General features: G+C 71.7%; 114 protein-coding genes and 1 pseudogene (1 of these 115 cut by a window edge). 51 read left to right on the top strand and 64 right to left on the bottom strand.

Going from position 1 to position 102174, the window contains the following annotated elements:
• Positions 1 to 293, bottom strand: partial view of a hypothetical protein gene (locus tag ACFW3L_RS14280; protein ID WP_378740231.1) — the 5' portion only. Its footprint begins 58 nt before the window's first position; only the first 293 of its 351 coding nucleotides appear in the window; its start codon is at positions 291 to 293; its stop codon lies off the left edge, out of view.
• A gap of 288 nt (positions 294 to 581) precedes the next feature.
• On the opposite strand from ACFW3L_RS14280, the gene ACFW3L_RS14285 reads away from it, so the two are divergent.
• The 3 genes from ACFW3L_RS14285 to ACFW3L_RS14295 all read left to right on the top strand — a co-directional run bounded on the left by ACFW3L_RS14285 (position 582) and on the right by ACFW3L_RS14295 (position 2481).
• Positions 582 to 1364: an SDR family NAD(P)-dependent oxidoreductase gene (locus ACFW3L_RS14285; RefSeq protein ID WP_378740234.1), complete on the top strand. Its 783-nt coding sequence runs from the start codon at positions 582 to 584 to the stop codon at positions 1362 to 1364.
• A 326-nt stretch (positions 1365 to 1690) separates the two neighbouring features.
• Positions 1691 to 2182 carry a hypothetical protein gene (locus tag ACFW3L_RS14290; RefSeq protein WP_378740237.1) on the top strand — a complete coding sequence of 164 codons (492 nt, stop codon included), beginning with the start codon at positions 1691 to 1693 and terminating at the stop codon, positions 2180 to 2182.
• Positions 2179 to 2481, top strand: a complete 303-nt coding sequence (locus ACFW3L_RS14295) for a winged helix-turn-helix domain-containing protein (protein WP_378740240.1) — start codon at positions 2179 to 2181, stop codon at positions 2479 to 2481. The genes ACFW3L_RS14290 and ACFW3L_RS14295 overlap by 4 nt, the downstream gene beginning before the upstream one ends.
• A 138-nt stretch (positions 2482 to 2619) precedes the next feature.
• Here ACFW3L_RS14295 and ACFW3L_RS14300 read toward each other — a convergent pair whose 3' ends face one another.
• Complete coding sequence (locus ACFW3L_RS14300; RefSeq protein ID WP_378740243.1) at positions 2620 to 3216, bottom strand: TetR/AcrR family transcriptional regulator; 597 nt, start codon at positions 3214 to 3216, stop codon at positions 2620 to 2622.
• A gap of 125 nt (positions 3217 to 3341) precedes the next feature.
• Between ACFW3L_RS14300 and ACFW3L_RS14305 the strand changes: the two genes are divergently transcribed.
• Positions 3342 to 4292: an NAD(P)-dependent alcohol dehydrogenase gene (locus ACFW3L_RS14305; RefSeq protein ID WP_378740245.1), complete on the top strand. Its 951-nt coding sequence runs from the start codon at positions 3342 to 3344 to the stop codon at positions 4290 to 4292.
• Positions 4293 to 4701: 409 nt separating this feature from the next.
• On the opposite strand, the gene ACFW3L_RS14310 is transcribed toward ACFW3L_RS14305, so the two are convergent.
• Positions 4702 to 6576 (bottom strand): type II CAAX prenyl endopeptidase Rce1 family protein, encoded by a 1875-nt coding sequence (locus tag ACFW3L_RS14310; RefSeq protein WP_378740247.1) that lies wholly within the window; start codon positions 6574 to 6576, stop codon positions 4702 to 4704.
• Between the two features lie 89 nt (positions 6577 to 6665).
• On the opposite strand from ACFW3L_RS14310, the gene ACFW3L_RS14315 reads away from it, so the two are divergent.
• Positions 6666 to 7400, top strand: coding sequence for a TetR/AcrR family transcriptional regulator (locus ACFW3L_RS14315; RefSeq protein WP_378740249.1), 735 nt, complete (start codon positions 6666 to 6668; stop codon positions 7398 to 7400).
• A gap of 823 nt (positions 7401 to 8223) precedes the next feature.
• Entirely contained in the window at positions 8224 to 8418 is a 195-nt protein-coding gene (locus ACFW3L_RS14320) for a hypothetical protein (protein ID WP_378740251.1), read from the top strand.
• A gap of 301 nt (positions 8419 to 8719) precedes the next feature.
• Here the strand turns inward: ACFW3L_RS14320 and ACFW3L_RS14325 are convergent, their stop codons facing one another.
• From ACFW3L_RS14325 to ACFW3L_RS14335, 3 genes are read right to left on the bottom strand one after another with little or no spacing between them, the layout of a single operon-like run.
• Positions 8720 to 9181, bottom strand: coding sequence for a nuclear transport factor 2 family protein (locus tag ACFW3L_RS14325; protein ID WP_378740253.1), 462 nt, complete (start codon positions 9179 to 9181; stop codon positions 8720 to 8722).
• Positions 9178 to 10095 (bottom strand): SDR family NAD(P)-dependent oxidoreductase, encoded by a 918-nt coding sequence (locus ACFW3L_RS14330; RefSeq protein WP_378740255.1) that lies wholly within the window; start codon positions 10093 to 10095, stop codon positions 9178 to 9180. The genes ACFW3L_RS14325 and ACFW3L_RS14330 overlap by 4 nt, the downstream gene beginning before the upstream one ends.
• Positions 10096 to 10109: 14 nt before the next feature.
• The gene (locus ACFW3L_RS14335) at positions 10110 to 11015 is read right to left on the bottom strand and encodes an oxidoreductase (protein ID WP_378740257.1); all 906 of its coding nucleotides are present in this window, start codon (positions 11013 to 11015) and stop codon (positions 10110 to 10112) included.
• A gap of 83 nt (positions 11016 to 11098) precedes the next feature.
• Here ACFW3L_RS14335 and ACFW3L_RS14340 point away from each other — a divergent pair, with 83 nt between their 5' ends.
• On the top strand, positions 11099 to 11719 hold the full coding sequence (locus tag ACFW3L_RS14340; RefSeq protein WP_378740259.1) for a TetR/AcrR family transcriptional regulator: 621 nt from the start codon (positions 11099 to 11101) through the stop codon (positions 11717 to 11719).
• Positions 11720 to 11824: 105 nt separating this feature from the next.
• Here ACFW3L_RS14340 and ACFW3L_RS14345 read toward each other — a convergent pair whose 3' ends face one another.
• The gene (locus ACFW3L_RS14345) at positions 11825 to 12259 is read right to left on the bottom strand and encodes a hypothetical protein (protein WP_378740261.1); all 435 of its coding nucleotides are present in this window, start codon (positions 12257 to 12259) and stop codon (positions 11825 to 11827) included.
• 227 nt (positions 12260 to 12486) lie between these two features.
• Between ACFW3L_RS14345 and ACFW3L_RS14350 the strand changes: the two genes are divergently transcribed.
• The gene (locus ACFW3L_RS14350; protein WP_378740263.1) at positions 12487 to 12858 is read left to right on the top strand and encodes a YciI family protein; all 372 of its coding nucleotides are present in this window, start codon (positions 12487 to 12489) and stop codon (positions 12856 to 12858) included.
• 25 nt (positions 12859 to 12883) lie between these two features.
• Positions 12884 to 14125 (top strand): RNA polymerase sigma factor, encoded by a 1242-nt coding sequence (locus ACFW3L_RS14355; RefSeq protein ID WP_378740266.1) that lies wholly within the window; start codon positions 12884 to 12886, stop codon positions 14123 to 14125.
• Positions 14126 to 14173: 48 nt separating this feature from the next.
• On the opposite strand, the gene ACFW3L_RS14360 is transcribed toward ACFW3L_RS14355, so the two are convergent.
• Both ACFW3L_RS14360 and ACFW3L_RS14365 read right to left on the bottom strand, forming a co-directional pair.
• Positions 14174 to 14821, bottom strand: a complete 648-nt coding sequence (locus tag ACFW3L_RS14360; RefSeq protein WP_378740269.1) for a dioxygenase — start codon at positions 14819 to 14821, stop codon at positions 14174 to 14176.
• A 129-nt stretch (positions 14822 to 14950) separates the two neighbouring features.
• Positions 14951 to 15814, bottom strand: a complete 864-nt coding sequence (locus ACFW3L_RS14365; protein ID WP_378740271.1) for a helix-turn-helix domain-containing protein — start codon at positions 15812 to 15814, stop codon at positions 14951 to 14953.
• Between the two features lie 154 nt (positions 15815 to 15968).
• On the opposite strand from ACFW3L_RS14365, the gene ACFW3L_RS14370 reads away from it, so the two are divergent.
• Positions 15969 to 16547: a TetR/AcrR family transcriptional regulator gene (locus ACFW3L_RS14370; protein WP_378740273.1), complete on the top strand. Its 579-nt coding sequence runs from the start codon at positions 15969 to 15971 to the stop codon at positions 16545 to 16547.
• Positions 16544 to 17755 carry an FAD-dependent oxidoreductase gene (locus ACFW3L_RS14375; protein ID WP_378740275.1) on the top strand — a complete coding sequence of 404 codons (1212 nt, stop codon included), beginning with the start codon at positions 16544 to 16546 and terminating at the stop codon, positions 17753 to 17755. The genes ACFW3L_RS14370 and ACFW3L_RS14375 overlap by 4 nt, the downstream gene beginning before the upstream one ends.
• Positions 17756 to 17995: 240 nt before the next feature.
• On the opposite strand, the gene ACFW3L_RS14380 is transcribed toward ACFW3L_RS14375, so the two are convergent.
• Together ACFW3L_RS14380 and ACFW3L_RS14385 are read right to left on the bottom strand one after the other, a co-directional pair.
• A complete protein-coding gene (locus ACFW3L_RS14380) occupies positions 17996 to 18724 on the bottom strand; it encodes a nucleotidyltransferase (RefSeq protein ID WP_378740277.1) in 729 nt (242 codons plus the stop codon).
• Positions 18725 to 18833: 109 nt separating this feature from the next.
• Positions 18834 to 19574: a hypothetical protein gene (locus tag ACFW3L_RS14385; RefSeq protein WP_378740278.1), complete on the bottom strand. Its 741-nt coding sequence runs from the start codon at positions 19572 to 19574 to the stop codon at positions 18834 to 18836.
• Positions 19575 to 19785: 211 nt separating this feature from the next.
• Here ACFW3L_RS14385 and ACFW3L_RS14390 point away from each other — a divergent pair, with 211 nt between their 5' ends.
• The 3 genes from ACFW3L_RS14390 to ACFW3L_RS14400 are packed head-to-tail and all read left to right on the top strand — an operon-like array spanning position 19786 to position 22471.
• Positions 19786 to 20613, top strand: a complete 828-nt coding sequence (locus ACFW3L_RS14390) for an alpha/beta hydrolase (protein WP_378740280.1) — start codon at positions 19786 to 19788, stop codon at positions 20611 to 20613.
• Positions 20610 to 21605 carry an ATP-binding cassette domain-containing protein gene (locus ACFW3L_RS14395; RefSeq protein ID WP_378740282.1) on the top strand — a complete coding sequence of 332 codons (996 nt, stop codon included), beginning with the start codon at positions 20610 to 20612 and terminating at the stop codon, positions 21603 to 21605. The genes ACFW3L_RS14390 and ACFW3L_RS14395 overlap by 4 nt, the downstream gene beginning before the upstream one ends.
• Positions 21602 to 22471 carry an ABC transporter permease gene (locus ACFW3L_RS14400; protein ID WP_378740284.1) on the top strand — a complete coding sequence of 290 codons (870 nt, stop codon included), beginning with the start codon at positions 21602 to 21604 and terminating at the stop codon, positions 22469 to 22471. The genes ACFW3L_RS14395 and ACFW3L_RS14400 overlap by 4 nt, the downstream gene beginning before the upstream one ends.
• A 189-nt stretch (positions 22472 to 22660) precedes the next feature.
• On the opposite strand, the gene ACFW3L_RS14405 is transcribed toward ACFW3L_RS14400, so the two are convergent.
• On the bottom strand, positions 22661 to 23425 hold the full coding sequence (locus tag ACFW3L_RS14405; protein WP_378740287.1) for a TioE family transcriptional regulator: 765 nt from the start codon (positions 23423 to 23425) through the stop codon (positions 22661 to 22663).
• A gap of 58 nt (positions 23426 to 23483) precedes the next feature.
• On the opposite strand from ACFW3L_RS14405, the gene ACFW3L_RS14410 reads away from it, so the two are divergent.
• Positions 23484 to 24719, top strand: coding sequence for an erythromycin esterase family protein (locus tag ACFW3L_RS14410; RefSeq protein ID WP_378740289.1), 1236 nt, complete (start codon positions 23484 to 23486; stop codon positions 24717 to 24719).
• A 70-nt stretch (positions 24720 to 24789) separates the two neighbouring features.
• Here ACFW3L_RS14410 and ACFW3L_RS14415 read toward each other — a convergent pair whose 3' ends face one another.
• Positions 24790 to 25536, bottom strand: a complete 747-nt coding sequence (locus ACFW3L_RS14415) for an SDR family oxidoreductase (protein WP_378740292.1) — start codon at positions 25534 to 25536, stop codon at positions 24790 to 24792.
• 237 nt (positions 25537 to 25773) lie between these two features.
• On the opposite strand from ACFW3L_RS14415, the gene ACFW3L_RS14420 reads away from it, so the two are divergent.
• Positions 25774 to 27162, top strand: a complete 1389-nt coding sequence (locus ACFW3L_RS14420; RefSeq protein ID WP_378740294.1) for an FAD-binding oxidoreductase — start codon at positions 25774 to 25776, stop codon at positions 27160 to 27162.
• Positions 27163 to 27237: 75 nt separating this feature from the next.
• On the opposite strand, the gene ACFW3L_RS14425 is transcribed toward ACFW3L_RS14420, so the two are convergent.
• The 6 genes from ACFW3L_RS14425 to ACFW3L_RS14450 all read right to left on the bottom strand — a co-directional run bounded on the left by ACFW3L_RS14425 (position 27238) and on the right by ACFW3L_RS14450 (position 32826).
• Positions 27238 to 27951: a MerR family transcriptional regulator gene (locus ACFW3L_RS14425; RefSeq protein ID WP_378740296.1), complete on the bottom strand. Its 714-nt coding sequence runs from the start codon at positions 27949 to 27951 to the stop codon at positions 27238 to 27240.
• 26 nt (positions 27952 to 27977) lie between these two features.
• Positions 27978 to 28262: a hypothetical protein gene (locus tag ACFW3L_RS14430; RefSeq protein ID WP_378740298.1), complete on the bottom strand. Its 285-nt coding sequence runs from the start codon at positions 28260 to 28262 to the stop codon at positions 27978 to 27980.
• Positions 28263 to 28678: 416 nt separating this feature from the next.
• Positions 28679 to 29443, bottom strand: a complete 765-nt coding sequence (madM, locus tag ACFW3L_RS14435; RefSeq protein ID WP_378740300.1) for a malonate transporter subunit MadM — start codon at positions 29441 to 29443, stop codon at positions 28679 to 28681.
• Between the two features lies 1 nt (position 29444).
• Positions 29445 to 29843, bottom strand: a complete 399-nt coding sequence (gene madL, locus ACFW3L_RS14440) for a malonate transporter subunit MadL (RefSeq protein WP_378740302.1) — start codon at positions 29841 to 29843, stop codon at positions 29445 to 29447.
• Between the two features lie 68 nt (positions 29844 to 29911).
• Positions 29912 to 31432, bottom strand: a complete 1521-nt coding sequence (locus ACFW3L_RS14445) for an AMP-binding protein (protein ID WP_378740304.1) — start codon at positions 31430 to 31432, stop codon at positions 29912 to 29914.
• A gap of 41 nt (positions 31433 to 31473) precedes the next feature.
• Complete coding sequence (locus ACFW3L_RS14450; RefSeq protein WP_378740306.1) at positions 31474 to 32826, bottom strand: malonyl-CoA decarboxylase domain-containing protein; 1353 nt, start codon at positions 32824 to 32826, stop codon at positions 31474 to 31476.
• Between the two features lie 120 nt (positions 32827 to 32946).
• Here ACFW3L_RS14450 and ACFW3L_RS14455 point away from each other — a divergent pair, with 120 nt between their 5' ends.
• The 3 genes from ACFW3L_RS14455 (at position 32947) to ACFW3L_RS14465 (ending at position 35173) form a co-directional block, all read left to right on the top strand.
• Positions 32947 to 33624, top strand: coding sequence for a GntR family transcriptional regulator (locus tag ACFW3L_RS14455; protein ID WP_378740308.1), 678 nt, complete (start codon positions 32947 to 32949; stop codon positions 33622 to 33624).
• A gap of 188 nt (positions 33625 to 33812) precedes the next feature.
• Positions 33813 to 34442 (top strand): helix-turn-helix domain-containing protein, encoded by a 630-nt coding sequence (locus ACFW3L_RS14460; RefSeq protein ID WP_378740310.1) that lies wholly within the window; start codon positions 33813 to 33815, stop codon positions 34440 to 34442.
• Positions 34443 to 34489: 47 nt separating this feature from the next.
• A complete protein-coding gene (locus tag ACFW3L_RS14465; protein ID WP_378740312.1) occupies positions 34490 to 35173 on the top strand; it encodes a hypothetical protein in 684 nt (227 codons plus the stop codon).
• A gap of 1 nt (position 35174) precedes the next feature.
• Here ACFW3L_RS14465 and ACFW3L_RS14470 read toward each other — a convergent pair whose 3' ends face one another.
• Entirely contained in the window at positions 35175 to 35786 is a 612-nt protein-coding gene (locus ACFW3L_RS14470) for a histidine phosphatase family protein (protein WP_378740315.1), read from the bottom strand.
• Positions 35787 to 36098: 312 nt separating this feature from the next.
• Between ACFW3L_RS14470 and ACFW3L_RS14475 the strand changes: the two genes are divergently transcribed.
• Positions 36099 to 36641 carry a type 1 glutamine amidotransferase domain-containing protein gene (locus ACFW3L_RS14475; protein ID WP_378740317.1) on the top strand — a complete coding sequence of 181 codons (543 nt, stop codon included), beginning with the start codon at positions 36099 to 36101 and terminating at the stop codon, positions 36639 to 36641.
• Positions 36642 to 36732: 91 nt separating this feature from the next.
• Here ACFW3L_RS14475 and ACFW3L_RS14480 read toward each other — a convergent pair whose 3' ends face one another.
• From ACFW3L_RS14480 to ACFW3L_RS14490, 3 genes are all read right to left on the bottom strand, one after another.
• A complete protein-coding gene (locus ACFW3L_RS14480) occupies positions 36733 to 36846 on the bottom strand; it encodes a methionine/alanine import family NSS transporter small subunit (protein ID WP_378740319.1) in 114 nt (37 codons plus the stop codon).
• Positions 36846 to 38465, bottom strand: coding sequence for a sodium-dependent transporter (locus ACFW3L_RS14485; protein WP_352387783.1), 1620 nt, complete (start codon positions 38463 to 38465; stop codon positions 36846 to 36848). Before ACFW3L_RS14485 ends, ACFW3L_RS14480 begins: the two co-directional genes overlap by 1 nt.
• A 210-nt stretch (positions 38466 to 38675) precedes the next feature.
• Entirely contained in the window at positions 38676 to 39680 is a 1005-nt protein-coding gene (locus ACFW3L_RS14490; protein WP_378740322.1) for a pirin family protein, read from the bottom strand.
• 158 nt (positions 39681 to 39838) lie between these two features.
• Between ACFW3L_RS14490 and ACFW3L_RS14495 the strand changes: the two genes are divergently transcribed.
• A complete protein-coding gene (locus tag ACFW3L_RS14495; RefSeq protein WP_378740324.1) occupies positions 39839 to 40600 on the top strand; it encodes an MBL fold metallo-hydrolase in 762 nt (253 codons plus the stop codon).
• Positions 40601 to 40644: 44 nt separating this feature from the next.
• Positions 40645 to 41574, top strand: a complete 930-nt coding sequence (locus ACFW3L_RS14500; protein WP_378740326.1) for a ribonuclease Z — start codon at positions 40645 to 40647, stop codon at positions 41572 to 41574.
• A gap of 69 nt (positions 41575 to 41643) precedes the next feature.
• Here the strand turns inward: ACFW3L_RS14500 and ACFW3L_RS14505 are convergent, their stop codons facing one another.
• On the bottom strand, positions 41644 to 42615 hold the full coding sequence (locus ACFW3L_RS14505) for a DMT family transporter (protein WP_378740327.1): 972 nt from the start codon (positions 42613 to 42615) through the stop codon (positions 41644 to 41646).
• Between the two features lie 75 nt (positions 42616 to 42690).
• Positions 42691 to 43203, bottom strand: coding sequence for a GNAT family N-acetyltransferase (locus tag ACFW3L_RS14510; protein ID WP_378740330.1), 513 nt, complete (start codon positions 43201 to 43203; stop codon positions 42691 to 42693).
• 41 nt (positions 43204 to 43244) lie between these two features.
• On the opposite strand from ACFW3L_RS14510, the gene ACFW3L_RS14515 reads away from it, so the two are divergent.
• Complete coding sequence (locus ACFW3L_RS14515) at positions 43245 to 43805, top strand: helix-turn-helix domain-containing protein (protein ID WP_378740333.1); 561 nt, start codon at positions 43245 to 43247, stop codon at positions 43803 to 43805.
• Here ACFW3L_RS14515 and ACFW3L_RS14520 read toward each other — a convergent pair.
• Both ACFW3L_RS14520 and ACFW3L_RS14525 read right to left on the bottom strand, forming a co-directional pair.
• Entirely contained in the window at positions 43775 to 44659 is an 885-nt protein-coding gene (locus ACFW3L_RS14520; protein WP_378740335.1) for an aminoglycoside phosphotransferase family protein, read from the bottom strand. The genes ACFW3L_RS14515 and ACFW3L_RS14520 overlap by 31 nt on opposite strands.
• Before the next feature lie 171 nt (positions 44660 to 44830).
• Positions 44831 to 45874 (bottom strand): Gfo/Idh/MocA family protein, encoded by a 1044-nt coding sequence (locus ACFW3L_RS14525; RefSeq protein WP_378740337.1) that lies wholly within the window; start codon positions 45872 to 45874, stop codon positions 44831 to 44833.
• A gap of 99 nt (positions 45875 to 45973) precedes the next feature.
• Between ACFW3L_RS14525 and ACFW3L_RS14530 the strand changes: the two genes are divergently transcribed.
• Positions 45974 to 46672, top strand: a complete 699-nt coding sequence (locus ACFW3L_RS14530) for a GNAT family N-acetyltransferase (protein ID WP_378740339.1) — start codon at positions 45974 to 45976, stop codon at positions 46670 to 46672.
• Positions 46673 to 46828: 156 nt separating this feature from the next.
• Complete coding sequence (gene gdhA, locus ACFW3L_RS14535) at positions 46829 to 48199, top strand: NADP-specific glutamate dehydrogenase (protein ID WP_378740341.1); 1371 nt, start codon at positions 46829 to 46831, stop codon at positions 48197 to 48199.
• A gap of 137 nt (positions 48200 to 48336) precedes the next feature.
• Here gdhA and ACFW3L_RS14540 read toward each other — a convergent pair whose 3' ends face one another.
• Both ACFW3L_RS14540 and ACFW3L_RS14545 read right to left on the bottom strand, forming a co-directional pair.
• A complete protein-coding gene (locus tag ACFW3L_RS14540) occupies positions 48337 to 49569 on the bottom strand; it encodes a DUF418 domain-containing protein (protein ID WP_378740344.1) in 1233 nt (410 codons plus the stop codon).
• A 19-nt stretch (positions 49570 to 49588) separates the two neighbouring features.
• The gene (locus ACFW3L_RS14545; RefSeq protein WP_378740346.1) at positions 49589 to 50239 is read right to left on the bottom strand and encodes a hypothetical protein; all 651 of its coding nucleotides are present in this window, start codon (positions 50237 to 50239) and stop codon (positions 49589 to 49591) included.
• A 114-nt stretch (positions 50240 to 50353) separates the two neighbouring features.
• On the opposite strand from ACFW3L_RS14545, the gene ACFW3L_RS14550 reads away from it, so the two are divergent.
• Entirely contained in the window at positions 50354 to 50962 is a 609-nt protein-coding gene (locus ACFW3L_RS14550) for a TetR/AcrR family transcriptional regulator (protein WP_378740348.1), read from the top strand.
• Positions 50963 to 51034: 72 nt separating this feature from the next.
• Here ACFW3L_RS14550 and ACFW3L_RS14555 read toward each other — a convergent pair whose 3' ends face one another.
• Together ACFW3L_RS14555 and ACFW3L_RS14560 are read right to left on the bottom strand one after the other, a co-directional pair.
• Entirely contained in the window at positions 51035 to 52009 is a 975-nt protein-coding gene (locus ACFW3L_RS14555) for an aldo/keto reductase (protein ID WP_378740350.1), read from the bottom strand.
• Between the two features lie 90 nt (positions 52010 to 52099).
• Entirely contained in the window at positions 52100 to 52231 is a 132-nt protein-coding gene (locus ACFW3L_RS14560) for a hypothetical protein (protein WP_378740353.1), read from the bottom strand.
• Between the two features lie 209 nt (positions 52232 to 52440).
• On the opposite strand from ACFW3L_RS14560, the gene ACFW3L_RS14565 reads away from it, so the two are divergent.
• Complete coding sequence (locus tag ACFW3L_RS14565; protein ID WP_378740356.1) at positions 52441 to 52947, top strand: DinB family protein; 507 nt, start codon at positions 52441 to 52443, stop codon at positions 52945 to 52947.
• Between the two features lie 3 nt (positions 52948 to 52950).
• On the opposite strand, the gene ACFW3L_RS14570 is transcribed toward ACFW3L_RS14565, so the two are convergent.
• The 4 genes from ACFW3L_RS14570 to ACFW3L_RS14585 form a co-directional block, all read right to left on the bottom strand.
• Positions 52951 to 53160, bottom strand: coding sequence for a hypothetical protein (locus tag ACFW3L_RS14570; RefSeq protein WP_378740358.1), 210 nt, complete (start codon positions 53158 to 53160; stop codon positions 52951 to 52953).
• A 32-nt stretch (positions 53161 to 53192) separates the two neighbouring features.
• On the bottom strand, positions 53193 to 53636 hold the full coding sequence (locus ACFW3L_RS14575; RefSeq protein ID WP_378740360.1) for a pyridoxamine 5'-phosphate oxidase family protein: 444 nt from the start codon (positions 53634 to 53636) through the stop codon (positions 53193 to 53195).
• Between the two features lie 78 nt (positions 53637 to 53714).
• On the bottom strand, positions 53715 to 54503 hold the full coding sequence (locus tag ACFW3L_RS14580; RefSeq protein WP_378740362.1) for a phosphodiesterase: 789 nt from the start codon (positions 54501 to 54503) through the stop codon (positions 53715 to 53717).
• A 57-nt stretch (positions 54504 to 54560) separates the two neighbouring features.
• Positions 54561 to 55520, bottom strand: a complete 960-nt coding sequence (locus tag ACFW3L_RS14585; RefSeq protein ID WP_378740364.1) for an aminoglycoside phosphotransferase family protein — start codon at positions 55518 to 55520, stop codon at positions 54561 to 54563.
• A 76-nt stretch (positions 55521 to 55596) separates the two neighbouring features.
• Here ACFW3L_RS14585 and ACFW3L_RS14590 point away from each other — a divergent pair, with 76 nt between their 5' ends.
• Positions 55597 to 56358, top strand: a complete 762-nt coding sequence (locus ACFW3L_RS14590) for a class I SAM-dependent methyltransferase (protein ID WP_378740366.1) — start codon at positions 55597 to 55599, stop codon at positions 56356 to 56358.
• A gap of 290 nt (positions 56359 to 56648) precedes the next feature.
• On the opposite strand, the gene ACFW3L_RS14595 is transcribed toward ACFW3L_RS14590, so the two are convergent.
• Positions 56649 to 57272 carry a nucleotidyltransferase domain-containing protein gene (locus ACFW3L_RS14595; RefSeq protein WP_378740369.1) on the bottom strand — a complete coding sequence of 208 codons (624 nt, stop codon included), beginning with the start codon at positions 57270 to 57272 and terminating at the stop codon, positions 56649 to 56651.
• Positions 57269 to 58108 carry a TetR/AcrR family transcriptional regulator gene (locus ACFW3L_RS14600; protein ID WP_378740371.1) on the bottom strand — a complete coding sequence of 280 codons (840 nt, stop codon included), beginning with the start codon at positions 58106 to 58108 and terminating at the stop codon, positions 57269 to 57271. The genes ACFW3L_RS14595 and ACFW3L_RS14600 overlap by 4 nt, the downstream gene beginning before the upstream one ends.
• Before the next feature lie 82 nt (positions 58109 to 58190).
• Here ACFW3L_RS14600 and ACFW3L_RS14605 point away from each other — a divergent pair, with 82 nt between their 5' ends.
• The gene (locus ACFW3L_RS14605; protein WP_378740374.1) at positions 58191 to 60470 is read left to right on the top strand and encodes an ATP-binding cassette domain-containing protein; all 2280 of its coding nucleotides are present in this window, start codon (positions 58191 to 58193) and stop codon (positions 60468 to 60470) included.
• A gap of 82 nt (positions 60471 to 60552) precedes the next feature.
• Here ACFW3L_RS14605 and ACFW3L_RS14610 read toward each other — a convergent pair whose 3' ends face one another.
• The 3 genes and pseudogenes from ACFW3L_RS14610 to ACFW3L_RS14620 form a co-directional block, all read right to left on the bottom strand.
• A complete protein-coding gene (locus ACFW3L_RS14610) occupies positions 60553 to 62049 on the bottom strand; it encodes an NCS1 family nucleobase:cation symporter-1 (protein ID WP_378740493.1) in 1497 nt (498 codons plus the stop codon).
• 321 nt (positions 62050 to 62370) lie between these two features.
• A pseudogene (locus ACFW3L_RS14615) lies at positions 62371 to 63570 on the bottom strand (NCS1 family transporter); the annotation flags it as partial.
• Between the two features lie 24 nt (positions 63571 to 63594).
• A complete protein-coding gene (locus tag ACFW3L_RS14620; RefSeq protein WP_378740377.1) occupies positions 63595 to 64341 on the bottom strand; it encodes an aspartate/glutamate racemase family protein in 747 nt (248 codons plus the stop codon).
• 111 nt (positions 64342 to 64452) lie between these two features.
• Here ACFW3L_RS14620 and ACFW3L_RS14625 point away from each other — a divergent pair, with 111 nt between their 5' ends.
• Positions 64453 to 65115 (top strand): helix-turn-helix domain-containing protein, encoded by a 663-nt coding sequence (locus tag ACFW3L_RS14625; protein ID WP_378740380.1) that lies wholly within the window; start codon positions 64453 to 64455, stop codon positions 65113 to 65115.
• A gap of 37 nt (positions 65116 to 65152) precedes the next feature.
• On the opposite strand, the gene ACFW3L_RS14630 is transcribed toward ACFW3L_RS14625, so the two are convergent.
• Positions 65153 to 65524, bottom strand: a complete 372-nt coding sequence (locus ACFW3L_RS14630; protein ID WP_378740382.1) for a winged helix-turn-helix transcriptional regulator — start codon at positions 65522 to 65524, stop codon at positions 65153 to 65155.
• 81 nt (positions 65525 to 65605) lie between these two features.
• Here ACFW3L_RS14630 and ACFW3L_RS14635 point away from each other — a divergent pair, with 81 nt between their 5' ends.
• Entirely contained in the window at positions 65606 to 66016 is a 411-nt protein-coding gene (locus ACFW3L_RS14635) for a RidA family protein (RefSeq protein WP_378740384.1), read from the top strand.
• 52 nt (positions 66017 to 66068) lie between these two features.
• On the opposite strand, the gene ACFW3L_RS14640 is transcribed toward ACFW3L_RS14635, so the two are convergent.
• On the bottom strand, positions 66069 to 66308 hold the full coding sequence (locus ACFW3L_RS14640; RefSeq protein ID WP_378740386.1) for a hypothetical protein: 240 nt from the start codon (positions 66306 to 66308) through the stop codon (positions 66069 to 66071).
• A 16-nt stretch (positions 66309 to 66324) separates the two neighbouring features.
• Entirely contained in the window at positions 66325 to 67377 is a 1053-nt protein-coding gene (locus ACFW3L_RS14645; protein ID WP_378740388.1) for a hypothetical protein, read from the bottom strand.
• 276 nt (positions 67378 to 67653) lie between these two features.
• On the opposite strand from ACFW3L_RS14645, the gene ACFW3L_RS14650 reads away from it, so the two are divergent.
• Complete coding sequence (locus ACFW3L_RS14650) at positions 67654 to 68196, top strand: NUDIX hydrolase (protein ID WP_378740390.1); 543 nt, start codon at positions 67654 to 67656, stop codon at positions 68194 to 68196.
• 164 nt (positions 68197 to 68360) lie between these two features.
• Here ACFW3L_RS14650 and ACFW3L_RS14655 read toward each other — a convergent pair whose 3' ends face one another.
• The 4 genes from ACFW3L_RS14655 to ACFW3L_RS14670 form a co-directional block, all read right to left on the bottom strand.
• Entirely contained in the window at positions 68361 to 68966 is a 606-nt protein-coding gene (locus tag ACFW3L_RS14655; protein ID WP_378740392.1) for a class I SAM-dependent methyltransferase, read from the bottom strand.
• A 109-nt stretch (positions 68967 to 69075) separates the two neighbouring features.
• Positions 69076 to 69735, bottom strand: a complete 660-nt coding sequence (locus ACFW3L_RS14660) for a class I SAM-dependent methyltransferase (protein WP_378740395.1) — start codon at positions 69733 to 69735, stop codon at positions 69076 to 69078.
• A 22-nt stretch (positions 69736 to 69757) separates the two neighbouring features.
• Positions 69758 to 70120: a fluoride efflux transporter CrcB gene (gene crcB / locus ACFW3L_RS14665; protein ID WP_378740397.1), complete on the bottom strand. Its 363-nt coding sequence runs from the start codon at positions 70118 to 70120 to the stop codon at positions 69758 to 69760.
• The gene (locus tag ACFW3L_RS14670; RefSeq protein ID WP_378740399.1) at positions 70117 to 70542 is read right to left on the bottom strand and encodes a fluoride efflux transporter FluC; all 426 of its coding nucleotides are present in this window, start codon (positions 70540 to 70542) and stop codon (positions 70117 to 70119) included. The genes crcB and ACFW3L_RS14670 overlap by 4 nt, the downstream gene beginning before the upstream one ends.
• A gap of 134 nt (positions 70543 to 70676) precedes the next feature.
• On the opposite strand from ACFW3L_RS14670, the gene ACFW3L_RS14675 reads away from it, so the two are divergent.
• The 3 genes from ACFW3L_RS14675 to ACFW3L_RS14685 all read left to right on the top strand — a co-directional run bounded on the left by ACFW3L_RS14675 (position 70677) and on the right by ACFW3L_RS14685 (position 73129).
• Positions 70677 to 71297 carry a TetR/AcrR family transcriptional regulator gene (locus tag ACFW3L_RS14675; protein ID WP_378740402.1) on the top strand — a complete coding sequence of 207 codons (621 nt, stop codon included), beginning with the start codon at positions 70677 to 70679 and terminating at the stop codon, positions 71295 to 71297.
• Positions 71298 to 71337: 40 nt separating this feature from the next.
• A complete protein-coding gene (locus tag ACFW3L_RS14680; RefSeq protein WP_378740404.1) occupies positions 71338 to 72507 on the top strand; it encodes an acyltransferase family protein in 1170 nt (389 codons plus the stop codon).
• An 88-nt stretch (positions 72508 to 72595) separates the two neighbouring features.
• Positions 72596 to 73129 carry a sugar O-acetyltransferase gene (locus ACFW3L_RS14685; protein WP_378740496.1) on the top strand — a complete coding sequence of 178 codons (534 nt, stop codon included), beginning with the start codon at positions 72596 to 72598 and terminating at the stop codon, positions 73127 to 73129.
• Positions 73130 to 73245: 116 nt separating this feature from the next.
• On the opposite strand, the gene ACFW3L_RS14690 is transcribed toward ACFW3L_RS14685, so the two are convergent.
• Complete coding sequence (locus tag ACFW3L_RS14690) at positions 73246 to 73347, bottom strand: hypothetical protein (protein WP_378740499.1); 102 nt, start codon at positions 73345 to 73347, stop codon at positions 73246 to 73248.
• A gap of 130 nt (positions 73348 to 73477) precedes the next feature.
• Positions 73478 to 75367, bottom strand: coding sequence for an ABC transporter ATP-binding protein (locus ACFW3L_RS14695; RefSeq protein ID WP_378740406.1), 1890 nt, complete (start codon positions 75365 to 75367; stop codon positions 73478 to 73480).
• Between the two features lie 157 nt (positions 75368 to 75524).
• Between ACFW3L_RS14695 and ACFW3L_RS14700 the strand changes: the two genes are divergently transcribed.
• On the top strand, positions 75525 to 76376 hold the full coding sequence (locus tag ACFW3L_RS14700; RefSeq protein WP_378740502.1) for an alpha/beta fold hydrolase: 852 nt from the start codon (positions 75525 to 75527) through the stop codon (positions 76374 to 76376).
• On the opposite strand, the gene ACFW3L_RS14705 is transcribed toward ACFW3L_RS14700, so the two are convergent.
• Positions 76321 to 77226 (bottom strand): DMT family transporter, encoded by a 906-nt coding sequence (locus tag ACFW3L_RS14705; protein ID WP_378740408.1) that lies wholly within the window; start codon positions 77224 to 77226, stop codon positions 76321 to 76323. The two genes, ACFW3L_RS14700 and ACFW3L_RS14705, sit on opposite strands and share 56 nt — an antisense overlap.
• Positions 77227 to 77294: 68 nt before the next feature.
• Here ACFW3L_RS14705 and ACFW3L_RS14710 point away from each other — a divergent pair, with 68 nt between their 5' ends.
• Positions 77295 to 78152 carry a LysR family transcriptional regulator gene (locus ACFW3L_RS14710; RefSeq protein WP_378740410.1) on the top strand — a complete coding sequence of 286 codons (858 nt, stop codon included), beginning with the start codon at positions 77295 to 77297 and terminating at the stop codon, positions 78150 to 78152.
• Positions 78153 to 78176: 24 nt separating this feature from the next.
• On the opposite strand, the gene ACFW3L_RS14715 is transcribed toward ACFW3L_RS14710, so the two are convergent.
• Positions 78177 to 78866 carry a GAP family protein gene (locus tag ACFW3L_RS14715; RefSeq protein WP_378740412.1) on the bottom strand — a complete coding sequence of 230 codons (690 nt, stop codon included), beginning with the start codon at positions 78864 to 78866 and terminating at the stop codon, positions 78177 to 78179.
• A 70-nt stretch (positions 78867 to 78936) separates the two neighbouring features.
• On the opposite strand from ACFW3L_RS14715, the gene ACFW3L_RS14720 reads away from it, so the two are divergent.
• Both ACFW3L_RS14720 and ACFW3L_RS14725 read left to right on the top strand, forming a co-directional pair.
• Positions 78937 to 79554, top strand: coding sequence for a TetR/AcrR family transcriptional regulator (locus ACFW3L_RS14720; RefSeq protein WP_378740414.1), 618 nt, complete (start codon positions 78937 to 78939; stop codon positions 79552 to 79554).
• A 137-nt stretch (positions 79555 to 79691) separates the two neighbouring features.
• Positions 79692 to 80255, top strand: coding sequence for a GNAT family N-acetyltransferase (locus ACFW3L_RS14725; protein ID WP_378740504.1), 564 nt, complete (start codon positions 79692 to 79694; stop codon positions 80253 to 80255).
• Between the two features lie 4 nt (positions 80256 to 80259).
• On the opposite strand, the gene ACFW3L_RS14730 is transcribed toward ACFW3L_RS14725, so the two are convergent.
• On the bottom strand, positions 80260 to 80667 hold the full coding sequence (locus ACFW3L_RS14730; protein WP_378740416.1) for a MarR family winged helix-turn-helix transcriptional regulator: 408 nt from the start codon (positions 80665 to 80667) through the stop codon (positions 80260 to 80262).
• A 171-nt stretch (positions 80668 to 80838) separates the two neighbouring features.
• Here ACFW3L_RS14730 and ACFW3L_RS14735 point away from each other — a divergent pair, with 171 nt between their 5' ends.
• Entirely contained in the window at positions 80839 to 81285 is a 447-nt protein-coding gene (locus ACFW3L_RS14735; RefSeq protein WP_378740418.1) for a GNAT family N-acetyltransferase, read from the top strand.
• A 62-nt stretch (positions 81286 to 81347) separates the two neighbouring features.
• On the opposite strand, the gene ACFW3L_RS14740 is transcribed toward ACFW3L_RS14735, so the two are convergent.
• From ACFW3L_RS14740 to ACFW3L_RS14750, 3 genes are all read right to left on the bottom strand, one after another.
• A complete protein-coding gene (locus ACFW3L_RS14740; RefSeq protein ID WP_378740420.1) occupies positions 81348 to 82151 on the bottom strand; it encodes a class I SAM-dependent methyltransferase in 804 nt (267 codons plus the stop codon).
• A gap of 98 nt (positions 82152 to 82249) precedes the next feature.
• A complete protein-coding gene (locus ACFW3L_RS14745; RefSeq protein WP_378740422.1) occupies positions 82250 to 82645 on the bottom strand; it encodes a DUF4180 domain-containing protein in 396 nt (131 codons plus the stop codon).
• Positions 82642 to 83073: a helix-turn-helix domain-containing protein gene (locus ACFW3L_RS14750; protein WP_378740424.1), complete on the bottom strand. Its 432-nt coding sequence runs from the start codon at positions 83071 to 83073 to the stop codon at positions 82642 to 82644. The genes ACFW3L_RS14745 and ACFW3L_RS14750 overlap by 4 nt, the downstream gene beginning before the upstream one ends.
• Positions 83074 to 83222: 149 nt before the next feature.
• Between ACFW3L_RS14750 and ACFW3L_RS14755 the strand changes: the two genes are divergently transcribed.
• The gene (locus tag ACFW3L_RS14755) at positions 83223 to 83705 is read left to right on the top strand and encodes a VOC family protein (RefSeq protein ID WP_378740426.1); all 483 of its coding nucleotides are present in this window, start codon (positions 83223 to 83225) and stop codon (positions 83703 to 83705) included.
• 36 nt (positions 83706 to 83741) lie between these two features.
• Here the strand turns inward: ACFW3L_RS14755 and ACFW3L_RS14760 are convergent, their stop codons facing one another.
• Complete coding sequence (locus tag ACFW3L_RS14760; RefSeq protein WP_378740429.1) at positions 83742 to 84599, bottom strand: NAD(P)H-binding protein; 858 nt, start codon at positions 84597 to 84599, stop codon at positions 83742 to 83744.
• 168 nt (positions 84600 to 84767) lie between these two features.
• Here ACFW3L_RS14760 and ACFW3L_RS14765 point away from each other — a divergent pair, with 168 nt between their 5' ends.
• A complete protein-coding gene (locus ACFW3L_RS14765) occupies positions 84768 to 85367 on the top strand; it encodes a TetR/AcrR family transcriptional regulator (RefSeq protein WP_378740431.1) in 600 nt (199 codons plus the stop codon).
• 15 nt (positions 85368 to 85382) lie between these two features.
• Here ACFW3L_RS14765 and ACFW3L_RS14770 read toward each other — a convergent pair whose 3' ends face one another.
• Complete coding sequence (locus ACFW3L_RS14770; protein ID WP_378740433.1) at positions 85383 to 86135, bottom strand: (2Fe-2S)-binding protein; 753 nt, start codon at positions 86133 to 86135, stop codon at positions 85383 to 85385.
• A gap of 101 nt (positions 86136 to 86236) precedes the next feature.
• On the opposite strand from ACFW3L_RS14770, the gene ACFW3L_RS14775 reads away from it, so the two are divergent.
• The 3 genes from ACFW3L_RS14775 to ACFW3L_RS14785 are packed head-to-tail and all read left to right on the top strand — an operon-like array spanning position 86237 to position 89361.
• Positions 86237 to 87634 carry a histidine kinase gene (locus tag ACFW3L_RS14775; RefSeq protein WP_378740435.1) on the top strand — a complete coding sequence of 466 codons (1398 nt, stop codon included), beginning with the start codon at positions 86237 to 86239 and terminating at the stop codon, positions 87632 to 87634.
• Positions 87622 to 88329 (top strand): response regulator, encoded by a 708-nt coding sequence (locus tag ACFW3L_RS14780; protein ID WP_378740437.1) that lies wholly within the window; start codon positions 87622 to 87624, stop codon positions 88327 to 88329. Before ACFW3L_RS14775 ends, ACFW3L_RS14780 begins: the two co-directional genes overlap by 13 nt.
• A gap of 60 nt (positions 88330 to 88389) precedes the next feature.
• Positions 88390 to 89361, top strand: a complete 972-nt coding sequence (locus ACFW3L_RS14785; protein WP_378740439.1) for a DUF4097 domain-containing protein — start codon at positions 88390 to 88392, stop codon at positions 89359 to 89361.
• A 3-nt stretch (positions 89362 to 89364) separates the two neighbouring features.
• Here ACFW3L_RS14785 and ACFW3L_RS14790 read toward each other — a convergent pair whose 3' ends face one another.
• A complete protein-coding gene (locus ACFW3L_RS14790) occupies positions 89365 to 89754 on the bottom strand; it encodes a hypothetical protein (protein ID WP_378740442.1) in 390 nt (129 codons plus the stop codon).
• Between the two features lie 126 nt (positions 89755 to 89880).
• On the opposite strand from ACFW3L_RS14790, the gene ACFW3L_RS14795 reads away from it, so the two are divergent.
• Complete coding sequence (locus tag ACFW3L_RS14795) at positions 89881 to 90897, top strand: Gfo/Idh/MocA family protein (RefSeq protein ID WP_378740444.1); 1017 nt, start codon at positions 89881 to 89883, stop codon at positions 90895 to 90897.
• Here ACFW3L_RS14795 and ACFW3L_RS14800 read toward each other — a convergent pair.
• The 4 genes from ACFW3L_RS14800 to ddaH all read right to left on the bottom strand — a co-directional run bounded on the left by ACFW3L_RS14800 (position 90875) and on the right by ddaH (position 94242).
• Positions 90875 to 91801, bottom strand: coding sequence for a GNAT family N-acetyltransferase (locus ACFW3L_RS14800; RefSeq protein ID WP_378740446.1), 927 nt, complete (start codon positions 91799 to 91801; stop codon positions 90875 to 90877). The two genes, ACFW3L_RS14795 and ACFW3L_RS14800, sit on opposite strands and share 23 nt — an antisense overlap.
• A 103-nt stretch (positions 91802 to 91904) precedes the next feature.
• The gene (locus ACFW3L_RS14805; RefSeq protein WP_378740448.1) at positions 91905 to 92288 is read right to left on the bottom strand and encodes a DUF2784 domain-containing protein; all 384 of its coding nucleotides are present in this window, start codon (positions 92286 to 92288) and stop codon (positions 91905 to 91907) included.
• A gap of 84 nt (positions 92289 to 92372) precedes the next feature.
• Complete coding sequence (locus ACFW3L_RS14810) at positions 92373 to 93338, bottom strand: helix-turn-helix transcriptional regulator (protein ID WP_378740451.1); 966 nt, start codon at positions 93336 to 93338, stop codon at positions 92373 to 92375.
• Between the two features lie 106 nt (positions 93339 to 93444).
• Positions 93445 to 94242, bottom strand: a complete 798-nt coding sequence (gene ddaH, locus ACFW3L_RS14815) for a dimethylargininase (protein WP_378740453.1) — start codon at positions 94240 to 94242, stop codon at positions 93445 to 93447.
• A gap of 143 nt (positions 94243 to 94385) precedes the next feature.
• Between ddaH and ACFW3L_RS14820 the strand changes: the two genes are divergently transcribed.
• The gene (locus tag ACFW3L_RS14820) at positions 94386 to 95510 is read left to right on the top strand and encodes an NAD(P)/FAD-dependent oxidoreductase (protein WP_378740455.1); all 1125 of its coding nucleotides are present in this window, start codon (positions 94386 to 94388) and stop codon (positions 95508 to 95510) included.
• A 60-nt stretch (positions 95511 to 95570) separates the two neighbouring features.
• Here the strand turns inward: ACFW3L_RS14820 and bioB are convergent, their stop codons facing one another.
• Both bioB and ACFW3L_RS14830 read right to left on the bottom strand, forming a co-directional pair.
• Positions 95571 to 96644, bottom strand: coding sequence for a biotin synthase BioB (bioB, locus tag ACFW3L_RS14825; RefSeq protein WP_378740457.1), 1074 nt, complete (start codon positions 96642 to 96644; stop codon positions 95571 to 95573).
• A 94-nt stretch (positions 96645 to 96738) separates the two neighbouring features.
• Positions 96739 to 97218, bottom strand: coding sequence for a GNAT family N-acetyltransferase (locus ACFW3L_RS14830; RefSeq protein WP_378740460.1), 480 nt, complete (start codon positions 97216 to 97218; stop codon positions 96739 to 96741).
• 346 nt (positions 97219 to 97564) lie between these two features.
• Here ACFW3L_RS14830 and ACFW3L_RS14835 point away from each other — a divergent pair, with 346 nt between their 5' ends.
• The 4 genes from ACFW3L_RS14835 to ACFW3L_RS14850 form a co-directional block, all read left to right on the top strand.
• A complete protein-coding gene (locus tag ACFW3L_RS14835) occupies positions 97565 to 98113 on the top strand; it encodes a M23 family metallopeptidase (RefSeq protein ID WP_378740462.1) in 549 nt (182 codons plus the stop codon).
• A 316-nt stretch (positions 98114 to 98429) separates the two neighbouring features.
• Positions 98430 to 100520, top strand: coding sequence for a catalase (locus tag ACFW3L_RS14840; RefSeq protein ID WP_378740465.1), 2091 nt, complete (start codon positions 98430 to 98432; stop codon positions 100518 to 100520).
• A 292-nt stretch (positions 100521 to 100812) separates the two neighbouring features.
• On the top strand, positions 100813 to 101997 hold the full coding sequence (locus ACFW3L_RS14845; RefSeq protein WP_378740468.1) for an alcohol dehydrogenase catalytic domain-containing protein: 1185 nt from the start codon (positions 100813 to 100815) through the stop codon (positions 101995 to 101997).
• A 55-nt stretch (positions 101998 to 102052) separates the two neighbouring features.
• On the top strand, positions 102053 to 102174 hold a 122-nt coding region (locus ACFW3L_RS14850; protein ID WP_378740506.1), incomplete at its 3' end, for a ChaB family protein.

Here is a 102174-nt window from a genome sequence, read left to right on the forward strand (position 1 = left end):
CGGGCGGGTCGGTCGTGGGGACGCTGTGGATGAGGGGCCAGTTGGTGGCCGATCTGGGTGGTGGTGACCAGGTCGGGGGTGCGTACGCCGGCGCGGCGGGCCAGGGGGATGAGGGCGGCCTCCGTGTGTGGGCTGTCGGCGTCGTCGGGGGTGCGGGGCAGACGAAGGACCAGGTCGGGGCCGAGGGCGAGGACGTGGTGAGCGCCGCCCGGAGGTAGTGGGTGGACCTGCTCGGGTGGGACGTGGTGGCGTGCGGCGATCGTGTGCGCGGCGGCGGGGACGGTGGGTTCCATGGCCGAGGATTCTGACACCCCCTGTGGGATCGGGCCCCTGGTTTTCGGGGCGTGGGAAACGGGTCGTCGGGTCGGCCTGTGGTGGGTAGCATGCGGGCATGCGTTCCTGAGAGTCGTCGGTCCCCATGTGCGTGGCGCCCAGCCCCGTGGGGTGAACCCTGCTCCGTTTCGGGACGTCCGTGTTCGTCACCTCCTCTCCTCCAGTTCTCCGCCGTGGGCGGGCGTCGCCGCGTGGGCCTCCCCTGCGGGTCGAGTCCCCGTCGAACCGACACCCACGAAGGAGACCTGATGATCGACACTGGCCTGGCTGGACGCACCGTCCTGGTCACGGGCGGATCCGGCAACATCGGCGCGGCGGTCAGCCGCGCGTTCGCGGCGCAGGGGGCGCGAGTGGCCGTGCACTACCTGGCCCGGGACACCCCCGTTCCGGAGGGCGCCGTGTGGGGACACGTGACCCCCGCGGAGGAGGAGGCCCACCGGTTGGCGCGCGAGCTGGGGCACGGCTCCTTCGCGGTGAGCACCGACCTGTCCGACCCCGAGGGGCCGTCCCGGCTGGTGGGTGAGGTCGTGGAGCGGGCCGGGGCGGTCCACGTCCTGGTCAACAACGCCGCGCACTGTGAGAGCCCGGACACCGTGGACACGCTGACATACGGCTCGCTGGAGCGCCACTACCGGGTGAACGCGATCGCCCCGGCGCTCCTGACCTCCCAGGTGGTGGAGCGTCGTCGGGGTCGGGAGTCGCTGTGCGTCGTCAACGTCACGACCGACGCCGCGCGGGCCTTTTCCGGGCAGACCGGGTACGGGACGTCGAAGGCGGCGTTGGAGGCGTTGACCCGCTCGACCGCGTTGGACCTGGCCGGGCGGGGTGTGCGTGTGAACGCGGTCGCGCCGGGTCCGGTGCAGACGGGGTGGATGGACGAGGAGCTGGTGGCGCGGGTCGAGGGGATCGTGCCGATGGGTCGGGTGGGTGAGCCGGGGGACATCGCGGACGCGGTGGTGTTCCTGGCCTCGGACCAGGCTCGCTGGGTGACGGGGCAGGTGGTGCAGGTCGCGGGCGGCCACGCCCTGTGACCCGGGGTGGTGGGGGTCCGCTCGGTCTCGGACGGCGGACCCGTGTGCCGTGGTGGCGGCTCGCTGAGGCGGGGCCGGTCTCCTGATCGGTGCGGGTCCGTGTCCTCTTCCACGCGCGTGGCCGGAGGTGGCGGGACTCGTCGCCCTCGGGATCGCGTGGCTCGGTCGCTTCGGGGACCTCTGGTCGAATCTTTCCGTCGGCGACCCCACACACGGCGTGAGCTGGGGTTCCGTGGCCCCGGGGCCCCGGACGGTGCCGGGGCCACTGGGTGCCCGGGGTTGACAACCCCCGCCACGGAATCTACTTTCCTTTTAGAAAGTAATTGATGAACGGACAGGAGATGGCCATGGACGCCGACCCCACACCCCCGCTCGACCAGGCCGCCGAAGCCCGCCGCAGGCTCGCCGCCCACTCCGCACCGCCCGCCTCCTTCTGGGCCCTCCAAGCGGTCGGCTGCACGCTGGTCGCCGGCCTGCCGATCTGGATGTCCCTGCTCTCACTCGAGAGCCGCCACCTCCAGTGGATCCTGGTCGTGGTGGCCGTGGCGGCGGCCGGACTGAGCTGGGCGCGTCGTCGGCGCACCGGCGTCACCCTGCCGCGTTGGGCCAGCGCCTACCCCAGCGCCCGGCGCCCGCGCGTGGTCGTCCTGATCGTCACGGTCCTCGGCCTGATCGCCATCCACACCCTGGTCGGACGGGGGCAGGAGGGCCTGGCCCTGGCCGTGCTGGGGCCCGTGGCACTGACCTCGCTGTGCGGCTACCTGTGGGTGCAGACGGCCATGCGCCGTGACATCGAGGACGGCCGGGTACGGGCGTGAGCGCCCAACGCCACACGGAACTGGAGACCGGACCCCGCCTGGCGATGTGCGCGCTCCTCCAAGGCGCCCAGTGGATCGACTTCGCCACCGTGCGCGACCTGATCGGCATCAGCGACCCGATGGTCTCCAAACACAGCCGCACCCTGGAGGACGCCGGGTACCTGGAGGTCCGCAAGGGCGCCGTCGGGCGCCGCCCCAAGACCTGGTTCCGCCTGACCCCCGAGGGACGCATGGCCCTGGCGAGCCACCTGGCCTGGCTGAACGAACTGGGGTCGACCTCCACCGACGAGGGCCCCTGAACCCGAGCACGGATCCCCGCCCGCCCCGATCCGGGGCGGGCGGGGATCCGTCGTTGACACCGCTCCTCGCCACCGATGGCCGCGGGTCGCACCACCCTTCTCCGCGCCGCCGCGAAGGAAGCCCGTGCTCGGGACGTCTCAGTCCGTGCCGCGGAAGGACCGGACGAAGTGGGTCACCATGCGCTGGGCCGCCCGCCCCGCTCGTTCGGTGTCCGGTTCGGCGGCCACGGCGGCCGTGACGGCGGTCCTGACCAACCACAGGTCCTGGGCGGTGACCGTCGCCGCGATCCGACCGCCCTCCTGGGCGCTCACCAGCAGCCGGTGCAGTGCCAGGTGGACGCGTTCGTCGAGCTCGCGCGCCCGGTCCGCGAAGCGCTCACGGTGCTCCGGTGCGCACGCGCGCGTGGCCACCGTCTCGGCGGCGACGACGCGCAGGGCCCGCTCCAACGCCAGATCCGCCGGGACCGTGCGGGCCAGGTCGCGGAAGCACGCCACCAGTTCCCGTGCCGCGTGCTCGGCTAGGTCGGCCACGAGCGCGTCCCGGCCGGGGAAGCGCCGGTGGACGGTGGCGGCCGAGACCCCCGCGTGGTGGGCCACGCTCCGCGTCGTCGCTTCCAGACCGCGCTCCCGGAAGACCGTCCGGGCGGCCCGCAACACGCTGAGTCGGTTGCGCTGGGCGTCCTGCCGCAGCTCCCGGGGCTCCGGTCCCGGGTGGATCTGCGCGTCCTGGGCCATGGGTCGTCTCACTTCGTCGTCGTCGGGATGGGTGACCGGCGGGGTCCGGTTGCCCACAGTGGCACCGGGCCATCACCGGTGAGAACCCACGAACACGGCGGGGGCTTCCCGCCCGAGGAGGAACCATGCGCGCAGTCCGATACGACCGCTACGGAGGGCCCGAGGTCCTGGCCGTCGTCGACGGGCTCACCCCACCCCCGGTGGGCGCGACCGACGTGCGGGTCGAGGTGGCGGCGGCCGCCGTCGGTGGCGGTGAGATCCCCATCCGGGCGGGGCGGCTGCGCCGCGTGCTGCGCCAGCGCCTGCCCGCCGGAACGGGAGTCGACTTCGTGGGGACCGTCGCCCAGACGGGTACGGCCGTCACCCGGGCCAGCGCCGGTGACCTGGTGTGGGGTGTGATGCCGCACGGCACCTTCGGTTCGGCCGCCGAGTCCGTGGTCGTTCCCCAGGAGCGCGTCGCCATGGCTCCGCGTTCGGTCACGGCCACCGAGGCCGCCGCGTTGCCCGCCTCGGGGACGACGGCGCTGCACGCCCTGACCCGGCGGGTACGCCTGCGTCCGGGGCAACGGCTGTTGGTACGCGGGGCCGCCGGAGGTGTGGGGGTGGTCGCCGTGCAACTCGGAGCGGCGCTGGGCGCGCACGTGACCGCGCTGGCCGGAGCCGCCCATCTTCCCTGGTTGCGTGGGTCGGGTGCCGCCGAGGCCCTCGACCACCGGCAGACCCGGGTGGAGGATCTGGGGCGTTTCGACGTGATCGTCGACCTGGTCGGCACGCACCTGGCCCAGGTGCGGGGCAGGCTCGTCAGGGGAGGCACGCTCTTCCCGCTCGCCCTGGACCCGAGCCGTCCGATCCGGGCGGCGCTGTGGGTGGCGGCGGGCAGTCTGGACCGGCGCACGCGCCTGGGCGCGTTCAGCAACGACCCCTCCCCGGAGGAGCTGGAGGAGCTCGCCGCCCTGGTGGAGGAGGGCACGATCACGCCGGTGGTCAGTGCCGTGTTGGCGATGGAGGACATCGCGGAGGCGCACCGCAGGCTGGAGCGCGGCGGGGTGCGGGGCAAGATCGTCGTGACGCCCTGACCCGTGGGCGGGTGCGTGCTGTCGCGCGGTGAGCCTGGGCGGCTCTCTCCCTCCCGTGCCTCCCACAGGTCACGGAGAGGAAACGCGGGAGCGACCGAAGACAGCGGGTCGTGGGTTCCCGGGGGCGCCGACACCTCGCACACGGGGAACGCCCTCGACTGACCGGCTCTCCGCCGTGGTCCACGGGCAGCCCGCTCCGAGGGGACGGTGACGTCGCCCGCAGCGAGCACCAGCCCTCGGAAGGGGGGGCGAGCCTCGCCCCATGGTGGTCGCGGCCGGGCTCATGGGAGCGGCTGCCCCCGCGCCGTCGCGCGGGGGCAGCCGCTCCTTCGGTGAGGTCGCACGGCCCTTCCTCGCCCCCGAGCCCTGGGATCCCCGCCCTGTTCTCCGGAACCGGGGGTCCGTCTCGTCAGCGGGTTCCGGTGAGCGGGTCACCGCCCCGGTCGGGTGTCTGGGCGCCGTAGCGGCGGGCCAGGGTGTGGAAACCCTCCTTGGGCTCCCAGTGGCCGTCGTCGGGGGAGAGCCCCGACGCCCAGGTGGGCGGGCGCACGATCCCGAAGCTGGCCATGTCGCTGTCGCGGGTGGGGTCGGGGGAGTACCTGCAGTCGCCTTCGACGAACATGCACAGGAAGGCGCCGTGCACGTCCTCGGTCTCGTACACGTCGAGGAGGGTGTCGATCATGTCCGCCTGGACGCTCTCGTCGCGGACGAGGTTCCCCCGTATCTTGCGGTCGTTCAGGTCGCTCCAGTCCAGGGGGTCGGAGCCCGAGCCGCCCTTGGTTTCGGCGCCCTGGTAGGAGCAGCAGCCGAATTCGGTGACCACCACCGGTTTGCCCCATCGGCCCAGTGCGCGCAGCCCCTGGCGGTAGGTGCCCCGGGTGAGCTCGTCGAGGTAGTAGTCCACCCCGACGAGGTCGAAGGGGGACCAGTCCACGGTCTCCCAGGTGCCCGAACCGTAGGTGAGGGGACCGGGGAACCGCTCTCGGGCGGTGGCGGCCAGTCGGCGCAGCACCTCGTTCAGCCGACGGTTGTAGTAGGCGGGGATCATCCCGAGCACGGACAGGGCCCGTGTCCGGCGAGCGATGTCTCGGCCGGGGATCATGCCGCGGTTGAGGACGGTGAGCTCGCAGCCCACGTTGAGCACCAGCCGGTCGGGATACTCCTCGAGCAGACGCCCCGCACTCCGGGCGACGTACTCCATCTGTTCGACCAGCCCGTCGGGGTCGGCGTCCACCGAACGCGGTTGCAGCCACACGTCCAGTCCCTGTTCCAGGGCCGAGCGGGCGGCCCGTTCCAGCCGGTCGGGGTCGTGGCCGAACAGGGTCACGGCGGTGCAGTGCAGGTCCTCGTGGATGACGCGCATGTCCTCGCGCACGGCGTCGGGGTTCCAGCGTTCCCGTGAGTGCTGCCCCGGCACGTAACTGGAACCGACGTCGTACAGGATCCCGCGCACCGGGACGCGTCGGCGCGGCAGCGCGTCCTCTTCGGTCGGCCTCGGGGTGAGGTCGGGTCGGGCCGGGAAGAGGAACCGGACCACCAGGTAGGCGACCAGCGCGCCGACCACGCCCAGCGCCAGGTTCCAGGCCGGGGCGTTGGTCTCGAAGGCCAGCTCCGCCTCGTGCAGCACGACGACGGCCGCGGTGAGTCCCAGTCGCACTCCCACCCCGGCCCACAGCGAGCCGGTGGTGGTGCGCAACAGGCCGAGGAGGACTCCGAAGAGGGCGAGCTCGAACAGTTCGTCCGTGCTCCCCGTCATCAGGGACACCGACACGGCGAACAGCGCGGCCTGGACGAGGACCACGGTGAGCGGGGAGAGCCGGTACCCCAGCAGGTGCGGGACGTAGCCGCGAAAGACCAGTTCCTCAGGCAGGATCTGCGCGAACAGCATCAGCGCGGTCAGGAGCAGGGCGGAGACGACGGCGGAGACCAGGGCCGTGGTGTCGAGGTCGGCGTCGCCGTTGACCAGGGCGGCAGTCACGACCAGGGCGGTGCCGCACCAGGTGCTCAGGGCGGCGGTGGCCAACGGTGGCCAGGCCCGAGCGGGGGAGACCGGGCTGATCGAGGACAGGGTGCGCCCGGCGGAACGGCACAGCGCCCACACCAGCGGCAGGAGCACCAGGAGGAAGACGGCCGAACGCGCCACCAGTCCCGGGAGGCCGTCCGGCGCGGCGTCGAACCGGCCGAGGAGCGTGTGTGCGGCGGTGCCGACCAGGGTGAAGGCGACGACGAGCGACCCGACACGGATCAGGTCGCCGCGCGTGCCGGGGGGTTCGGATGGGGGCATGCGTGCTCCAAAGAAACTCCGTACACTGTTCGATTAATGTAGAACAGTGTACGGAGTTTTGGCGAGGGAGTCCGGCGAGGAGGACGTGAGTGGCGCCCACACGCAGGAGCATCGAGGCCACCCTGGACCTGCTGTGGACCGGCCTCGGCCGACCCAGACGCGGCCCCCGCCACCAGCTCACCGTGCGTCGCGTGATGGAGGCGGCCATGGCCGTCGCCGAGTCCGAGGGCGTCGATGCACTGTCCATGCGCAAGGTCGCCGCCCACCTGGGAGTCGGCGCCTCCACCCTGTACACCTACGTCCCCGACAAGGACGCCCTGCTGGCGCTCATGGTCGACGAGATGATCAGCCAGGCACCCCTCCCGCACACCCGCCCGGGCACCTGGCGTGAGAAGGTCGAGGCCTGGGCCCGCGAGGACATGGCGTCCCTGCGCGTACACCCCTGGCTGATCGAGGTCACCTCCGGCCCGTTCGTCGGCCCCCACGCCTTCGCCTGGACCGACTCGGCCATCCGCGTCTTCGACGACACGGGCCTGAGCGCCGAGGTGGCCCTCGCCGTCGTGGAGTCCGTCGACGCCCTGGTGCGAGGCCACGTCGCCCAGATCGTCGTCGCGGACCGGGCCGAGAGCTGGAGCGACCCGCAGGGACGCTCGTTCGTCTCAGTCCAGGAGAGCTACCTTGCCACCCGACGCGCCGAGGGGGCCCGTTCGGCCTCCATCGAGCGCCTCCAGGCACCCCTGGACGCCATGGCGGTCTTCGAGCGTGCCCTGGCCTGGCTGCTCGACGGCGTCGAGCGCGACATCGCCGGGCGCGACGTGCCCTGACGCACCCCCGGGGCCTGGCCACTGGAAGAGGAAGAACGCGCCTTCCGGGGTTCCGCCCAAGAGGGCCGCCACGAAGGCGCGGACGTCCTCACGTGACACGACGGGGCGCCGACCGGTGCCCCGAGAGAGCGTGTACGTCGACCCGCTGGCCCGGGTGCGGGGCCGTGCGCACGGGTGGGTGGATCCCAGATGTCAGTACAGCCATGGGTGTATCCATCGCGTTTTCGCGGGTCGCGGCGTGGGCGCAATAACGTTGGCGGCCCGGATCGGGGTACTGGCGGTGGTTGGGGTGCCCTCAGAGGGCTGACTTCCTAGAAGGTTTGGTTATCGGAAGTCAGGATTTCCCTGTTTCCGGGATCTGTTTCGTCACGAGAACTGTGTAACGTTTCATAAATAACGTTACCAACGAAACGATATGAAGAAGAGGTCCCCGGATCCCCCTCGCACACACGGGCACACGCTCCCGGCCTGCCCACCCGCACCCGCGCGTGACGGTCTTCGGAGCGAGGAGGACGGGGCGGTAGGGGCGCGACCTGGGCAGCGGTTCGGTGGCGCCACCCGATGCGCCCAGTCCGGCGCCCTCCTGCCTTCACGGCCATGCCGGAGGAGTCCGCGAATGCGGAAGCGGGCGAGGAGGACCCGTGGCCCTCCCTCGGGCCCGGGCGTGGGCCAGCGGGGAGACACCGGCGCCCCGTTCGACCAGGCCCTTCCCCGTCGGCCCGACCACCCGCTCCCGCTACCCGGTCTGAGCGCGCCTGGGGGGTGACCGGGTTGAGCAGCCACGCGCCCTGGCCGTACCGCCCACCTGGTCCTCGCGGACACCGTGGTCATCGTCCGCTCCCACCTGGGTGGCGGCGACGTGGGTGTGGCACTGGCGCTGGCCTGTTTCGGCGCCGGGTCGATGGTGGTGGCGCTGACCCTGGGGTGGTCGGTCGATCGGGTCGGCGTCCGGGCGTTGATGTTGTCGGGTCCGGTGGTGCTCACGGCGGGGGCGTCCGCCACGGTCACCGATCGCTGACCCGTGTTCGCCCCCCTTGAATGAGTGCCGTGGCTGGGCGGTTGGAGCAGAGCACCTCGGTGTGGCGCTCTCCCGCGTACGTTCCGGAGCGGGAGGCGTGACCGGAGGGCAGCACGGTGCGCGCGCTGCGGCTGCCTGCAACGGGGACGGCGCGGTCCGACAGTGGGGAGGACCGGTCATGGCGGTCATCGACCCCCATGACCGGTCCGGGGGCGCCAGCGCGTCGGCAGTGGCGAACGATTCCGATCCGCAGTGGCCCAGCTACCCGACAGCCTGGCCTCGCGCCTATCCGGCGGGGTGCTCACATGGCAGGGGGAGGACCCGCAAGGTGGGTGTTCTCCTGGTGCGTGGCGGTCAGCTTGACGCCGCTGAGGCGCCAGCCGTGCGGTGTGCGGACGGCCTCGTTGTCGTAGAAGCCGACGACCAGCCACCGGTCCGGACCGCCACCCGCCCGTTCCTTGGGCACCCAGTGTTCGGCGCGTACGTGCGCGTGGAGGGTCGCGCGGTCGCCGTCGATGTCGAGGACGTGGCCGGTGATGGTGTGGTGGGTGGCGGTGAAGGGCGCGAAGGCTTGGCCCAGTACGTGGACGTACTCGTCGAGGGCGACGGTCATGGGTGGCAGGCCGATGACTGAGGAGAAGTCGAGGGTCACCGATTCCGCGTAGACGAGGGAGGGGAGGCGGCTGAGGTCCCCGCGGTCGGCGATGTCGGCGTAGCGGCCCATGAGTTCGATAAGTGCGGCGCGGTCGGCGAGCGTGGTCATGAAGGGCTCCGGACGGACTCGGGTACGGGTATGGGGGTGCGGGAGCGGTGAGTTACCGCGAGGATGCCGTCCATCAGACGAGCTGGGAGGAAGCGGGCGAGCGGGATGATGAGAGCGGCGTCCGTGCCGAGGGTGTACCGGGTGCGCGGGCGGCGAGTGGTCGCCACCCTGGCGATCTTCTCCCCTGCCCTGGCCGCCGACATCGCGCGTTCCAGGAAGGCCGTGTTGGACGAGACCGTGGCGTTGACGAGGCCGCCGTAGAGACGCCGGTGTTCGGTGTTCATCCCGGCGGCGATGTCGAGCGAGGTCTCACCGCTGCGGAGGGCCATCTCGGTCCGGACACCGCCGGGCTGGACGACGACCACCTGCACGCCGTGTGCGGAGACTTCGCGGCGCAGGGAGTCGCTGGCCGCTTCGAGCGCGAACTTGGTTGCCGCGTACGCCCCGAAGACGGGGAGCGCGGCCACTCCGCCCACGGAACTGATGTTGACGATCCTGCCGCGGCCGCGCCGCAGGAAGGGCAGGAGTCCTTGGATGACGGCGATGTGCCCGAAGAGGTTCACCTCGAACTGCTCGCGCCACAGGGAAAGGGGCAGTACCTCGACGGGGGCGTTGATCTCGATCCCCGCGTTGTTGACCAGGACGCGCAGAACGCGCCGTCCGGGGTCGTCGCCGATCCGCCGGGCCAGGGCCTCGATGTGTTCGGGGACGGTGATGTCCAGGGTCACCGGTTCGATGCCCTCGGCCCGGACGGCGTCGGCCTCACCTTCGGTCCGTACCCCGGCGAGGACGTGGTAGCCCCTGGCAGCGAGGGCCTGCGCCGTTGCGGCTCCGATGCCCGACGAAGCGCCGGAGACGACGGCGAGTTCGTTCTTCTGAGGCTTCTCGCTCGGGTTTTTCCGTGGACGGGTCACAGCGACGGTTCCCTTCATCGGACAGGAGGTGCGGTCGTGTCGAGGGGGAAGTGCGTGCCGGTCAGTTCCTCCGAGACCTCCCACAGCCGTCGAGCCGCGGATGCGTCGCGTGCCCGGGCGGACCGGCCGACCAGCGTGGGCGCACCGCGCATGCCCCACAGTCGGTCGGGACCGACGTAGCTGTCGCCGGGAAGGTCGGCGGTGGCGGCGTGGAGCGTGGGCCGGGCACCGTCCTCGGCGCTGTGGGCGACGAGCCCGACGAGGAACCTCTCGACGCGGAATCCGAGGGAGGGCTTCTCCTGCGCTCTCATCAGATTCGTCGAGGAGATGCCGGGGTGAGCGGCTGTCGAGATGACACGTGACCCCGCGTGGGCGAGTCTGCGCTGGAGCTCGGAGGCGAACAGGAGATTGGCCAGTTTGGACTGCGTGTAGGCGGCGTTGGGCCGGTAGGGCCTGCTCTCCCATTGGAGGTCGGAGAAGTCCAGGGACCCGATGCGGTGTCCGAGCGAGGCCACCGTCACGACCCGGTCCCTGATGCGTGGGAGGAGCAGGTTCGTCAGGGCGAAGTGGCCCAGATGGTTGGTTCCGAACTGCAGCTCGAACCCGTCGGTGGTGCGGGAGAGCGGCCCCAGGGAGAGGCCGGCGTTGTTGATGAGCAGGTCGACGGGGCCTGGGAGGGTGCGGGCGAACTCGCGGACGGAGGAGAGGTCGGCGAGATCGAGGGCCCGGACCTGGGGTCGGCCCGCGATGGTGGCCGCTGCCGCCTCTCCCTTGTCCGGATTGCGTACGGCGAGGACCACCTGTGCACCGCGCTCGGAGAGAACGCGTGCGGTGACGAGTCCGATGCCGCTGTTGGCTCCGGTGACGACGGCGGTGCGGCCGGTGAGGTCGGGAAGCTCGGAGGGGGAGGATCTGAACATACCGCGAGAGTAGGCAGTGGAAACATTGTTGTCAACAGAAACATTGTTTGCAGGGGAAACATGCTCTTGAGTACGCTGCTCTCATGCCTGAAACCAGCGAGCATCGGCCCTACCACCACGGCAATCTCCGCACGGAACTCCTCGACGCGGCGGAACGCAGCCTGAGGGAGCACGGAGTCGATCAGCTCTCCCTACGAGACCTCGCACGAGAGATCGGTGTGAGTCACACGGCGCCCCGCCGACACTTCGCGGATCGCCGCGCGCTGCTGGACTCCCTCGCCGAGTCGGGTTTCGTCCGCCTGGGCGCGAGGCTGCGAGCCGCGGTGGACGAGATCGGGGACGAGGGCTGCCTGCACGACCGTCTGCACGCGTTCGCGTCGGCTTATGCGCGGTTCGCCACCGAGAACGCCGCGCTGACCAGGCTGATGAACTCCAGCAAGCACCGTCCCGGGGCGAGGACCGTCGCCGTGGCCGCAGCGGCCGCGTTCGGGCAGATCCGAGAACTGATCGAGGAGGGCCAGGAGCGCGGCGAGCTGAAGGAGGGCGACCCCGAGGACATCGGCCTCGTCATTTACGCCGCCGTCCAGGGGATCACCGGCATGGTCAACGACGGCATCATCGAGTCCGAAAGGCTCGAGGCGCTCGTGGACACGGCGGTGACACAGTTCCTGCAAGGCGCCAGCTCAAGGGTTGAGGAACGCTAGTCACCATTCGCGCCTACGGTCCTGAGAGCACCCGCCTCGGTCTCCAGCCACCGCCCTGGTGGGTGACGGGGTGGCGTCGGGTCGGTCCCGGCGCCACCCCGGTGCTCAGGCGCGGGTCATGGTGGAGGTGTAGCCGCCGCCTCCGGGGTAGGTCCAGGCGCCGGTGACGGTGGTGTCGTCGGCGCTGAACGCGCCCCGGTAGTAGGCGGGGCCGTCCTTGGCTCCGGCCCAGATGGTCAGCTGGTCGCCGGTGAGTTCGTAGACGTAGTCGAAGGTGTTGCCGAGGGAGTCGTAGAAGCGGGAGACCACGTCAGCGCCGGTGGGTTCGCCGAAGGGGCGCGGGTTGCCGATGACCTCCATTCCGGTGACCTCGTGTCCGTCCTGGGTGAGTGCGACGTGTTGGAGCAGGAAGAACCCGCCCGGCATCCACTCGTAGCGCACGGTGCCCCGGGCCTGTCCGCTGACGGTCCAGGTGCCGGTCAGTCGGTCCAGGGCGCGGAGTTCGTCGGTGGGCGGGGTGGGGTCGTCGTAGGCGGTCACGGTGTTCTCCTTTGTGAGTGGGTGTTCGGTGGTACCTCGTGGCCGGGTCGGGTGCCTCGACACCATCGGGGTGTGGTCTGGATCACTTGCCTGGGGTGTCGGGGTGGCGGCGGTGGCTTCGAGGTAGCCGGTGGACACCCGCGACCACGGAGCAGGAGATGCTCACCACCGACGCCACTCCGTGCGAACCCGTCCGGGATCTGTCGCACCGATCGAGAGGAACCCCTGTGAAGTACCTGCTGTTGGGCTACACCCCCGCTGCCTCCTGGGACGCCGAGAGCGCCCGCACCCCCACCGCCGAGGCGTTGGCGGCCTTCGCCGCCTACCAGGAGATCGAACGTGAACTCGTGGGCAACGGTGAGCTGGTCTCCAGTGAGGGGCTGGGGCATCCGGCCGTGAGCACCACGGTCAGTCAGGGTGCGGCGGGGGTGATGGCCACCGACGGGCCCTTCACCGAACTCAAGGAGGTGTTGGCGAGCTTCGCCGTGATCGACGTGAGCGGTCACGAACGCGCGGTGGAGATCGCCTCCCGCATCGTGCGGGTGCTGGGGGAACCGGTCGAGGTCCGCCCGATCATGGGCGCGGACTTCACGGCGTGAGCTGGCGCGGGAGGGGGACCCCACGATGAACCTTGACGTGGAGCGGGTGCTGCGTGAGGAGGCCCCGCAGGTGCTCGGCGCCCTGGTGCGGAGGTTCGGCCGTTTCGACCTGGCCGAGGACGCCGTGCAGGAGGCCCTGCTGGCCGCCGCTCAGCGGTGGGCCGACCAGGGGCTGCCCCGGGATCCGCGCTCCTGGCTGATCCGGGTCGGCTATCGCAGGATGGTGGACCTGCTGAGGTCGGAGCGGGCGCGGGCGCGACGGGAGGAACGGTCCGCGGCGGCCGACGCGGACCTGCTCGATCCGGGGCGTCGGGCGACGGTCCCGGACAGCGACGACGGCCTGGCCCTGCTGTTGCTGTGCGCCCACCCCGCGTTGAACACCGCCTCCCAGGTGGCGTTGACGCTCCGTGCGGTGGGTGGTCTGACGACGGCGGAGATCGCGCACGCCCACGGGGTGGGTGAGGCGACCATGGGGACGCGGATCAGCCGGGCCAAGCAGCGGTTGGTGCGGGCGGGGGCGCGGTTCACGCCGCCCGTGGACGCCGAGGACCGGGCGGCGCGCACGGCCGTGGTCATGCGTGTGCTGTACCTGGTCTTCAACGAGGGGCACACGGCGTCGGCGGGTGAGGAGCTCTCGCGGGTGGACCTGACCTCGGAGGCGGTGCGGCTGGCGCGGATGCTGCACGCGTCGTTGCCCGGTGACGCCGAGGTGACGGGGCTGTTGGCGTTGTTGCTGTTGACGGGGGCGCGTGGTGCGTCGCGTGTGGGGGTCGACGGTGCTCTGGTGCCGTGGGAGGAACAGGACCGGTCCTCGTGGGACGCGGAGGCGATCGTGGAGGGCACCGCGTTGATCGACGGGGTGTGGAACCAGAGGGAGGCGGGGCCGTACCAGGTGCAGGCGGCGATCGCGGCCGTGCACGCGGCGGCCGGATCGGACGGGGAGACGGACTGGGTGCAGATCGCCGTGTTGTACCTGTGGTTGGAGCGGTTGGTGCCGACGGCGCCGGTGCGGTTGAGCCGGGTGGTGGCGGTCTCCCGCGCCTATGGGCCGGAGCGGGGGTTGGCGCTGTTGGACGACCTGGAGGGTCGCCACGGGTTGCGGGCGGATCCGTTGGTCGCCAGACGTGAGCGGATCGTGCGCGCCCACCTGTGGGAGCGGACCGGTCGGGTGCGGGCGGCCGCGGAGCTGTTCCGTGAGGCCGCGGACCTGGGTGCCAACCGGGTGGAGGAACGTTACCTCCGGGGGCGCGCCGATCTCCTGGGGTGAGGGGCCGGGCGCCGTCGTCGTGGTGTCCGGCCCCGGCCCCTCGGTGGCTCAGGCGGTGAAATCGAGGACGAAGTCGAACTCGGCGAGCTGCCCGGTGCCGTCGTTGGTGACGTTCATCAGTAGGCGGGGGTCGAAGAGCATGTCGGTGCCGTTGCGCGGTTCGCCGGGGAAGTAGAGCTGGGTGGTGAGCACCGGCTGGTCGGGGGCCTGGACCTTGACGTGCAGGTGGCGGGTGCGGCCCGGGTAGAGGCCCGGGATGATGGTGGTGAGCTGGAAGGCGCCCTGGGCGTCGGTGAACTGGTGTCCCCGGTAGTCGAAGCCGACGTTGTCGTAGCCTCCGGCGTTGTCGGCCTGCCAGAAGTCGACCAGGGCGCCGGGGACGGGGCGGCAGTCGCGGGAGAACACGTAGCCGGACACGGCCAGGGCGACTCCGGGGTGGCCGGGCACGACCAGGTCGGTGCGTCGCGGGGAGTTCGGTTTGAAGTAGGGGCCCTCCATCTGCGGGGGTGTGGGGTCGTCGCCGTCGTCGCACTGGGGGGTGGGTGCGAGGGTGCGGCCGTGTTCGGCGGCCTCGCGCGCGAGTGCGGGTACGGCGGTGGACAGCAGCGCGGCGGCGGGGGCCGCGACCAGGGCGGCCCTGAGCAGGCTCTTGCGGGTGGGTCCGTCCTGCTCGGGGTGGTCTTCGCTCTGGGGCATGGGGGTGCTCCTCGTGGGGGGAAGAGAGGGGGGAGGAGGGGTGTGGCCGTGCCTCCCTGCGGGTGAGCACGAGATTACGGTGCGTCCCGTGGGTGGGCGATGGACGGATCCCGGGGGACGTGGTGTTTCTCAGGAGGCGGTGGGGGAGCGGTCTCGGAACCGTCCGGGGGTGGTGCCGGTCTCGCGGCGAAAGAACCGGCAGAAGTAGGCGGGGTCGTGGAAGCCGACGGTGCGGGCGATGGCGGCCACGGTGAGGTCGGTGCCGACCAGGAGCCGCTGGACCTCCAGGGTGCGGGCTCCGCGCAGGAGTTCCCCGGGGGTGCGTCCGGTGGCGTCTTTGACCGCGTCGGCCAGGTGGCCGGGGGTCACTCCGAGGCGGGTGGCGGCCTGGGACACGGTCAACCCGGCGGTCGTGTCGGGGTGGTCGAGCAGGCGCAGGAAGCGTTCCCCGAGGGTGTCGGCGGAGGGGGCCACGGGGCGGGGGTCGCGATCGTAGGCGCGTGCGGTGCGGGTGAGCAGGATGTGCAGGTAGGCGCGCAGAATCGAGGCCATGCCGGGGCGGCGGGCGCGGAACTCGCTCAGCATCTCGTCGAGGAGGGCGCTGATCTGCGCCGCGGTCTCAGCTGTGGGCGTGTGCCAGGGGCGTTCGGTGGCCAGGCGGCGCAGGAGTTCGCGGTCCCGGGGGTGGTCCAGGAGGAAGGCGTCCTCCAGGAGCAGGACACGGCCCTGCACACCGTGGGCGCGGCCCCAGTGGTGGACCTGTCCGGCGGCGAGGATGCCGAGGTTGGGTGGGGTGATGGGCCATCGGTGCAGGTCGATGACGTGTTCTCCGGTGCCCGCGGTGACGTGGACGATCTCGTGGAAGGTGTGGCGGTGGGGGAAGGCCGCTCGGGACAGTGGGCCGATGGAGTCGAAGGTCCCGATGGCGAAGGGCAGGTGCTGCGGGGCGGGGACCTCCAGCCGGTGGAGTTCCAGGGGGGAGGCGTTGCGCATGGGCGCTCCCTACCCGGGCGGGGGGCCGCTACTCCGCTCCGGTGGGCCGGGGGTGTACACGGGCGTCGGGTGCGTGGCATCCTTGGATTTGGGCACTCGCCCAAGGCGTTCGTCCAAGGCGGATGCCCAAGTCACGCGATCCGCAGGAGCCGGGATGACCACGGAACGGGGCCGCCAGGTGCGGGAGCGCCTGCTCGGCGCGGCCAGCGAGCTGATCGCCGAGGTGGGCTGGGGCGCGGTGAGCACACGGATGCTGGCCGAGCGCGCCGGGGTCGGCCCGGGGCTGGTGCACTACCACTACCCTTCGTTGAACGCCCTGCTCAACGAGGCCGCCCTGGCCACGATGCGTGCCGTGGCCGAGCGGACCGCCGAGCAGCTGGAGGGGACCGACCCCGGCCCGGGGCTGGAGATGATGCTGGCGGCACTGGACGTCTACCCCGGTGACGACCCCGTCTCCGCCCTGTTCGTCGAGGCCTACCTCGCGGCCGGGCGTGACGATGATCTGCGCGACGGCATCACCGCGCTCCTGGAACGGTTTCGCGCCCCGCTCACCGACTGGCTGCGGGCGGGTGGGGTCGCCGACCCCGAGGCGACCGCCCGGGTTCTGGCCTCGGCTCTGGACGGGGTCATGCTGCACCGGACACTGGATCCGCGTCTGGGCGCCGAGACGGTGGGGCCGGTGCTGCGCCGTCTCCTGGTTCCCGCGCCCGTCGGCGCCGGGGAGGGGGAGTGAACGGCGTGCGGCGCGGGCGTGTGGTCATCGTGGGTGCCGGGATCGCCGGGCTGTCCCTGGCGCAGCGCCTGGACCAGCACGGATGGCGGGTGGTCGTGGTCGAGCGGGCGCCTGGCCCGCGACCACAGGGGTACATGATCGACTTCTTCGGTCCTGGCTACGACGCGGCCGAGCGGATGGGGTTGGGTCCACGCCTGCGCGAACTGGGCCACCACTTCACCGAGGCCTCCCTCGTGGACGAGCACGGCCGTGAGCGCGCCTCGATCAGCTTCGCTCGTTTCGCCGAGGCTCTGGGCGGGGAACTGGTCTCGATCATGCGCCCCGACCTGGAGCGGGCCCTGCGCGAGTCGTTGCCCGACCGGGTGGAGGTGCGCCACTCCACCTCCCCCGAGGCGGTCACCGACGACGGGCGGGTGGTGCGGGTGCGCCTGACCGGAGGCGAGGTGCTGGAAGCGGACCTGCTGGTCGGTGCCGACGGGGTCCACTCCACCGTGCGGCGGCTGGTCTTCGGTGAGGAGGAGGGGTACCTGCGTCACCTGGGCTTCCACACCGGCGCGTTCACCTTCGAGGACGCCCGTGTGCACGCGGCCACCCGTGGGAGCTTCCGGCTCACCGACAGTCTGGGGGCGCAGATGGGGTTGTACGCGTTGGAGGGGGACCGGGTGGCGGCCTTCACCGTGCACCGTAGCCGGGACACCCGGCTGCCCGGGGACCCACGGGAGGCGTTGCGCGCGGCGTGCTCGGGGCTGGGTTGGGTGGTTCCGCGTGCGCTGGAGCTGTGTCCGGAGCCCGAGCGGGTGTACTACGACCACGTCGCCCAGGTGGAGATGGAGCGGTGGAGCCGAGGGCGCACGGTGTTGGTGGGTGACGCGTGTCAGGCGGTGTCGTTGCTCGCGGGGCAGGGCGCCTCGATGGGGGTGGGCGGGTCCTTCGTGTTGGGGGAGGAGCTGGCCCGGGCGGGAAGCGTGGGTGAGGGGTTGGAGCGTTTCGAACGGCGTTGGCGTCCGGTCGTGGAGGAGCGCCAGCGGGTCGCCCGTCGGGGGACCTCCTGGTTCCTGCCGACCACTTCCGGGAGGTTGCGTCTGCGCAGGCTGTTCCTGCGGTGGTCCGCTCTGCCGGGCGTCGATCGGTGGGTGGCGACCTCTCTGTCGGGCAAACCCAGCCGGGTGGTGAAGGATCTGGGGCCCGTGGCCTCCCCGGGGAGCTGACCGGGGGTGCCCACTCCCCGCCGTGGCCGCTCGTCCTGCCGAGGTCCGATCCGCCGCCCGTACGCCGCCAGTAGGCGGCCCTGGAGGCGAGGAGCAGGACGAGCAGCGCCACGAGCACCCATAGGACCAGGAGTGGGGGCAGGGCGGTCGGGTCGCCCTGCCCCCCGACCGCGCCACGATGGCGGGCGGGTCCGGGGAGCCGGTAGGACCTGTGACGGCGACCGACCGCACGGGACGGTCTCAGGGAGCGGGGCGGGGTGCCTTGAGGCCGTGGGTGGCCGCGTACTCGCGGGCCAACCACGGGGCGAGGTCCTCGACGAGTGCGCACAGGTGGTCGCGGTCGCTGCCGGGGTTCCGGGCCGTGTGGGCCGCGGTGCGCATCGGCCCGTGGCGGTCGGGGTGGTAGTGGCCGAAGACGTCAGCCGCCAGGGTGAGGTCGCTGGTCCATCCACCCCAGGACGGCATGACCAGGGTGAACCCGGTGCGGATCAGTCGGCGGGCCACACGTCGGCTCAGGACGCGGAGGTCGTCGTCGGTGGCGGCCTCGGCCAGGCGGGCGCGCCAACGGGGCAGGGTCAGGTGCAGGTCTCCGTTGGTCTCGCGGGCCAGGAGGCTGGTGGGCCGGTACCGGGGTAGCCGCGCGCCCAGGTCGGGGCCGGCCAGAGGGGTGCACAGGCAGGCCACGAAGAATCCGGCGTCGTGCCGTTCGAGGGCGCTGGTCAGGTTGGCCACCCCGTCCAGGAGGATGCCGCCGCCGTCGACCTGCGGGAAAGCGGCGTCGATCTCCTCCTGGAGGGCGCGCGCCCGGTCGCGGTCGGTGGGATCGGGCGCGGTGTGCAGGGCCACCAGGGCGTCCAGGTCCGAGACACCGGGGACGGCGGTGCCCCGAGGGATGCTGCCGTACAGGTAGGCACTGTGCATCCGGGCGCCGAAGACCTCGTGGAGTCGGCCGCGCAGGGCCTCGACCACGGGGGTGAAGGCGGCGGTGACCCGGTCCGGGGAGCCTTCGCGGGCGATGGTGCCGTCGGGGTGGAGCCCCCGGACGGGGGGGAGGCGGTGTCACGGAGGCGGCTCCGGGTCAGGTCAGCGGGTGCCAGGCCCACACGTTGGGTTCGAGGTAGGTGCCCTGGTCGGCGGCGAGGTCGATGGTGACGGGGGCCAGGGCTCCCTCCACGATGTGGCGGCCGCTGCCGGGGAGGTCCATCCCGGCCCACTGGCGCCACTGGGCGACGGTGCCCTCCACGCGCATGGACGTCTCGCAGGGGTGGAGCAGGTGCGCGCCCAGGCGTTGGTGCGTGCGGAGCCAGGGGTCCGTGGACAGCCCGTCGGCCTCACGGGTCCAGCTGGCGTACTCGGCCATGGGGATCAGCGGGTAGCGGTGCTTGAGGGTGGGGCGCAGGGGCGCGGCCAGGGCGGTCAGTCCGTGTGCGGAGGCGTTGTCGCGCAGGGCCTGGGCCATGAGGGCGCTGACCCCGGCGCCCTGGTGGCGGGTGGAGACCGCGATGTACAGGGCCGAGGCGATGGTGGGTGCGCGTCCGGCGTCCCTGTCCGCGAAGGCCTGTTCGAGGGCCCAGGCGAAGCCCTCGTCGGGGAGTTCGTCGGGGGTGCCGTGCCAGGCCAGGGGGACGCTGTTGGCTCGGGCGACGACCTCGTCGCCGCGTACGAGGGCGATCTGGTACTTCGCGAAGTCGTGGGCCAGGCGGCCCCAGTACCGGTGCGCGGTGGTGTCCTGGAACATCACCTCGGGGCCGGGGTTGAGCTCGGGGCGTTCCATGACCTCGACGAGGTCGGGGCGCTGGGCCAGGGTCACGATCGGCATGGGTGCATCGTGGCAGGGCGCCGTGGGCGGGGCAAGCGGATTACGGCCGGTCAGGAGGGTGGGTCGGGAGCCCGGTAGTGCTGGCACCACTGAGGGAGGTGGGTGGGAGTGGACTCGCAAGAGGGTGTCAGCGTCATCGTGTCCGTCGTACCCGCGGTTCTAGCGTTGGGTGTGTCAGAGAGCCTGGCGTACGAGGAACTTCGGGAGAGCCATGATCGCGGCGGGCCCATCCACCATCCCGGCCCCGGAGCCGTTGCGGTACGAGCGCGCCCAGGGGTACGGGGTTCGTCTGTTGGCGTGCGACGGGACCGAGGACGGGCGGATCGTGGAGGAGCTGGGGGACGCGGCCACCGCGGACCACGTCGCGGTCCTGGTCCCGGGCAACGACAACTACCTCGGCAACTACTTCAACCAGAAACGGGCCACGCGGCCCCGCGCCAACGGGGAGACGCTCCTGCGCACGATGCGTGAGGTGGCCCCGGAGGAGCGTGTGGCGGTGGTGGTGTGGGTGGGGTACCGGACGCCGCGCGGGTTCGGGGAGGCGGTCTCGCGTCGCCCGGCGATCGAGGGGGCGCCGGACCTGGTGCGGTTGACCCGTTTCCTGCCCGGCTCGGCGCGGGTGACGCTGGTGGGGCACAGCTACGGCACGGTGGTGTGCGGTCTGGCCCTGGGGCGGGGACGGGTCAGTGACTGCGTGGCGCTGGGCAGCCCCGGCATGGGCACGCGCTCGCGCGAGGAGCTGGGGTTCACGGGGAACCTGTGGGCGGCGCGGGGTCCCAACGACTGGATCCGGTTCTTCCCTCGGGGACACGTGGGGGAGGCCGGGCACGGGCCCTCACCGACACGGCGCGGGTACGGGGCGCGCGTGTTCGAGACGGGGGACATCCCGGGGCACTGCTCGTACTACCGGTCCGGAAGCGAGTCGGTGCGCAACGTCGCGCGGATCGCGGTGGGCCGGTACGAGGAGGTCACGCCCGTGACGGTGCCGCGACCGCGTCGGCCGCGCGAGGTGCGGGTCGCGGAGGCGGTGGCCTCGTGAGCGGTGGACCGGTGATCCTGGCCGAGGGGGTGCGCAAGCTCTACCCGGGGGGCGGCGTGGCGCTGGACGGGGTGGACCTGGCGGTGGAGCCGGGCACCGTGCACGGGCTGCTGGGGCCGAACGGCGCGGGCAAGACGACGACGGTGCGGGTGTTGGCGACCCTCCTGGGGTTCGACGGGGGCCGGGCCCGGGTGGCGGGGGCCGACGTCGCCTCGCGGCCCCGGCTGGTGCGTTCGCGCATCGGGTTCGTGGGACAGTACGCGGCGGTGGACGAGATCCTCAGCGGGCGCCGCAACCTGGAGATGTTCGGGCGCCTCTACCACCTGGGGCGGCGGCGGTCGCGTGAGCGTGCCGTGGAGCTGCTGGAGCGGTTCGACCTCACCGGCGCGGCTGACCGTTCGGTGCGCACGTACTCGGGTGGGATGCGTCGGAGGTTGGACCTGGCGGCGGGGTTGGTGCTGGACCCCCGTGTGCTGTTCTTGGACGAGCCCACGACGGGGTTGGATCCGCGTAGCCGGGCCGAGGTGTGGCGGGCGGTGCGTGAGCTGGTCGCGGGGGGTACGACGGTGCTGTTGACCACCCAGTACCTGGAGGAGGCCGACCGTCTGGCGGACCGGGTGTCGGTGCTGGACCGGGGTCGGGTGATCGCCGAGGGCGGCCCGGAGGAACTGAAGTCGCGGGTGGGCGGTGGCCGGGTGGAGGTCGTGGTGGCCGACGCCGGGGAGCTGCCGGTGGCGGCGGAGGTGCTGGGCCGGATGGCCGGTGCGCCGCCGGAGGTGGATCGGGACGCGTTGCGGGTGAGCGCACCGGTGTGTGGAGGCGGAGCGGGGTTGACCAAGGTGGTGCGGGCTCTGGACGAGGCCGGGTTGGACGTGGAGGACATCGCGTTGCGGCGGCCGACTCTGGACGACGTGTTCCTGGGGCTGACCGGGCGGCACGGTACGGACGTCGGGGACACGGAGGGGCGCGGAGCCCTGGGGGAGCGGTCATGACCGTGACGGGGCGGGGCGCGGAGCCGCTTCCGGTGGAGGGTGAGCCCCGTGGGCCGCGTGCCTGGGCGGGGCGTGCGGGGTGGGCGGTGGCCGACGCGACCGTCGTGGCCCGCCGCTACCTGGCCCACCTGGTGTACAAGCCCGACGAGCTGGTCGGGACGCTGATGATTCCGGTGCTGGCGGTGCTGCTGTTCGGATTCGTGTTCGGTGAGGCGATGGGCGCCGCCATGGGGGTGGGCGGTGAGGACTACCGCGAGTTCCTGATGCCGGGGCTGTTCGCGTTGACGATGGCGTTCGGGATCGGGAACACGACGATCGCGGTGGTCACGGACGTGGGCCGGGGTGTGGTGGACCGGTTCCGGACGTTGCCGATGGCGCCCTCGGCGTTGCTGGTCGGGCGGAGCATGGCCGACGTGGTCTCGGCCCTGGTGGACCTCGTGGTCCTCGTGGGGATGGGGTTGCTGGTCGGGTGGCGGTGGCATGAGGGTCCGGGGTCGGCGTTGGCCGCCCTGGGGTTGTTGTTGCTGCTGAGGTTGGCGTTCACGTGGATCGGGATCTACCTGGGGTTGCTGGTGCGCGGTCCCGAGGCGGCGATGAAGCTCTTCTCGCTGGTGTTCCCGCTGGCGATGGTGGCCGAGACGTTCGTGCCCACGGAGGTGATTCCGGCGTGGTTGGCTCCGGTGGCGGAGTGGAACCCGCTGTCGGCGACGGTGCTGGCGTGCCGTGAGTTGTTCGGGAACACCACGGTGGTGGGTGAGTCGTGGGTGGCGCAGAACGCGTTGCTGATGGCGGTGGTGTGGCCGCTGGTGTTGCTGGCGGTGTTCGTTCCGTTGGCGACGCGACGCTACCGGAAGCTGGGCCGCTGAGCCCTCTTCGGTCGGGGGCGCGTGCGGGGGCACGCGTCCCGGTGGTTCGTGGTGGGGCCGCGCTCTCGGCGGGGAGCAGGAGTCCGGGGAGAGGGCGGTGTGGAGCCCGGGTGCGTGTGGTGTCGGTCCACGGAGCCGTGCGACGGGGGACGGTCCGGGTTCGAGGGACCGGTGGCACGCGAGTGGGCGTCACGTGTGTGTGGACAGGTGGTCCTCCAGCTGGGCGGCCCCGGCCAGGAGCGCGCGCCCTCGCGCGTCGAGGCGCCGGTGCCAGCCGTCCAGGGTCTCCTCCAGGGGTTGGAGGCCTCCGGCCGCGCGCACCTGGTCGATGAGGGGGGCGATCCGTCCCAGCGGGTGGCCGCCGCGCCGGAGCTGGTGGACCAGTCGGGCGTCGCGTACGGCGGCGTCGTCGTAGACCCGGTAGCCGGTCCGGGGGTCGCGGCCGGGGCGGACCAGTCCGGCCCGCTCCCATTTGCGCAGGGTGGCCGGTCGGACGCCGAGGCGGTCCGCGAGCGGCCCGATGAAGGTGGCCCGGGACGCGTCGTCCGTGGGGGTGAGACCGGAAAGCACCGGGGTGGGGCGCTGCGGGGGCGCCGCACGGTGGGTCTCCAGGTCGCGCAGTGCGTTCCGGACGGCGGTCAGGGTGCCGCGGTCCTCGAGGAGTTGGGCGTGGCTCAGGTCGATCTGGTGCAGGGCCTCCTCGATCGCTCCGTTGTTGACCGCCCGCATGATGGCCGCGGCCCGCCGGTGGCCGTGGCCGGGGAGCAGGGCCAGGAACGCGCGCAGGGCTGAGGCGTGCGGTGGGGTGTAGGTCCGGTAGCCGTGGGGGGAGCGTTCGGCGGGCGGGAGGATGCCCTCGGCCTCGTAGTTCCGGATCGCCTGGGTGGACAGGCCGTGCCGTCGGGCGAGGTCGATCGGCCTCAGACGCACACCGCTTTGAAGCTTTTCCGCCATGTTCGCGATGCTAGCTGATCAAAGTCTCCACCGAGGGTTCAGCGATACCGTCGAAGGTATGGCTACGAAGACGAAGGACACTGTCCGCGCGTTCGGGGCGGCCTCGGTCATGGGACTGCTCTCCGAGCGGCCGCGCGTGCTCGCCTTGGGTGAGCCGACCCATGACGACGGCTCGCTGCTGTGGGCGCGCAACGACCTGTTCCGTGAACTCGTGGAGGAGGAGGGGTTCCGGACCGTCGCGGTGGAGAGCGACTGTCTTCGGGGGTTGCTCGTGGACGAGTACGTCACCTCGGGCCACGGAACGCTCGACGAGGTGATGGAACGGGGGTTCAGCCACGGTTTCGGCGCCTACACCGCCAACCGTGAACTGGTGCGGTGGCTGCGTGCCCACAACGAGGGGCGCCCCGTCGGGGAGCGTGTGCGGTTCGCCGGGTTCGACGGTCCGTTGGAGATCTCCGGCGCGGAGAGCCCTCGGCAGTCCCTGAGCGCCCTGTACGACTACCTCGCGGAACAGGTCGAGGCGGACCTGCTGCCCTGCTCGGCCGGGACCCTCGATCGGCTGCTCGGGGCGGACGGGCCGTGGGCCGACCCGGAGACGATGATGGACCCGGGGCGGTCGGTGGGGCGGACGTCGGAGGCGGGTGCGCTGCGGTTGGTCGCGGACGACCTCGTGGCGTTGTTGGGCGCGCAGGCCCCGTACCTGGTGGCGGCGACCTCGCGCGCGGAACTGGAACGGGCCGAGCTGTACGGGCGCACGGCCGTGGGGTTGTTGCGCTACCACCACTGGCTGGCCGACACCTCGCCCGCACGCGTCAACCGACTGTTGGGGGTGCGGGACCAGATGATGGCGCACAATCTCCTGGCTCTGGCCGACCGGGGGCCGGTGCTGGTGCACGCGCACAACTCCCACCTGCAACGGGAGAGAAGCTCGATGCGGATGTGGCAGGGGTTGATGGAGTGGTGGAGCGCGGGCGCGCTGGTGGCGGGGCGGCTGGGGCGCGGGTACGCGTTCCTGCCCACCGCGTTGGGCACGCTGCGGCACCACGGGGTGGAGGATCCGTCCCGGGGAAGTGTGGAGGGCGAGTTGTACGCGCTGGGTGCGGAGCGGTGCGTGGTGGACGCCCCCGGGTTGGCGCGGGTGCTGGGCGAGGGTGGTGCCGAGCCCCGGGTGTCGCCGTGGTTCGGGTACGCCGCGTTGGATCCGGCGCACCTGGCGGGCGCCGACGGTCTGGTGTTCGTCCGGGAGGTCGTCCCCTCGGTGGGGGCGGGTGGCGGGGAGCACTCCGGAGCGTAGGGGCGTCACGGAGCCTGGGCAGGTGCGGGCCCGTGCCGGGACCGCGCAGCAGGGACCGGTGTGTGTCCGCTCAGGCGTGGGCGGCCATGTACTCGGTGAAGGTGGTGCGCCCCACGGCGTGTTCCGGGGCCAGGTGGGCTCCGGCGCGGTAGGCGGCGAAGGTCGCTCCGGGCAGGCGCAGCGGCAGCAGGCGGCGCTCGGTTCCGGTGGCGTCCAGGTAGGTACGGGCCAGGTCGTGGAAGGACTCCACCCGGGGTCCGCCCAGGTCGGGGACGCGTCCGGCCGGTTCCTCCTGGGCCAGGCGGGCCAGGCGCAGGGCGACTTCGGCGGGGTCGACGGGCTGGACGTCGACGTCGGGGTAGGGCATCACGGGCATGCGGGCGGCATGGGCGCAGACCGCGGCGACGAGCTGGTGGAACTGGGTGGCCCGCAGGACGGTCACGCCCAGGCCGGAGGCGAGCAGGGCCTCCTCGACGGTGTGCTTGGTCCGGTAGTAGCCCAGGGGCACCTGGTCGCAGCCCACGATGGAGACGTAGACGAGGTGGGTGACGCCGTTGGCCCTGGCGGCGCGCAGGAGGTGGGTGGCGGCCGGGATGTCGCCGCCGGTGGGGGCGCTGGCGCAGTGCACCACGGTGTCGACGCCGTTCAGGGCGGCGTCGAGTCCGTCCCCGGTGCGCAGGTCGACGGCGTGGGCGTTCGGGTCCTGGGGGTCGGGGTGGCGGCTGAGGGTGTGGATGCGGTGGTCGGTCTCGCGCAGTCGTTCCACCAGGGGTGCGCCGAGGGTTCCGGTGGCGCCGGTGACCAGGATCGTGCTCATGTGCCCACCTCCGCGGCCGTTGGTGGTGTGACTGGGGTGCCGGAGGTCCAAGCTAACACCGCACGGGTCCGTTTTTGGGGAGGTTTGATGGGATTTCGTGGTGCTTTGCCGAGGCGTGGGGTGAGGGAACGTCCCTGTTCATCCTGGTACGCGAGTGACTCCTGGGGTGGGGCATCCGGTTAGAGTGCTGGGCAGCGTCGGCGCAGTGAGCGCCGCCACACAGGTGAAGGAGGGTCCATGCCGGGGGTCGTCGAGGAGCTGGTGGCCGCGATCGGGACCGAACAGGTGGTCACCGATCCCGCCGTGATGGAGGGCTACTCGCATGACGAGGCCGAGTGGGCACCCTACGGGGCACCGGCGGCGGTGGTCCGGCCCCGGGACACCGGCGACGTCGCGGCGGTGGTGCGCGTCTGCGCGCGAAGCGGGGTCGCGGTGGTCGGGCGCGGTGCCGGAACCGGGTTGTCGGGTGCGGCCAACTCCGGTCGGGGGTGGGTGGTGGTCTCCTTCGAGCGCATGAACCGGGTGCTGGAGGTGGACACCGTCCAGCAGACGGCCACGGTCCAGCCCGGTGTGGTCAACGACGACCTGCGGGCGCGGGTCGCCCAGGACGGACTGTGGTATCCGCCGGACCCGGCCTCGGCGCCGTGGTCGACGATCGGCGGGAACGTGGCCACCAACGCCGGCGGGCTCTGCTGCGTGAAGTACGGGGTCACCCGCGACTACGTGCTGGGCATGGAGGCCGTGGTCGGGACCGGTGAGGTGGTGCGGCTGGGCAGGACCACCGCCAAGGGGGTGACCGGGTACGACCTGGCCGGACTCATGGTGGGATCGGAGGGGACGCTGGGCCTGGTCACCGAGGTGACGCTGCGTCTGGTGCCGCTGCGCCGGGGCGTGGAGCACACGGTGGTGGGCTACTTCGACTCGCTGACCGACGCCGGGCGGGCGGTGGCGGCGGTGTCCGCCGCGGGGATCGTGCCCTCGGCGCTGGAGCTCATCGACCGGTTCTGCCTCCAGGCCGTGGACGAGTGGAAGAACATGGGGCTGTCCGCCGAGGGCGAGGTGCTGCTGCTGGCCCGCAGCGACCTGCCCGGGGCCTCCGGGCAGGAGGAGGCCGACCGCATCCTGGAGTGCTTCGAGCAGGAGAAGGCGGTCTACGCGGTGCGCTCCACCGACGAGGAGGAGGCCGAGGCGCTCTTCCAGGCGCGACGGCTGGCCTACCCGGCGCTGGAGCGGCTGGGGCCGTTGCTGACCGAGGACGTGTGCGTGCCCAAGGCCCGGGTGCCGCACATGCTGGAGGCGATCGAGGCTGCCGGGGAGCGGTTCGACACCAGGATCGGCAACATCGCGCACGCCGGCGACGGGAACCTGCATCCCCTGTTCATCGTCCCGGCCGGTGACGAGGAGGCCAAGCGGCGGGCCAAGCAGGCGTTCGAGGTGATCGTGGACGAGGCCCTCGCTGTGGGCGGGACCGTCACCGGCGAGCACGGGGTGGGTCTGCTGAAGATGCGCGGCGCCGCGGACGAGCTGGGCCCGCACGTGCTGGCGATGCACCGGGCGGTCAAGGGGGCGCTGGACCCCGAGGGGATCTTCAACCCGGGCAAGGTCTTCGCCCCGGAGGAGGCCTGAGGCACGGGGGAGGATCCCGGGTCGGGTGCGGGCCGTCCCGGGCGGCCCGCACCCGTGTGGGATCGGGGTCGCGGTTCACACGGTGCGGGCGTAGTCGTCCAGGAGGGCGGCGGCGGTGAGCATGGCCCGTGACCGCTGGGTGAGTTCGTCCGCCCGCTGGTCCAGGGCGGTGTGCAGGGCCCGGCTGTGTCCGCTGCGGCGGAGTTCGCGGATGACCGGTGGGATGTCCGTGAGCGGGTAGCGGACCTGGCGCAGCAGGTGCACCATCCGGGCCTCGCGGACGTCGGCGGGGGAGTACAGGCGGTACCCGGTGGGGTGCTCGCGCCGGGGGGAGAGCAGCCCGGCGTCCTCCCACACGCGCAGGGTCGAGGTGCGTACGCCCAGGTGGGCGGCGAGTTCACCGATACGCACGTCGCCGTCGGGAGCGGCGGGCGCGTCGGGGGCGTGTTCGGCGACCGCCGCCAGGGCCCGGCCGGTGGCGTGCAGGGCCGTGCGTTGTTCGTGCAGGGTGTGGTGGGCGGCGTCGATCAGCGCCAGCGCCGTGGGGAGGTCGTGTTCGTGCACGGCGGCCATGACGGCGCGTGCGGTGGCGCCGCCGAACCCCGCGCTCAGGGCGCGGAAGGTGAGCAGGGCCCGGCGGTGCAGGTCGGTGAGGATCCGGTAGCCGGAGGCGGTGCGGCCGGTCGGGGGGAGGACGCCCTCGTCGGCGTGGTTGCGCACCTGCTGCGTGGAGATTCCGGCGGCCCGCGCCAGGTCGATGGGGCGGAGGCGGTCGGTGGGCGCGTCCAAGGTGGGTTCCTCCCGGCTGTGGGTGATCAGGATAGGGCGCGGCCCCCGGTGCGGCGGGGGAGGCGGGCCTGTCTGCCCCCATTTGATCGGAGCCTCGGCTGCGGGGCGGACCACAGTACGGCCATGGGGTGCGTGCGCCGCCACAGCAGGGTGGCCGAGAGCAGGAGGCAGGCGGTCAGGACCACTGCGGCCGGGACGGGGGAGTCGGGTGGGACCGTGCGGGCCAGGGCGGCCCCCATGGCGGCGCTGATCCCGACGGCCGCCACATCCGGCAGGGTGTGCCGGTCGGGGGTGGGCAGGCCGAGTCGCATGGGGTCAGCCTAGGACGGGAGCCGTGGTGAGGGTGCTCTGCGGCTGGTTGTCACGACGAAGGTCGGGGGTCGGGTGCGTCCTTCGAGGGGCTTCGGCCAGGGGGTCTCCTGAGGGGGAGCTGACCGCCGACGTCACACTCGATTGAAGAGGTCCAGAACGGGGGCGCCACCACCGTCCTCACCCTGGAGGACACCCGTACCTCGAGGACGGGGCGGTGGCCGTGCCGGTGACAGCGGCCCGGCGGTCCAGTGAGCGGGTGGTCGTCAGGTGGTCGCGTTCGGGCCGGGCCAGCCGTCCCGTGCGGGTGACCGGGTCGGAGCCCGACCACACTCGGCTCGGGCGGCGGTAGGCGCCGACGGCTGGAGCGGATGCGCGGCTGACCCGGCCTTCCCGGAGGCCGCGCACCCGACCCGCCTCACCCGCCGACGAGGGCCCTGAGCACCACGTACAGCAGCGACGGTCCGAGCAGGCAGCCCAGGCCCGTGTAGAAGGTGGCGGTCATGGCGCCGTAGGGCACCAGGCGCTTGTCCGTGGCCGCCAGCCCGCCCGCCACACCGGAGGTGGTGCCCATCAGGCCTCCGTAGGCCATCGCGGACTTGGGGTTGTTCAGTCCGATCAGCGGGGCGATCAGCGGCGTCCCCACCATCACCACCACGGACTTGACGAGCCCGGCGGCCACGGACAGCGCGATCACCTCCGAGCTCGCGCCCACCGCGGTCCCGGTCACCGGACCGACGATGTAGGTGGCCGCGCCGGCGCCGATGGTCGCCATCGACGCGGCGTCCGTGTAGCCGAAGGCGGCCGCGATCGCCGCCCCGACGGCGAACGAGACCAGCACTCCCAGCACGATCGACAGCACGCCGACCATTCCGGCGCGTCTGATCTCCCGCAGGTCCACGCCGTAGGCGGTGGAGACGATCGCGAAGTCCCTCAGCATCGCGCCGCCCATGAGGCCCAGTCCGGAGAAGACCGCGATGTCAGCCAGTCCGTGCTCGCCGCCGGTTGCCCATCCACCCCAGTACGCCAGAGCCAGGCCGAGGACGATGGCGATGGCCGAGCCGTGCAGCCAGCCGCGGGTGAGCTTCTTGGACAGCCACCCGGAGACCGCCATCAGCCCGCCGACCACCACGAAGGCCACGAGCAGGTCATTGCTCTCGAAGACGCCGATGATCCGGTCCATCTCAGACCTCCCGTCCTTCCTCGACCAGCGGCGGCAGCGGTTCCGCTGGTTCGCCGATCCGCGACAGGAGGGGGACCAGGACGGCCCCCGCGACGATCGCTCCCAGGCCCGCGGTGATCGCCATCGGACCACCCGCTATCGCCTTGACCACGTTCTGGGTGGAGGCCATGGCGATGACGACCGGGATGTACATCGCGCTCCAGAAGAGCACGCCCTGCTCGGTGGCCTCGGGGAGTTTCCCGTTCCTGCGCAGCCGGTCGGAGACGAGCACCAGCATGATCATGGCGAAGCCGACGCCGCCGACATTGGCGTCGACGCCGACCGCGGCACCGAGGAGTTCGCCCACGAGCGCACCCGTGAGCAGGCACACCGCCAGGGCCGCGACTCCGTAGAGGACCATCGATTCTCTCCTTGCTTCGGGGGGGTGGGTCGGCGGGAGCGCCGGGGGGTGACCGGAGCTGCCGGGTGTCAGGCGACCGTGCCGGTGAACAGGTCCGCGTAGCGCTCGCGCAGTTCGGCCTTCTGCACCTTCCCCATGACGTTGCGGGGCAGTGCCGCGAGGACGCGCACCGCGCGCGGTCGCTTGAACCGGGCGAGGTCTGCGGCGATGGACTCCAGCAGCTCCCCGGCCTGGAGCTCCTCCCCCGGCCGGGGAACGACGACGGCCGCCACAGCCTCCCCCAGGTCCGGGTGGGGGACGCCGATCACGGCGGACTCCAACACCCCCGGGTGCGCGTCGATGAGCTCCTCGAGCTCCTTGGGGTAGATGTTGTAGCCGCCGGAGATCACGAGGTCCTTGTCCCGGCCGACGATGCACAGGTGGCCGTCCTCGTCGACGCGGCCCAGGTCGCCGGTGACGAAGAAGCCGTCCGCGCGGAACTCGGCGGCGGTCCTCTCCGGCATCCGCCAGTAACCGGAGAAGACGTTGGGGCCGCGGACCTCGATGATGCCGACCTCTCCGTCGGGGAGCTCCCGTCCCGTCTCCCGGTCCGCCACCCGGATCTCGACGCCGGGGAGTGGCCGTCCAACCGTGCCGGGCTTACGCGGCCCCTCATAGGGGTTGGTGGTGTTCATCCCGGTCTCGGTCATCCCGTAGCGCTCGAGGATGGCGTGGCCGGTGCGGGCCCGGAAGTCCTCGGCGTCGCTCGCGAGCAGCGGGGCCGAGCCGGAGACGAACAGCCGCATCGGGGCGCAGGACTCGGGGGTGAGCCGGTCGCTCTTCAGCAGGCGGGTGTAGAAGGTGGGGACGCCCATGAGTACGGTGGCGCGCGGCAGCAGGTCGATGACCGCGTCGGTGTCGAACCCGGACAGGTAGTGCATGGACGCGCCCGCCGCCAGCGTCATGTTGACCGCGACGAAGAGCCCGTGAACGTGGAAGATCGGCAGGGCGTGGATCAGCCGGTCCTCGGAGGTGTACCGCCAGGCCTGGAGCAGCGTCTCGCAGTTGGAGGCGAGGTTGCCGTGGGTGAGCACGGCCCCCTTGGACCGTCCGGTGGTGCCGGAGGTGTACAGGATGGCCGCCGGGTCCTCGGCCGAGGCGTCGTGGTCCCCGTCGTGGTGGCCGCCCCCCTCCAGGAGGGTGCCGTCGCCGGAGGTGCCCAGGGTCTCGACGACGAGCCCTTCGGCTTCGCGACCGGCGTGCTCGGCTCGGCGGCCGGGGGAGCAGACGAGCACACGGGGCCGGGCGTCGCCGAGGAAGTACGTCATCTCCGCGTCGGTGTAGGCGGTGTTGAGCGGGAGGAAGACCCCGCCGACGCGCAGGGTCGCCAGGTACAGCGCGACGGCCTCGGGGGACTTCTCCACCTGCATCGCGACCCGGTCGCCGGGGGTGACGCCGTCGGCGAGGAGGCGGGCGGCGATCCGCCGCACGGTCTCCTCGGTCTCCCCGTAGGTGATGTTCCCGCCGCCGGGCAGCGCGAACAGGGTCCGGTCCGGCCGCCGCCGCGCCTGCTCGGCGAAGGATCGGTGAATGTCCGTGAATGGCGCCATCGGTGGTGTTCCTCTTTCTCGTTCGGTGCGGTGGAGGTGTCTCACGTGTCGGAGCCCGGGGCGTCCGGCAGTGCGTCCCGCAGCGGGCCGTCGAGCGCCACGGTGCGGCGGCGGACGAAGTCCTCGTGGCGGCGTTCGAGCTTCTCCGGCTCATAGCGGTAGTTGACCATCGCGCCGTAGGACTGCCGCCAGGCCTGAGCCGAGGTGTTCGCCGGCCAGTTGAGCCTCCACGCGGCGGCTCCGTTGCCCAGGTGGAAGCGGGCGACCGAGTCGAGGGGCCGCCCGTCGCCGCGCTTCTCGGTCGCGATGTACCGGGCCAGGACGGGCAGGAGGCGAGAACGGATCCGCGCGGTGTCCGCGGGGCCGAGGTCGGCCGGTCCGTCCGCGGCTCCCAGGTCCCGGGCGAGCTCCCGCAGGTCGGCCTCGCTTCCGGCCCGCTCCTCGAGCCAACGCCGGAACCCCGGGATCGGTGACAGGGTGACGAAGTGCGCCAGGTGCGGCAACCGGTCGCGCACCTGCTCGATGACCTGCTTGATGAGGAGGCTGCCGAAGGAGATCCCGGTCAGGCCGTCCAGCGCGTTGTTGATCGAGTAGAGCGCCGCTGTGTCGGCCTCCCCCGGGTCCAGGGCGGGGCCGGGCTCCAGCAGGGGGGTGATGTCGCCCGGCGTCCCACGCACCAGGGCGACCTCCACGAAGATCAGCGGCACGTCGCCGGTGGCCGGGTGGAAGAAGGCGTGGACGCGGCGGTCCGCGGGCTCCAGTCGGCGGCGGAGATCGGCGCGGTCCGCCATCGGGTGGACCCTCTCGTAACGCAGCAGGTGGTCGTGCAACCGCCGGGGCGAGTCCGGGGTGACCTCCGCCAGGCGGAGGAAACCGCGGTTGAACCAGGAGGCGAGCAGGTGGTGGAGGTCGTGGTCCAGGGGCCGCAGCTCCGGACGGCGGCGCATCAGTCGGCGCAGGTCCGCGCGCATCCCGACCAGGGCGAGCGTGGCGTCGGGCGCGTGGTTCATCCGGCGGAGCAGTCGCTGGCGCGCCGGCTCGACCGCGTCGAAGAGCCCGACCAGTTCCTCCTCGCCCCCGGACCCGCTGTTCCTGGCCTCGTCCCAGCGGTGGAAGGCGGTGCGGACCCGGTCGGGGTCGACGCCGTGGTCCTTGATGACGTGGGTGAAGAAGGCCGTCCTGCCGGAGTCGTCGAGCTCGCCGTAGGCGGCCAGGGCCCGCGCCGCGACCGCGCGGACGGAGGCCTCGCCCACGTCGCCCATGAGGACCTCGCAGGCGGTGATCAGGCGGTCCAGGGCAGGCGTCCCCGACGTGCCGGCCGTCTGGGGGCCACCGCCGTGCCCCTCTTTCGCCGGTCGGACCGGACCGGTCTCGCGCGCTTCGTCGGGCCGCATCTCCGCTCCTTCAGTAACATACATCACAGGGGGTGATATATATAACAGGGAACGTAGGGCAGGGAACAGGGGAGCGCAACCCCCCGCGGCCGGTCGGCTAATCTGGGCACGGAGGTGTCGATGGCTCGGGTTCCGGAATCCCACCGCGTACGGGACGCGCTGGAGAACGCCGTCGTCGAGGGCCGGTACCGGCCGGGTGAGCGCCTGGACCCGGCGCGGCTCGAGCGCGAGTTCGGGTGCTCGCGCACACCGATCCGGGAGGCGCTCCAGGCCCTGGAGCGCTCCGGGCTGGTGCAGATCCGCCCCAAGCAGGGCACGTACGTCACCGAGCTCGGCGTCTCCGAACTGGCCGAGCGCTTCGAGGTCATGGCCGAACTCGAGGGGATGGCGGCACGCCTCTGCGCACGCCGCATCGAACGGGAGTCGATGGGCCGGCTCGAGCACACCCTGCGCGCGTGCGAGCGGCAAGCGACGGCGGGGGACGCCGACGGGTACTACTACGCCAACGCCGATTTCCACGGCGTCGTCTACGAGGCGTGCGGCAACGAATACCTGCGACAGCAGGCCCAGGCGCTCAAACGGGTCCTACAGCCGTACCGGCGGCTCCAGCTTCGGGTACCGGACCGTATGCGGCGCTCCCTGGCCGAGCACCGCGCGATCGCCGACGCCATCGTGGCCGGGGACGCCGAGGCCGCGGAGAACGCCGCCCGCGACCACGTGCTCGTGCAGGTCAAGGAGTTCAGCCAGCTCGTACGGACCTGGCGGCACCTCACCGATTCGGCGCGCGGAGTCGGGTGAGGACCGGGCGGACGACCGACCCGATCTGGAGGGCTCGACCCCGGCTGCTGGGTCGGGGCGGGTGTTCGATGGCGGCGAGTACGGTCATTCCACACGAGCCCGCCCGCCTGAACGGGTTCGACGTTCCGGGGAGGCCGTGAGGGCGTGCGGTGTCGGAGGTGACGGGGGAGCTGTGACAGATTCGGGGTATGGACGACGAACTCACCCCGGTGCTGGAGGCGGTGGGGCCGCGGCTGCGGTCCCTGCGTAGGGAACGGGGCACCACCTTGGCGGGGTTGTCGGAGCAGACGGGGATCTCGGTGAGCACCCTGTCCCGGCTGGAGTCGGGACAGCGGCGTCCCACCCTGGAACTCCTGCTACCGCTGTCCCGCGTGTACGAGGTGCCCCTGGACCGGCTGGTGGGACAGCCCCCGGTGCGGGACCCCCGGGTCCAGCGCGGGGCTTTCGTCCGCCACGGTGTCACCTACGTCCCCCTCAACCGCAGGCCGGGCGGTCTCCAGGCGTACCGGATCACCAACCCGACGCCGAACGCCCCGCTCACCGTTCCGGCGGACCAGATCGAACAGCGCACCCACGAGGGGCACGACTGGCTCTACGTCCTGGAGGGGCGGTTGCGGCTGGTCCTGGGCCATCACGACATGGTGTTGGAGGCCGGTGAGGTCGCGGAGTTCGACACCCGGATCCCGCACGCGCTGGCCAACCCCGGGCCGGGCCCCGTCGAGTACCTGGGCCTGTTCGGACCGCAGGGAGAACGGGCGCACGTGCGGGTGCGCCCCAGGGAGGACCCGGAAAAAAGGGGGGAACCGGGCGAGGAGTGAACGGCGTCTCAGTGGGTGCAGAGCCGCACTGAGAGGAAGATTCACCCATGTCTGGTGGCACCCTGGCGATCATGATGATCGCCGTCGTCATCGTCATCGCGATCGTGGTGATGTCCTCGGCCGCCGAACGACAGCGGGCTGAGTACCTGGAGACCTGGGCCCGGGAACGGGGCTGGAGCTACGAGAGGGAACGTCCCGAGCTGACCTACCGGTTCCACGGCACCCCCTTCCGGTCGGGGCGTTCCAACGCCAAGGCCCGACACGTGCTGACGGCCGACCACCGGGGGCACAGGGTCCTGGCCTTCGAGTACTCGTACACCACGACCAGCCACAACGGTCAGAACACGACCACGACCACGCACTGCTTCAACGTCGTGGCGGTGGGCACCCCGCGTACGTCGGTCCTGGAGGTCAGGAACGAGCACCTCGGACACACCCTGCTCGGCCTGTTGGGCGTGCACGACCTCCAGGTGGGAGAGCCGACCTTCGACGGGACCTTCCGGATCACCGCGCAGGACGACGCGTTCGCCCTGGCGGTGCTGGGACCGGAGCTGCGGGCCTGGCTGTTGGCGGGCGCCGAGGAGCGGGTCCCGTTCCGGTTCACCGGTGACCATCTCATGACCTGGGGTTCGGGCAGGATCGAACCCGACGCCGTGGTGACGGACGCCGACACCCTGATCGACCTGTTGGAGAAGGTCCCCGCCCAGGCGTGGGAGGGAACCCCGAGCTGAGTCAGGGCCGCAGGTGGGGCGGGAAACCGGTCCACCGCAGCTCGTCGGGCAGGTGGGTGAGCTCGTTGAGGGTGACCACCGAGGCCGGGTAGTGCGGGGCGTACCGGATGACGGTCAGCCCGGCGTTGGCCGCGCCCACGCTCACCCACCGCCAGGGCGGCGCGTCGAGCGCCGCCGTCACCAGCCAACCGACGAGGTAGGCATGGGTGATGACCACCTCCCGGAGCTCCGTCCGACCCTCGACGGGGCCGGTCAGGAGCTCCAGCGCCCTGCGGCCCAGGTCGGGGGAGCGTTCGTCGGGTGGGACGCGGTGCAGGAAGTCGAGGACACCGTCGGCGTGGGTCGCGGGTAGTTCGTGGCGTTCGGGCAGGTAGGGGGCGTAGTCCCCGGCTTCGGGGAGTTCCACCGGGGTCACGTCCTCCAGGCGGGAGGCCACCAGGTGTGCAGTCTGGGCGGCGCGGGGCAGGGGGCCGTGCCGGAGCGTGTGGGGCGCGAACTCGCTCAGACGGGCTCCGAGCAGGTCGGCCTGGCGGCGTCCGGTGTCGGTGAGATCCCCGGTGTCGGGGTCGGCCTGGGCGTGGCGGGCCAGATACAGGCGTCGGGTCGCGGCCATGGGGGACCCCTTCCGGGTGGGGGCTGCTGGTGGTGTTCCCCTCCTGGGACCCACCTCGATGGCGCCTGGTTCACCTCCGACGAGTGGGAGGCCTCCGTCCTCGGTGCCGAACCACCCCCGAGCGAGTCGCCGAGTCGTCACCGTCGGCGCCATCGCCTCGGCCGCGGATTCCTCCCTGGGTCCCTGGGGCCCGCCGAACGCGGGGATCGATCCCTCGGCGGTACGTGAGCGGAGGGGGCTGGGCGGGTAGGGCCGCACGTGTCGGCGGATCCGTTCGGATCCGCGCACCCGAGGAGCACACAGGGGGACACGATGGCTGACCCACTCACCGGACGCCGGGTGGCGATTCTGGCCGCGGACGGTGTCGAGCAGGTGGAGCTGGTCCAACCACGCCAGGCGCTGGTCGAGGCCGGAGCCCAGGTGGATCTGGTCTCGTTGCGTGAGGGAGAGATCCAGGCCATGAACGGGGACATCGAACCGGCAGACCGGTTCGCGGTGGACCGGGTGGTGTCGGAGGTCGGTGTCGACGACTACGACGCGCTCATGGTTCCGGGGGGCACGATCAACCCGGACAACCTGAGGTCGGACGCGGACGCGGTGCGGATCGTGCGCGACTTCGTGGCCCGGGGCAAGCCCGTCGCGGCCATCTGCCACGGGCCCTGGGTGCTGGTGGAGGCCGACGTGGTGCGCGGGCGCACCGTCACCTCCTTCCCCAGCATCCGCACCGACATCCGCAACGCCGGGGGGACCGTGGTGGAGGAGGAGGTGGTCACCGACCACGGCGTGACCACCAGCCGCGACCCGGACGACCTGCCCGCGTTCTGCGCGCGGATCGTCCGGGAGTTCGCGGCCTGACCCTCCCCGCAGGGAACGGAGCGTCCCGTACACGGCCGAGGGGCCGCGGACCGCGTGTGCGGTTCGCGGCCCCTCGGGCTGAGGCTGGTGGTCACTCGGACCCGGGGTCGTCGGGGTGGCGGCGCAGGTGGATGACGGCCGCGACGAGGCCGCCCCAGAGCACGGTGATGGAGATGACCATCATGACGATGGCGCTGGTGGACATCAGCGGTCCTCTTCCTTTTCCTTGTCGAAGGCCGGGACGGCGGTGCCGGAGGGCGCGATGTCGTTGGGCGCCTCCAACTGGACCGGGGTGCCGTCCTCGTCCGAGACGCGTTCGGCGTCGTGGCGGGCGATGGCGTCGGCACGCTTCCACGGGAAGCAGGACATCACGACGCCGAAGACGATGGCGCCGATGGCCACACCCCAGCCCGCGGCGAGCAGGTACCCGGTCGGGTAGCCGCCGTAGTTGGTGGCCAGCTCGGTGCGCAGGCTGTCCCACATCATGATGCCGAGCAGGACCGGCGTGACGCCACCCAGCGTCACGCGCCACCACAGGCCCAGGTGGATGCTGGAGACGGCGTTGACGTGCGACTGGAACAGGGGCAGCTTGCGCACGCCCCAGCCGACGAAGATGACCAGGACCAGACCGGCCAGCGCGATGCCGTACTGGTTGATGAAGTGGTCGAAGACGTCCAGGAAGTGCAGGCCCTCCGGGGTCGGGAAGAGCAGGATCGAGGCGAGCGCGGTGGCGCCGCCGACCAGCAGCACGGTCTGGGTGCGGCCCAGGCCGGTGCGGTCCTGCACGGCCGAGACGATCACCTGGACGATGCTGATCAGCGAGGTGAGTCCGGCGATGACCAGGCACCCGAAGAACAGGACGCCGAAGAGCGAACCGCCGAAGGGCAGGCTGGAGATGATCTGCGGGAAGGCGATGAAGGCCAGTCCGATACCGGAGGTGGCGACCTCGTCGACGGCGGTTCCGGCGGCGGTGGCCATGAAGCCGAGGGCGGCGAACACGCCGATGCCGGCCAGGAGCTCGAAGGAGCTGTTGGCGAAGCCCGCCACCATGGCCGAGCCGGTCAGATCCGACTTGCGCCGCAGGTAGGAGGCGTAGGTGACCATGATGCCGAAGCCGATGGACAGCGAGAAGAACACGTGTCCGTAGGCGGCGATCCACACCTTGCCGGTCAGCATCGCCTCCCAGTCGGGTGTGAAGAAGGCGTTGAGGCCGACGACGGCGCCGTCGAGGGTGAGCGCCTGGATGACCAGGAGGCCGAACAGGACCACCAGTAGCGGGATGGTGATCTTGTTGAGGATCTCGATGCCGCGCCGGATCCCGATGATCAGGACCGCGAGGGTCACGAACCAGACCGCGACCAGTGGCCAGGCCACCCCGGAGACGAAGCCGGAGACGACGCCCGGTTCGGGGCTCATCTGGAGGAAGTCGTTGAAGAAGAACCCGTCGGGGTCGTCACCCCAGGCCTGGTTGACGGAGAACCAGGTGAAGCGGATGGCCCAGGCGATGATCACGGCGTAGTAGACCGCGACCACGAAGCAGATCGCCACCTGCCACCACCCGATGGCCTCGGCCGGGCGGAAGATGCGCCGGTAGGACAGCGGAGCCGAGGAACGGTACCTGTGCCCGATGCCGTACTCGAGGATGAGCAGCGGGATGCCCGCCGTCAGCATCGCGATCAGGTAGGGCAGCAGGAACGCGCCGCCCCCGTTCTCGTAGGCGACGTAGGGGAATCGCCAGATGTTGCCGAGTCCGATGGCCGATCCGATCGCGGCCATCAGGAATCCCGCGCGCGTCCCCCACTGCTCGCGAGGCTGTTGCCCCATGTTCAGGTCTCCTAAATCATCCCGTAGTTCGCGACCCGCACCGTAGCAGGATTTGTGCCCTTGAGCATCGTTGGGGCAGGTCCGGGTGCTGGATGTCGTCGTTCGGTCGGCTTTTCGTGCGGAATCGTCCAGCTTTCACTCTGGAGGCCTGAGCAAGCCCCGCTTACCCTTCACATTCAGCGCCCCTCAGCCGGAGGGCGGGGCGCCGGGTCAGGCACCGCGGTGTCGGGGGCGCGCACGCAGTCGTGCGTTGGGCAGGTCGGGAGCGGGCAGCGCGGCGCCGCCGTCGGCGCGCACCGGGTCGAACCGGAAGCCCTCGCCCCGGTCGTGGCCTTCGCGCTGCTCCTCCCAGTCCGCGCGGGCGCGCACGATCTCGTCGTGGTCGCGACCGACGAAGTTCCACCACATCACCAGGTCCTCGGCGAAGGGTTCGCCGCCGATGACGAGCAGGTGGGTGCGTTCGGTGGCGTGGAACTCGATGTGGTCGCGTCCGGTGCCGAGGTAGAGGAGGGAGCCGGGGACGACCCGGTGACCGTGGGCCCGCACGGGGGTGTCCAGGGGGAGCAGTCCGTGTTCGAAACCGGGTCGGACGGGCAGGGTGACGGTGCTTCCCGCCTCGATGACGACCTCGGCGCCGACCAGCGGAGTGTGGGTGCGCGCGGGTGAGCGGTGGCCTCCGAGCTCGCCCATGATCACGGTGACCCGGGCCCCGGGCAGGGAGAACCCGGGCAGGTCGTCGTGGTGCTCGAAGCGGGCGGGTCCCCGCCGGTCGTGGCCGGGCAGGGCCACCCACAGCTGTGCCCCCTGGAGGAGGTCGGGGGCGTGCTCGGGGGTGCGTTCGGAGTGGGCGATGCCGTTTCCGGCGGTCATGAGGTTGAGCTGGCCGGGGCGGACCACCTGGTCGGAGCCGAGGCCGTCCAGGTGGTGGACGGTGCCCTGGACCAGCCAGCTCACGGTCTGCAACCCGATGTGGGGGTGGGGCGGCACTTGCATGCCCGGACCGGTGCTGACGTCGGCGGGCCCGTAGACGTCGGCGAAGCACCAGGCGCCGACCATGCGGCGGTTCCGGCCGGGGAGGGCGCGGTGGACGAGCATGGCGCGGGGTCCGCCGAGGGGGACCTCGCGTGGTTCGAGGAGTTCGGTGCCGTGTTCGGGGCCGGGGGCGTCGGCCTCACAGACTCGTTGTTCGGTGGGGTGGGGTTCGATGTTGCTCACCTGGTCGACGCTAGTCCAGCCGGGGTGCTGACGCACGTGGGCGGGGGTGTGGCGGAAGAGGTGGGTGAGTCGTACTGCGCTAGACGGTGAGTTCGCGGGTAGGAGTGGGGGACGGGGTCCGTTCTCGGGTTCTCACGCGTGCCCGTCCGGGAGGAATCATGACCCATGTCCCCGAGGAGGTCGCCCCCGGTGTGTACCGGATCGGTGACCCGCTCGTGAACTTCTACCTGGTGGAGACCGTGGAGGGGCTGGTGATGGTCGACGCCGGTCTGCCCTCGCACAGCGGTCGGTTCCTGGACGCGGTCGCCTGGGTGGGGGGCCGGTTGCGGGCGGTGGTGCTCACCCACGCCCATCCGGATCACACGGGCCTGGCCGAGCGGGCCCGTGACAAGGCGGGCGCCCGGGTGTGGGTACACGAGGCCGACGCGCCGATCCTGGTGGACGGGCCCACCAGCGCGATGATCCATGCGCGCCCTGAGCGACCGTTGCTCCCCTACCTGGCGCGGCACCCGGCGTCCGTGCGGGTCCTGGTGCGGCTGGGGCACGCCGGGGCGTTCACCTCGGACCGGGTGAGCGAGTTCTCCGTCTTCGGTGACGACCAGGTACTGGAGGAGGTGCCGGGCCAGCCGCGGGTGGTGTCCGCGCCGGGGCACACCCCCGGCAGTGTGCTGGTGGTCTTCGAGGAGCGCGGGGTGGCCTTCACCGGGGACGCCCTGGTCACCACCGATCCCAGCACGGGGTGCGACGGGCCCCGGGTGGTCAGCCGGATGTCCACGCACGACAGCGCCCGGGCGATGGAGTCGTTGGAGAGCCTGGCCGCGCTGCCGGAGCGGAGCGTGCTGCTGCCGGGACACGGCGCTCCCTTCACCGAGGGTCCGCGTGCCGCGATGATCCGCGCCCGCGCCACCGGAGTCCGCTGAAACCGAGAGGCGCCGCCGCCACGCAGAGTGGGACCATACGCTCCATGTCCGTACGCGAACTCGTGGTCCTCGGGACCTCCAGCGCCGTGCCCACCCGTCGGCGCAACCACAACGGCTACTTCCTGCGCTGGGGCGACCAGGGTGTGCTGTTCGACCCGGGGGAGGGAACCCAGCGGCAGATGCGTCTGGCCGGTCTGGCCGCCAACGACATCACCAGGGTCTGCGTGACGCACTTCCACGGGGACCACAGTCTGGGACTGCCCGGAGTCCTCCAGCGCATCGCCCGTGACCAGGTCCAGCACACGGTGCGGATCGCCTACCCGGGCGCCGGTGAGGAGTACTGGCGGCGCCTGCGGCACGCCACCTCCTTCCGCGACACCGACGTGATCGTGCCCCAGCCGGTGGGCGGCTCCGGGACTTGCGTGGTGGGCCCGGACGAGCCGTTCACGGTCACGGCCCTGCCCCTGCGCCACTCCATGCCCGCCTACGGGTACCGGTTGACCGAACCCGACGGGTGGCGGATGCTGCCCGACCGTCTGCGGGACCTGGGGGTACGCGGCCCCGCCATCTCCCGGTTGCGGCGGGAGGGATCCCTGGAACTGGCGGACGGCCGCGTGGTGGAGCTGGCCGACTGCGCGGTGCCCCGCCCCGGCCAGGTGTTCGCGTTCGTGATGGACACCGGTGAGTGCGAGCAGGCGGTGGAGCTGGCCCGTGGGGCGGACATGCTGGTCATCGAGTCCACGTACCTGGACTCCGAGGAGCACCTGGCCGAGGCGTACGGCCACCTGACGGCGCGCCGGGCCGGGCGGATCGCCGCTCGTGCGGGGGCACGCACGCTGGTGCTGACCCATCTGTCGGAGCGCTACGAGGAGGCAGACGAGAGCCTCTTCACGGCCCAGGCGGGCGAGGAGTTCGACGGGCAGGTGGTGCTCGCCGCTGACCTGGACCGGATCGCGGTGCCGCCACGGCGTTGACGCGCCCGGCGGCGCCTCCCTCGGTGGGGGACGGGTCGGTCCGGTGTCTTGTGACGGCGTCCTCGCAGGTCAGCTCCGGTCCGGAGCGTGTTCCGGCTCGGGGACGGCCGGGGCGTCCTCCGTGGCGGGCGTCGGAGAGCTCGGCACGGAGGTCTGGGCGATGAAGGCTCCGGTCACGATGACGACCGCGCCGACGACCTGGACGAGGCTGAGCGCCTCGCCCAGCAGCACCCAGGCGAGCACGATCGCGGTGACCACCTCCAGGTAGGCCACACCACCCGCCACCTGCGGCGACAGGCGTCGGATCGCCGAGACCCCGGCGAAGTAGGCGACGGCGGTGCACACCAGGCACAGCCACAGCACCAGGGCCCAGCCCGGCAGGGTGAGCGTCCCCAGCGGGAGCGGGTCCGCGAGCAGGCCCCACGGCAGGGTCCAGGGTTGGGCGAGTGCCCCCAGCAGGACGGCGGCGATCAGCGCGCCGAAGGCGATCACGGCCAGGGGGTCGGTGTCCTGACCCATGGCGTCCCCGAGCAGGAAGAAGGCGGCCTGCGCGGCCGCCGCGCCCAGGGCCAGACCCACGCCGATGGCGTCCAGGCTCATGCCCGCCCAGATCTCCAGGAGCAGGCCGAGCCCGGCCACCGCGAGGACGACCCCCACGACGGCGGCGGGGGAGACCCGGTCGCGGCGCACCACCCGGACCCACAGCAGCACCAGGACCGGGCCGAGGAACTCCACGAGCAGCGCGATCCCCACCGGGATGCGGGCGACGGCGGCGAAGTACAGGGCCTGCACTCCGGCCATGGGGAAGACTCCGTAGGCCAGGACCAGCAGCGGCCGGTTCCGGGCCGTGCGCCAGTGCCGCACGGCGACGGGGAGCAGGATGAGCGCGGCCCCGGCCACCCGCAGCCAGGTGACCTGGAGCGGGTCCATGCCCGCGTCCAGCAGTGGGCGGGCGAAGACCCCCGCGCCGCCGAAGGCCAGGGCGGCGGCGAGCGCGAAGGCCAGCCCCGAGGGGCGGTGGCGGGCGGTGTGCGCGGACACGGGTCACTCCAGGGGGATGGTGGGGAGAGGGGACCTCGTCGAGCATAGGGGGCCGGTGTGCGGGGGGCGGCGTGGCTACGGGGTGAGGTCCAGCTGGGCCCAGGCCACGTCGTGCCAGGCGTCGTGCTTGTGGCCCACCCGACGCATGACTCCCACGTCCTCGAAGCCCATGGCCCGGTGCAGGCCCAGGCTGGCGTCGTTGGGCAGGGTCATGCAGGCGATGGCGGTGCGCATCCCGCGTGCGGCCAGGCGCGGCATCAGCGCGGTGTAAAGGGCTCGTCCCGCGCCCCGGCGGCGGCGCCCGCGTTCGAGGTAGACGCTGACCTCGCAGGTCCGGCGGTAGGCGGCGCGGGTACGGAAGGTGCCGCCGTAGGCGTAGCCGAGCACGCCCTCCTCGTCCTCCATGACGATCCACGCGTGGTGGCGCTGGGCCTCGGTGATGCGCCGGGCCATCTCCTCCTCCGAGGGAGGTTCGAGCTCGAAGGTGATGGAGGTGTCGGTGACGTAGGGGGCGTAGATCGCCGCGCACACCGCCGCGTCGGTGACGGTGGCGTCGCGGATGCTGTCGTGCGTGAGCAGGGCGTCCATAATTGAGCATGATAAACGAGGTTGTCCACTATGGTGAACACATGAGTGACGAACTGGGGCCCGCCCTCGCCGTGACCCTCCAGACCCTGCGCCGCGACCGAGGACTCAGCGGCGCCGCCCTGGCCGACCTCTCCGGGGTCTCCCGGGCCATGATCAGCCGGATCGAGAACGGGGACGCCCAGCCCACCGCCGCGCTGCTGGGACGTCTCTCCGGGGCCCTCGGGCTGACCCTGTCCGAACTCATCGCCCAGGCCGAACAGGGGGACCGTCGCCTGGCACGCCGTGACCAGCAGCCCCTGTGGACCGACCCCGAGACCGGCTACCGGCGGCGCGCGGTCTCGCCCACCTCCGGGGGATCACTCGAACTGGTGGAGGTGGAACTTCCTCCCGGTGCCCGGGTGCCCTACCCGGAGGAGGTGTTCACCTTCACCCACCACCAGATCTGGGTCCTGGAGGGCGTGCTCGCCTTCCGCGAGGGCCCGACGGAACACCTCCTGGAGCGCGGGGACTGCCTCCAGCTCGGCGCCCCCGCGCCCTGCGAGTACCGCAACCCGACGGGGAGTGCCTGCCGCTACCTGGTGGCAGTGACCCGCAGGGCGTAGCGCCCGGCTGCCAGGGATAAGCCGGTCAGGGCGGAGAGGAGGGCGGGACGCTGCTCGCGCAGCCACCGCCCGCGACGGGCCTTCGTCCGCTCCCACGCGGCCCAGCCGCCCGCCCGTTCCACGCTCCGGACGAACGGGGGGCTGCCCTGGTCCACCATGTCCCGGACGAAGTCGCGGGAGACCTCGTCGTACTGTTCCAGGGCCTCGGGAAGGGAACGGCGTTCGGCGTCGCACAGGCCGTAGCCGTCCGCGATCAGGCGGAGCCGGTGCGGGAGGCGGGCGCCGGCGAACTCCGTACGGGCCAGGGCCTCCGGGGGCAGGGCGGGGCCCAGGTAGAAGGCCAGGGCGGCCAGGTCCCAGACGGGGCGCCCCGGGGCGGCGAGGTCGAAGTCGATCAGGGCGACGGCCTCGCCGTCCCGGAAGACCAGGTTCTCCAGGCAGGGGTCGTTGTGGCAGAGCACGGTGCCGCCCTCGGGGTCGCTCAGGGCGGTGGGCCAGGCCGTCCCGGCGCGCAGGGGGACGTGCTCGGCGGCGTCGTGGTAGCGGCGCAGGAGCCGGGCGGCGCTGGCCACCACGCGGTCCGCTCGGGACCAGGCGGGGAAGGGAGGAAGGGCCACGTCGCCCTCCACGAAGGTCAGCTCCTCGGTCCCGGGCCCCTCGTCTCCCTCGGCGGGGCGCAGGGCCAGCGGACGGGGAGCACCGGTGAACCCGCCGCCGGTCAGGGCGGAGAGGAAGTCGTGCAGCGCGGCGGCGTGGGGCGGGGCCACGCGCACCACGCGCTCGCCCCGACGGACGACCGTGTTCATCATGCCGCCGCTCAGCGGCTGGTCCCGTTCCTGGTGTCCGGTGCTCATGTCCGACCTCCGTGCCTCAACGCGTGACGTGCGTGGGAAGTGTGGTGGGTGTCCCGGATGAACCCGGCCGCGTGTCACCGTTCGGACCCGGTCGTGAGTTGACCGTGGGGCACCGTACCGCGCCGCTGGCGGTCCCGGGAGGAGAAGCCGCTCAACCACGGCTGATCGCGCTCACCCCAGGTCGGGCAGGGGCACGGGGACCGAGCCCTGTTCGAGGGAACGGGCTCCGGCCACCCCCACCAGGGACGCCGCGACGGCCTCGCGCACGCCGGTGACCGGTGGCGCCCCCTGTTCGACGGTGGCGCGGAAGGCCTGGAGGAGCAGTACCGTGCCCTCCGCGCTCCGGTCCACGGCCGCGCCGTCCAGGGTCAGCTCCGGGGGAACGCGCACCTCCTCGCGGGGACGGCCGTCGACCTGGGTCCACCCCTCGGCCCGCACCCGCACGGACCAGGCCTGGTCGCCCCGGGCCCGGACCGACTCGGCCAGCCCCCGTTCGCCGCGCACCGACACCCAGCTCCAGTGGCTGTCCGGCTCCCCTTGCAGGAAGCCGTTGCGGGTGAGGGCCAGCGCCCCGGTGGACAGGCGCACCGCCATGACGCTGGCCTGGCGGGGCGCGGTGGTGTCGGCGGTGAAGGCCGTCACCTCCACGGGACGCGCGCCCGTCAGGGCCAGGATGGGGGAGAGCGAGTGGGTGCAGTAGGCGGTGGGGGCGATCGTGCCCCGCCAGTGGCCCGGGTCCCCGATGAGGCCGTTGACGTCCTGGGGCGACATGCCGTGCAGGTAGTCGGCCTCGACGTGCGTGACACGGCCGATCTCGGGCAGGGCCTCGCGGATCAGGCGCACGTGCGGCAGGAGCACGTAGTTCTCGGCCAGGGAGTAGCTGGCACTGGAGCGGTCGGCCGCCTCGACGAGGCGGCGCCCCTCTTCCTCGTCGGCGCACGCGGCCGTCTCGGACAGCACGTGCACGCCCCGGTCGAGGAAGGCGACCGCGAGGGGCGCGTGGGCGTCGAAGTCGTTGGCCAGGATCACGCCGTCCAGGCCCGTGTCCAGCAGGTCGCGCCAGTCGCTCACCCTCCGTGCGTCGGGCAGGGCCGCACCGGCCCGGGACAGCACCGCCGGATCACGGTCGCACACCGCCTCGACCCGCATCCCGAGCCGCTCGCACCAGGTCGCCAGGTGCGATCCCATCCCCAGTCCCACCACTCCCACGCGCATGGGGCGATCATGGCGGTCACCGCGTGGGGCCGCAAGCGCATCGCGCGCGGTGCCGGTGATCGGCCCCGGAACGTCGTCCCCGGATGATGGAATGCCCGCATGAGGCCGACATCCCCCGACACCCTGGCACCCCTGGTCCGACGCTGGCAGCGAGGGTGGGCGCTGGCCGCCGCGCTCACCCCGGCGACGGAGGCCGACGGCGCGCTGCACGTACGGTTCGAGCGGCCCAGGAGATGGGTCGAGCGGATCGTCCTCGACGCCGACCGGCACCCGGAGCGGACGCTGGCCCTGGCGGAACGGGTCGCCGCCTCACCGGATCCGGACTGGCTCACCGTGCCCACCCGCGACGCCGAGGCGACCGTTCGGCTGTTGGCCGGGACGGGGCTGGAGGTGGACCCCGCGCACGAGACCCTCATGACCACGAACCTCGTCGAGCACCCCGCGGCGACGCCGCCCGTCGCCCCCTACACCGTCCACCTGGACGAGGAGTGCGTGGTGCCCGGTCGGGAGACGGTGCTCAGAGCCAGTCTGTCGGCGCCCGGGCACGTCCGGGCGGGCAGCGGGATCGGCGCGCTGGTGGGCACCGACATGATCGCCCACGCCATCGGGACCGAGCCCGAGCACCGTCGGCGCGGGCTGGGCTCGGTGGTGATGGGGACTCTGACCTCCCGTGCCCGCGCGCTCGGGGGCCGGGGCGGGCTCCTGGTCTCGACCCCGCAGGGGCGCGGCCTGTACTCCTCCCTGGGGTGGCGGCCCCGCGCGACGGTGGTGGTCGCGCGGGCGCCCGGGGTCGAGTGACGACACGGGCCAGAGCGGGGAGCGGTCGAGGAGGTCCGGAACCGGACGTGTAACGTCGTTGAGGGCCTCGAACGTGGCCGCATCACTGATCGCGTTGACGTCCCCCAGGGCGGTGACCCGTGAGGGGCGCCAGCGCCGAAGGGACCCAAGACCCACATGACCTCTGTCATCGGCTCCGAAATGGAGAACCACCACCCGGGCGTGCGTTCGGCGTTCGAGCACGTGGCCCGGCGCAACCCGGACGAGCCCGAGTTCCAGCAGGCGGTCCTGGAGGTGCTGGAGAGCCTCTCTCCCGCGCTGTCGAGCCACCCCGAGTACGTCGACCAGCGAGTGCTGGAGCGTCTCTGTGAGCCCGAGCGGCAGATCATCTTCCGCGTCCCGTGGCGGGACGACCAGGGGCGGGTGCACGTCAACCGTGGTTTCCGGGTGGAGTTCAACAGCGCCCTGGGCCCGTACAAGGGTGGTCTGCGCTTCCACCCCAGCGTGAACCTGGGCGTCATCAAGTTCCTCGGGTTCGAGCAGATCTTCAAGAACGCGCTCACCGGCATGGGCATCGGCGGCGGCAAGGGGGGCAGCGACTTCGACCCCAAGGGTCGCTCCGACGCGGAGATCGAGCGCTTCTGCCAGTCGTTCATGACCGAGCTCCACCGTCACCTGGGTGAGTACACCGACATCCCCGCCGGCGACATCGGTGTGGGTGGCCGCGAGATCGGCTACATGTTCGGGCAGTACCGGCGGCTGAGCAACCGCTGGGAGGCCGGGGTCATCACCGGCAAGGGCCTGGACTGGGGTGGTTCGGCGGTCCGTACCGAGGCCACGGGGTACGGAGCGGTGATGTTCACCGAGCGGATGCTGGAGCGTGCGGGCAAGGGCCTGGCGGGACGCCGCATGGTCGTGTCCGGATCGGGCAACGTGGCGATCTACGCGGTGGAGAAGGCCCAGCAGCTGGGCGCGACCGTGGTGGCGTGTTCGGACTCCAGCGGTTACGTGGTGGACGACAAGGGCATCGACCTCGACCTGCTCAAGGAGATCAAGGAGGTCGAGCGCGCGCGGATCAGCGCCTACGCCGAGCGGCGCGGTGGCGCGACGTACGTCGAGGGCGGCAGCGTGTGGGACGTCCCCTGCGAGGTGGCGCTGCCGTGCGCCACCCAGAACGAACTCGACGCGAAGGCCGCCCAGGCACTGGTCGGCAACGGCGTGCTGGCGGTGGCCGAGGGCGCGAACATGCCCACCACGCCAGAGGCGGCCAAGGTGTTCCGTCAGGCCGGGGTCTTGTTCGCTCCGGGCAAGGCCGCCAACGCGGGCGGTGTGGCCACGAGCGTGCTGGAGATGCGCCAGAACGCCCGGCGCACCTCGTGGTCCTTCGAGCACGCCGAGTCGGAGCTGGCCGAGACCATGGCCGGTATCCACGACCGCTGCGAGGAGGCGGCCGTCCGGCACGGCGCCAAGGGTGACTACGTGCTCGGTGCCAACGTCGCCGGGTTCGAGATGGTCGCCGACGCGATGCTGGCCCAGGGCCTCATCTAGGCCGAGTTCTGCGGACACACGCCGTGCCCGTGTCGCCGGGGCGACACGGGCACGGCGTTCTCGTCGGTCGGTGGCCGGATCCGTGGGCCCGAGGTGGCCGCCCTTCACTCTGTTCGGGGCGGAGGGCCGGGCCCGGATCAGGCGTCGACGGACCGAGGACGGTAGGTCAGCCGGCGCAGCAGGACCTCCGCCGGTCCCCGTCGGCCCGCGCGTTCCATGGCGGCCGCGCCGACCACCGTGAGGGCCCAGGTGGAGACGGCCAGGGCCGAGGCCGACCAGCTCGACAGGTGCGCGCCCAGCCCCAGACCCCAGGCGGCCATCACCGGGCCCCACACCACGGACTGCGCCAGGTAGCCGCTCATGGACCGGCGGCCCAGGGCACCGAGCCACCGCACCGGGAGTGACGTGGCCGCCGCCCGCCCGCTCAGCCGGTGCGCCACGAGTCCGAACAGCGCCGCGTAGCCGACACCGGTGAAGATCCCGGTGTAGAAGTTCAGGCCGGTCAGCGCCGACACCGGGGCGATCTCGGTGACGACCCCGGTGTGCTGGAGGGCCAGGACGGCGCCGGTGATCCACCCGGCGGCGATGCCCCACACGGCGAGCCGCCGCAGCAGCACGAGGTGTCGGGAGGGCTCGTCCAGGATCCGGTGACGGGCGGCGAGGACGCCCATGAGGAAGGCGGCGGGCAGCGCGAGTGTCGCGACCCCCGCGACGAGCTGGAACGACCAGGTGGTGAGCCGCACCATGGCCGCGGCCAGGTAGGACTCCTCGGCGATGCTGGCGCGCTGCATGTCGGCGGCGGCCGTGCCCGCGTCGGCGGGGACGACCATCCCCGCCACGGCCACCAGCGCGCCCAGACCGAGCAGGACCCCGATCCAGATCTTGAGGGTGCGGTCCGAGCGCCCGAAGAACAGCGGCACCATGAGGAGGCCGATCAGTCCGTAGACCCCGATGATGTCGCCCTGCCAGAGCAGGAGCGCGTGGACGGCGCCGAACACGAGCATCCACAGGTGGCGTCGTCTCAGGAGTCGTCGGGCCTGGAGGGGGCTGGTCCCCTTGGCCGTCTGGCGCGCGTACATCTGGCCGATGCCGTAGGCGAACAGGAACCCGAACATCGTGTGGACCCGTGCGTCCACCACGACGAGGGTCAGCGCCTGGGCGATCCGGTCGGCCAGACCGCCCTCCACCGGGTGCAGACCCACGGATCCCACCTGTGCCGTGTACAGGAAGTACGGGGTGTGCGCCAGGGCGATGAGCAGGAGCATCATCCCCCGTGCGATGTCGGGCGCCAGGGAGCGTTCGGACAGCGGGGTCGAGCGGATCGGCCCCCCGGAGGGGGGCGGCGCGTGATCAGGGGTGCGGGTGGTCATGTCGTCCTTTCGGGGGTGTTCAGTTGCCCGCGTCGTCGAGCCAGGAGTAGCGCAGGCGGAGGGCGCGCTCGACGCTGCCCAGGGCCGCGCCGACGCCGAGCGTGACGTTGAGCCAGAGCGGCAGGAGGACGGGCGAGGTGAAGGTTCCGGTCACGTCGTTGACCGGGGGGATCTGTGAGAGGGGTTCGAGGGCCTGGAGCAGGTTGAGGCCGAGTCCGACCACCAGCAGAGCCACCGAGACCGCGCCGATCCAGCGGCTCAGGGCCGGGTGTTCGCGGTCGAGGCGGGCGCGTCGTCCCTCGGCGGAGCGGGGGTCCGGGACGAGTTGCCGCTCCGCTCCGTCGTCGGGGACGTGGTGGCAGCGTCGGAGTCCGAAGGAGCTCGTGGCGACCTCGACACGGCCGCCGGGGACGGGAAGGACCGCGGGCATCGTGGAGCGGGCGTGCCGTACGCCGTCGAGATACAGGTCAGCCGTGACCTCACCGTCCTCCTTCCGGCCCCAGTGTCGGACGTCGACCGAACAGAGCGTGGTGCGCCCGTCTGCCTGGCGGAGGGGAAGGTGGAACAGGGATCGGCTCAAGAGCTGCCACCAGCGGAAGGCCTTCAGGCGGCGGCCGTCCCCGGTCGTGACGCGGTGCGCCGCGCGTCGGCGGCGCCACTGGTCGAGCATGTTTCTCCTCCGCCTCTCACCGATCCACTTCCAACACAGTGTGTTGGCGACACGAGAGACACTAACACACTGTGCTAGTACGGTGTACTAGTAAGGTGGGGGCAGGAGGTAGTGATGAAGGAAGCAGACGACGCCCAGCGGAGCTCGCGCGACAGGATCCTCATCGCGGCGGCGACGATGGTGGGCGAGAACCCGGCGGAGCGGCCGAGCGTGCGGGCGGTGGCGGCCAGAGCGGGGGTGAGCACCGGCTCTCTACGGCACCACTTCCCCACGCAGCGGGCCCTGATGGACGCGGTGCTCGCGGGCATCTACGCGCACATCGCCCCGGGCGAGCCCATCCACGACACGACGCTGCCAGCGCGGGAACGCCTGGTCGCCTGCCTACGGCAGATCCTCGCGCACGCCGGGACCGGGAACGAGGCGAGGGAGGCCCTGCGCAGGACCTACGAGACCTTCATCGCTTCCGAACCGACCGAGGCCGCCCGCAGGACGTACCTGGAGGTCGAGGGGCAGATGCAGCACCGCGTCGAGCACTGGCTCTCCGTGCTCGTGGAGGAGGGAGCGCTCGCTGAGGGCGACAACGGCAGGCGCGCGAAGTTCCTGCTCACCGTGGTCAACGGCGTCACGCTCGAAAGGGCGTTGCCTGCCTCGGAGTCCCTGCTGGAGTCCGAGGCCGCCACTCTGTTCGCCGCGGTCGACGGCGTCCTGGGCGGCTGTGTGTAGGAGGGGCCCGGGTGCCCCCCGCGGTCGGGCCGGGCGCTGGAAGGACGCGTCAGCGCCCGGCCCCGACCGGGATCACCACAGGTGGTGGACCTGGGGACGGATGAGCTCGTCGTAGACCTCGCGGACCTGGTCGTGGGTCTTGGCGTCGAGCGGCGGCAAGTGCGCCGCTGCCGCGTTGCCCCGGGCCTGATCGGCGTTGCGGGCGCCGGGAATGACCACGCTCAGCCCCTCCTGGTCGAGGATCCAGCGCAACGCGAACTGGGCCAGGGTGGCACCTTCGGGAACCAGGGGTCGCAGGCGTTCGACGGCCTCCAGGCCGGTCTCGAAGTCAACGCCGGAGAAGGTCTCGCCCCGGTCGAAGGCCTCGCCCCCGCGGTTGAAGTTGCGGTGGTCGTCCTCCCCGAACCTGCTCTCGGCCGAGAACCGACCGGACAACAGCCCGCTGGCCAGGGGGACCCTCGCGATGATCCCCACTCCGGCCTCGCGGGCGGCGGGGAGGACGCGTTCCAGGGGCTTGTGGCGAAAGGCGTTGAGGATGATCTGCACGCTGGCCACGTTCGGCCGGGCGATGGCGGCCAGGGCCTGGTCGCACGTCTCCACCGAGACCCCGTAGGCGCGCATACGCCCCTCGTCCACCATCGCGTCCAGGTCGTCGAACACGGCGTCGCTGTCGATGACCGTCGAGGGCGGGCAGTGCAGCTGGACCAGGTCGACGGTGTCCACGCCCAGGTTGCGGCGGGAGTCGTCGTTCCAGGCACGGAAGTTGCCCGAGTTGTAGTGGGCGGGGTCCTGGGCCATGCGGCGGCCCATCTTGGTGGCCACCGTGAGGTGGGGGTGGACCTTGAGCAGCTGGCCGACCAGCCGTTCGCTGCGTCCGTCGCCGTAGACGTCGGCGGTGTCGACGAAGGTGACGCCCTCCTCCACCGCCGTGTTCAGGGCGCTCATGGCGTCCGCCTCGCTGACCTCGCCCCAGGCGGAGCCGATCTGCCAGGCGCCGAATCCGACGGCTCCGACGCGGGCGACGGTACCGAGTTCACGTGTGTCCATGGCGTGATCCTAAGTCCTCTGGAATCGCTCCCACACGGGGCTTAGGGCCCGGGTCCGCCGGAGTTGGACCTCCATCTCCCGTGTACGCGGTCAGCACCGGGCGAGGGCACCGCGCACCACGGCCACGACTAGGCGCGTGACCAGGGCGAACAGGGCCCCGGTGTGCGGCGCGCCCAGCGTAGCGACGGTGTCCTTCCTGGCCAGGGTGCCGGGCCATCGCAAGCAGGCCCGCCTCATCGCCCTGCCTTGGCGCGGACCTGGGCGGCGGCCGGATTCAGGGCCCGCGCAACGCGACCCTCCGATTCGCGGTCACGCTCAGCCCCTGGTGGAGGCCTCATCCTTCGACAGCGGAATGCAGGGCGTTCGTGGGTAGGGTTGCGACGGATCAATTCCGTTGCCGACGGGACGGTGTCCGCCTAGGGTCGCGGATCATGAACGATCCCCGCGTCGACCCGCCCTTCGTCACCGACGAACGCACCATGCTGGAGAACTGGCTGGAGTGGCACCGGCAGACCCTTGCCGTCAAGTGCCAGGGCCTCACCGACGAGCAGCTGCGCGTACGCTCCACTCCGCCCTCGCCGATGAGCCTGCTGGGACTGGTGCGGCACATGGCCCACGTGGAGCACATGTGGTTCCGCGTGGTCCTGGCGGGAGAGCAGCCCCACTCACCGATCAAGGAGCCCGACAACCCGGACGGTGACTTCCTGGACGTCGACACCGCCTCGGTCGAGGAGTCCTTCGCGGTGTGGCGCTCGGAGATCGACGGCGCCCGGCGGGCGTCGGCCGGGCTCTCTCTCGACTCCGTCGGGAAGAGCCAACGGCACGGCGAGGACTGCTCCCTCCGGTGGATCCTCGTCCACATGATCGAGGAGTACGCCCGCCACAACGGCCACGCCGACCTCATCCGCGAGCGCGTCGACGGGGCGACGGGGGAGTAGCCCTCAACCCCGGACGCCCCGGGCGACCGCCGCGAGGTCGGCGGGTGCGCCGCCCATGATGAGGGCGGCGTGTTCGGTGACGGCCTCGATCGGCCGGTCCCACCAGCGAGCCTCCAGCAGCAGCGCCACGTCCGGCTCCGGGAACCGGGAGCGGACGTGGCGCGCCGGGTTCCCGCCCACCAGCGCGTAGGGTGCGACGTCTCCGCCGAGCACGGTGAACGGGTAGGTCGGATCGTCTCCCGCGTTCAGGAGAAGGTCTTGGACAGGTCCTTGACGACGGTGCGCTCGGGCACGAAGCGGACCAGGCGGGCGTCGTCGGCGAAGTACCGGAAGTCGGGGTGCCACGTGGTCTCGTCGTCGCCCAGGTATCGGCGGAGCTTGCGTCTGCTCAGCGCGGGGTCGAAGGGCACCACCTCCGCGACGCCGCGCATGATCACCTGGAGGAACTCGTGTCGTTCCAGGTCACAGGTGTCCACCACCACCGCCGTCCGCGGGTCCCGCTCCAGGTGCCGGGCCATCACCGCGTACTCGCCGGTGATCCACCACAGGACCCCTCCCTCCCGCAGGAACCAGACCGGCCGAACGGTGGGCGCCCCGGAGGCGTTGACGGTGGCCACGCGGGCCACCAACGGCCGGGAGAGGAAGGCGTCGACGTCGAAGGGGTGCTCGGGCTGAGGGGTGTCGGTCATGCATCCAGACTAGGGACCAGGCGGGCACGGTGACGGTAGGGGAGCGGCCGCACCGTCCGGTGGACGAGGCGCCGACGGTCACGGGTTCACGGCGTGGTTGACCTGGACGGTGTGGGTCACCCAGCCGTGGTCGGTCTGCTGGTGCAGCAGGAACGCCGTGGGCTCGGGAGCGAATCCCGGCGGACCGTCCGAGTCCCTCTGGAGGGGGCTCTGCAGGTACGTGCTCGGGGCGGTGGAGAGCACGCTGCCGCCGAAGCCGGTGGCGGTCTGGCGGTGCACGTGTCCGGCCAGGACCCGCGCGACGTTCGGGTGGTGGGCCACCACCGCCTCCAGCTCCGCGCCGTCGTCCAGCCGCATCCCGTCCTGGAACGGGAGGCCGAGGGGGACCGGCGGATGGTGGACGCACACGAGGGCCGGGACCTCCGGCCGACGGTCCAGGACCGTGTCCAGCCAGTCCAGCTGCTCGGAGCCGAGCAGCCCTCCGGGAGCTCCCGGGACAAGGGAGTCCAGGACCACGAGGGTGAGCTCGGGATACTCCACCAGGTAGTGGGCGCTCTCGCCCCCGCCGAGGTGCTCGCCGCCACCGAAGGCGGCCACCAGGTTCTCGCGGTCGTCGTGGTTGCCGGTCGCCAGGAACAGGGGGAGTGGGAAGCCGTCGACGATCTCACGGAGGAGGTCGTACTCCTCCGGGGCACCGAGGTCGGCCAGGTCCCCGGAGATGACCACGCAGGTGGGAGGCGGGTTCAGGGTCAGTACCTGGGCGAGCGCCCGGCTCAGCCCGGCGGCGGGCGCGGCGGCACCCGCCGCCAGGTGGGGGTCGCTCAGGTGCGCGACCGAGACGGAGGTGGATCCGGAGGAAGGGGTCATGACGGACACAGTGCCCCAGCGGACGCCTCGCGGGCAACAGGGTTGGCTGTCAGCCGCTCAGTCGGTCGGGCCGGGCGGGTCGACGGTGAAGGGTGTGGCCCGCCACTGGTCGACGGCCGGGTTCAGGAACCCGGCCAGCACGGGCAGTTTCGGCACGAGTTCGAGGGCGGCGACGACCCGCAGGGCCCCCACGGCGTTCACGAAGGCCAGTACGTCCCGGTCGAGCTCACGCGTGCCGACGCGGCGGGCGCCCCGGTCGTAGGCGGCCTCCAGCTCGGGGCCGAGCGCGGCCAGGTCCCACTCCACCGGTCCCAGCGACACCAGTTCGAAGTCGGCGTGACGGTCCCCGTCCAGGGCGGAGAAGACGTTCGCGGGCGGGGAGTCGCCGTGGATCGGCTGGAGTCCGATACCCGGGTAGGCCCGCTCGAACGCCTCACGTGAGGCGGCGATCGGCTCCAGGACGCGCCACTGGTCGCGGGCCCGGGCCAGGTCGTGCGGGGAGATGAGGTCGGGGCTCTCCTCCAGCCGTTCCAGGGCGGCGGTGAGGGAGGGCGGTTCGGCCGCGCCGAGGAACTCCAGCTCTCCCGGGTAGTCACGCAGGGCGGCGTGCAGCGCGGGGACGCTCTCGGCGTTGGCGACGTAGTCGGGCTCCTCGCCGCGCCTCTCCTCGACGTACTCCCAGAACGTGATGGAGAGGCCGTCGCGCTGGACGGGCTCGCACGGCACCAGCGGACTGGGCCGGAGCACCGGGGTGCCCTGTTCCGACAGCCACCGGGTGACGTCCAGTTCCGCGCGCTGGCGGGCGGTGACGGAGTCCACGGTCACCGAGTCCGGCAGGACGGTGGGGACACGGGCCACGACCGGTGCGGGCGCCAGGTGGACGACCACGGAGAACAGGTCGTGGAGCACGCGCGGGTCGGTCACGGTGAGTCCGAGGTCGCGCCCGGCCCCGACGACGGCGCTCACGGCGTCGGAGGTGCGCTGGGCCAGCTGTTCAGGGGTGAGATAGGCAGTCACGGGGCGATGATTCCACGTCGGGGCACCAGGGAGAAAACCTTTGCCGTCGTCCGGGGTCGCCCGCCAGAATGGCCGGATGGTCGACCGACACTTCTCCGCCCCGGAACTCGCTGACCTCTACGACTCCTTCCACCCCTGGCGGAGCAGTCCGCAGGACGACTTCTACCTCGACCTCGTGATGGGCGCCCGCTCCGTGCTGGACGTGGGTTGCGGAACCGGGAAGATCCAGCGTGTGGCGCGCGAGCGCGGGCACACCGGCCGCCTGGTGGGCCTGGACCCGGCCGACGCGATGTTGGAGGTGGGCCGCCGGGACCGCGACGACGTCGAGTGGACCCTGGGCGACCTGGTCTCGGGCCCCCGCTCCAGGGCGGCGGGGCCGTTCGAGGACGCGTTCGACCTGGTGATGATGTCCGGGCACGCCTTCCAGGTGTTCACCACCGACGAGGAGGTGCGCGCCAACCTGGCCGCCGTGCGGCGTGCGCTCACCCCTGACGGACGGTTCGTGTTCGAGACCCGCAATCCCGCCTATCGCGCCTGGGAGGCCTGGGTTCCCGAGCGGGCGCGCACGGTGCGCGGGCCGGGGGGCCGGGACGCGACCCGCGTGCACCGGCTGCGCGAGGTGGACGGCGAGCTGGTCACCTTCACCTCGGACCACCTGGTCGAGGGGTGGTCGGAACCGCTGGTCAGCCGAAGCACGCTGCGGTTCCTGGACGCTGACCGCCTCAACGGCTTCCTGGTCGAGGCCGGGTTCCGGGTGACCGCGCAGTACGGCTACTGGGACCGGAGCCCGCTCACTGACACCAGCATGGAGATCATCACCTTCGCCCGCCCCGCCTGAGAACGCGGGTCCGAGGGCGGGGGCACGGCGGCACCGGTCTGACCGCGAGCGCACGCCCGAGGACACACTGGCCGTCGCGGAGGCGTTCCAACCGGCTGAGCGATGACCGTCCGCGGGGCCTCGGTACCCGGGGGCGAGGCGGGGCGGGATACTGGAGGCCGAGCGACCCCACGAGGAGGCGTCCGTGTTCTTCTTCTACAGCAGCCGCCTGGGCTGTGTGACCTCCCTGCTGCTCTCGGCCGGACTGACCCTGCTGGTGCTCTACCTGCTCGGCTGGATCTAGGGCTCCCTCACGGGCTCTCCCGGCCCAGGCGCGGCAGCCACGGATGGCGGGCCCCGTGGGCCCGTGCCAACGCCCGGGCCAACCACCGGCGCTGGTCGGTGTCGAGGACGGGCAGTACGGCGGTGAGGTCCCGCTCGTCCTTGGGTCGCGTGCCCCTGGCCTTGTACAGGAGCTGGACCTCCGGGGTCAGGTAGGGCAGCCCTTCCCCGGTACGCCGTCCCAACCTGGACAGGGGGAGGGTGATCCGCGCGTCCCGGCGGTAGGTCCAGCGCTCGCCCACGGCGTCGTCGAGCATGAACTGGAGCCGCCAGGGCGCGGCGGGGCCGGGGCGGCACCACAGGTCGTGGACGGCCTCGGGCAGGGTCTCGCCCGCGTGCCAGGGGCGGAGCGTGCCGGGTGGGTCCGCCGCCCACCACTCCCAGTCGGGGAGCGCCTCCCGGACGGTGTGCTGGTCACGGCGGAGCAGCAGCACGTCGGTGTCGGCGTGTTCCCGGAACCGGTGGCCCACGGCGAACGCGACGGCGTGCCCGCCCGCGATCCACCACCGCGCCCCGACCCCGGAGAACAGCGTGGCGACCGCTTCGGGCGGCAACGGGTCCCAGGGGGCGGCGGGGTCGGCGGCGGAGCTCACGCCGGAGTGTCCGAGGCGGCGGCGATGCGGCCGCCCACGCCGTCCAGCAGGGCGTCCAGGCCGAACTGGAAGGACTCCCACGCCTCCTGCTCGAGGTACGGCGCGGTGGAATCGGCGTTGTCGAAGGCCCCCTGCTCCGTCATCAGGGTCAGGGTGGGGAAGCGCTCGGAGAAGTCGTCGACGATCTCCTCCAGCTGCGCGGAGCGCGCGAACCACCACTGGTCCTCCGGCTGTCCGGTGACGGCCTCGGCCTGGCGGGCCTCGGCGGCGGTGCGGACCATGCCCCGGACCAGGTTGACGATGCTGTTGTAGGCGCCGCCGACCGCCTTGGCGGGGAGTCCGGCGCCGTACAGCACCGTGGCCAGGGACTCGAAGAGCCGGTACTCGTGGGGGCCCAGCACCGGGCGGGCCGCGGAGATATCCAGGGTCCAGGGGTGGCGCAGGTAGAAGCGCCACAACTGGCCGGACCAGGCCAGGACCTCCTCGCGCCACTCCGTTCTGTCGGTGCCCGCGCCTAGGCTCGCGGGACCGGTGGTCTCCTCCCACTCGCGGACGAGCTCGGCGAAGGAGTGGTCGTACATCAGGTCGACGAGTTCGTTCTTGCTGGCCACGTAGGTGTAGAGGGACATGGCGGTGCGGCCCAGGCGTTCGCCCACGGCACGCATGGACAGGGCCTGCAGACCCTCGGCGTCAGCGACCGCGATGGCGGTCTCCACCACCAGGTCCACGCTGAGCTGGGCGCGGGGGCCGGGCCCGGTGCGCTCGGGCGGTTCGTGGTCGCGCCACAGCAGCTGCATGGAGCGACGGGGGTCACCCTGCCCGGCGTAGACAACCACTTGCATCTCCTTATGGAATAAACTAACGTTCGCTGGCTGTTAGTTTACCGCATAAGGCTTTCCGAGGACCCTGAGGAGCAGCTTGTCTTCCGAACCCACCACCCTGGCGGACACCCACGACACCATCCAGGTCCGAGGGGCCAGGGAGAACAACCTCGACAACGTCTCCGTCGACATCCCCAAGCGGAGGCTGAGCGTGTTCACCGGGCTCTCCGGCTCGGGGAAGTCCTCGCTCGTCTTCGGGACCATCGCCGCCGAGTCCCAGCGGTTGATCAACGAGACCTACACCGCCTTCCTCCAGTCCTTCATGCCGAGCGTGGGCCGCCCCGACGTCGACGCGCTGCGCAACCTCAGCGCCGCGATCATCGTGGACCAGGAGCGCATGGGCGCCAACGCGCGCTCCACGGTGGGCACCGCCACGGACGCCCACGCCATGCTGCGCATCGTGTTCAGCCGGGTGGGCACCCCCCGCCTGGAGCCGGCGAGCGCGTTCAGCTTCAACAACTCCGAGGGTATGTGCCCCGAGTGCGAGGGGCTGGGCCGCACCAACCAGATCGACGTCGAGGAGCTCTACGACCGGAACCTCTCCCTGAACGAGGGCGCCATCACCGTCCCCGGGTTCGCCGTGGACAGCTGGTACTGGCAGATCTTCACCACCTCGGGGCTGCTGGACCCGGACCGGAGGCTCCGTGACTACTCCGAGGAGGAGTGGCACAGCCTCCTCCACCAGCCCGTCACCAAGGTGAGGGTCGGCAACAGCAACCTGACCTACGAGGGCCTGGTCCCCAAGATCAAGCGGACCTACCTGGCCAAGGAGCGCGAGAAGATGCAGACCGGCATCCGCGCGTTCGTGGACCGCGCCGTGGTCTTCTCGATCTGCCCCGAGTGCGAGGGGACCCGGCTCAACGCCGCCGCCCGCGAGGTGAAGGTCAACGGGCGCACCATCACCGAGTGCGCGTCCATGCAGATCAGTGACCTGGCGGCGTTCGTGCGAGAGATCGACGACCCCTCGGTGAAGCCGCTCGCGGACACCCTCGGACACACCCTGGACTCGCTGGTGGAGGTCGGCCTCGGGTACCTGAGCCTGGACCGGGAGTCGGGCACCCTGTCCGGCGGGGAGGCCCAGCGGGTCAAGATGGTCCGCCACCTGGGCTCCAGCCTCAGCGACATCACCTACGTCTTCGACGAGCCCACCGTGGGCCTGCACCCGCACGACATCGAGCGGATGAACACCCTCCTGCTCGGCCTGCGCGACAAGGGGAACACCGTGCTGGTGGTCGAGCACAAGCCCGAGACCATCGCCATCGCGGACCACGTGGTGGACCTGGGTCCGGGCGCCGGTCCCACCGGCGGCACCGTCACCTACAGCGGTGACGTGGCCGGTCTGCGCGCCTCCGGCACGCTCACCGGGCGCCACCTGGACCACAGGGCGCGGCTGCGGGAGGAGGTGCGGACCCCCAACGGGACCATCCCCATCCGGGGGGCCAGCACCCACAACCTGCGGGACGTGTCCGTGGACGTGCCGCTGGGCGTGCTGACCGTGGTCACCGGGGTGGCGGGCTCGGGCAAGAGCTCGCTGATCCACGGAGCGCTGCCCGGTCTCGAGGGCGTGGTGGTCGTGGACCAGTCCGCGATCCGCGGGTCGCGCCGCTCCAACCCGGCCACCTACACCGGCCTGCTCGACCCCATCCGCACCGCCTTCGCCCGCGCCAACAAGGTGAAGCCGTCCCTGTTCAGCGCGAACTCCGAGGGCGCATGCCCGGAGTGCAAGGGCGCCGGGGTGATCTACACCGACCTGGCCATGATGGCCGGGGTGGCCACCACCTGCGAGAAGTGCGAGGGGCGCCGGTTCAGGGCCGAGGTCCTCGAACACAAGCTGCGCGGGAGGGACATCAGCCAGGTGCTGGCCATGTCCGTGGTCGAGGCGCGCGAGTTCTTCTCCTCAGGCAACGCCCGCGTCATCCTGGACCGGATGTACGACGTCGGCCTCGGGTACCTGGGCCTGGGGCAGCCGCTCACGACGCTGTCCGGCGGGGAGCGCCAGCGGCTGAAGCTGGCGATCTCCATGGCCAGGAACGGTGCCGTGTACGTTCTGGACGAGCCGACCACCGGGCTGCACCTGGCCGACGTGGACCGGCTGCTGGCGCTCATGGACCGTCTGGTGGACGCCGGCAACACGGTGGTGGTGATCGAGCACCACCAGGCGGTGATGGCCCACGCCGACCACGTGATCGACCTCGGTCCGGGGGCCGGTCACGACGGCGGCCGGGTGGTCTTCGAGGGCACCCCGGCCGAGCTGGTCGAGACGGGGGATACCCTCACCGCCCGTCACCTGCGCGCCTACCTGGGCCGCGAAAGATAGCCGACGCCGGACACGGGTCGGGCCCACCACCGGAGCACCTCCGGTGGTGGGCCCGACCCGTGTGGGGTCCCGACGCCGTGGCTCAGGACGCCGCCGGGTCACCCCTGCGGGCACGGGCGATCACGTAGTGCAGGGTGCCGCCCAGCAGGGCGCCGAAGATCCACACGAACCCGGACCAGGACGCGAGGGCGGGCAGCCACACCGCCGTCACCGAGAACACCGAGGCCAGGCAGAAGGCGGACAGGGCACGCAGGTTCCAGCCCCGGGTGAAGTAGTACTCCGCACCGGGGTCGGCCGAGTACAGGGCCGCGAGGTTCAGGCGCTGGCGCCGCAGCAGGTAGTGGTCGGCGACGATGATGCCGTACAGCGGGGCCAGGACGGCGCCGAGGGTGTCCACGAACGACGCGATACCGATGTTGTCGATGTAGGCCACCCACAGGGCTCCCACCACGAAGCCCACCGAGGCCGTGATGAGGCCTCCCGTGCGGGCACTGATGACCGAGGGCGCCAGGTTGGCGAGGCCGTACGCGGGCGGGATGAAGTTGGCGACCAGGTTGATGCCCACGGTGGCGACGAAGAAGGTCAGCGCCGCCACCACGGTCAGCCAGATGTTGTCCACGCGGGCGACGATGTCGGCCGGGTTGGTGAGCGCCTCCCCGTACAGCACCGAGCTTCCGGCGGTGATGACCAGGGTGAGGAAGGAGAACAGGGCCAGACTGACCGGCAGCCCCCACAGGTTGCCGCGCCGCATGGCGCGCTCGGAGCGGGCGAACCGGGCGAAGTCCCCGTAGTTGACGACCACCGCCGCGAAGTAGGCGACCATCGTGCCCACCACGGCCGAGAAGGCCGCGATCGTGCCCCCCGGGTAGTCACCGTCCCCGGCGAACACGGTACCGAGCTCGGACAGCAGGTCGCCCCCGGCCATCGCCCACAACGCGATCATCATGGCGATCATGACCGCGTACACCGCTGGTCCGGCCCAGTTCAGGAACACGCCGATCGACCTGATGCCACGGCTGAACAGCGCCAGCTGGACCACGGCCACGATCACGTAGGAGATCCAGCCCACGGCGGACAGACCGAGGAAGGTGCCCTCGGGGCCCGGGCCGAACAGGGCCGTGATGAGCAGGGCCATCGCCGTGGAGGCGAAGTAGGTCTGGGCCCCGTACCAGAACATGGCGGTGATGCCCCGGATGAGCGTGGGGAACTGGGTGCCGTGCACACCCATGCTGGCGCGGGCCATGACGGCGTAGGGGATGCCGTAGCGCACGCTCGGGCGGCCGACGAGGTCACAGAGGAACATGACGATGAGTCCGGCCAGGATGATCCCGGCGAACACCGCCCAGCCGTTCAGGCCGTAGGAGATGAAGAGCGTGGCGGCCAGCGTGTAGCCGAACAGGCTCTGGATGTCGTTGGTCCAGACGTTGAAGATCTCGAAACCGCCCCAGCCGCGCCGGCTCCGGGGCACGGGTGCGAGGTCGTCGTTGTGCAGCGAGGGGTCGGGGGAGTGGAGGGTGAGGTCGGTGCCGTCGGGGCCGACCGCGGAGTCGGCGGGCGAGGGGGACGCGGTGTCGCTCATGGGGATCCTCAAGGGGGTGGGGGCCGGGCGGGTCAGATGTCGGCGCGGCGGCCCCTCTCCGGCAGTTCCTCCATGGCCAGACGGCGGAAGGTGCCCGTGTCGGCGTCGTGGACCCAGCTGCGTCCCACACTGGTGGCCAGGTAGGCGTCGCTCGGGTCGTCGATCTCCGCCTGCGGATGGCGGCGCAGGATCCAGCCGCGCATCAGGACCAGGTAGAGCACGAAGGCGGATGACGTAGGCGTAGTCGGGCTGCCACAGGGACACACCCGAGGCCCCGAACCAGGCGATGAGCGCGGCCGGGTTGAGCCCCCTCGCGTACCGGTACTGGCCGTGGGGGTCGTACAGGGCGGGCACGTTGAGACGACGGCGGCGCAGCAGGTAGTAGTCGCAGATCATGATCCCGGCGATGGCCGCGATGAAGCCGCCGTAGTAGCTCAGGAAGGTGAACAGGTTGTCCAGCAGCAGCCAGGGCATGACGGCGGTGCCGACCACCCCGGCCAGCACCACGCCCGAGCGGTAGGACAGGTGGGGCGCGGCGGCGTTGACGAAGTTGAGCGCCGCGGGCACGACGTTGGCCGCCGTGTTGGTGGACCACTGGGCCAGGACGATCATCAGCAGCAGGACGCCGAGTACGAGGCCCGTGCTCTGCCCCTGGATGACGTCGACGGGGTTCCACTCCCCGGTGTTGATGAAGGAGACCGCGCCGATGAAGGAGATCCAGGCCTGCATCATCGGCAGGGCCACGAAGTGGGCGGTGAGGACCGCCCGGTTACGGCGCAGGAAGCGGCGTTCACCGGGGGCGGTGCGCACGAAGCGGGTGATGCTCGGGATGTCCACGGCCAGCGGCGCCCACACGACCATGTTGATCAGGAAGAACGCCACCAGCGACAGGTCCCCGCCGGAGGCGAAGGTCCAGATGTTGGTGCCCTCCAGGTCGGCCACACCGTCCAGCGTGTAGTACATCCAGATCGAGATGGCCAGGATGCACGGGGCGGCGACGGAGGCCAGGCGTTCGACCGCCTTGATGCCGAGGGCGACGTTGGCGATCTGCACGGCCAGGAACAGGGCGTACCAGAGCGGCCAGGAGGAGAACCCGGTCCAGTACTCCACGAGGCCGTTGATGGCCAGGGCCCCGATGTAGGTCTGGATGCCGAACCAGCAGGCGGCCACCACCCCGCGCGAGACCGAGGGGATGTGGGTGCCGATGGTGCCGAAGGGAGCGCGCAGGAACACCGCGAAGGACAGGCCGTGCTCGGTGCCGATGTCGGCGGTGAGGGTCATGATGACGGCCAGCGCCATGGTGGCGGTGAGCACCACCACCATGACCATGGGCAGGGAGAGCCCGCCCTCGACGCCGTTGGCGCCGTACTGGAAGGTGACGATGACGATGGCCAGGGCCACCCACATCCAGACGAAGCCCAACAGCGAGATGGGGCGCTGGTTGAGCCAGGTGGGCAGGATCGACTCTTCGAGCAGGTGGTTGTTGGGCGGGACGCTCTGACGGGGGGTGGAGGTGTCCATGGGCCTGTGCTCCTCCGGAGGGGGTCAGGGGTGGTGGGGAGTTTCCAGTGCGGGACTCAGCGGCCAGTGGGTGACGCTCTTGGGGCGGGGCGCGGCGAAGGTGCGGACCCGGCTGGTGGTGAGGCCGAGGCCCACCAGGGACTCGGCCAGGGCGACCGCGCTGGTGAGGCCGTCCACGACCGGCGCTCCCGCGGTGTCCTCGGGGGTGAGTTCCATTCCGGCCATGCCGCCGCAGCCGAGGACGATCACCTCGGCTCCGTCCCGTTCGACGGCGGCCCGGGCCTGGTGGGCCACGGCACGCGCGGCGGCGGTGGGGTCGCTCTCCAGTTCGAGGACACCGAGGCCGCTGGCGCGCACCGAGGCGCAGCGGGTGTGGAGTCCGGCCAGGGTGAGGCGGTCCCGGATCATGGGGACGGTCCGGTCCAGGCTGGTGACCACGGAGTACCGGTGGCCGAGCAGACAGGCGGTGTGGGCCGCGGCCTCGGTGATGTCGATGACCGGGGTGGGGCAGAGCTCCTGCAGGCCCTCCTTGCCGTGGTCGCCGAAGCCCGCCTGGATGACGGCGTCGTAGGGGCGTTCGTAGGTCATGACGCGGTCCATGACGGCCACGGCCGCCAGGTGACTCTCGAAGTTGCCCTCCACCGACTCGGGGCCGAAGCGCGGGGTGAGCCCCTCGACCTCCGTACCGGGCCGGGCGACGGCGCGGGCCTGTTCGGCCAGGGCACGGGTGATGGCCGTCGAGGTGTTGACGTTGACGATCAGGAGGCGCATGCGGTCCCTTCGCGAGCCGTGCGGGGGGTGACCCCGCCCACGATTGAAGCTATTACTTCAGTATCGTTAAAGCCATGACTTCACAAGACCGGCATCTATACTTAACGCGCCATGGCTGACTTCACCCAGAACCCCGCGCCCCCACGGTTCGACGAGCGCAGGATCGGTGAGCGCATCCGCGAACTGCGCACCGCGCGCGGCCTGTCCCTGCGTGAGCTGTCCGGGCGACTGGAGATCAGCGCGAGCGCGCTCTCCCAGATCGAACGCGGCAGGATGCGCCCCTCGGTGACCCGGCTGTACCAGATCATGGGCGAGCTGAACGTGCCCATGGCCGCCGTGTTCGGCCCCGAGGAGAGCGCCCCGGCGGCGCCCGACGCCTACACGACCCCCATGGGGGAGGCGCCCGGTCCGCGCTGGGAGCCCGGGGACACCGCCGTGGGCCGCGTCGCGGTGACCCGACGGGACGAGGCGGCCACCCTGGAACTCGGCCACGGGGTGCGCTACCGCCGCCTGACCCCGGGGCCGGTCCCGGGGATGAACTACTTCGAGTCCGTGTACCCGCCCGGCTCCTACTCCAGCCAGAACGCCGAGTACGTGCGGCACCGGGGACACGAGATCGGCAACGTCGTGAGCGGGGTGCTCACCGTGGACGTCGGGTTCGACACCTACGAGCTCCGGCCCGGCGACTCGATCACGTACCCCTCCACCACCCCGCACCGGATCTCCAACCAGGGCGACAGCGACGCTGTCGCCGTCTGGCTCAACCTGGACTGACGGGCGCTCGCACGAGGGTCGGCGCCACCCGGAGTGCTCAGGGCAGTTCGTCGAACCTCGCCCGGGCGCGCTCGACGTCCGGCATGGTCTCGGTGGTCCAGCGCAGGAGCGCGTCGACGAGGTCCTGGAGGGTCCTGCCGAGGGAGGAGATGCGGTACTCCACGGCCAGCGGCCGGGTGCTCACGACGACCCGGTCGACCATCCCGTTGCGCTCCAGGCGGCGCAGGGTGGCGGTGAGGGACTTCTGGGTGATGACGGGGATCGCGCGGCGCAGGCCGTTGAAGCGCAGGGGCTGCTCGCAGAGGCAGTCCAGCACCTGGAGCGACCACTTGTCGAGCGTCTGGTCGAGGAGCTCGCGGTGTTCGGCGGTGATCTGGGGGACGGGCTGGGCGGGCGTGGTTTCCGGCATGATACCTGGTCTCGTTGAAGTTCCCTTTGGGCACCTAGTAGACATGGGATACCTGCCAAACGCCAACCGGAGGAACCTTCCATGACCGTGCAGCTGCTCTCCCCCGAAGGCCTGTTCCAGCCCGTTCCCTACCACCACGTCGCGGTCGGCACCGGCAGCCGCCACGTGGTGGTGTCCGGCCAGATCGCCCGTGACGGCGACGCCAACCACCTGGCCACCGGCGATCTCACGGGTCAGGTCGAGATCGTCCTTCGCCACACCGCCCGCGCGCTCGCCGGGGCGGGGGCGACCTTCTCCGACGTCGTGCGCCTGCGTTTCTACGCCGTCGACTGGAAGCCGGAGAAGGCCGAGGCCTTCATGAAGGGCATCGAGAACGTCACCGAGGAACTGGGGCTTCCGACCCCGCTTCCGCCCACGTCGCTGATCGGTGTGAACTACCTCTGGGAGCCCGACGTCCTCGTCGAGCTGGAGGCCGACGCCATCCTGGACTGACCCGTGGGTGGCCCCGCCGCACCGAGCGGGGCCACCCCGTCGGAGTCGCGGCTCAGTCCTCCTCGGGCCGCACCCGGCTGGCGAGCCGGTAGTCGACACGAACGTCCTCGTAGACCTTCCCGGGCTCGACGGGCCGGGGAACGCCCGATCGGTCACTGCCCGCCGTACCCTCCGACCGGGGGCTCGCCCGGTGGCGGGACTCGACGTCCGGCACCTCGTGGAACGTCAGCTCGCTCGCGGTGACGGACGCGCCGATCTCCACGTCGTACTCGGGTTCCCTCCGGCTGCCCATGGTGATCACCTCCGATTCACCGATCGGCCTCGCCACCGGAACGCCTCACCGTGTCACCGGCCCATTTCGCGGCGCTGCCCAACACGTTCGCGGCCGTCCTGGCGGCTTCCCCCGCGCTCTTCGCGGCGGCCTCCGCTCTCTTCGCCGCCGCCTCCACGGACCTCACCGCATCGTCGGGGACCGAGCCGGTGTCCTCCGCCGGGTCGTCGTGCGTGTCGTCGGACCCTCGGGCCTCGTCGGGCGCCTCGTCCTCGATGTCCGGGTCGGGCTCCTCCGACGCCCCATCGTCGGACCCGTCGTCATCGCCGGATTCGTCATCCTGTGCGACGTCCCCGACCGTGCTCGCGGCGTCGGAACCCGCGTCCCGGGCGGTGTCTCCCGCGACCTGGCTCACGTCCTCGACCGTGCTTCCAGCGCCCGAACCGACGTCCTTGACGGCACCACCGGCCCCAGAACCGACATCTTCGACCGCGCTTCCAGCGCCAGAACCGACATCCTGGACCGTCCTCGCGGCCCCGGAGCCAACGTCCCTGACGGCGCTTCCAGCGCCGGAGCCGACGTCCTCGACCGCGCCACCGGCACCCTCGCCCAGGGCTCCGACGGCCCGGCCCGCGCCGCCGCCCACCTCATCGAGGGTGGACTCCACGCCGCGCGCCACGTGTTCCAGCACCTCCGGGTTCGTGTCGACGGTGTGCAGGACCCGGGCGATGATCTCCCGAACGTTGTCGAGCCTGACCTTGAGCAGGGCCTCGGCCTCGACACCCTTGATGTTCAGGTGGACGCGGCCGAGTCCGACGTCGGCTCCCACCTTCAGCTTGAGGAGGTCCAGCACCTCGGCCTGGAGCGAGACGGAGGCGACCAGGTTGTCGACCTCGAGGTCGATCTCGTCGACCCGCAGATTCGGGACCTCGAGAAGGACGTCCGTGTCGCTGCCCGCCACCGGGCTGCCGTCCGGTTCTCGGCGCGGCTCCGGAACGGCCTCCGCGCCCACACCCTCCGGTTCCAGTTCCTTCGAGGCACTCGCCGCGTCCTCGTACGTGCTCGCTCCGGTCTTTGGAGTGTCTTCCACCTTTCCCACAACCTTCCACGTGGCTGGGCACACCCAGCGTTATCAGCGCCCTTCCAGGGGGTGTCATCGCACGGTCGGCCTCGGTCGCGGACTCCTGCCCGGAGTGTTCCGCCGGTCACCGTTGTGGGGTCGATGAGAGCGTGTCCGCCCCATGTACCCGACGCGCGCTCCGGGAAACTGTTCCCCCTGCTCAGAGGTGGTTTTCCTGGTGGATCGGGAGCGGGAGGACACCACGGCTCTCGGGCCGCACCGGGTCGCCGCGCGATACTGGGCCGCATGACGACTTCATCCGGTTCCCCACCCGTGCCGTTCACCCGGATCAAGATCCGTGTGGGGGCGCTGGTGTTCTGCGGCGACGAGGTGGCGCTCATCCGGCGCGACCGGCCCGGGTCGGTCCACTACACGCCACCCGGCGGCAACGTCGAGCCGGGCGAGGACCTGGACGTCGCACTCCGGCGCGAACTGGCCGAGGAGCTGGACCTGCGACCGCACCAGTCCACCCCGCCGCAGCTGCTGTGGGTGGTGGACCAGCGCGTCAGCCGCCCCGGGCCGACGCCGCCACCGCGCAAGCTCCACCTGATCCACCGCCTGCACGTCACGCCCGAGGTGCGCGACGTGTTGGCCGTGGAGGAGTACGACGAGCAGCCCGGAGGAGGGCACGAGATCGGCATCGTGGAGTGGGTCGACTACCGGAGCACCGCCGACCTGCCGATCTTCCCGCTGATCGGCCCGGCTCTCGCGGCGCTCCCGCACCCGCGCGCGGTCGTCGCCGACGCCGCCCTGCCAGCGGTGACCGACGACGACTACGTGTGGGTCTGACCCTCCAGGACCTTCTGGGGCACGTCCCGATCCCCGACGAGCCACGCGGCGATCTCGGTGTGGGACCGGGAGGCTGCGCCCCAGGCGTCCAGCAGCGTGAGCCAGGCGTCGCAGTCGCGGCCGGTGGCCTCGGCGACCCTGGCACCGGAGACCCGGTCACGGGGTCAGCGCCGTGCGCGGTGGGCACGCAGGACGGTGTCGTGGGTGTGGTGCGACCCCGGGGGAGCGGGGGACACCCGGGCCCGGGTCTCGTTGACGGTGACGGTCCAGTCGGCATCCAGGAGCCGGGCCACTTCGGCGGGCTGGTAGTAGTCGGCGGGGGCGTGGCCGTCGTCCAGCCGCTCGGGCAGCGGGGTGATGTCGTGTCCGACGAAGAGGAGGGTGCCGCCCGGGGCGACCGAGGCGAGCAGGGCGCGCAGGGCGGTGTGCTCGGGCTCGCGCGGGAGCGGGAAGTAGTGGACGGTCACCAGGTCGAAGGCGCCGACCGGGGGCGGCGCCGTGGTCAGGTCGCCCTGCTTCCAGGAGACCCGGTCCCGGACGTCGGTGCTCGCGGCGGCCGCGCGGTCGAGGGCGACCCGCGAGATGTCGACTCCGGTGACCAGCCAGCCCGCGCGGGCCAGCCAGAGGGCGTCTCCGCCCTCGCCGCAGCCCACGTCGAGCGCCTGGCCCGGCGGGAGGTCGGCCAGCTCGGTGACGAGGACGCCGTTGGGCTCGCCGCTGAAGAGCCGCGTCCGACCGCCGTACCTGTCGTCCCAGAACTGCGCGTCCATGTTCGTGCTCCTTGGTGATGGGGTGAGGAGAGGTCCGCTGACCCTTCCGCCACCAAGGTGACCCCGGAACGAGGTGGGGGGCAAGAAACTTTGCCGGAACGGCAAACGCTCAGGCGGGGTGGTCGTACACGAGGGTGTGCCGCCAGAAGAGGCGTCGGCGCACACGGGCCCCGGGCAGCTCCCGGGCGGCCACCGCGCGGATCCGGTCGAGGGTCCATTCGGGTTCTCTGGTGGGGGCGCGCATGTGCGGGGGCGGCTCGGTGGCGGCGCCCGGGTGCCTGACCAGGCCCACCAACGGGTTCAGGACGGCGGAGACCAGTCCCGTGAGGTGGTCGGCCGGGTCGCCGTCGCGGTGGCAGCCCACGACCACCAGCCGACCGCCGGGTGCCAGGCTCGCGCGCAGCTCCCGCAGGGTCGCCTCCAGCGGCAGGTGGTGCAGGACCGCCACCAGGGTGACGGCGTCCCAGCGCCGGTCGGGGTCGCGTTCCGCGAAGCCCGCCCGCATGACGGTGATTCCCGGATCGTCCGCGAACCGCCCCCCGGCGAGCGCGGCGGCGGCCGGATCGGGCTCCAGGCCCACGACCTCGTCCACGCGCCGACGCAGCCGGGCCAGCAGGTTTCCGGTGCCGCAGCCCACGTCCAGGACGTCGCGCGCACCGCTGGCCGCGACGCGGCGCACCACCCAGGGTCCCAGGCGGTCGTTGTGGCTCCACGGATGCCGTTGGTTGAGGCGGTCCAGCCAGGTGGTCACCGGCGTCAGGGAAGGCATACCGACACGGTAGTGACGAGCGTCAGCCCAGGAGTGCCCCGGCCACGGTCAGTCCGACCCAGGCGGAGCCCACGCCCAGGCACAGGTGCGCCAGCACGTTCACCAGGGCGCGGCCGCGGGAACCGGTCCGGGAGAGCTGCACCGTCTCGTAGGCGAACGTGGAGTAGGTGGTCAGCGCCCCGCACAGGCCCACACCGAGGAGTGCCGACAGTTCGGGGGACAGGGGGAGCGCCAGCAGCGCGCCCAGGGCCAGGCTGCCGACCACGTTCACCACCAGGGTCCCCCAGGGAAAGCCCTCCCCGAACCGGCGCTTGAGCTCCAGGTCCACGAGGAAGCGGACGGGGGCTCCCACGGCCGCGCCCAGGACGACCATCAGCGCGCTCACGGGTTGCGCCCTCCTCCGTGTGTGAGGAACCGGTGGGCCAGTGACGAGGCCGCCCAGGCCGCGGTGAGCGCCCCCGCCAGGGTGAGGAGGAGGTAGACCAGCGCGACCTGCGGGGCGCCCCGTTCGAGGGCCGTGACCACGTCGGTGGCGTAGGCGGAGAACGTGGTGTAGCCGCCGAGGAACCCCACTCCCCAGAAGGGGCGGACGAGGCGGTTCCCGGGCCAGCGGTGCACGACCAGTTCCATGAGCAGGCCGATCAGCAGGCTGCCGGTGACGTTGACGGCCAGGATCGTCCAGGAGACCCCGGAGGCAGCGGGCGGCCAGAGCACGTCCAGGGCGTGGCGGCTCAGGGCGCCCAGGGCCCCACCGGCGGACACCGTGGCGACCAGGGGCAGCAGCGGCCCCCGTTCGGAAAGGGACATGGGGCCATTCTCCACCCGCCCGCCCCTCTCCGCGCATGGGCCACCGGTGCGTCGCGGGGCCTCAGGGTCCGGGTTCAGGGGGCGTTCAGGGCCATCCCCCATGGATTCCTGGTCCGCTAGATAGGATTCTGGCCATGCAGTCAGAAAACAAGCCAGACGGACAGAAGCGGTCCTTCATCGAGGAGGCCCGCAGGGCGCAGATCATCGAGGCTGCGGTGGGCACCATCGCCGAGGTGGGCTACCCCAGCGCCTCCCTGGCGCGGATCGCACGGGAGGCGGGGATCAGCAAGGGCGTGATCTCCTACCACTTCGACGGCAAGGACGAACTGATGGACCAGGTGGTGACGGGTGTCTACACGGAGATCGCGGAGACCGTCGCCGCCAGGGTCACGGCACAGACCACCGCTGAGGAGATGCTGCGCGCCCACGTGCGAAGCGTCGCCGAGTACGCGCTGGAACACCGTGACCGCATGGCCGCCCTCGCGCAGATCCTCATCCACGCACGCGACGCCCACGGCGCTCCCCGGTTCGGGGGGCGCCAGGCGGAACCGCTCTACCAGGGCCTCGAAGCGTTCTACCGGCTCGGACAGCGGAGCGGGGAGTTCCGCGCCTTCGACGTGCGCGTGATGGCGGTCAGCCAGCAGTCGTCCATCGACGCCATGTTCGAGTACTGGCGCGTCCACCCCGACCACGACCTGCTCACGCACGCCGACGAGCTGGGCGAACTCCTGGTCCGCGCCGCCCGAGCCGACTGACTGCCCCCGAAGCTCGTTCACTCCCGGACACGAGGGCACCATGACACGGCAGTACCCCACCACGACCCCCGCGACCCCGCCCCAGGCCCCACGGGCACGCCTGTTCTTCGTCGACAACCTGCGGGTCTTCCTCACGGTGCTGGTGGTCCTGCACCACGTCGCCGTCACCTACGGCAACATCCCGCTGTGGTTCTACACCGAACCGGCCCAGGACCCCACCGGCGGCCTGTTGGACCTGTTCGTGATCCTCAACCAGACCTTCTTCATGGGCCTGTTCTTCCTGCTGGCGGGGTACTTCGTCCCCGGCGCCGTGGATCGCAGGGGACGGCGGCCGTTCGTCCGCGAACGCCTGGTCCGTCTGGGGGTGCCGCTGTTGTTGTTCCTGGTGCTGTTGCGCCCCCTGGTCATGGCGCCCGCGCACGCGGACCTGCTCGCCGCCGACCCCGACCTGTCGTACTGGATGCTCTACCTGTTCTCGATCGACCCCGGCCCGCTGTGGTTCGTGGAGGTCCTGCTGGTGATGAGCCTGGTCTACGTGGTGGTCCGGGGACCGGGCGAGCGTCGCGCCGCCGGCGCGGACCGGGAGGTCTCCCGCCCGGCCGGTTCCGAGCCGCTGCGCTGGTTCGTCCCGGTCGTCCTCTTCTCCGTGGGTCTGGCGCTGGTCACCTTCGCGTGGCGGTTCGCCTTCCCCGCGCCTTACTGGCCGGTCGTGGGGCTGCCCAGCCCCGGCTACCTGCCCCAGTACGCGGCCCTGTTCACCGTCGGCGTGTTCGCCTACCGGCGCGAGTGGCTCACACGGCTGCCGAACGCGGCCGGGTGGGGAGGTCTGGCGATGGCTGTGCTGGGCCTGGTCTCCCTGGCCGCGACCCTGGCGGTCCTGGGTGTGGACTCCCTGACCCCCGGCAGCTGGCAGGCGCTGGCACAGATCCTGGGGGAGACCCTCTTCGCCATGGGTGTGGTGGTCATGCTGCTGGTGCTCTTCCGAAGGCTGTTCGACCGGAGCAACCGCTTCCTGGCCTTCCTCTCCGACAACGCCTTCGCGGTCTACGTGCTGCACGCCCTGGTCCTGGTCGCGCTCGGGCTGGCGCTGAGCGGCTGGGAGGCGGTCGCCCTCGCGAAGTTCGCCGGGATGGCGGTGCTGGCCGTGCCGCTGTGCTGGGTCGTGGCCGCCGGGGTCCGGGCCCTGCCGGGGGTCCGGCGGGTCCTCTGAAGCGCCGTGTGACGCCAGGCCCCGGGGTTAGGGTCGGACCAGGACTCCCTAAGGAAGGACCACCCCCGTGGGCACTCAGAAGGAACGCATGCTGGCCGGTGAGCTCTACCTCGCCGACGACCCCGAGATCCACGCGGACGTGACCCGGGCCGCGCTGCTCTCCGAGGCGTTCAACACCTGCGCGGCCGACGACGCCGAGGGGCGGTTCAAGGCCCTCACCGACCTCGTCGGTGAGCTCGGGGAGGGCAGCGAGATCCGTCCGCCGCTGCGTGTGGACCTCGGGTACCGGATCACCATCGGGCCGCGTTCCTTCGTCAACTTCGACGCGGTCATGCTCGACGTCGCCCCCATCACGATCGGCGCGGACGTCCTGATCGGACCGGGTGTCCAGCTGCTCACCCCCACGCACCCGATCGACCCGGAGCTGCGCCGGGCCAAGTGGGAGGCGGCCGAGCCCATCACCATCGGAGACAACGTGTGGCTGGGCGGCGGGGTCATCGTCTGCCCGGGTGTGACCATCGGTGAGAACACCGTGGTGGGCGCCGGGGCCGTGGTCTCCAAGGACCTGCCAGCGAACGTGGTGGCGGTCGGCAACCCCGCCCGGGTCGTCAAGGAGATCTGAGACCGGAGCGGTGGGGGACCGTCGCGTCGGGCCCGCCTTCGACGCCCGGACCGGCGAAGGGCGGAGGGGCCGGAACGCGGGCTGCGTTCCGGCCCCTCGCCGTTCCACGGGCGGGATCAGTCCTGCGGCCGCCCCGCTTGGAGGCGCTCCAGGTTCTCCTCGCCCCAGGCGCCGAGGGCGTTGAGCGCGGGCAGGAGTGTGCGGCCGAACTCGGTCAGCGACTACTCGACCCTGGGCGGCACCTGCTGGTGGACCTCGCAGTGCACCATGCCGTCCGCACTCGCGGGCCCCGGGCGCCGTCGTGGCCGTCCCCCGGTGTGGCGCCACCGGGGGACGGGGTTCGTGGGCCTACCCGGCCGTCGTCGCCGGTTCGGGGTCCCCGTGGGAGAACTGGGTCCGGTACAGCTCGGCGTAGCGGCCGCCCCTGGCCAGCAGCTCGGCGTGGGTGCCGCGTTCCACGATCCGCCCGGCCTCGACCACCAGGATGGCGTCCGCCGCGCGGATGGTGGAGAGCCGGTGGGCGATGACCAGGGCGGTCCGCCCCTCCAGGGCCTCGGCCAGCGCGGCCTGGACCGCCGCTTCGGAAGTGGAGTCCAGGGCGGAGGTGGCCTCGTCGAGAATGACCACCTCCGGCCCGGTCAGCAGGAGACGGGCGATGGTGAGCCGCTGGCGCTCCCCTCCGGAGAAGCGGTAGCCGCGCTCGCCCACCACCGTGTCCAGTCCGTCGGGGAGGCTGGCGACGAGGGTGTCCAGGCGGGCACGGCGCAGGGCGTCCCAGACCTGTTCGTCGGTGGCCTCGGGGGCGCCGAGGGTGAGGTTGGCGCGGATGGACTCGTGGAACAGGTGGCCGTCCTGGGTGACCATGCCCAGGGTGGCCCGCACGGACGCGAAGGTGAGGTCGCGGACGTCGGTCCCGCCCAGGCGGACGGCGCCCTCATCCACGTCGTACAGGCGCGGGGTGAGCTGGGCGATGGTGGACTTGCCCGCTCCGGAGGAGCCGACCAGGGCCACGGTCTGACCGGGTTCGACCCGGAACGACACCCCGTGCAGGACCGGGCCGTTGTCGGTGGTGTCCAGGGTGGCGACCTCCTCCAGTGAGGCGAGGGAGACCCGGTCGGCGGTCGGGTAACCGAAGGAGACGTCGTCGAACTCCAGCGAGACGGGCCCCGCGGGGACCGGGCGCGCGTCCGGGCTCTCGTCCACCAGCGGCTTCAGGTCCAGGACCTCGAACACCCTGCTGAAGCTGACCAGGGCGCTCATGATCTCCACGCGGGCGCTGGCCAGCGCCGTCAGCGGCGCGTACAGGCGGGTCAGGAGCATGCCCATCGCGACGACCGTTCCGGCGTCGAGCTGGCCCCTCAGCGCGTAGAAGCCGCCGAGGCCGTAGACCAGGGCGAGGGCGAGCGCGGAGACCAGGGTCAGGGCGGTGAAGAAGATCTCCTGGACCATGGCGGTGCGCACTCCGATGTCGCGGACCCGGCTGGCGCGGCGGGCGAACTCGGCGGCCTCGTCGTCGGGGCGGCCGAAGAGCTTGACCAGCGTGGCGCCGGGAGCCGAGAAACGCTCGGTCATCTGGGTGCTCATGGCGGAGTTGTGGATGGTGCGTTCGCGTTCGATCCTGGCCAGCCGGGCGCCCATGCGGCGGGCGGGCAGGACGAAGACGGGCAGCAGCACGAGCGAGAGCAGGGTGATCTGCCAGGACAGGGTCGCCATGACGACCAGCGCCAGCACGAGCGTGACGAGGTTGCTGATCACCCCGGACAGGACGTCGCTGAAGGCGCGCTGGGCACCGATGACGTCGTTGTTGAGCCGGCTGACCAGGGCTCCGGTACGGGTCCGGGTGAAGAAGGCGACCGGCATCCGCTGGACGTGCTCGTAGACGGTGGTGCGCAGGTCCAGGATGAGCCCCTCCCCGACCCGGGAGGAGAACCACCGCACGGCCAGGGAGAGCACGGCCTCCGCGATCGCGACCAGGGCGATGAGCCCGGCCAGGAGCAGGACCGGCCTGAGCGCCGCCCCGGCCACGATCTCGTTGACGACCTCACCGGCCAGCAGAGGTGAGGCCACCGCCAGGGCGGCCGTGACGACGCTGAGGCCGAGGAACCACGCGAGGGGGCGTGCGTGCGGTCGGGCGAAGGAGGCGATCCTGCGCAGGACGGGGCGGGAGAAGGGGCGCTGATCCTCGTGGGCGTGCATCGCGTGGTAGATCGAGTTCCACGCGGCCATTTCCATACTCATGGGGTCCACCGGTCCGAGTCGTTGGGTACCCCTGAACCGTAGAACCCGAACAATACTTGAGGTCAAGTTTTCATCGTCCCTCCCGAATTCTTCCCTGTACTTCCCTTTTATAAGGAAGGTTGCGGTATCTTGAGGAAGAGGAGAGAGGATGCGTGTCATGAGTGCGATCTACCGAACCGAGGACGGGGAGCGGTGGCTCCGGCAGCGGTACCTCCGGGCCCTGGACCATGCCCCCGTCCCGACCCGGAGGCTGACGGTCCCGACCCGTGAGGGGGAGACCTTCGTGCTCGCCTGCGGCCCCGAGGAGGCTCCGCCGCTGGTCCTGCTGCACGGGTCCGGGGCCAACTCGGCCCACTGGTTCCCGGACCTGCCCGCGTGGTCGGAGCACTTCCGGGTGTACTCCGTGGACCTGGTCGGTGAGCCCGGACTGAGCGCGCCCACCCGCCCCGAGCTGTCCACCGAGGCCAGCGCGCTGTGGCTGGACGACGTCCTCGCGGAGCTCGGCGTGCGTGACACCGCCATGGCCGGGATGTCCCTGGGAGGATGGACGGCTCTCGACTACGCGATCCGCCGCCCCGGACGCGTCACCCGCCTCGCTATGGGCTGCCCGGGCGGGGTGGGCGCCCAACGCCGGTGGAGCATCCTGGGGGCGGGGCTGCTCATGTCGTTCGGGGCCCGTGCCCGGCAGCGGTCGGTCCGCTACCTGGTCGGGCTCGGGCGTTCCGGGAACGACGCGGTGCTGGACGAGATCATGGCGGTCTTCTCCAGGTTCCGGCCGCGTACCGCGTCCCTGCCGGTCTTCCCGGACGAGGCGCTGCGCACGCTGGGGACCCCGCTCCAGGTGACCGTGGGCGACCGGGACCGGATGTTCGACTCCGAAGAGACCGCCCGGCGCGTGCGGGCGTGCGTCCCGCACGCCCGCGTACGGGTGCTTCCCGGAGTCGGCCACGCCCTCACGCCCCAGACCGGGCCCGCCCTGGAGTTCCTTCGAGGCGGGGTCCCCGGCTGACCGTTCCGGCGCTGACCGCGTTCGCGGCCACGATCGCGAGGATCGCCGCGCCCTCCCACCCGTCCAGGGCCTGGCCCAGCACCAGCCAGCCCGCCAGGGCCGCCATCACGGGGTGCACGCTCATGAACAGGCCGAAGAAGCGGGCCGGGACCCGGCGCAACGCGTACAGGTCGCCCAGGAACGGGACCATCGAGGAGAGCACCCCCGCCACCGCCGCACAGAGGACGGCGACCGGTGTGGGCGGGTGCAGGTACAGCGCGGTGATCCCCACGGGCACGAACACGAGCGCGGAGATCCCGGCGGCGGTCGCCGAGCCCTCGATCCCGGGGAGCCGCCGCCCGACCGTCCGGTTGAGCAGGATGTAGGCGGCCCAACAGGCCGCCGCGACCAGGGCCAGGGCGATCCCCGTGTAGTCGGTGGAGGGCTGCGGACGCATGAGGACCGCGACAGCCCCGCCCGCCACCAACGCGCAGGCCAGGTCGGTCCAGCGGCGCGTGGCGGCCAGGGCCACCGCCAGCGGCCCGAGGAACTCCAGGGTGACCGCCAGCCCCAGTCCGATGCGGTCCACGGCCAGGTAGAGGGTCAGGTTCATGGAACCGAACACCACCGCCATCGCCAGCACCGGCCACCACTGCCGCCAGGTGAAGGCACGCAGTCGGGGACGTCCCACCAGCATCAGCACGGTGCCTGCCACCCACTGGCGGATCGCGACCACCCCGACCGGGCCGATGACCGGGAAGGCCAGGGCGGCGGTGGCCGCCCCGACCTGGTTGGAGGCGCCGCCGGTCAGCATCACGGCCATGCCCCGCCAGCGGTCGGCGCCCTGCCCGGTGTCGGTGGAAGTCGTCATACCGGGAGCATCCACCGGTCGTTCGTATACGCAAAATGCATACGAGTGAGCATCTATACGCTGAAGTCATGGATCTCGAACTCCGTCACCTGCGCTGCCTCGTCGCGATCGTGGACACGGGCGGGTTCAGCGACGCCGCCCTCGACCTGGGGGTGTCCCAGGCGGCGGTCTCCCGGACCCTGGCCGCCCTGGAGGGCATCCTCGGCGTGCGACTCCTGCACCGCACCAGCCGGGACGTCACGCCCACCACGGCCGGGGTCCAGGTGTTGGCCCGTGCCCGCCACCTGTTGGCCGAGGCCGAGAACCTGGTGAGCGAGGCGACCACCGGCCACACCCGGCTGCGGGTGGGCCACGCGTGGTCGGCGGTGGGCCGCCACACGGCGGAGTTCCAGCGCCGCTGGGCCGACCTGCACCCGGGCGTGGACCTGCACCTGGTCCGCACCAACACCCCCACCGGCGGGCTGGCCGAGGGGTTGTGCGATCTGGCGGTGGTCCGAGCGCCCTTCGACGGTAGGCGCTTCGACAGCGCCGTGGTGGGACACGAGCGGCGGCACTGCGCGATGGCCTCCGACGACCCCTGGGCCCGGCGGCGCTCGCTGCGTCTGGACGAGCTGACCGGCCGCGTCCTGCTGTTCGACCGGCGCACCGGAACCACCACGGCGGACCTGTGGCCGGAGGGCGCGCGGCCCGAGATGGAACCCACCCGCGACATCGACGACTGGCTGGCCGAGATCGCCACGGGGCGGGCGGTCGGCATCACCCCGGAGAGCACCGCCACGCAGTACCGGCGCGACGGCATCGTCTTCCGCCCCCTGCGCGACGCGCCGCTGATCCCGGTGCGGCTGGTCTGGCGACGCCACGACCCGCACCCGGCCACGCACGCGGCGGTGGCGCTGCTCTCGGAGCTGTACGGCCAGGGGCGCTGACCGGGCCCGGGTGTCCGGCGGGACTCAGGGGTTCAGGGAGTCGATGACGTCGATGACCCCCACCTGCTGGAGGCCGTGCACGAGGAGGATCAGCCCCACGATGCCGATGATCCAGGACAGGGTCTCCCGCGAGCCCGCGTCGATCTTCTCGCGCCAGCGGTCCAGCCTGGGACGCAGGCGCTCACCGAACACGCGGTGCCCCAGGTAGAGGAGGACGGGCGGCAGGACCATCACGAGGTTGTAGGCGGCGAGCACCGGGATCCAGGTGGAGGCGCTCAGCCCGGCGGTGCTCATGATGCCGATGGCGCCGAGGTAGGGCAGGGCGGTCCCGGCCTCCAGCAGACCGGTCGCCAGGCCGAGGCCGATCATGCTGACGGTGCGGAACGAGGCCGGGCGTCGGGGAGCGCGTCTCCTGGTCGGCATCACCCAGGAGTAGGCGAACAGGCCCCCGCCCAGGACCAGGAGCCCCCAGCCGAAGAGGGGGCTGTCCGCGAGGTGGGACAGGCCGCCGAGGGCCGCCCCCAGTCCCAGCATGAGCGCGCATCCGAGGGCGAAGTAGAACAGGGCCACCGTGCCGAGGTAGACGAAGAGGGGGCGGGCCACGGAGGTCGCGCCGCTGAGCAGTACGAACAGGGAGACGCCGAGGGTCGTGGGACTCAGGGTGTCCAGGAGCGCCAGTCCGGCGACCGGCAGGAGTACGTCCAAGGGGGGCATGCGACTCTCCACGTCTGTTTTTAACTCGACTGTGCTAAATAAAATAACACAGGCGTGCTAGAAAAGGGGAGTGCCCAAGATCGTTGATCACGAAGAACGCCGCAGGGAGCTGGCCGAGGCCCTGTGGAGGGTGATCGCCCACTCCGGCCCCCAAGCCGTGTCCATCCGCACCGTCGCCGCCGAGGCGGGGCTCTCCGCCGGGGCGCTGCGCCACTACTTCCAGACCCGTGAGGAACTCCTGGTCTTCGCCATGGACCTGTCCGAGGAACGCGTCGTCGGGCGGATGCGGGAGCAGTCGCGCACCTGGCGCCCCGAGGAGTCGGTGGTCGAGCGCGCCGCCGGGTTCGCGGAGCACATGCTCCCCCTGGACTCCGTCCGCAGCGCCGAGTTCCAGGTCTGGCAGGCCGCCGGGCACCTCGGGGAACTCGACCCCCGTCTGGAGGAGCGCTGGGCCCGGCAGCGCGGCCTGTACCGCCAGCTGGTCGGGGCGCTCGGCGGGCTGCCTCCCCTGGAGGACCCCGAACACGAGCACCCCGACCCCTGGCTGGAGACCTGGGCCGCGTTCCTGCACACCTTCGTGGACGGGCTGGCGCTCCAGATGATGGTCAACCCCGCACAGGTCCCCGCCGAGGCGGGTCGGGCGCGGCTGCGCTCCTTCCTGGCCCACGTGGAGGCCAGTCGGAGGTAGTCCGTCCGGGCCGCCCGGACGGGACGCACCCCCGGGCCCGAACCGGGGGTGGCCGGTCCACTCCCCGGACTTGGACATACTGGGTGCGCGGTTCGGGGTGATTCCGAAGGATTTCGAGGGGGAAGAGCGTGACCACCATGCGCGGCGACGAGGGTGTGCCGGACGGACGGACCAAGATCGAGTTCAGGCCCGCGGGGGTCGAGGACGTCCCGGCACTGGTCGACCTGGTCAACTCCTGCTACCGGGGCGACAGCTCACGCCGGGGCTGGACCACCGAGGCCGACTTCCTCGACGGCCAGCGGGTGGACGCCGACGCCCTGACGGAGCTGTTCGGCCGGACCAACACCCTGGTTCTCGTGGGTGAGTCCGAGGGCGAGGTCGTCACCTGCTGCGAACTCCAGCGGACCGTCAACGGCGCGTACTTCGGGATGTTCTCGGTGCGCCCCGACCTCCAGGGCGCGGGCCTCGGACGGATCGTGCTGGCCGAGGCCGAGCGCACGGCGGCGAGCGAGTGGGGGTGCCGCCTCATCCGGATGAAGGTTCTCAAGCAGCGCCCGGAGCTCATCGCCTGGTACGAGCGGCGCGGATACACCAACACCGGCAAGACCGAGCCCTTCCCCTACGGCGACGCGGCCTTCGGGCTGCCCAGACAGGACGACCTGGCCTTCGTCGAACTCACCAGGGAACTGCACTTCGACTGACCGGTCAGGACGGTTCGAGGTTGGCCGACATCCGCTCCAGCACGTTGACCGTGTCGCGGTACTCCTGGTCGCTGACGCCCTGGCACAGGCGTTCCCGGGTGCGGGTGACGCGCTGGAGGAGCTCGCCGTGGGCTCGCTGTCCCTCGGAGGTCAGTTCCAGGGAGACCAGACCGCTGATCCAGCCGCGCTCACGCAGGGCCTCCACCGCCGGAGCGACGCTGGGCTCGTCGTCCTCCAGGAAGGGCGCAAGGCGCTGGTCCAGCTGGAGGACGGTGCCGGGGTCGTCGTGCAGGGAGTTGAGCACCTGCCACTGGCGGCGGTCGAGGGAGTCCTCGGCCAGGGCGTGGTCGAAGTCGTGCTCGATGAGCCGGTCCAGGTGCTTGAGCCAGAATCCGATGGGCAGGTCGGACATGGTGCCTCCGGAGGGCCGATGGTCCCGATGGACCGACGCTATATCGGGCGTCGCCGCCGTCGCCAGTGCTCCGCCGGTGCGTGTCCCGCGAGTGCGACGTGGACCACCCCTGCCCTGCGTGGATCAGCGGTGGGACCGGTGGGTGGAGACCGGCGGTGCCATACTGCGCGGATGACGATCATTCGACAGGCCCGCCCCAGTGACGTCGCCGTGCTCACCCGACTGGCCGACAGCGCCTACGGACACTACGTCGAGCGGATGGGGAAGGAGCCCGGGCCGATGACGGCGGACTACGCCTCGCTGGTCGGTGCGGGCGAGGTGTGGGTGGCCGAGCAGGAGGGTGTGCCCGTGGGCCTTCTCGTCCTCAGGGCGAGGCCGGATCACCTTCTCTTGGACAACATCGCGGTCTCACCGAGCTCCCAGGGCGCGGGGGTGGGCGGGCGGCTGTTGGACTTCGCGGACGACTACGCCCGTGCGCGGGGACTGACGGAGGTCAGGCTCTACACACATGAGTCGATGACGGAGAACCTGGCCTACTATCCTCGTCGCGGATACGTGGAGACGGGTCGTGCGACGGAGCATGGCTTTCGTCGCGTGTTCTTCAGCAAGCGCCTTTGAGGCCGTGAGGCCGACGCCTGGGTGGGGCGGCCGGGCCGCCCCACCGCGTGTCAGCTGGAGTCTCAGCCCGGAACGCGGCACAGGACCGCGCCCCGGGGTATCACGAACACGCCGTCGGGGTGCTCGCTCCACCGCCGCCAGCCGGCGGAGATCCACTCCAGGTCGTCCTGGCTCGCCATGCCCCGGGTGACGGCGTCCCGGCCCATGGTCGACTCCAGGATGCGACGCGACCACATCCCGCCCCACCAGGCACGGCGTTCGGGGTCGGAGTGGTCCCACACCTCCGCGACATGCCTGACCTCGGTGAACCCGGCCGCGTGCGCCCAGGCCAGCAGGTGGCGCCCGGCATCTGGTTCGCCGCCGTTGGCCCGGGCCACCCGCTGGTACAGCGCCATCCACGCGTCCAGCTCGGGCAGGTTCGGGTACCAGTGCATCGCCGAGTAGTCGCTGTCGCAGGCGGCCACAACCCCGCCCGGCCGGGCGACACGGCCCATCTCGGCCAGCGCCCGCACCGGATCGCCCACGTGCTGGAGGACCTGGTGCGCGTGGACGACGTCGAAGGTGTCGTCGGGCAGGTCCAGGGCGTGGACGTCACCGACCACGAAGTCGACGTTGTCCACACCGGCCTCCTCCGCGTGGGCGCTCGCCCTCTCGACCGCCTCGGCGGAGGCGTCCACGGCGGTGACGCGCCCCGGCGCGACCCTGCGGGCGAGGTCGACGGTGATGCTGCCGGGGCCGCAGCCCACATCCAGCAGGGAGCGGCCGGGCCGGACCTCCGAGAGCGCGTAGGCGGCCGAGTTCTCGGCGTCGCGCCACAGGTAGGAGGTGGTGACGATCGGGTGCTGTCCGTGTGTGTACCGGGCCATGGCGTTCCGCCTTCGTCTCGGGGGCTCCGGTCGACCCTACCCGCGAGTCTCCTCTTGTGAGATCCATTTCTCACAAAGTGAGACGAAACCTGGGTGACTCAGGAGACCAGGCGTCCGCCCAGGGCCTCCAGGTCCGGGACGAACCAGCACTGGGTGCCGCGATCGCACTCCCGGACCAGGTCCCGGAAGGCGTCGCTGGCGGCCACGTGCCGGGAGACGTCCCCGACCACGGCCAGCCGGAGCCGGTAGTTGGCGAACTTCTGGAGGAACTCTCCGGCGACGCCCGTGCGCAGCCGGAAGAAGTCGGCGTCGAGGCGCGCGGCGGGAACCGCGACCCAGGTGACGCCGTGGTGGAAGGCGTCCCCGATCACGTCGGCGGCCTCGCGCAGGGGCGCGCCCCGTTCCGGGCAGAGCATGACCGGGTGGCCACCCAGACGGCGGACCTCCGGGGCGATCTCGGCCCCCGGTTCCGCCTCCCTTCCCGAGGGGGTCACCGCTGGTCACCCGTGAGCGAGTCGACGTAGCCCAACAGCGTCGCGGTGGTGGCCAGGTCGCCCACGATGACCACCTTCAGGCGGGCGCGGTCCGGGTCGTGGACCACCTGGACGTGCGCGCGCCCGCGGCCCTCGGGACGCCCGGTGACGGAGAGCAGGGTGGTGAGTCGGTCGGCCGTGGCGCGGTCGACCCCGTCGACCTGGACGACGGTGGAGGCCTCCGCGTACGGGGCCCGCGGGGCGTCCGGGCCCTCCTCCTCGGCCAGCGGGCCGCCGGTGAACTCCTCCAGGTCGCGGCGGCGCACGCGGTACTGCTTCCCGATCCGGGTGGCCGCCAGTCGTCCCTCGCGGACGTAGGCACGCACCGTCTTGACGTGCAGACCCAGAAGGTCCGCGACCTGGTCCACCGAGTAGTACTGCTGCGGCACGGTTCTCCTCACCGACGGCCCTGTGTTCCGAAACCTTCCCTTATTGTACTCGATCATCACGGATGATAGGGAAGTTTGGGGAGTGTGGTGCGGTACGTGAGAACCGGGTACGTGAGAGGAGAGGGGAACGCCGGGGGAGAGGGGGAGCCATGGCACTCCTGCACAAGATCAGGCCGTGTCTGTGGTTCGACGACCAGGCCGAGCAGGCGGCGGAGTTCTACACCCGCGTCTTCGAGAACTCACGGGTGCTCAGGACGACGTACTACGGCCCGGACATGCCCCTGGCCGAGGGCACCGTGCTGACCGTCGAGTTCGAGCTGGACGGGGCGCGCTTCACCGCGCTCAACGGCGGGGACGCCTTCACCTTCGACGAGGCGGTGTCCTTCCAGGTGATCTGCCGCGACCAGGAGGAGTCGGACCACTACTGGAACGCGCTCACCGACGGCGGCCAGGAGAGCCAGTGCGGCTGGCTCAAGGACCGCTTCGGTCTGTCCTGGCAGGTCTATCCCGAGGAGCTGGACTCCCTGGTGTGGGACCCCGACCCCGATCGGGCGGGCCGGGCCACCCAGGCCATGCTGAGGATGCGCCGGATCGACCTGGAGGCGGTGCGGCGCGCCGCCGACGGCCTCTGAGCCCACCGGAGAACGGGGACACGGCCCCGCGCCCCATCAGGCCCTCATCTGTGCGGCGAGCTGGTCCGCGACGCTCCGGGGAGCGCGACCCAGGAGCTCGCCCAGCAGCGGGTCCCGTTCGGCGAAGTAGCCCTCCCGCGTCGCGCGGAACATGGTGAGCGTGAAGCGGGCCGCCTGCTCCGGAACGCCGCGCGCCTCCTGGTCCGCGACCCACTGCTCGTCGTCGACCACGACGCGTTCGACGGAGCGTCCACTGAGTTCGGAGACGATCCCGGCGAAGTCGTCGAGGGTGACGGCCTCCTCGGCGACCAGGGTCACGGCCCCGTCGAAGGAGCGGTCGCCGGAGAGGACGGCGGCCGCGGCCTCGGACAGGTCGGCGGGGGCGGTCCACGGGACGGGGCCGTCGTCCGGAGCCGCGATCACCCCGGTCTCCCGCCACGGACCGAGCAGGGCGTCGAAGCTGTGGCCGAAGAATCCATAGCGCAGGGAGGTCCACGCGACCCCAGAACCGGCGAGGATCTCCTCGGTGGCGGCGTGGACGGCCGCCGGAGGGTACGGGCCCCCGAACGCGGCTCCCTGTTGACTCGTGTACAGGATTCTCCGGGCGCCGGCCGCGACCGCCGCCTCGATCGCGTCGCGGTGCAGGCTCACCATGTCGGCCGTCGGGTCGTTCCCGGACACCAGGAGCACCTGGTCGGCGCCGGCGAAGGACACGCGCAGAGCGGCCGTGTCCTCGTAGGAGCCCTGCCGCACGCGCACTCCGCGCTCGGCGAGGTGCCTGGCCCTGGCGGGGTCCCGCACACTCACACCGACCCTTTCGGCCGGCAGGCGGCTGAGGAGGTGTTCGACGGTGCCTCCGTTGAGGGTGCCCGTGGCGCCGGTGACGACGATCATGTTCGCGGTCCTTCCTTGCGTGCCCGTGCTCGTGCCCGGTCGGCGTCCGAGCTGGTGGCGCCCGTTCCAATAACTTGACCAGCCGGGTCAGTTTCACTTCCGCCCACGACCGTAGATAAACTGACTCAGCGAGTCAAGTTATGGCGGCGGCGAGAGGCGGCAGGATCCATGACCGGTGCGACACCCGCGAACCCCCGGCTGCGCGCCGACGCCCGGCGCAACGCGGAGCAGATTCGCCGGGCGGCGATCGCCGCCTTCCAGGGGCGGGGGCTGAGCGTGCCGCTGGAGGAGGTGGCCCGGGCGGCGGGAGTGAGCAAGGCGACGATCTTCAACCGGTTCGGCGGCCGCGTGGGCCTCATCGAAGCCGTCATCCAGGAGGTCGTCGCCGACGAGCTCGACGCCGTCATCGACCACACGCGGTCCCTGGACGACGCCGGGGCGCGGATCGACCACTACCTCACCGCGATCCGCGACCTCCAGTACCGTCAGCCCACCACCAACGACGTCCTGCTCCAGGACTATCCCCATTCACGGCAGCTCATGGACATCTGCCGTGCCGCGGGTGAGATCTACGAAGAACTCGTCGAGGCCGGGCACGCCTCGGGGGCCCTGCGGCCAGAGTTCACGGTGGACGACCTGCACACGCTCATCGTCGACAACGCTCTCGCCCTCAAGCACGGCGTGCTGCCGCCCCGGGACGCCTACGACCGCCGCGCCGCCTACCTCCTCGACGGCATCCGAGCGCAGCGCGGACGGTACCGCGCCTGACCAGCCTCGACCCGGTCAGCGGGCACCCGGTGGGCGACGCAGGGCGCAGTCGCCGCACAGACCGCCCCCGGGGAGCCGGTAGTACAGGCAGCACGTGGTCCGGCGGAAGACGGCCAGCCCGGCACGGTCCACCCCGGTGTGGGACCCGGTGCCTTCGAGGGTGCGGCGCCCTGTCAGCACGCGGACCACCTCCTCGGCACCCGCGCGCCGTTCTCTCCGTGCGCCGCCCAGAGCACGCGCGGCCCCCGCCAGGGCCGCTCCGGTGTTGCCCCGCAGCAGCCCTGGGGAGACCCGGCCGATCCCGGTCAGCGTCTCCTCCACCCCGGACAGCACGCCCTCCACCACGGTCTGCTCCAACCAGGCGGCGACCTCCAGGGGGTCCCGGGACAGCGGCTCGGCCCCCAGCTGCGCCGTGCGCAGTTCCCACGCCCCCGAGCGTTCCGGTTCGAAGAGGAACAGGTCCGGGCGCAGTCCCACCCCGTGACACAGCCCCGCCGCCAGCACGGGCGAGATCAGCCGGGACGCCAGCCCCTGGTGGAACAGCGAGGCACCCACCCGCCACTCCACCTCGTCGGCGCCGAGTCCCGAAACCGCCCCGAGCTGGGCCCGCACCCGCCCGACCTCGGCGGCGGCCCGCTCCCGCCCGGTCAACGCGGTCACCTGCTCCCAGCCCTCGCCGTGCGGCACACCACCCACCGCGAAGAACGTGTTGACGCCCCCGATGTCCTCCAACACCCGCTCCAGCACCGCGCCCCCGCTCCGCGCCATCCGATCCCCCCGCCCCGACCGGTCGGGTAGTGCTGGCACCACCCGTGTTCCTCGTGCTGATGACCTCGTGCACCGGTCCCCGGGAATCCTAGATTGGACCTGTGAGCGGCACACGAGAACAACGGGCGCGAGGCGCGGAGCGGGGTGGTGCCCGACCGGGCTCCCTGACCGGTGTTCCCTTCGCCGCCGCTCCAAACGGCAGCGGATGGCGGCTGCTCCTGGTCCAGGTCCTGCACCTGATGACCTCCCTGGCCCTGGCCCTGTTCTACCTGATCCCCGTGTCCCTGCTGGTGACAGTGGCCGCCTGGATCGGCATGGGGTTGTTCCTGCCCTGGACGGATGTCGGGCTCTCCCACTCGGTCTCGCAGATCGTCCGCGACTCCCTGGGGTTGCTGGTCGCCCTGCCCGTCGCCGCCACCCTGCTCGCCCGACTCGCCTGCCGGGTCCAGCGCGACCGCCTCGCCAACGTGTTCGGGATCGTGGAGACCAGCCCTCCCGACCCGCTGGCGGACGACAACCCCTGGGTCCGGGTGTGGCGGTTCGTCTTCGGCCGCGACGCCTGGACCATGGTGGTCTACAGCACCGCCGCGGGCCTGCACGGGCTGTTCGCCGCCGGGCTGGTCGTGGTCTTCGTGGTGTGCGGCGGCGCCGCCGCCATCGGCGCGTCCCTGGGCATCGCCTACATCCTGGCCCTCGGGTCGCCCGGCGACCTGGTCGGCCCGCTACTCCTGGTTCTCGTCGGCCCGCTGGCCACCGTGGTCGGCCTGCGCCTGGCCCCGTACATGATCTCCACCGAGGTCCTCCTGCACCGCCTGCTGCTCTTCGAGGCCCCCGAGGTCCGGATGCGGCGCCGCCTCCTGCACGTCCAGGACAGTCGGCTCCGCATGGTGGACGAGGCCGAGGCCGAACGCCGCAGGATCGAACGCGACCTGCACGACGGCGCCCAGCAACGGCTGCTCGCGCTCACCATGACCCTCACTCGGGCACGCGCCCGGCTCTCCCACGATCCCGACGGCGCCCGCGAGCTGATCACCGAGGCGCAGGCGGAGTCCCGGGAGGTCATGACCGACCTCCGCCAGGTCGCACGCGGCCTGCACCCCAGGGTCCTGACCGACCACGGACTCGGCGCGGCCCTGCCGGTGGCGGTCGGACGCTCCCCGGTTCCGGTCCGCCTCGACGTGGACCTGGCCGAACGCCCCTCGGCCCGGGCGGAGGGCGTGGCCTACTACGTGGTCTGCGAGGCGTTGACCAACATCGCCAAGCACGCCGACGCCGAGCAGGTCACCGTGGCCGTCGGCCGCGTCCCGGCCGCGAGGCGCGGGGGCGAGCTGCTGTGCGTCACAGTGACCGACGACGGGGTCGGGGGAGCCGACCCCGAGGCGGGCACCGGTCTCTACGGGCTGTGGGACCGGGTGGACGCCGTCGACGGGGAGCTGACCGTCCACAGCCCGACCGGTGGGGGCACCGTCCTCACCGCGAACATCCCATGGAAGGCGTGACCGTGAGCACGGCCCAGAGACTGGACGAACGGCCGGAGCCGCGCGTCATCATCGCGGAGGACTCCGTACTGCTGCGCAGCGGCATGGTCCGGCTGCTGGAGGACTCCGGTGTGGAGATCGTCGCGGCGGTGGGCGACGCCGACGCGTTGAACGCCGCCGTCGCGGAGCACCCGGACGTCGACCTCTGCCTGATCGACATCCGGATGCCGCCCACCTACTCCGAGGAGGGCATCCAGGCCGCCGTGCGGATCCGACGGACCCACCCCGACGTGGCCGTGCTGCTGCTGTCCCAGCACGTGGTCAGCCGCTACGCCGCCGACCTCCTCGGCGGCGGGGCCGAGAAGGTCGGCTACCTGCTCAAGGACCGTGTGGCCGACATCGAGGAGTTCCTCGCCGTGCTGCGCCGGGTGGCCGGGGGCGGCGCGGCGATCGACCCCGAGGTGGTCTCACAGCTGCTGAGCAGACGGCGGGACCGCGCCCTGGAGAGCCTCACCCCGCGCGAGGGCGAGGTGCTGGAGGTGATGGCCCAGGGCCTGAACAACGCCGGAATCGCGGACCGGCTCGCCATCACCGACCGTGCCGTGGAGAAGCACATCAGGTCGATCTTCACCAAGCTCGACCTCGGCCATGACGACCACGACCACCGCAGGGTCCAGGCGGTGCTGCGCTACCTGCGCGGCAACGACCGGGACTGACCCGCACCGAGACCAGGACGCACCAGAGGGAGGGCCGAGCCTTCCAGGAAGGGAAAGAACATGACTTTCAGGGCCCGAGGCCTGTACGCCTCCTCAAGCAAGGAACGCGGGGGTTTCCGCAGGGGGCCGTGGATGTTCCTGGGCGGGGTGCTCGTGCTGGCCCTGGTGGTTCTCACCGCGCTCTCCGTGCTGGGGAACATGACCGTCAACCAGTCCGATCGCGCCGACTCCTTCGACGGGGTGAGCGCGTTGGAGATCGACAACTCCACCGGGGGTGAGGTCCTGCTCCGGGGCGGGACCGGCGACGGGGTCACGGTGGACCGCAAGCTGCGGGGCAGCCCCCTGTCGGAACCCGACGAGGACATCGAGGCCGAGGGCGGCACACTGGAGATCGACACCGAGTGTTCGGGGCTGCCGTTCTTCAGCTCCTGCTCGGTGGACTACGAGGTCACCGTCCCCGCCGGGACCCGGGTGACGTTGCAGACGGTCAGCGGCCGGGTCGCGGTGGAGAACCTGGAGGGCGACCTGAGCGTGGAGACCACCAGCGGCGCGGTGGACGTGACCGAGCAGGTCGGTGTCGTCGAGGTGGAGACCGTCTCGGGTGAGGTCGCGCTCGACGGGGTCGAGGGTTCGGTGGAGGCCCACACCGTCAGCGGCCGGATCACGGCCTCCGGTGAGGGCGCCCTGCTGGACGTCTCCAGCACCTCGGGCACGATCGTCACCGAGGACTTCGGCGCCGACGAGGTCCGTGCCGAGTCGGTGAGCGGTTCGCTGGAGCTCGGCGGCGGGTTCACCACGCTTGAGGCCACCACGACCTCCGGTGACGTCAGCCTGCGGACGGCCGACCCCTTCGACCTGCTGTCGGTCGAGACCGTGAGCGGCGCGGTCGCCGCGACGGTCCCGGACGGCGAGTACGAGGTCACCGGTGAGTCGGTGTCCGGGCAGCGCGAGTTCGACGTGGACACCGGGAACGGCGCCGACGGTCGGATCGACGTCAACACCACCAGCGGTTCCGTCCGGGTCGGGAGCTAGGCCCTAGGCGCCCCGGCGTTCGAAGCGCAGCGCCGCCCAGTCCGAGTCGATCGGCACCTGGGCGGTGCTGTGCCACCCGGCGTCCACGAGGGTGTCCCAGCCCTGGTCCGCCGTCAGGTCCGTGATGATCGTGCCGCCCCGCTGCGGGAAGCACACCCACAGGCGGGTGGTCGGGGCGGTGAGCTCCAGGGCGCGCGGCCCCTCCCGTTCGACGGTGCCCCGGTCCAGGGCGAACAGGTGCAGGTCGTCGTACTCGGCGCCCTCGATCGGACCGAGGTCGACGTGGAGGTCGGGCGGGGGGTCCAACAGCCGCAGGTAGCGTTCCGGGGCGTTGAGGACGAGCAGCCGGTCCCCGGGCTCGACCCCCAACCTCCGGGCGAGTGTCTCCGACATTCCTCCTCCGTTCACGTGTCGCGCCGAGCGCGGGCCTCTCCTCGGCCACCGTACGGTTCCCGCGCTCCGAAACCGAGGACCTTCCCCGCCTCGACCCGGAGATGACCGTCTTTTTAGGATGCGCACATGACACAAGAGAACGGTGGGCCGCGCTGGGGCGTGGTGGGGACCGGCGGGATCGCACGCGCCTTCATGGAGGGGGTGCGGGCCGTCCCCTCGGCCCGGGTCACGGCGGTGGCGTCGCGTACACGGGACCGGGCGGAGGAGTTCGGTCGGGAGTGGGACGTTCCCCGTCGCCACGGCGGCTACGCGGAGCTCGCCGCCGACCCGGACGTGGACGTGGTGTACGTCGCCACCCCGCACCCCTGGCACCATCCGAACACCCTCCTGATGCTCGACGCGGGCAAGCACGTGCTCGTGGAGAAGCCCATGGCGATGAACGCGCTCCAGGTGTCGCAGATGGTGGCGGCCGCCCGGGCCAACGACCGCTTCCTGATGGAGGCAGTGTGGACGCGGTTCCTGCCCGCCTCCCGGCTCGCCCAGGACCTGGTGGCGGACGGGGCGATCGGGGAACTGTGCACGGTCGCCGCCGACTTCGGGATCAACGTCCCCTACGACCCCGAGCACCGGCTCTTCAACGTCGACCTCGGCGGTGGTGCCTTCATGGACCTGGGTGTGTACCCGCTGGAGTTGGCCTCGCGGTACCTGGGTGAGCTCACCGTCGTGGGTGCCACCCGTCAGCTGTCCCCGGACCGGATGGTCGACACGCAGACCTCGGTGCTGGTGCACGGGGAGAACGGGGTGAGCGCCGCCCTGACCTGTGCCTCCCGCAACGTGCTGCCCAACCGCGCGGTGCTGGCCGGGACGGACGGTTGGCTGGAGGTCCCCCGCTTCTGGGCCGCCACCGACGTGGTCCTGCACAGGGAGGGGAGCGCGCCCGAGCGGTTCCACCGGCCCTTCCGGGCCAACGGCTACGAGTACGAGATCGAGGAGGTCGGACGGTGTCTGGCCGCCGGAGAACGCCAGAGCCCGGAGATGACCTGGGCGGAGAGTCTGCGGCTGGCCGGGGTCACGGACCAGATCCGGGACGTGGGCTCGCTGGTGAGCGGGCCGTCCGACGTCAGAAGCGTCCCCCGGGGATGAGGCCGCTCGCCCCCGCCCCCGTGGGTGTGGCGCGCACGGTGAAGTCGTCGCGGACCGACGCCCCCGGGACGCTCCGGCCCCGGGAGGCGGGCGCGGAGCCGCGCGACCGTGGGCTCAGGGCGCGGCCCAGGGCGAGCCTGGCCAGGGGCAGCGCGCCCATGCGGGCCACGACCAGGACCGCGTCCTTGGGGCCGACCTCGCGGGCGAAGTGGGCGTCCAGAACGGGGTCGCCGCTCCGGGGGGCCACCCCGTAGATCTCGCCGTCGAACATTCGGTAGGCGTCGCGCACCATCAGGGAGTCGGGGTCCAGGCCGGGGCCGTCCCCGAGCCAGTCGGCGGCGTCGGATGCGATCCGGCGCACCAGGCCGGGCACGGGGCGGCCCTGGCGCGGGAAGACCCGTGCCCGGCCGAGTCCCTTGCGCCACCCCGCGTAGACGGCCGGGTGACGGGTGCGCAGTACGACGTAGGTGCTGGACAGGGGGTGTGCCAGGACCTCGCGGTTGAGGAAGTGCAGCATCAGGGCGGCGGAGAGGCCCGAGCGCCGGTGGGCGGGGACCACTCCGGCCGCGTCCAGGTACAGGGCGTGGCGGGCGGCGAAGCGGCGCCGGTGGTAACCGCCCCAGCCGACGGGGACGCCGTCCGGTCCGAGGATCAGCGCCAGCGAGGAGATCTGGTCGAAGAACCCCGAGGCCATCCTGGCGTGCCAGTAGCCGGAGTGGTCGGCGCCGAAGGCGCGGGCCGCCAGGTCGCGCAGAGCGTGGTGGAGGCGTTCCCGGCACTCGGGTTCCAGGGAGGTGGGGTCGTCCCAGCGGGCGACACGGTAGCCGGGCCGGAGGGGGCGCACTGTCGGGGGAACACTGAGTTCGCGCAGTTCCAGGCAGTGGTGTCGGGTCTGGTCGGGCACGCGGAAGCCCCACTTTCATTACTCTACGAAAGTAAACGACTCCTTAACGTAGCTGGTTTGTGGCGTTCCCGCGCGGACTTGACCCAACTGGAGGTTCCCGGGACTACCCGGACACCGGCTCGGGAGCGGTCACCGGACCACGCCGGTACCGCCTCCACGCGGCTCCGGCGTAGGCACAGGCGACGATGCCCGCGATCACGAACCGCGAGGTCATCAGATGCTCCTCCGGGTAGAGGACACCGGTGATGTGGAAGTCGATGAACCCGTTCTCCATCACCTCGCGGCCGGTGTGCGCACGTGACCAGTTCTCGATGTCGGTGAGGAAGCACGACCAGCCGATGACGACGATCCCCAGCGCGTAGACGGCCACCATCAGGTGCGGCCAGAACATCCTCGGCCACTTCCACGAGAGGAAGCCGCCGAGGACGACATAGGCGAAGAACAGGTAGTGGAGGACCATCGCGGTGTGGCCGATGAGGAGGGGCATACCGCGAACCTAGGCCGGGGGCACGGCCCCGGGCATCGGTGCGCGCACCCACCCAGGGTGAGTACCCGTACTCATGCGCGCCGGTCAGCCCTGCGGGGCCTCGCCCATACGCAAGAGCCGTCCTCCCAGCCGGGCCATCTCCGTGCGCAGCTCCACGGGCTCCTCCACCTCCATGTCCATATCGAGCATCGCCAGGTAGCACGCCATGCCGACCAGGTCGTCGCTGGCGCACAGCAGCAGGCAGGAGTGCTCGTCCACCGCCTCGATGACGCCGTAGTGCGCGGCGGGGCCCGCCAGGGCGGTCTCGGCGGAGACCCCCAGGCGCACGCGCGCCTTGATCGGCCACATGTGCAGGTTCATCCGGTCGGCCAGGTACCCGGCCACCCCCCGTTCGGGCGGCTCGCGCGGAGGCACCCGCGGGCCGGTGGGGGTGAGGGGGCGCATCCGGTCCAGCCGGAAGGTGCGCCAGTCGCCGCGACCGGTGTCCCAGCCCACCAGGTACCAACGGCGCCCCCGGGAGACCAGCCGGTGCGGCTCCACGGTCCGGCGGCCCGTGGAGCCGTCGTGGCGTTCGTACTCGAAACGCAGCAGTTCGCTGTCGCGGCAGGCGGACGCCACCAGGGTGAGGGTCGCGGAGTCGACGGTGGGACCCTCACCCGGCATCGGGACGGTGAAGGTCCCCAACGCGTCCACGCGCCGACGCAACCGGGAGGGGAGCACCTGAAGGAGCTTGGCCAGGGCCCGCACCGAGGTCTCCTCGATCCCCGAGACCCCGCCCTGCGCGGCGGTCCGCAGGCCCACCGCGACCGCCACCGCCTCGTCGTCGTCCAGGAGCAGCGGCGGCAGGGCGGCGCCCGCCCCCAACTGGTAGCCGCCGCCGGTGCCCATGGTCGCCTGGATGGGATAGCCCAGGTCACGGAGGCGGTCCACGTCGCGCCGGACGGTGCGCGGGCTGACCGCGAGGCGCTCCGCCAGCTCGCCCCCCGGCCAGTCCTTGCGCGTCTGGAGGAGGGAGAGGAGCTGGAGCAGCCGGGCCGATGTCGACATCATGCCCAGAGTGTGTCAGAGGTGGAGGTCAGTTCCCGGCCTCCACTCGCCACCGCGCCGGAAGGGCCCGGGCCCCGGAACGGGCACGTGAGGGCCGCTTCCGCTCCGGTCAGGCGGAGGTCCGCGAGGGACGGTCCGGGACCAGCACGCTCAGACAGGTCACGCAGGCCTCCAGCTTCTCGAACTCGGAGATGTCCACCGGCAGCACCCGCCAGTGGTCCGCCGCCAGCTGGTGGATCGTCTCGTGCGCGGCGGCGCTGACCAGCACGTCACGGCCCCCCAGAGGCAGCACGTGCGCGCCCGGTTCCTCCAGCGCGCGGCGGATCGGTGGCAGTCCGCTGGTGTCGACCAGATCGGGCAGACCGACCAGAGTGCCGTCCGGCAGCGCGGTCACGGCCGACTTCAGGTGCAGCGCCCGCCCCAGCCGTACCCGGAGGACCTTGCGACCCAGCGGTGCCAGGTGCCGTTCCAGCTGGTCGGCGCCGTCCTCGTTGGTCCGCCCACCGATGCCCACGTACACGGTCTCCCCGACCTGCAGGACGTCGCCGCCGTCCAGGCTCCCGGGCGCCTCGATCCGGGCCACCTCCAGTCCCAGGGCGCGGACCGTGGTCTCCACCCCCGTGACCTCGCCCCGTCGCTCGGCCGCCCCCGAACGGGTCAGGACCGCCAGGTCCTCGCACACCACCACCGGGTCCTCCACGAACACCGAGTCCGGGTGTTCCGGTGCGGGGTCCACCTCGTGCACCCGCCACCCCGCCGAGGCCACCGTCTCCTGGTAGATGGTGTACTGCCGGGCCGCCAGCACCGGGTCGACCGAGGTCCTCTCGATGTGGGTGACGATGCCGTCGTCCAGCCGGGGGCTGGGTCGGCGCATCAGGGCGACCCCGTAGTACGTGTAACCGTCCATGCGACCTCCAGGGAAGAAGGGGAAGGGGGCCGGGCTCCGACGAGCGAAGCCGCAGCGTATCGCGACTCCCTACCCCGATTCGCGGACCGGCACGCGGGGCGAACGGCTTGTCCGTGGGCACGGGTCGGGGCAGGGTGGGACGTATGGACGTGATCGTTGTCGGCGGCGGGATCGTGGGAGCCAGCGCGGCCTTCCACCTGACGAAGAAGGGCGTGTCCACGGCGTTGGTGGACGCCTCCCACCTGGGACAGGCCTCGGCGGCCGGATCGGGGATCGTGTTCCCGTGGCCGTTCCCCTGGGACGCGCCACCGGTGTGGGACTTCAAGGCCCGCGCGGCCGCGCACTACCCGGAACTCATGGCCGAGCTGGCCGAGGACGGCCAGGTCACCGGGTACGAGGTGGTCGGCGGGATGTCCGTGGACCGTGAGGGCGGTGACGCGGGGTTCGAGCTCCTGCGCACGCTCTCCGAGCGTCCCGAGTTCGCCACGATGGGACGGGTGGAGCGACTGGCCGAGGGGGAGCCCCGGCGCCACTTCCCGTTGCTGCCCGAACCCTACGCGGGCGTGCGCGTCGAGGGGATGGCCCGGACCGACGGACGCCGGGCACGGTCCGCCCTGTTCAACGCGGCCGGGGAACGCGGTCTGCGCTACTACAAGGGCGACTCGCGGCTGCTGTGGAACGGTCACCGCGTCACCGGCGTACGGGTGGGCGCGGAGGACCTGGAGGCGCCGACGGTGATCGTGGCGGCCGGGGCGTGGTCGGCGGGACTGCTGTCGGTGGCCGGGGTGGAGCTGGGGGTGCACCCGGCACGGGGCCAGATGACCCACTTCGCGCTCCCGGGCCGGGACACGCGTGCCTGGCCGGTGGTGCGGTTCGGTGAACGCGACTACTACGTGAGCGCCTTCGCCCCCGACCGGGTGGTCACGGGAGGCACTTCCGAGCCGGAGGCGGGTTTCGACCGCAGGGTGACGGCCGGAGGCCTGGCGCACAACCTGTCCACCGCGTTGGAGCTGCTGCCGGAGCTGGCCGATGCCAGCGTGGTCGAGACCCGTGTGGGGTTCCGGCCCGTCACCCACGACGGCCAGCAGCTGCTCGGCCCCGTCGAACGGCTGCCCGGCGTGCTGGTGGCCACGGGGTTGGGTTCGCAGGGGCTCACCTTCGGCCCGTTCCAGGGGGTGGTCGCCGCCCGGTTGGCGATGGGGGAGGACCCCGGGGTGGACCTGTCCGCGTTCGTTCCGGACCGCGACCAGACCCCCTCCGTGGTCTGAGCCGGTGGGAGCGCGCGGGAGCGGAGAGACTCCTCCCGCCGCGCCCCCACCGGACCCCCTTCAGGCGTTGGGCGGCAGCTCGGTTCCCGCGCCCCGCTGGCGGGTCCGCAGCAGGTCGTGGCGCTCACCCGGGAGGGTCGGCTCGCCCGCGCCCTGCACCTCGAAGCCCGCGTCCGCGATCATCTCCAGGTCGTCCCCGCCCGCCTGGCCCTCACTGGTGAGGTAGTCACCCAGGAAGATCGAGTTGGCGATGTGCAGCGCGAGGGGCTGGAGGGAGCGCAGGTGGATCTCGCGCCCGCCGGCCAGCCGGACCTCCACGTCGGGGAAGACGAACCGGGTGGCGGCCAGGATGCGCAGGCAGCGCTGCGGGGTCAGCTCCCAGGTGCCCTCCAACGGCGTGCCGTCGAACGGCATGAGGAAGTTGACCGGAACCGAGTCCGGGCCCAGGTCGCGCAGGGCGAACAGGGCGTCGACGAGATCGTCGTCGGTTTCCCCCATGCCCGCGATCAGCCCCGAGCAGGGGGACAGTCCGGCGTGCTTGGCCCGTTCGACCGTGTCGACACGGTCGGCGAACTCGTGTGTGGTGCAGATGTCGGAGTAGCGCTCCTCCGAGGTGTTGAGGTTGTGGTTGTAGGCGTCGACCCCGGCCTCGCGGAGCTGGTCCGCCTGGCCTTCGGAGAGCAGCCCCAGGCAGGCGCACACCTCCACTCCGGGGTGCTCCTCCTTGATCCCGGCCACCGCCGGGGCGAGACGGGCCACGTCGCGGTCGGTGGGGCCGCGCCCGCTCGCGACCAGGCACACGCGGCTGGCCCCGGCCTTCACACCGTGTGAGACCACCTCACGGGTCTCGTCCGGCTTGAGCCAGGTGTACTTGACGATCTCGGCCCGCGACCCAAGGCGCTGGGAGCAGTAGAAGCAGTCCTCGGGGCACAGGCCACTCTTCATGTTCACGAGGTAGTTGAGCTTGACCCGGCGGTCGAAGTAGCGACGACGGACCCGGGAGGCCGCGGCGAGCAGGTCCATCAGGTCGTCGTCGGAGCTGGTCAGCACCGCGAGGAGTTCGTCACGGGTGGGGGTCTCGCGGCGCAGGGCCTTCTCGGACAGTGCGTGGAGGCAAGCGTGGAAAGTCGTCACGGGCACGATCCTGGGGGGTGGCGGCGGGTCCGCGCAGTGCCGGAACCCGCCAAGAAACCGGTCGATGTCTTGTGTGTCGACGCGGGTTCACCGGTCAGGGGCGTGCATCACCGACCGCCACGGGGCCGGTCCACCGGCCCATGGGCGGCAGGGGGTCGTCCGCGACCGCGAGCGGGGTGAATCCGGCGGCGCGGAAGAACGCCAGCCTTCCCGCCACCCCCTCGCCGCCCTCGGGAAGGAGGAAGACCCACCGGACCCCGGCCTGGCGCGCCTCCTCCACGAACCGGTCCAACAGGGCGCACCCGATCCCGCGCCTGCGCCAGTCGGGGTCCACGACGACCGCGAGCACGTACCCGTGGGGCGGGGGCGTGGGTGCCCCCGGGCCCGTGTGGGCCCAGTCGAGCACGGCCTCCAGCCATCCGACCACCCGACCGTCCTCCTCCGCGACGAGGACCACCATCCCGGGAGGCAGCAACTGCTCCGGATAGCCCTTCGTGTCGAAATGCGGTGCGGCCCGGACCATGAGGTCGCTGATCGCGGGGCCGTCGTCACCGGTGGCGTTCCGGACCGTCATTCACCCAGCGTAATGGAGAGAGCCTTCAGTGTCCCGCCGCATTCCCCTGTGTGCTCTCCGGATCGGCGTTCGCGTCCGGAAAGTCCATTTACCGTTCCCTCACGAACAGTCGCCCTCACGGAACCGCGTACCGGGCCTTTCCTCCGGTTCCTCCTATCCGCGAAGAACGACGTCCGCGCGACCCGAGGGTGAACTCTCCGGAGGGATCTCCGGTCGGGACGCTCGTTTTCTCGGACATCTCTGGAGGAAGGCAGAAAAACGATCCGGTTTCGTGATCGCAGCCCTTTCCGTGGGTATCGAGCCTCCGTAGTTCTCGCACCCCCGCTCCCGCGAGGAAAGGACCCCCATGAAGATCCCCCGTTTCGGCGCCCCGTTCCGGCGTCTGAGCATCCTTCTGGCCACGGCCCTGTTCACCGCCGTGCTCGTACCGGTGAGCGCGGTGTCGGCCGAACAGGCCGTCGCCGCGGTCAACCTGCGCACACCCTTCGACTGCGGCCAGGTCTGGAACGCCAACACCCGGACCAACCACAACCCGCAGCTCTCGGTCGACTTCCAGCGTTCGAACGCCCTGAACCAGAACGTGCGCTCCAGCGCCGCCGGAACCGTGACCACGGTCGCGGACCGGGGGAACACCAGCTACGGCAAGTACATCGTCATCGACCACGGCAGCGGCGTCACCACCCTCTACGCGCACCTGAACTCGCAGTCGGTCTCGGTGGGCACCAGGGTCAGCACCGGCACCGTCATCGGCAAGGTCGGCAGCACCGGCGGCTCGACCGGCCCGCACCTGCACTACGAACAGCGCGTCAACGGCACCGTCGTTCGCGCGGTGCTCAACGGTGTGTCGATCCGGTACTTCGGCAACACCACCATCACCAGCAGCACCGGCTGCTGACACCTCACGGTTCACGCGCGGCGCGGGTCCCTCGGGGCCCGCGCCGCCGTCACTCCTCCACTCGTGTGGCCCGGACCAGCCACTGACCCGCGACGCCGCACACCCGGCGTCCCCGCTCCGGGCGCGGGGTGGTTCGAGCCGCTCACGCCACCACGACGCGACCCCTGGTCGTGAAGCCTTTCCAGGGGCGGGCGTTGGCTGGGCGAAGACGGGGTCAAGTTCCGGCGCGCGGCGTTTACGGTGTCACCTCGTCGGTCATGGCGAGGCAGGACGGACAGTCACTCGACACGACCTGAACCCGACGGGGGAGTTCGACATGACCGATCACGAGCAGGACGCCAAGGACCGACTCCTGGAACAGGACCGCACCGACTCCCAGGGCCCGCTGACCACCGAGACCGGTGTGCGGGTCGAGGACACCGACAACTCACTCAGCGTGGGAGAGCGCGGTCCCACACTCCTGGAGGACTTCCACGCCCGGGAGAAGATCACCCACTTCGACCACGAACGCATCCCCGAACGCGTCGTGCACGCGAGGGGCGCGGGGGCCTACGGCCACTTCACGCCCTATGAGGACCTCTCCGAGCTGACCGCCGCACACTTCCTCAGCGGGCCCGACGTCACCACCCCCGTGTTCGTCCGCTTCTCCACCGTGGCCGGGTCACGGGGCTCGGCGGACACGGTGCGCGACGTGCGGGGCTTCGCGGTCAAGTTCTACACCGAACAGGGCAACTACGACCTCGTCGGCAACAACATGCCCGTCTTCTTCATCCAGGACGGCGTCAAGTTCCCCGACTTCGTGCACGCGGTCAAACCCGAGCCGCACAACGAGATCCCCCAGGCCCAGTCGGCTCACGACACCCTGTGGGACTTCGTGGGCCTGCAACCGGAGACCACGCACATGGTGATGTGGCTGATGTCGGACCGGGCGATCCCGCGCAGCTACCGCACCATGCAGGGCTTCGGCGTGCACACCTTCCGCTTCGTCGACGCCCGGGGGCGGGGCACCTTCGTCAAGTTCCACTGGACACCACTCCTGGGTACGCACTCGCTGGTGTGGGACGAGGCCCAGCGCATCCAGGGCAAGGACCCGGACTACAACCGGCGCGACCTGTGGGAGGCCATCGAGCGCGGCCAGTTCCCCGAGTGGGAGCTGGGGGTGCAGCTGGTACCGGAGGAGGACGAGCACGCCTTCGACTTCGACCTGCTGGACGCCACCAAGATCATCCCCGAGGAGCAGGTGCCGGTCCGCCCGATCGGGCGGATGGTCCTGGACCGCAACCCGGACAACTTCTTCGCCGAGACCGAGCAGGTCGCCTTCCACACCGCGAACGTCGTCCCGGGGATCGACTTCACCAACGACCCGCTGCTCCAGGCCCGCAACTTCTCCTACCTGGACACGCAGCTGCTGCGCCTGGGCGGGTCCAACTTCCAGCAGATCCCGGTCAACCGGCCCGTGACGGAGGTGAGCAACAACCAGCGCGACGGGTTCGCCCAGCACCGGGTGCACCGCGGTCAGACCTCGTACTTCCCGAACTCCCTGGGTGGGGGATGCCCCGCGCTGGCCGACGAGGGCGTCTACCGTCACTACACGGAGAAGGTCGAAGGCCACAAGATCCGCAAGCGGGCGGAGAGCTTCAAGGACCACTACTCCCAGGCCAGGCTGTTCCTGAACAGCCTGGCCTCCTGGGAACGTGAACACCTGGTGGCCGCGTTCCGGTTCGAGCTGGGCAAGTGCGAGGAGCTGGCGGTGCGTCAGCGGGCGGTCGCCAACCTGGCCCACGTCGATCACGGCCTGGCCGTCGAGGTGGCGGAGGGCCTGGGGGTGGAGCCCCCGCAGGACCCCGGCACCGCCCGCCACACCCGGACCTCACCCGCGCTCAGCCAGGCCAACACCGCGTTCGGGGACCTGACCGGGCGCCAGGTCGCGGTGCTCGTCGACCACGGCGTGGACGGCTCCGACGTCGATACCCTGCGACGGGCCCTGGTGGACAAGGGCGCGGTGGTGGAGGTGCTCGCCCGGTTGGACGGCTCGGTGCGCACCCGCGAGGGCGGAGCCCTGCCGGTGGACCGCGCCTACACCACGGTCTCCTCGGTCCTCTACGACGCCGTGGCCGTCCCCGGCGGCGGTGACGCGGCGGCCTCACTCGCCCGAGACGGCGAGGCCAGACACTTCGTGCTGGAGGCCTACAAGCACTGCAAGGCGATCGCGGCGGTCGGCGCGGCCACCACGCTGCTCGACGCGCCGGGGCTGCCCGACGCGCTCGGCCATCCGCCCACGGTCACCGAGACCACGCAGGGCGTGGTGCGTGCCCCTGCAGCCGACGAAGGCCTGATCCGGGAGTTCGCGCGTCTGATCGGGGAGCACCGCGACTGGACCCGGCCGACCGCGACGGTATCCGCCTGATTCCGAGCGTCCCCGCGCGGGCCTCGGTGAGGACAGGGAGCCAGAAGACGTTTCGTGGGACGGGAGGTCGGCAAGGGCAACCATAGGAGGCGGTCGACGTGAAGGGACGCGGTCACGACCGGGCTGGCGGACGTCAGCGCGGCCGAGCCCTCCCAGGGAGACCGCCCACCGACCAGGCCAACCTGGAGAGGGACGCCGCCCCGCCCGGTCAAGGGGGCCCGGGCGGGGCGTTCCGGTCGGCCTCCGGCAACCCCGCGCGACACGGACCAGCACTCCGGAACGGAGGAGAACCGTGAGAGCAGTGGTGTGGAACGGCACACGCGACGTCAGGACCGAGAACGTACCCGACCCGCGCATCGAGCAGCCCGACGACGCCGTCATCCGGGTCACCAGTTCCGGCCTGTGCGGCTCCGACCTGCACCTGTACGAGGTCCTCGGACCGTTCATGAGCCCGGGTGACGTCCTGGGACACGAACCCCTGGGCGTGGTCGAGGAGGTCGGCCCGGGAGTCACGTCCCTGGCACCGGGGGAGCGCGTCGTCGTCCCCTTCCAGATCTCCTGCGGGCACTGTGCCATGTGCGAGACCGGACTACAGACGCAGTGCGAGAACACCCGAGCCGAGGACCAGGGGACCGGAGCCAGCATCTACGGGTACAGCTCCCTGTACGGTTCGGTGCCCGGCGCGCAGGCTGAGTATCTGCGAGTGCCGCGAGCCGCCGACAACGTCATCCCCGTCCCCGGCCGGGGTCCCGACGACCGCTACGTCTTCCTGTCGGACGTGCTGCCCACGGCCTGGCAGGCCGTGCGCTACGCGGACGTCCCGCGGGGCGGGTCGGTGGCGGTCCTCGGGCTGGGCCCCATCGGTGAGATGTGCTGCCGGGTCGCCCAGCACCTGGGCGCCGGACGGGTCTTCGGCGTGGACCCCGTCAGCGACCGGCGCGCCCGTGCCTCCGCGCGTGGGGTCGAGGTCTTCGACCCCTCCCAGGGCCCGGACGACCTGGTCGAACAGATCCGGGATCGCACCGAGGGACGCGGACCGGACGCGGTGATCGACGCCGTCGGCATGGAGGCCCAGGGACACGGATCCGCGAGGTTCGCGCAGCGGGTCGCCGCGTTCATGCCCAAGGGCGCTGCCGCCAGGCTGATGGAGACCGCCGGAGTGGACCGCCTGACCGCACTGCGGACGGCGATCGACCTGGTGCGCCGGGGCGGGACCATCTCGCTGATCGGCGTCTACGGCGGCATGGCGGACCCACTGCCCATGCTCACCCTCTTCGACAAACAGATCCAGCTGCGGATGGGACAGGCCAACGTCCGCCACTGGGCGCCCGAGATCCTGCCCCGACTGGACGATGACGACGTCCTGGGTGTCGACGACTTCGCCACCCACCACGTGAGTCTGGACGAGGCGCCACGGGCCTACCAGAACTTCCAGGAGAAGTCGGAGGGGACGTTCAAGGTGGTCTTCCGCCCCTGAACACGCCCCGCGAGCCCACGCGGCACCGGCACACGAACCGGAGGAGTCGATCACGATGCCTGGAGAGAAGGAACTGCCGGACACTCTGCGCAGGTCGCCGAGGAAGGCGCAGCGCACGTGGATCGAGGCGCATGACAACGCGGTCGACGAGTACGGCGAGGGGGAGCGGGCCCACCG

This window comes from Nocardiopsis sp. NPDC058789 (assembly GCF_042745575.1).
GTDB lineage: Bacteria > Actinomycetota > Actinomycetes > Streptosporangiales > Streptosporangiaceae > Nocardiopsis > Nocardiopsis eucommiae.

Coding starts and splice junctions, on each gene's coding strand:
- ACFW3L_RS14285 (WP_378740234.1), top strand. CDS start 582: ATGATCGACACTGGCCTGGCTGGACGCACCGTCCTGGTCACGGGCGGA.
- ACFW3L_RS14290 (WP_378740237.1), top strand. CDS start 1,691: ATGAACGGACAGGAGATGGCCATGGACGCCGACCCCACACCCCCGCTC.
- ACFW3L_RS14300 (WP_378740243.1), bottom strand. CDS start 3,216: ATGGCCCAGGACGCGCAGATCCACCCGGGACCGGAGCCCCGGGAGCTG.
- ACFW3L_RS14305 (WP_378740245.1), top strand. CDS start 3,342: ATGCGCGCAGTCCGATACGACCGCTACGGAGGGCCCGAGGTCCTGGCC.
- ACFW3L_RS14310 (WP_378740247.1), bottom strand. CDS start 6,576: ATGCCCCCATCCGAACCCCCCGGCACGCGCGGCGACCTGATCCGTGTC.
- ACFW3L_RS14325 (WP_378740253.1), bottom strand. CDS start 9,181: ATGACCACGCTCGCCGACCGCGCCGCACTTATCGAACTCATGGGCCGC.
- ACFW3L_RS14335 (WP_378740257.1), bottom strand. CDS start 11,015: ATGTTCAGATCCTCCCCCTCCGAGCTTCCCGACCTCACCGGCCGCACC.
- ACFW3L_RS14340 (WP_378740259.1), top strand. CDS start 11,099: ATGCCTGAAACCAGCGAGCATCGGCCCTACCACCACGGCAATCTCCGC.
- ACFW3L_RS14355 (WP_378740266.1), top strand. CDS start 12,884: ATGAACCTTGACGTGGAGCGGGTGCTGCGTGAGGAGGCCCCGCAGGTG.
- ACFW3L_RS14360 (WP_378740269.1), bottom strand. CDS start 14,821: ATGCCCCAGAGCGAAGACCACCCCGAGCAGGACGGACCCACCCGCAAG.
- ACFW3L_RS14365 (WP_378740271.1), bottom strand. CDS start 15,814: ATGCGCAACGCCTCCCCCCTGGAACTCCACCGGCTGGAGGTCCCCGCC.
- ACFW3L_RS14370 (WP_378740273.1), top strand. CDS start 15,969: ATGACCACGGAACGGGGCCGCCAGGTGCGGGAGCGCCTGCTCGGCGCG.
- ACFW3L_RS14385 (WP_378740278.1), bottom strand. CDS start 19,574: ATGCCGATCGTGACCCTGGCCCAGCGCCCCGACCTCGTCGAGGTCATG.
- ACFW3L_RS14390 (WP_378740280.1), top strand. CDS start 19,786: ATGATCGCGGCGGGCCCATCCACCATCCCGGCCCCGGAGCCGTTGCGG.
- ACFW3L_RS14400 (WP_378740284.1), top strand. CDS start 21,602: ATGACCGTGACGGGGCGGGGCGCGGAGCCGCTTCCGGTGGAGGGTGAG.
- ACFW3L_RS14405 (WP_378740287.1), bottom strand. CDS start 23,425: ATGGCGGAAAAGCTTCAAAGCGGTGTGCGTCTGAGGCCGATCGACCTC.
- ACFW3L_RS14410 (WP_378740289.1), top strand. CDS start 23,484: ATGGCTACGAAGACGAAGGACACTGTCCGCGCGTTCGGGGCGGCCTCG.
- ACFW3L_RS14415 (WP_378740292.1), bottom strand. CDS start 25,536: ATGAGCACGATCCTGGTCACCGGCGCCACCGGAACCCTCGGCGCACCC.
- ACFW3L_RS14420 (WP_378740294.1), top strand. CDS start 25,774: ATGCCGGGGGTCGTCGAGGAGCTGGTGGCCGCGATCGGGACCGAACAG.
- ACFW3L_RS14430 (WP_378740298.1), bottom strand. CDS start 28,262: ATGCGACTCGGCCTGCCCACCCCCGACCGGCACACCCTGCCGGATGTG.
- madM (WP_378740300.1), bottom strand. CDS start 29,443: ATGGACCGGATCATCGGCGTCTTCGAGAGCAATGACCTGCTCGTGGCC.
- madL (WP_378740302.1), bottom strand. CDS start 29,843: ATGGTCCTCTACGGAGTCGCGGCCCTGGCGGTGTGCCTGCTCACGGGT.
- ACFW3L_RS14445 (WP_378740304.1), bottom strand. CDS start 31,432: ATGGCGCCATTCACGGACATTCACCGATCCTTCGCCGAGCAGGCGCGG.
- ACFW3L_RS14450 (WP_378740306.1), bottom strand. CDS start 32,826: ATGCGGCCCGACGAAGCGCGCGAGACCGGTCCGGTCCGACCGGCGAAA.
- ACFW3L_RS14455 (WP_378740308.1), top strand. CDS start 32,947: ATGGCTCGGGTTCCGGAATCCCACCGCGTACGGGACGCGCTGGAGAAC.
- ACFW3L_RS14460 (WP_378740310.1), top strand. CDS start 33,813: ATGGACGACGAACTCACCCCGGTGCTGGAGGCGGTGGGGCCGCGGCTG.
- ACFW3L_RS14465 (WP_378740312.1), top strand. CDS start 34,490: ATGTCTGGTGGCACCCTGGCGATCATGATGATCGCCGTCGTCATCGTC.
- ACFW3L_RS14470 (WP_378740315.1), bottom strand. CDS start 35,786: ATGGCCGCGACCCGACGCCTGTATCTGGCCCGCCACGCCCAGGCCGAC.
- ACFW3L_RS14475 (WP_378740317.1), top strand. CDS start 36,099: ATGGCTGACCCACTCACCGGACGCCGGGTGGCGATTCTGGCCGCGGAC.
- ACFW3L_RS14480 (WP_378740319.1), bottom strand. CDS start 36,846: ATGTCCACCAGCGCCATCGTCATGATGGTCATCTCCATCACCGTGCTC.
- ACFW3L_RS14485 (WP_352387783.1), bottom strand. CDS start 38,465: ATGGGGCAACAGCCTCGCGAGCAGTGGGGGACGCGCGCGGGATTCCTG.
- ACFW3L_RS14495 (WP_378740324.1), top strand. CDS start 39,839: ATGACCCATGTCCCCGAGGAGGTCGCCCCCGGTGTGTACCGGATCGGT.
- ACFW3L_RS14500 (WP_378740326.1), top strand. CDS start 40,645: ATGTCCGTACGCGAACTCGTGGTCCTCGGGACCTCCAGCGCCGTGCCC.
- ACFW3L_RS14510 (WP_378740330.1), bottom strand. CDS start 43,203: ATGGACGCCCTGCTCACGCACGACAGCATCCGCGACGCCACCGTCACC.
- ACFW3L_RS14515 (WP_378740333.1), top strand. CDS start 43,245: ATGAGTGACGAACTGGGGCCCGCCCTCGCCGTGACCCTCCAGACCCTG.
- ACFW3L_RS14520 (WP_378740335.1), bottom strand. CDS start 44,659: ATGAGCACCGGACACCAGGAACGGGACCAGCCGCTGAGCGGCGGCATG.
- ACFW3L_RS14525 (WP_378740337.1), bottom strand. CDS start 45,874: ATGCGCGTGGGAGTGGTGGGACTGGGGATGGGATCGCACCTGGCGACC.
- ACFW3L_RS14530 (WP_378740339.1), top strand. CDS start 45,974: ATGAGGCCGACATCCCCCGACACCCTGGCACCCCTGGTCCGACGCTGG.
- gdhA (WP_378740341.1), top strand. CDS start 46,829: ATGACCTCTGTCATCGGCTCCGAAATGGAGAACCACCACCCGGGCGTG.
- ACFW3L_RS14540 (WP_378740344.1), bottom strand. CDS start 49,569: ATGACCACCCGCACCCCTGATCACGCGCCGCCCCCCTCCGGGGGGCCG.
- ACFW3L_RS14545 (WP_378740346.1), bottom strand. CDS start 50,239: ATGCTCGACCAGTGGCGCCGCCGACGCGCGGCGCACCGCGTCACGACC.
- ACFW3L_RS14550 (WP_378740348.1), top strand. CDS start 50,354: ATGAAGGAAGCAGACGACGCCCAGCGGAGCTCGCGCGACAGGATCCTC.
- ACFW3L_RS14555 (WP_378740350.1), bottom strand. CDS start 52,009: ATGGACACACGTGAACTCGGTACCGTCGCCCGCGTCGGAGCCGTCGGA.
- ACFW3L_RS14565 (WP_378740356.1), top strand. CDS start 52,441: ATGAACGATCCCCGCGTCGACCCGCCCTTCGTCACCGACGAACGCACC.
- ACFW3L_RS14575 (WP_378740360.1), bottom strand. CDS start 53,636: ATGACCGACACCCCTCAGCCCGAGCACCCCTTCGACGTCGACGCCTTC.
- ACFW3L_RS14580 (WP_378740362.1), bottom strand. CDS start 54,503: ATGACCCCTTCCTCCGGATCCACCTCCGTCTCGGTCGCGCACCTGAGC.
- ACFW3L_RS14590 (WP_378740366.1), top strand. CDS start 55,597: ATGGTCGACCGACACTTCTCCGCCCCGGAACTCGCTGACCTCTACGAC.
- ACFW3L_RS14610 (WP_378740493.1), bottom strand. CDS start 62,049: ATGAGCGACACCGCGTCCCCCTCGCCCGCCGACTCCGCGGTCGGCCCC.
- ACFW3L_RS14620 (WP_378740377.1), bottom strand. CDS start 64,341: ATGCGCCTCCTGATCGTCAACGTCAACACCTCGACGGCCATCACCCGT.
- ACFW3L_RS14625 (WP_378740380.1), top strand. CDS start 64,453: ATGGCTGACTTCACCCAGAACCCCGCGCCCCCACGGTTCGACGAGCGC.
- ACFW3L_RS14630 (WP_378740382.1), bottom strand. CDS start 65,524: ATGCCGGAAACCACGCCCGCCCAGCCCGTCCCCCAGATCACCGCCGAA.
- ACFW3L_RS14635 (WP_378740384.1), top strand. CDS start 65,606: ATGACCGTGCAGCTGCTCTCCCCCGAAGGCCTGTTCCAGCCCGTTCCC.
- ACFW3L_RS14640 (WP_378740386.1), bottom strand. CDS start 66,308: ATGGGCAGCCGGAGGGAACCCGAGTACGACGTGGAGATCGGCGCGTCC.
- ACFW3L_RS14650 (WP_378740390.1), top strand. CDS start 67,654: ATGACGACTTCATCCGGTTCCCCACCCGTGCCGTTCACCCGGATCAAG.
- ACFW3L_RS14655 (WP_378740392.1), bottom strand. CDS start 68,966: ATGGACGCGCAGTTCTGGGACGACAGGTACGGCGGTCGGACGCGGCTC.
- ACFW3L_RS14660 (WP_378740395.1), bottom strand. CDS start 69,735: ATGCCTTCCCTGACGCCGGTGACCACCTGGCTGGACCGCCTCAACCAA.
- ACFW3L_RS14670 (WP_378740399.1), bottom strand. CDS start 70,542: ATGTCCCTTTCCGAACGGGGGCCGCTGCTGCCCCTGGTCGCCACGGTG.
- ACFW3L_RS14675 (WP_378740402.1), top strand. CDS start 70,677: ATGCAGTCAGAAAACAAGCCAGACGGACAGAAGCGGTCCTTCATCGAG.
- ACFW3L_RS14680 (WP_378740404.1), top strand. CDS start 71,338: ATGACACGGCAGTACCCCACCACGACCCCCGCGACCCCGCCCCAGGCC.
- ACFW3L_RS14685 (WP_378740496.1), top strand. CDS start 72,596: ATGCTGGCCGGTGAGCTCTACCTCGCCGACGACCCCGAGATCCACGCG.
- ACFW3L_RS14695 (WP_378740406.1), bottom strand. CDS start 75,367: ATGAGTATGGAAATGGCCGCGTGGAACTCGATCTACCACGCGATGCAC.
- ACFW3L_RS14700 (WP_378740502.1), top strand. CDS start 75,525: ATGAGTGCGATCTACCGAACCGAGGACGGGGAGCGGTGGCTCCGGCAG.
- ACFW3L_RS14705 (WP_378740408.1), bottom strand. CDS start 77,226: ATGACGACTTCCACCGACACCGGGCAGGGCGCCGACCGCTGGCGGGGC.
- ACFW3L_RS14710 (WP_378740410.1), top strand. CDS start 77,295: ATGGATCTCGAACTCCGTCACCTGCGCTGCCTCGTCGCGATCGTGGAC.
- ACFW3L_RS14715 (WP_378740412.1), bottom strand. CDS start 78,866: ATGCCCCCCTTGGACGTACTCCTGCCGGTCGCCGGACTGGCGCTCCTG.
- ACFW3L_RS14725 (WP_378740504.1), top strand. CDS start 79,692: ATGCGCGGCGACGAGGGTGTGCCGGACGGACGGACCAAGATCGAGTTC.
- ACFW3L_RS14730 (WP_378740416.1), bottom strand. CDS start 80,667: ATGTCCGACCTGCCCATCGGATTCTGGCTCAAGCACCTGGACCGGCTC.
- ACFW3L_RS14735 (WP_378740418.1), top strand. CDS start 80,839: ATGACGATCATTCGACAGGCCCGCCCCAGTGACGTCGCCGTGCTCACC.
- ACFW3L_RS14740 (WP_378740420.1), bottom strand. CDS start 82,151: ATGGCCCGGTACACACACGGACAGCACCCGATCGTCACCACCTCCTAC.
- ACFW3L_RS14755 (WP_378740426.1), top strand. CDS start 83,223: ATGGCACTCCTGCACAAGATCAGGCCGTGTCTGTGGTTCGACGACCAG.
- ACFW3L_RS14760 (WP_378740429.1), bottom strand. CDS start 84,599: ATGATCGTCGTCACCGGCGCCACGGGCACCCTCAACGGAGGCACCGTC.
- ACFW3L_RS14765 (WP_378740431.1), top strand. CDS start 84,768: ATGACCGGTGCGACACCCGCGAACCCCCGGCTGCGCGCCGACGCCCGG.
- ACFW3L_RS14770 (WP_378740433.1), bottom strand. CDS start 86,135: ATGGCGCGGAGCGGGGGCGCGGTGCTGGAGCGGGTGTTGGAGGACATC.
- ACFW3L_RS14780 (WP_378740437.1), top strand. CDS start 87,622: ATGGAAGGCGTGACCGTGAGCACGGCCCAGAGACTGGACGAACGGCCG.
- ACFW3L_RS14785 (WP_378740439.1), top strand. CDS start 88,390: ATGACTTTCAGGGCCCGAGGCCTGTACGCCTCCTCAAGCAAGGAACGC.
- ACFW3L_RS14790 (WP_378740442.1), bottom strand. CDS start 89,754: ATGTCGGAGACACTCGCCCGGAGGTTGGGGGTCGAGCCCGGGGACCGG.
- ACFW3L_RS14795 (WP_378740444.1), top strand. CDS start 89,881: ATGACACAAGAGAACGGTGGGCCGCGCTGGGGCGTGGTGGGGACCGGC.
- ACFW3L_RS14805 (WP_378740448.1), bottom strand. CDS start 92,288: ATGCCCCTCCTCATCGGCCACACCGCGATGGTCCTCCACTACCTGTTC.
- ACFW3L_RS14810 (WP_378740451.1), bottom strand. CDS start 93,338: ATGATGTCGACATCGGCCCGGCTGCTCCAGCTCCTCTCCCTCCTCCAG.
- ddaH (WP_378740453.1), bottom strand. CDS start 94,242: ATGGACGGTTACACGTACTACGGGGTCGCCCTGATGCGCCGACCCAGC.
- ACFW3L_RS14820 (WP_378740455.1), top strand. CDS start 94,386: ATGGACGTGATCGTTGTCGGCGGCGGGATCGTGGGAGCCAGCGCGGCC.
- ACFW3L_RS14830 (WP_378740460.1), bottom strand. CDS start 97,218: ATGACGGTCCGGAACGCCACCGGTGACGACGGCCCCGCGATCAGCGAC.
- ACFW3L_RS14835 (WP_378740462.1), top strand. CDS start 97,565: ATGAAGATCCCCCGTTTCGGCGCCCCGTTCCGGCGTCTGAGCATCCTT.
- ACFW3L_RS14840 (WP_378740465.1), top strand. CDS start 98,430: ATGACCGATCACGAGCAGGACGCCAAGGACCGACTCCTGGAACAGGAC.